Source organism: Rhizobium sp. K33 (assembly GCF_056501445.1).
Window position 1 is genome coordinate 4,094,147 of the sequence record NZ_CP096478.1, and the last position, 112,200, is coordinate 4,206,346.

General features: G+C 62.0%; 113 protein-coding genes, 1 tRNA gene and 1 other RNA gene (2 of these 115 only partly in view). 54 read left to right on the forward strand and 61 right to left on the reverse strand.

Going from position 1 to position 112,200, the window contains the following annotated elements; genetic code table 11:
* The 10 genes from M1E12_RS19685 to glpK all read left to right on the forward strand — a co-directional run.
* Positions 1-87, forward strand: partial view of a FecCD family ABC transporter permease gene (locus M1E12_RS19685; RefSeq protein WP_479562995.1) — the 3' portion only. It extends 924 nt beyond the left edge of the window; the window shows 87 of its 1,011 coding nt (coding positions 925-1,011); the start codon falls outside the window, past its left edge; the stop codon is at positions 85-87.
* 71 nt (positions 88-158) lie between these two features.
* Positions 159-947: a DeoR/GlpR family DNA-binding transcription regulator gene (locus M1E12_RS19690; RefSeq protein ID WP_479562996.1), complete on the forward strand. Its 789-nt coding sequence runs from the start codon at positions 159-161 to the stop codon at positions 945-947.
* A 91-nt stretch (positions 948-1,038) separates the two neighbouring features.
* Entirely contained in the window at positions 1,039-2,550 is a 1,512-nt protein-coding gene (glpD, locus tag M1E12_RS19695; protein WP_479562997.1) for a glycerol-3-phosphate dehydrogenase, read from the forward strand.
* A gap of 51 nt (positions 2,551-2,601) precedes the next feature.
* On the forward strand, positions 2,602-3,681 hold the full coding sequence (locus M1E12_RS19700) for an ABC transporter ATP-binding protein (RefSeq protein WP_479562998.1): 1,080 nt from the start codon (positions 2,602-2,604) through the stop codon (positions 3,679-3,681).
* An 11-nt stretch (positions 3,682-3,692) separates the two neighbouring features.
* A complete protein-coding gene (locus M1E12_RS19705) occupies positions 3,693-4,763 on the forward strand; it encodes an ABC transporter ATP-binding protein (RefSeq protein ID WP_479562999.1) in 1,071 nt (356 codons plus the stop codon).
* A 3-nt stretch (positions 4,764-4,766) separates the two neighbouring features.
* Complete coding sequence (locus M1E12_RS19710) at positions 4,767-5,636, forward strand: carbohydrate ABC transporter permease (protein ID WP_113458117.1); 870 nt, start codon at positions 4,767-4,769, stop codon at positions 5,634-5,636.
* 11 nt (positions 5,637-5,647) lie between these two features.
* Positions 5,648-6,466: a carbohydrate ABC transporter permease gene (locus M1E12_RS19715; protein WP_136539808.1), complete on the forward strand. Its 819-nt coding sequence runs from the start codon at positions 5,648-5,650 to the stop codon at positions 6,464-6,466.
* A gap of 10 nt (positions 6,467-6,476) precedes the next feature.
* Entirely contained in the window at positions 6,477-6,758 is a 282-nt protein-coding gene (locus M1E12_RS19720) for a DUF2160 domain-containing protein (protein ID WP_113458119.1), read from the forward strand.
* Positions 6,759-6,840: 82 nt separating this feature from the next.
* Positions 6,841-8,562 (forward strand): ABC transporter substrate-binding protein, encoded by a 1,722-nt coding sequence (locus M1E12_RS19725; protein ID WP_136539810.1) that lies wholly within the window; start codon positions 6,841-6,843, stop codon positions 8,560-8,562.
* Positions 8,563-8,642: 80 nt separating this feature from the next.
* Positions 8,643-10,136, forward strand: coding sequence for a glycerol kinase GlpK (gene glpK / locus M1E12_RS19730; protein ID WP_479563000.1), 1,494 nt, complete (start codon positions 8,643-8,645; stop codon positions 10,134-10,136).
* Between the two features lie 4 nt (positions 10,137-10,140).
* Here the strand turns inward: glpK and M1E12_RS19735 are convergent, their stop codons facing one another.
* The 5 genes from M1E12_RS19735 to M1E12_RS19755 are packed head-to-tail and all read right to left on the reverse strand — an operon-like array spanning position 10,141 to position 14,496.
* Positions 10,141-11,757 carry a cisplatin damage response ATP-dependent DNA ligase gene (locus M1E12_RS19735; protein WP_479563001.1) on the reverse strand — a complete coding sequence of 539 codons (1,617 nt, stop codon included), beginning with the start codon at positions 11,755-11,757 and terminating at the stop codon, positions 10,141-10,143.
* Between the two features lies 1 nt (position 11,758).
* Entirely contained in the window at positions 11,759-12,772 is a 1,014-nt protein-coding gene (locus M1E12_RS19740) for a ligase-associated DNA damage response exonuclease (protein WP_479563002.1), read from the reverse strand.
* A gap of 39 nt (positions 12,773-12,811) precedes the next feature.
* A complete protein-coding gene (locus M1E12_RS19745; RefSeq protein WP_310239697.1) occupies positions 12,812-13,213 on the reverse strand; it encodes a DUF2177 family protein in 402 nt (133 codons plus the stop codon).
* Between the two features lie 39 nt (positions 13,214-13,252).
* Positions 13,253-13,930: a ChrR family anti-sigma-E factor gene (locus tag M1E12_RS19750; protein WP_479563003.1), complete on the reverse strand. Its 678-nt coding sequence runs from the start codon at positions 13,928-13,930 to the stop codon at positions 13,253-13,255.
* Complete coding sequence (locus M1E12_RS19755; protein ID WP_113458126.1) at positions 13,927-14,496, reverse strand: sigma-70 family RNA polymerase sigma factor; 570 nt, start codon at positions 14,494-14,496, stop codon at positions 13,927-13,929. Before M1E12_RS19755 ends, M1E12_RS19750 begins: the two co-directional genes overlap by 4 nt.
* 239 nt (positions 14,497-14,735) lie before the next feature.
* Here M1E12_RS19755 and M1E12_RS19760 point away from each other — a divergent pair, with 239 nt between their 5' ends.
* The 3 genes from M1E12_RS19760 to M1E12_RS19770 are packed head-to-tail and all read left to right on the forward strand — an operon-like array spanning position 14,736 to position 18,102.
* Complete coding sequence (locus M1E12_RS19760) at positions 14,736-16,094, forward strand: NAD(P)/FAD-dependent oxidoreductase (protein WP_479563004.1); 1,359 nt, start codon at positions 14,736-14,738, stop codon at positions 16,092-16,094.
* Entirely contained in the window at positions 16,091-16,888 is a 798-nt protein-coding gene (locus M1E12_RS19765; RefSeq protein WP_479563005.1) for a DUF1365 domain-containing protein, read from the forward strand. Before M1E12_RS19760 ends, M1E12_RS19765 begins: the two co-directional genes overlap by 4 nt.
* The gene (locus tag M1E12_RS19770) at positions 16,885-18,102 is read left to right on the forward strand and encodes a class I SAM-dependent methyltransferase (RefSeq protein WP_479563006.1); all 1,218 of its coding nucleotides are present in this window, start codon (positions 16,885-16,887) and stop codon (positions 18,100-18,102) included. Before M1E12_RS19765 ends, M1E12_RS19770 begins: the two co-directional genes overlap by 4 nt.
* Before the next feature lie 43 nt (positions 18,103-18,145).
* Here the strand turns inward: M1E12_RS19770 and M1E12_RS19775 are convergent, their stop codons facing one another.
* Together M1E12_RS19775 and M1E12_RS19780 are read right to left on the reverse strand one after the other, a co-directional pair.
* A complete protein-coding gene (locus M1E12_RS19775; protein WP_479563007.1) occupies positions 18,146-18,889 on the reverse strand; it encodes an SDR family NAD(P)-dependent oxidoreductase in 744 nt (247 codons plus the stop codon).
* Between the two features lie 52 nt (positions 18,890-18,941).
* Positions 18,942-20,366 carry a phosphomannomutase gene (locus M1E12_RS19780; protein ID WP_479563008.1) on the reverse strand — a complete coding sequence of 475 codons (1,425 nt, stop codon included), beginning with the start codon at positions 20,364-20,366 and terminating at the stop codon, positions 18,942-18,944.
* A gap of 574 nt (positions 20,367-20,940) precedes the next feature.
* Here M1E12_RS19780 and M1E12_RS19785 point away from each other — a divergent pair.
* Entirely contained in the window at positions 20,941-21,564 is a 624-nt protein-coding gene (locus M1E12_RS19785; protein WP_479563009.1) for a ribonuclease D, read from the forward strand.
* Positions 21,565-21,624: 60 nt separating this feature from the next.
* On the opposite strand, the gene M1E12_RS19790 is transcribed toward M1E12_RS19785, so the two are convergent.
* A complete protein-coding gene (locus tag M1E12_RS19790) occupies positions 21,625-21,954 on the reverse strand; it encodes a DUF6665 family protein (protein ID WP_479563010.1) in 330 nt (109 codons plus the stop codon).
* A 152-nt stretch (positions 21,955-22,106) separates the two neighbouring features.
* Here M1E12_RS19790 and M1E12_RS19795 point away from each other — a divergent pair, with 152 nt between their 5' ends.
* Entirely contained in the window at positions 22,107-22,358 is a 252-nt protein-coding gene (locus M1E12_RS19795; RefSeq protein WP_113458133.1) for a hypothetical protein, read from the forward strand.
* Here M1E12_RS19795 and M1E12_RS19800 read toward each other — a convergent pair whose 3' ends face one another.
* Positions 22,359-23,756: a nicotinate phosphoribosyltransferase gene (locus tag M1E12_RS19800; protein ID WP_479563011.1), complete on the reverse strand. Its 1,398-nt coding sequence runs from the start codon at positions 23,754-23,756 to the stop codon at positions 22,359-22,361. It abuts the gene before it with no gap.
* 240 nt (positions 23,757-23,996) lie between these two features.
* Here M1E12_RS19800 and M1E12_RS19805 point away from each other — a divergent pair, with 240 nt between their 5' ends.
* Complete coding sequence (locus tag M1E12_RS19805; protein ID WP_479563012.1) at positions 23,997-25,700, forward strand: hypothetical protein; 1,704 nt, start codon at positions 23,997-23,999, stop codon at positions 25,698-25,700.
* Positions 25,701-25,771: 71 nt separating this feature from the next.
* Here M1E12_RS19805 and rpsA read toward each other — a convergent pair whose 3' ends face one another.
* Positions 25,772-27,475: a 30S ribosomal protein S1 gene (gene rpsA / locus M1E12_RS19810; protein WP_113458136.1), complete on the reverse strand. Its 1,704-nt coding sequence runs from the start codon at positions 27,473-27,475 to the stop codon at positions 25,772-25,774.
* Positions 27,476-27,628: 153 nt separating this feature from the next.
* Positions 27,629-28,255, reverse strand: a complete 627-nt coding sequence (cmk, locus tag M1E12_RS19815; protein WP_479563013.1) for a (d)CMP kinase — start codon at positions 28,253-28,255, stop codon at positions 27,629-27,631.
* Positions 28,256-28,522: 267 nt separating this feature from the next.
* Here cmk and M1E12_RS19820 point away from each other — a divergent pair, with 267 nt between their 5' ends.
* From M1E12_RS19820 to M1E12_RS19835, 4 genes are all read left to right on the forward strand, one after another.
* Positions 28,523-28,909, forward strand: a complete 387-nt coding sequence (locus M1E12_RS19820; RefSeq protein WP_113458138.1) for a TIGR02300 family protein — start codon at positions 28,523-28,525, stop codon at positions 28,907-28,909.
* A gap of 154 nt (positions 28,910-29,063) precedes the next feature.
* Positions 29,064-29,139, forward strand: a tRNA-Ala gene (locus M1E12_RS19825).
* Between the two features lie 159 nt (positions 29,140-29,298).
* The gene (locus tag M1E12_RS19830) at positions 29,299-29,985 is read left to right on the forward strand and encodes a hypothetical protein (protein ID WP_479563014.1); all 687 of its coding nucleotides are present in this window, start codon (positions 29,299-29,301) and stop codon (positions 29,983-29,985) included.
* Positions 29,982-30,377 (forward strand): PIN-like domain-containing protein, encoded by a 396-nt coding sequence (locus M1E12_RS19835; RefSeq protein WP_479563015.1) that lies wholly within the window; start codon positions 29,982-29,984, stop codon positions 30,375-30,377. The genes M1E12_RS19830 and M1E12_RS19835 overlap by 4 nt, the downstream gene beginning before the upstream one ends.
* A gap of 27 nt (positions 30,378-30,404) precedes the next feature.
* Here the strand turns inward: M1E12_RS19835 and M1E12_RS19840 are convergent, their stop codons facing one another.
* Positions 30,405-30,602 (reverse strand): hypothetical protein, encoded by a 198-nt coding sequence (locus M1E12_RS19840; protein WP_113458139.1) that lies wholly within the window; start codon positions 30,600-30,602, stop codon positions 30,405-30,407.
* 142 nt (positions 30,603-30,744) lie between these two features.
* Here M1E12_RS19840 and M1E12_RS19845 point away from each other — a divergent pair, with 142 nt between their 5' ends.
* Positions 30,745-31,536 (forward strand): YdcF family protein, encoded by a 792-nt coding sequence (locus M1E12_RS19845; protein WP_479563016.1) that lies wholly within the window; start codon positions 30,745-30,747, stop codon positions 31,534-31,536.
* A gap of 7 nt (positions 31,537-31,543) precedes the next feature.
* Here the strand turns inward: M1E12_RS19845 and M1E12_RS19850 are convergent, their stop codons facing one another.
* A complete protein-coding gene (locus tag M1E12_RS19850) occupies positions 31,544-32,017 on the reverse strand; it encodes a hypothetical protein (protein WP_113458141.1) in 474 nt (157 codons plus the stop codon).
* Between the two features lie 125 nt (positions 32,018-32,142).
* On the opposite strand from M1E12_RS19850, the gene M1E12_RS19855 reads away from it, so the two are divergent.
* Positions 32,143-32,778 (forward strand): trimeric intracellular cation channel family protein, encoded by a 636-nt coding sequence (locus M1E12_RS19855; RefSeq protein WP_479563017.1) that lies wholly within the window; start codon positions 32,143-32,145, stop codon positions 32,776-32,778.
* A 14-nt stretch (positions 32,779-32,792) separates the two neighbouring features.
* Here the strand turns inward: M1E12_RS19855 and irrA are convergent, their stop codons facing one another.
* Complete coding sequence (gene irrA / locus M1E12_RS19860) at positions 32,793-33,209, reverse strand: iron response transcriptional regulator IrrA (protein WP_113458143.1); 417 nt, start codon at positions 33,207-33,209, stop codon at positions 32,793-32,795.
* Between the two features lie 303 nt (positions 33,210-33,512).
* Between irrA and fabA the strand changes: the two genes are divergently transcribed.
* Both fabA and fabB read left to right on the forward strand, forming a co-directional pair.
* A complete protein-coding gene (gene fabA / locus M1E12_RS19865) occupies positions 33,513-34,028 on the forward strand; it encodes a 3-hydroxyacyl-[acyl-carrier-protein] dehydratase FabA (RefSeq protein ID WP_113458144.1) in 516 nt (171 codons plus the stop codon).
* A 44-nt stretch (positions 34,029-34,072) separates the two neighbouring features.
* Positions 34,073-35,296: a beta-ketoacyl-ACP synthase I gene (gene fabB, locus M1E12_RS19870; protein WP_310239742.1), complete on the forward strand. Its 1,224-nt coding sequence runs from the start codon at positions 34,073-34,075 to the stop codon at positions 35,294-35,296.
* An 86-nt stretch (positions 35,297-35,382) separates the two neighbouring features.
* Here the strand turns inward: fabB and M1E12_RS19875 are convergent, their stop codons facing one another.
* From M1E12_RS19875 to rimP, 12 genes are all read right to left on the reverse strand, one after another.
* Positions 35,383-35,646, reverse strand: coding sequence for a helix-turn-helix domain-containing protein (locus M1E12_RS19875; RefSeq protein WP_113458146.1), 264 nt, complete (start codon positions 35,644-35,646; stop codon positions 35,383-35,385).
* Positions 35,647-35,852: 206 nt separating this feature from the next.
* Positions 35,853-36,875, reverse strand: a complete 1,023-nt coding sequence (locus M1E12_RS19880; protein ID WP_479563018.1) for a helix-turn-helix domain-containing protein — start codon at positions 36,873-36,875, stop codon at positions 35,853-35,855.
* Between the two features lie 114 nt (positions 36,876-36,989).
* On the reverse strand, positions 36,990-38,006 hold the full coding sequence (locus M1E12_RS19885; protein ID WP_479563019.1) for a class I SAM-dependent methyltransferase: 1,017 nt from the start codon (positions 38,004-38,006) through the stop codon (positions 36,990-36,992).
* Positions 38,007-38,081: 75 nt separating this feature from the next.
* Entirely contained in the window at positions 38,082-40,226 is a 2,145-nt protein-coding gene (gene pnp / locus M1E12_RS19890) for a polyribonucleotide nucleotidyltransferase (protein ID WP_136539852.1), read from the reverse strand.
* 314 nt (positions 40,227-40,540) lie between these two features.
* Positions 40,541-40,810 carry a 30S ribosomal protein S15 gene (gene rpsO / locus M1E12_RS19895; protein ID WP_113458150.1) on the reverse strand — a complete coding sequence of 90 codons (270 nt, stop codon included), beginning with the start codon at positions 40,808-40,810 and terminating at the stop codon, positions 40,541-40,543.
* Between the two features lie 150 nt (positions 40,811-40,960).
* Positions 40,961-41,890, reverse strand: coding sequence for a tRNA pseudouridine(55) synthase TruB (gene truB / locus M1E12_RS19900; RefSeq protein ID WP_479563020.1), 930 nt, complete (start codon positions 41,888-41,890; stop codon positions 40,961-40,963).
* A 14-nt stretch (positions 41,891-41,904) separates the two neighbouring features.
* Positions 41,905-42,309, reverse strand: coding sequence for a 30S ribosome-binding factor RbfA (gene rbfA, locus M1E12_RS19905; RefSeq protein ID WP_113458152.1), 405 nt, complete (start codon positions 42,307-42,309; stop codon positions 41,905-41,907).
* On the reverse strand, positions 42,306-42,698 hold the full coding sequence (locus M1E12_RS19910) for a hypothetical protein (protein ID WP_479563021.1): 393 nt from the start codon (positions 42,696-42,698) through the stop codon (positions 42,306-42,308). The genes rbfA and M1E12_RS19910 overlap by 4 nt, the downstream gene beginning before the upstream one ends.
* Before the next feature lie 41 nt (positions 42,699-42,739).
* A complete protein-coding gene (infB, locus tag M1E12_RS19915) occupies positions 42,740-45,394 on the reverse strand; it encodes a translation initiation factor IF-2 (protein WP_479563022.1) in 2,655 nt (884 codons plus the stop codon).
* A gap of 101 nt (positions 45,395-45,495) precedes the next feature.
* Entirely contained in the window at positions 45,496-46,182 is a 687-nt protein-coding gene (locus tag M1E12_RS19920) for an RNA-binding protein (protein WP_377344247.1), read from the reverse strand.
* A complete protein-coding gene (gene nusA / locus M1E12_RS19925; RefSeq protein ID WP_113458155.1) occupies positions 46,179-47,795 on the reverse strand; it encodes a transcription termination factor NusA in 1,617 nt (538 codons plus the stop codon). Before nusA ends, M1E12_RS19920 begins: the two co-directional genes overlap by 4 nt.
* A 55-nt stretch (positions 47,796-47,850) precedes the next feature.
* A complete protein-coding gene (gene rimP, locus M1E12_RS19930) occupies positions 47,851-48,447 on the reverse strand; it encodes a ribosome maturation factor RimP (RefSeq protein WP_479564926.1) in 597 nt (198 codons plus the stop codon).
* A 242-nt stretch (positions 48,448-48,689) separates the two neighbouring features.
* Between rimP and M1E12_RS19935 the strand changes: the two genes are divergently transcribed.
* Positions 48,690-50,324, forward strand: coding sequence for an MFS transporter (locus tag M1E12_RS19935; protein WP_136539858.1), 1,635 nt, complete (start codon positions 48,690-48,692; stop codon positions 50,322-50,324).
* A 9-nt stretch (positions 50,325-50,333) separates the two neighbouring features.
* On the opposite strand, the gene M1E12_RS19940 is transcribed toward M1E12_RS19935, so the two are convergent.
* Complete coding sequence (locus M1E12_RS19940) at positions 50,334-51,566, reverse strand: lytic murein transglycosylase (protein ID WP_479564927.1); 1,233 nt, start codon at positions 51,564-51,566, stop codon at positions 50,334-50,336.
* 53 nt (positions 51,567-51,619) lie between these two features.
* On the reverse strand, positions 51,620-52,225 hold the full coding sequence (gene recR, locus M1E12_RS19945; RefSeq protein ID WP_113458158.1) for a recombination mediator RecR: 606 nt from the start codon (positions 52,223-52,225) through the stop codon (positions 51,620-51,622).
* Between the two features lie 55 nt (positions 52,226-52,280).
* Between recR and M1E12_RS19950 the strand changes: the two genes are divergently transcribed.
* Positions 52,281-52,901, forward strand: coding sequence for an MOSC domain-containing protein (locus M1E12_RS19950; protein WP_479563023.1), 621 nt, complete (start codon positions 52,281-52,283; stop codon positions 52,899-52,901).
* Positions 52,902-52,977: 76 nt separating this feature from the next.
* Positions 52,978-53,871, forward strand: coding sequence for an alpha/beta hydrolase family protein (locus M1E12_RS19955; protein ID WP_479563024.1), 894 nt, complete (start codon positions 52,978-52,980; stop codon positions 53,869-53,871).
* A 38-nt stretch (positions 53,872-53,909) separates the two neighbouring features.
* Here the strand turns inward: M1E12_RS19955 and M1E12_RS19960 are convergent, their stop codons facing one another.
* The 3 genes from M1E12_RS19960 to ffs all read right to left on the reverse strand — a co-directional run bounded on the left by M1E12_RS19960 (position 53,910) and on the right by ffs (position 56,339).
* Entirely contained in the window at positions 53,910-54,233 is a 324-nt protein-coding gene (locus M1E12_RS19960) for a YbaB/EbfC family nucleoid-associated protein (RefSeq protein WP_113458161.1), read from the reverse strand.
* 48 nt (positions 54,234-54,281) lie between these two features.
* Entirely contained in the window at positions 54,282-56,162 is a 1,881-nt protein-coding gene (locus M1E12_RS19965; RefSeq protein WP_479563025.1) for a DNA polymerase III subunit gamma/tau, read from the reverse strand.
* A gap of 80 nt (positions 56,163-56,242) precedes the next feature.
* An RNA gene (gene ffs / locus M1E12_RS19970) (signal recognition particle sRNA small type) lies at positions 56,243-56,339 on the reverse strand.
* 93 nt (positions 56,340-56,432) lie between these two features.
* Between ffs and M1E12_RS19975 the strand changes: the two genes are divergently transcribed.
* Entirely contained in the window at positions 56,433-56,840 is a 408-nt protein-coding gene (locus tag M1E12_RS19975; protein ID WP_479563026.1) for an HIT family protein, read from the forward strand.
* Positions 56,837-57,796, forward strand: coding sequence for an NAD(+) diphosphatase (gene nudC / locus M1E12_RS19980; RefSeq protein ID WP_479563027.1), 960 nt, complete (start codon positions 56,837-56,839; stop codon positions 57,794-57,796). Before M1E12_RS19975 ends, nudC begins: the two co-directional genes overlap by 4 nt.
* 21 nt (positions 57,797-57,817) lie before the next feature.
* Here nudC and M1E12_RS19985 read toward each other — a convergent pair whose 3' ends face one another.
* Positions 57,818-58,669: a prephenate dehydratase gene (locus M1E12_RS19985; protein ID WP_113458165.1), complete on the reverse strand. Its 852-nt coding sequence runs from the start codon at positions 58,667-58,669 to the stop codon at positions 57,818-57,820.
* Between the two features lie 4 nt (positions 58,670-58,673).
* The gene (locus M1E12_RS19990; RefSeq protein WP_479564928.1) at positions 58,674-59,438 is read right to left on the reverse strand and encodes a 3-deoxy-manno-octulosonate cytidylyltransferase; all 765 of its coding nucleotides are present in this window, start codon (positions 59,436-59,438) and stop codon (positions 58,674-58,676) included.
* A gap of 155 nt (positions 59,439-59,593) precedes the next feature.
* On the opposite strand from M1E12_RS19990, the gene M1E12_RS19995 reads away from it, so the two are divergent.
* Positions 59,594-60,355 carry a c-type cytochrome gene (locus tag M1E12_RS19995; RefSeq protein ID WP_479563028.1) on the forward strand — a complete coding sequence of 254 codons (762 nt, stop codon included), beginning with the start codon at positions 59,594-59,596 and terminating at the stop codon, positions 60,353-60,355.
* 60 nt (positions 60,356-60,415) lie between these two features.
* On the opposite strand, the gene M1E12_RS20000 is transcribed toward M1E12_RS19995, so the two are convergent.
* A complete protein-coding gene (locus M1E12_RS20000) occupies positions 60,416-61,360 on the reverse strand; it encodes an AEC family transporter (RefSeq protein ID WP_136539876.1) in 945 nt (314 codons plus the stop codon).
* Positions 61,361-61,685: 325 nt separating this feature from the next.
* On the opposite strand from M1E12_RS20000, the gene M1E12_RS20005 reads away from it, so the two are divergent.
* Complete coding sequence (locus M1E12_RS20005; RefSeq protein WP_479563029.1) at positions 61,686-62,678, forward strand: adenosine kinase; 993 nt, start codon at positions 61,686-61,688, stop codon at positions 62,676-62,678.
* Here M1E12_RS20005 and M1E12_RS20010 read toward each other — a convergent pair.
* Positions 62,671-63,213: an SH3 domain-containing protein gene (locus M1E12_RS20010; RefSeq protein ID WP_113458285.1), complete on the reverse strand. Its 543-nt coding sequence runs from the start codon at positions 63,211-63,213 to the stop codon at positions 62,671-62,673. The genes M1E12_RS20005 and M1E12_RS20010 overlap by 8 nt on opposite strands.
* Before the next feature lie 199 nt (positions 63,214-63,412).
* Here M1E12_RS20010 and M1E12_RS20015 point away from each other — a divergent pair, with 199 nt between their 5' ends.
* Positions 63,413-64,417 carry a 2-hydroxyacid dehydrogenase gene (locus M1E12_RS20015; RefSeq protein ID WP_136539882.1) on the forward strand — a complete coding sequence of 335 codons (1,005 nt, stop codon included), beginning with the start codon at positions 63,413-63,415 and terminating at the stop codon, positions 64,415-64,417.
* A gap of 3 nt (positions 64,418-64,420) precedes the next feature.
* Here M1E12_RS20015 and M1E12_RS20020 read toward each other — a convergent pair whose 3' ends face one another.
* From M1E12_RS20020 to recF, 3 genes are read right to left on the reverse strand one after another with little or no spacing between them, the layout of a single operon-like run.
* The gene (locus tag M1E12_RS20020) at positions 64,421-64,903 is read right to left on the reverse strand and encodes a GNAT family N-acetyltransferase (RefSeq protein WP_479563030.1); all 483 of its coding nucleotides are present in this window, start codon (positions 64,901-64,903) and stop codon (positions 64,421-64,423) included.
* The gene (locus M1E12_RS20025; RefSeq protein ID WP_479563031.1) at positions 64,900-65,652 is read right to left on the reverse strand and encodes a molybdopterin-synthase adenylyltransferase MoeB; all 753 of its coding nucleotides are present in this window, start codon (positions 65,650-65,652) and stop codon (positions 64,900-64,902) included. The genes M1E12_RS20020 and M1E12_RS20025 overlap by 4 nt, the downstream gene beginning before the upstream one ends.
* A 42-nt stretch (positions 65,653-65,694) precedes the next feature.
* The gene (recF, locus tag M1E12_RS20030; RefSeq protein ID WP_479563032.1) at positions 65,695-66,822 is read right to left on the reverse strand and encodes a DNA replication/repair protein RecF; all 1,128 of its coding nucleotides are present in this window, start codon (positions 66,820-66,822) and stop codon (positions 65,695-65,697) included.
* A 161-nt stretch (positions 66,823-66,983) separates the two neighbouring features.
* Between recF and M1E12_RS20035 the strand changes: the two genes are divergently transcribed.
* Together M1E12_RS20035 and M1E12_RS20040 are read left to right on the forward strand one after the other, a co-directional pair.
* Positions 66,984-67,271: a hypothetical protein gene (locus M1E12_RS20035; RefSeq protein ID WP_479563033.1), complete on the forward strand. Its 288-nt coding sequence runs from the start codon at positions 66,984-66,986 to the stop codon at positions 67,269-67,271.
* 78 nt (positions 67,272-67,349) lie between these two features.
* On the forward strand, positions 67,350-67,559 hold the full coding sequence (locus tag M1E12_RS20040; protein WP_113458172.1) for a SlyX family protein: 210 nt from the start codon (positions 67,350-67,352) through the stop codon (positions 67,557-67,559).
* On the opposite strand, the gene M1E12_RS20045 is transcribed toward M1E12_RS20040, so the two are convergent.
* Complete coding sequence (locus tag M1E12_RS20045; RefSeq protein ID WP_479563034.1) at positions 67,553-68,167, reverse strand: TetR/AcrR family transcriptional regulator; 615 nt, start codon at positions 68,165-68,167, stop codon at positions 67,553-67,555. The genes M1E12_RS20040 and M1E12_RS20045 overlap by 7 nt on opposite strands.
* A 98-nt stretch (positions 68,168-68,265) precedes the next feature.
* Here M1E12_RS20045 and M1E12_RS20050 point away from each other — a divergent pair, with 98 nt between their 5' ends.
* Complete coding sequence (locus M1E12_RS20050) at positions 68,266-68,517, forward strand: putative antibiotic biosynthesis monooxygenase (protein WP_479563035.1); 252 nt, start codon at positions 68,266-68,268, stop codon at positions 68,515-68,517.
* Positions 68,518-68,581: 64 nt separating this feature from the next.
* On the opposite strand, the gene dnaJ is transcribed toward M1E12_RS20050, so the two are convergent.
* From dnaJ to M1E12_RS20085, 7 genes are all read right to left on the reverse strand, one after another.
* Positions 68,582-69,733: a molecular chaperone DnaJ gene (dnaJ, locus tag M1E12_RS20055; RefSeq protein ID WP_113458175.1), complete on the reverse strand. Its 1,152-nt coding sequence runs from the start codon at positions 69,731-69,733 to the stop codon at positions 68,582-68,584.
* Between the two features lie 4 nt (positions 69,734-69,737).
* On the reverse strand, positions 69,738-70,208 hold the full coding sequence (locus tag M1E12_RS20060; RefSeq protein ID WP_113458176.1) for a hypothetical protein: 471 nt from the start codon (positions 70,206-70,208) through the stop codon (positions 69,738-69,740).
* Positions 70,208-72,121, reverse strand: coding sequence for a molecular chaperone DnaK (gene dnaK, locus M1E12_RS20065; protein ID WP_479563036.1), 1,914 nt, complete (start codon positions 72,119-72,121; stop codon positions 70,208-70,210). Before dnaK ends, M1E12_RS20060 begins: the two co-directional genes overlap by 1 nt.
* A 289-nt stretch (positions 72,122-72,410) precedes the next feature.
* On the reverse strand, positions 72,411-74,636 hold the full coding sequence (locus M1E12_RS20070) for a transglycosylase domain-containing protein (protein ID WP_479563037.1): 2,226 nt from the start codon (positions 74,634-74,636) through the stop codon (positions 72,411-72,413).
* 183 nt (positions 74,637-74,819) lie between these two features.
* Complete coding sequence (locus M1E12_RS20075; protein WP_136539899.1) at positions 74,820-75,278, reverse strand: YbaK/EbsC family protein; 459 nt, start codon at positions 75,276-75,278, stop codon at positions 74,820-74,822.
* 314 nt (positions 75,279-75,592) lie between these two features.
* The gene (locus tag M1E12_RS20080; protein ID WP_479563038.1) at positions 75,593-76,981 is read right to left on the reverse strand and encodes a dipeptidase; all 1,389 of its coding nucleotides are present in this window, start codon (positions 76,979-76,981) and stop codon (positions 75,593-75,595) included.
* 106 nt (positions 76,982-77,087) lie between these two features.
* Complete coding sequence (locus tag M1E12_RS20085; RefSeq protein ID WP_479563039.1) at positions 77,088-77,534, reverse strand: MarR family winged helix-turn-helix transcriptional regulator; 447 nt, start codon at positions 77,532-77,534, stop codon at positions 77,088-77,090.
* 428 nt (positions 77,535-77,962) lie between these two features.
* Here M1E12_RS20085 and polA point away from each other — a divergent pair, with 428 nt between their 5' ends.
* Positions 77,963-80,941 (forward strand): DNA polymerase I, encoded by a 2,979-nt coding sequence (gene polA / locus M1E12_RS20090; RefSeq protein WP_479563040.1) that lies wholly within the window; start codon positions 77,963-77,965, stop codon positions 80,939-80,941.
* 62 nt (positions 80,942-81,003) lie between these two features.
* The gene (gene pcaD, locus M1E12_RS20095) at positions 81,004-81,792 is read left to right on the forward strand and encodes a 3-oxoadipate enol-lactonase (protein WP_479563041.1); all 789 of its coding nucleotides are present in this window, start codon (positions 81,004-81,006) and stop codon (positions 81,790-81,792) included.
* Positions 81,793-81,927: 135 nt separating this feature from the next.
* Here pcaD and M1E12_RS20100 read toward each other — a convergent pair whose 3' ends face one another.
* From M1E12_RS20100 to mepA, 6 genes are all read right to left on the reverse strand, one after another.
* The gene (locus M1E12_RS20100) at positions 81,928-82,563 is read right to left on the reverse strand and encodes a 2,3-bisphosphoglycerate-dependent phosphoglycerate mutase (RefSeq protein WP_136539907.1); all 636 of its coding nucleotides are present in this window, start codon (positions 82,561-82,563) and stop codon (positions 81,928-81,930) included.
* A gap of 21 nt (positions 82,564-82,584) precedes the next feature.
* Positions 82,585-83,397 carry a 4-hydroxy-tetrahydrodipicolinate reductase gene (gene dapB, locus M1E12_RS20105; RefSeq protein ID WP_479564929.1) on the reverse strand — a complete coding sequence of 271 codons (813 nt, stop codon included), beginning with the start codon at positions 83,395-83,397 and terminating at the stop codon, positions 82,585-82,587.
* Positions 83,398-83,415: 18 nt separating this feature from the next.
* Positions 83,416-85,218 (reverse strand): ABC transporter ATP-binding protein, encoded by a 1,803-nt coding sequence (locus tag M1E12_RS20110; protein ID WP_479563042.1) that lies wholly within the window; start codon positions 85,216-85,218, stop codon positions 83,416-83,418.
* Between the two features lie 102 nt (positions 85,219-85,320).
* Positions 85,321-86,361: a glucokinase gene (locus tag M1E12_RS20115; protein WP_479563043.1), complete on the reverse strand. Its 1,041-nt coding sequence runs from the start codon at positions 86,359-86,361 to the stop codon at positions 85,321-85,323.
* Between the two features lie 28 nt (positions 86,362-86,389).
* Entirely contained in the window at positions 86,390-86,770 is a 381-nt protein-coding gene (locus M1E12_RS20120; protein ID WP_479563044.1) for a methylglyoxal synthase, read from the reverse strand.
* Between the two features lie 88 nt (positions 86,771-86,858).
* A complete protein-coding gene (gene mepA / locus M1E12_RS20125; RefSeq protein ID WP_479563045.1) occupies positions 86,859-87,929 on the reverse strand; it encodes a penicillin-insensitive murein endopeptidase in 1,071 nt (356 codons plus the stop codon).
* Between the two features lie 188 nt (positions 87,930-88,117).
* Here mepA and M1E12_RS20130 point away from each other — a divergent pair, with 188 nt between their 5' ends.
* The 11 genes from M1E12_RS20130 (at position 88,118) to M1E12_RS20180 (ending at position 98,384) form a co-directional block, all read left to right on the forward strand.
* Positions 88,118-89,956 (forward strand): extracellular solute-binding protein, encoded by a 1,839-nt coding sequence (locus M1E12_RS20130; RefSeq protein ID WP_479563046.1) that lies wholly within the window; start codon positions 88,118-88,120, stop codon positions 89,954-89,956.
* A 142-nt stretch (positions 89,957-90,098) separates the two neighbouring features.
* Complete coding sequence (locus M1E12_RS20135) at positions 90,099-91,193, forward strand: microcin C ABC transporter permease YejB (protein WP_310239804.1); 1,095 nt, start codon at positions 90,099-90,101, stop codon at positions 91,191-91,193.
* Positions 91,193-92,329 (forward strand): ABC transporter permease, encoded by a 1,137-nt coding sequence (locus M1E12_RS20140; RefSeq protein WP_479563047.1) that lies wholly within the window; start codon positions 91,193-91,195, stop codon positions 92,327-92,329. The genes M1E12_RS20135 and M1E12_RS20140 overlap by 1 nt, the downstream gene beginning before the upstream one ends.
* A 67-nt stretch (positions 92,330-92,396) precedes the next feature.
* Positions 92,397-92,663, forward strand: a complete 267-nt coding sequence (locus M1E12_RS20145; protein ID WP_479563048.1) for a hypothetical protein — start codon at positions 92,397-92,399, stop codon at positions 92,661-92,663.
* 3 nt (positions 92,664-92,666) lie between these two features.
* Complete coding sequence (locus M1E12_RS20150; RefSeq protein ID WP_310239810.1) at positions 92,667-93,152, forward strand: type II toxin-antitoxin system VapC family toxin; 486 nt, start codon at positions 92,667-92,669, stop codon at positions 93,150-93,152.
* Positions 93,149-94,777 carry an ABC transporter ATP-binding protein gene (locus M1E12_RS20155; RefSeq protein ID WP_310239811.1) on the forward strand — a complete coding sequence of 543 codons (1,629 nt, stop codon included), beginning with the start codon at positions 93,149-93,151 and terminating at the stop codon, positions 94,775-94,777. The genes M1E12_RS20150 and M1E12_RS20155 overlap by 4 nt, the downstream gene beginning before the upstream one ends.
* Positions 94,778-94,789: 12 nt before the next feature.
* A complete protein-coding gene (locus M1E12_RS20160; RefSeq protein WP_479563049.1) occupies positions 94,790-95,752 on the forward strand; it encodes a 2-hydroxyacid dehydrogenase in 963 nt (320 codons plus the stop codon).
* 90 nt (positions 95,753-95,842) lie between these two features.
* A complete protein-coding gene (locus tag M1E12_RS20165; RefSeq protein WP_479563050.1) occupies positions 95,843-96,133 on the forward strand; it encodes a hypothetical protein in 291 nt (96 codons plus the stop codon).
* Positions 96,134-96,263: 130 nt separating this feature from the next.
* The gene (gene pncB / locus M1E12_RS20170) at positions 96,264-97,568 is read left to right on the forward strand and encodes a nicotinate phosphoribosyltransferase (protein ID WP_113458197.1); all 1,305 of its coding nucleotides are present in this window, start codon (positions 96,264-96,266) and stop codon (positions 97,566-97,568) included.
* 103 nt (positions 97,569-97,671) lie between these two features.
* The gene (locus M1E12_RS20175) at positions 97,672-98,136 is read left to right on the forward strand and encodes an SRPBCC family protein (RefSeq protein WP_479563051.1); all 465 of its coding nucleotides are present in this window, start codon (positions 97,672-97,674) and stop codon (positions 98,134-98,136) included.
* Positions 98,137-98,228: 92 nt separating this feature from the next.
* A complete protein-coding gene (locus M1E12_RS20180; protein ID WP_167494934.1) occupies positions 98,229-98,384 on the forward strand; it encodes a hypothetical protein in 156 nt (51 codons plus the stop codon).
* Between the two features lie 21 nt (positions 98,385-98,405).
* Here the strand turns inward: M1E12_RS20180 and M1E12_RS20185 are convergent, their stop codons facing one another.
* The 9 genes from M1E12_RS20185 to M1E12_RS20225 form a co-directional block, all read right to left on the reverse strand.
* Complete coding sequence (locus M1E12_RS20185; protein ID WP_136539929.1) at positions 98,406-99,392, reverse strand: type II secretion system F family protein; 987 nt, start codon at positions 99,390-99,392, stop codon at positions 98,406-98,408.
* A gap of 12 nt (positions 99,393-99,404) precedes the next feature.
* Positions 99,405-100,421, reverse strand: coding sequence for a type II secretion system F family protein (locus M1E12_RS20190; RefSeq protein ID WP_479563052.1), 1,017 nt, complete (start codon positions 100,419-100,421; stop codon positions 99,405-99,407).
* 5 nt (positions 100,422-100,426) lie between these two features.
* A complete protein-coding gene (locus M1E12_RS20195; RefSeq protein ID WP_136539933.1) occupies positions 100,427-101,911 on the reverse strand; it encodes a TadA family conjugal transfer-associated ATPase in 1,485 nt (494 codons plus the stop codon).
* A gap of 25 nt (positions 101,912-101,936) precedes the next feature.
* Entirely contained in the window at positions 101,937-103,226 is a 1,290-nt protein-coding gene (locus M1E12_RS20200; protein WP_479563053.1) for a CpaE/TadZ family protein, read from the reverse strand.
* A 30-nt stretch (positions 103,227-103,256) separates the two neighbouring features.
* The gene (locus M1E12_RS20205) at positions 103,257-103,934 is read right to left on the reverse strand and encodes a CpaD family pilus assembly protein (RefSeq protein WP_479563054.1); all 678 of its coding nucleotides are present in this window, start codon (positions 103,932-103,934) and stop codon (positions 103,257-103,259) included.
* A gap of 59 nt (positions 103,935-103,993) precedes the next feature.
* Positions 103,994-105,547, reverse strand: coding sequence for a type II and III secretion system protein family protein (locus M1E12_RS20210; RefSeq protein WP_479563055.1), 1,554 nt, complete (start codon positions 105,545-105,547; stop codon positions 103,994-103,996).
* 13 nt (positions 105,548-105,560) lie between these two features.
* Positions 105,561-106,373 (reverse strand): Flp pilus assembly protein CpaB, encoded by an 813-nt coding sequence (gene cpaB / locus M1E12_RS20215; protein ID WP_113458205.1) that lies wholly within the window; start codon positions 106,371-106,373, stop codon positions 105,561-105,563.
* A 114-nt stretch (positions 106,374-106,487) separates the two neighbouring features.
* Positions 106,488-107,000: an A24 family peptidase gene (locus M1E12_RS20220; RefSeq protein ID WP_479563056.1), complete on the reverse strand. Its 513-nt coding sequence runs from the start codon at positions 106,998-107,000 to the stop codon at positions 106,488-106,490.
* A 155-nt stretch (positions 107,001-107,155) separates the two neighbouring features.
* Positions 107,156-107,353: a Flp family type IVb pilin gene (locus tag M1E12_RS20225; protein WP_136539945.1), complete on the reverse strand. Its 198-nt coding sequence runs from the start codon at positions 107,351-107,353 to the stop codon at positions 107,156-107,158.
* A gap of 521 nt (positions 107,354-107,874) precedes the next feature.
* Here M1E12_RS20225 and M1E12_RS20230 point away from each other — a divergent pair.
* The 6 genes from M1E12_RS20230 to upp all read left to right on the forward strand — a co-directional run.
* Positions 107,875-108,231 (forward strand): pilus assembly protein N-terminal domain-containing protein, encoded by a 357-nt coding sequence (locus tag M1E12_RS20230; RefSeq protein ID WP_113458289.1) that lies wholly within the window; start codon positions 107,875-107,877, stop codon positions 108,229-108,231.
* Between the two features lie 108 nt (positions 108,232-108,339).
* Positions 108,340-108,981 carry a TadE/TadG family type IV pilus assembly protein gene (locus M1E12_RS20235; protein ID WP_479563057.1) on the forward strand — a complete coding sequence of 214 codons (642 nt, stop codon included), beginning with the start codon at positions 108,340-108,342 and terminating at the stop codon, positions 108,979-108,981.
* 17 nt (positions 108,982-108,998) lie between these two features.
* Complete coding sequence (locus M1E12_RS20240) at positions 108,999-109,601, forward strand: TadE/TadG family type IV pilus assembly protein (protein ID WP_479564930.1); 603 nt, start codon at positions 108,999-109,001, stop codon at positions 109,599-109,601.
* A gap of 86 nt (positions 109,602-109,687) precedes the next feature.
* Positions 109,688-110,908, forward strand: coding sequence for a phosphopentomutase (locus M1E12_RS20245; protein ID WP_479563058.1), 1,221 nt, complete (start codon positions 109,688-109,690; stop codon positions 110,906-110,908).
* Complete coding sequence (locus tag M1E12_RS20250) at positions 110,905-111,873, forward strand: adenosine deaminase (RefSeq protein WP_479563059.1); 969 nt, start codon at positions 110,905-110,907, stop codon at positions 111,871-111,873. The genes M1E12_RS20245 and M1E12_RS20250 overlap by 4 nt, the downstream gene beginning before the upstream one ends.
* Before the next feature lie 106 nt (positions 111,874-111,979).
* Positions 111,980-112,200, forward strand: the start of a protein-coding gene (upp, locus tag M1E12_RS20255) for a uracil phosphoribosyltransferase (protein ID WP_113458212.1). 409 nt of this gene lie beyond the right edge of the window; only the first 221 of its 630 coding nucleotides appear in the window; it begins with the start codon at positions 111,980-111,982; its stop codon lies off the right edge, out of view.

Consider the following 112,200-nt stretch of genomic DNA (forward strand, 5'->3'; position numbering starts at 1 on the left):
ATCATGGCGCCCGAGGACATGCCGATCGGCGTCATCACCGGCCTGGCCGGTGGCCTCGCCTTCATTTTCCTCCTGCGCCGGCGCTAGTACGTCAGGGGGTATTGCTCCTGTTTCGTTTTTGCCTAGACTGAAGAAAAACGAAAAGGGGAGGGGCCTACATGATGTTTTCGGCGAGACAGGCGGAGATCATGGCTCTTGCCAAGGAGCAGGGGCGGGTTCTGGTGGACGAACTCGCGGCACGTTTCGCCGTGACCCCACAGACAATCCGCAAGGATCTCAACGACCTCTGTGATGCCCGCGCCCTCAACCGAATTCATGGCGGCGCCGTTTATCCGAGCGGAAACGAAAACGTCAAATACGAAGCGCGCCGTTCGATGGCCGCCGCGGAGAAACAGGCGATCGGCCGCGCGGCCGCAAACCTGATCCCGGACAATTCCTCTCTCTTCATCAATATCGGCACGACGACCGAAGCCGTGGGCGAGGCGCTGATCGACCACCGGGAATTGATGGTCATCACCAACAACATCAATGTTGCCAATCGCTTGCGGGTCTATCCCTCAATCGAGGTGGTGATTGCCGGCGGTGTCGTCCGCGGCTCGGATGGTGGTATTGTGGGCGAGGCGGCGGTCGACTTCATTCGCCAGTTCAAGGTCGATTTTGCCGTCATCGGCGTTTCCGCCATCGACGAAGATGGTGCGCTGCTCGATTTCGATTTTCGCGAAGTGAAAGTCGCTCAGGCCATCATCGCCAATGCCCGTCACGTCATCCTCGTCTCGGACGCATCGAAATTCGAGCGCACCGCCCCGGTTCGCATCGGACATATCTCGCAGGTTCAGACCTTTATCACCGACCATTGTCCCTCTAGCAGCATCAGGGACATTTGCGCGGAACAGGACGTGCGCATCATCGAGACGGCACCCGAAGCCTCGGATGCAGCCGCAGAATAACTTTCGTTTGACATTCGTTTAAATTTCGAAAAATATATCCAAACTTTCGCAATAGCAGCAAATGCTGCAAGTGCGAACATGCGGAGGAACAATGTCAGGGCAGCCAATCTACGATCTCTTTGTGATCGGCGGCGGGATCAACGGATGTGGGATCGCGCGTGACGCGGCCGGCCGTGGTTATTCGGTCGCCTTGGCTGAAATGAACGACTTCGCCTCGGGCACCTCGTCCGGTGCCACCAAACTCATCCATGGCGGTCTGCGTTATCTCGAGCATTACGAGTTTCGTCTTGTGCGCGAGGCGCTGATGGAGCGCGAAGTGCTATGGGCCATGGCGCCCCATGTCATCTGGCCGCTGCGTTTCGTCCTGCCCTTCCAGAAGGGCGGCATCCGTCCGGCCTGGCTGATCCGCCTTGGTCTTTTCCTCTACGACAATCTGGGTGGCCGCAAGCTGTTGCCGCCGACGAAGACGCTCGACCTGCGTCGCGATCCGGCCGGCAAGCCCCTGAAGCCCGTCTTCTCGAAAGCCTTCGAATACTCCGACGGCTGGGTCGACGATGCCCGCATGGTTGTTTTGAATGCCCGGGATGCCCAGATCCGGGGCGCCACCATCCTGAGCCGCGCGCGCGTCATCTCGGCCCACCGCGAAGAAGGGCATTGGGTCGTCACCACCAAATCGCAGCGCGATGGCTCGGTGACCACCCACAAGGCCCGCATGCTCGTCAATGCCGCTGGCCCCTGGGTCGACCAGGTTCTGGCAGGTGCCTTCGGCCGGAATAACGTGCACAATGTTCGCCTCGTCCAGGGCAGCCACATCGTCGTGCGCAAGAAGTTCACCGACCCCCGCGCCTATTTCTTCCAGAACCCCGATAACCGCATCATCTTCGCCATTCCCTATGAAGGCGAGTTCACGCTGATCGGCACGACGGATCGGGATTTCACCGAAGACCCGAAGGATGTTCGCATCAGCCCCGAAGAGGTGAATTACCTCTGCGATGCCGCGAGCGAATACTTCCAGGAGCCGATCCGCCCCGACGATATCGTCTGGAGCTATTCCGCCGTCCGACCGCTCTTCGATGACGGCGCCTCCAAGGCGCAGGAAGCCACACGCGACTACGTGCTGAAGATCGAGGGCAACAGTGGCGATGCCCCGTTGCTCAACGTCTTCGGCGGCAAGCTGACGACCTACAGACGACTGGCCGAACATGCTCTCGAGAAGATCGGCGAGGCGATCGGCGAAAAAGGCACGCCCTGGACGGCCGGCAGCCACCTGCCCGGCGGCAATTTTGCCGCGACCGCATTCGAGCCGACGGTCGCAGACCTGCTAAAGGCCTATCCCTTCCTGGAGCGGGGCCATGCCGAGCGCCTGATCCGCTGCTACGGAACGGATTCGAAATCGATCCTGGGCAAGGCCCGGTCGACGGCAGACCTGGGTCGTCACTTCGGCGGCACGCTTTACGAGGCAGAGGTCCGCTGGCTGGTGGAAATGGAATGGGCGCTGACAGCCGAGGATGTGCTGTGGCGTCGAACGAAACAGGGTCTTTTCCTGACGCCGGAGGAGGCGAAGGGGCTGGATGCCTATCTGGGGATGCTGGCGGCGGCCTGATCGCCCATCTCATGGATAAAGACCGACGGTTTGGAGGAGGCCCGAGGACATATGTTGGAACTGCGTAAAGTCTCGAAAATGGCGGGAGGTGGATACCATATTCACCCGACCGACCTGACGTTGCAGCGGGGAACGCTCAACGTCCTGCTCGGCCCCACGCTTTCGGGAAAGACTTCCCTGATGCGTTTGATGGCCGGCCTCGACAAGCCGACATCCGGCACCGTGCATTTCGACGGGCAGGACGTCACCGGCGTGCCGGTCCAGAAGCGCAACGTCGCGATGGTCTACCAGCAGTTCATCAATTATCCCGCGCTGACGGTCTACGAAAACATCGCATCCCCGATGCGCGTCGCCGGCAAGGATGCGGCGACCATCGACCGCGAAGTGCGCAAGGCTGCCGATCTCCTGCGCCTGACACCCTATCTCGATCGCACCCCGCTCAATCTCTCGGGCGGCCAGCAGCAGCGCACGGCGCTTGCCCGCGCCATCGTCAAGAACGCGACCCTCGTCCTCCTCGACGAGCCGCTCGCCAACCTCGATTACAAGCTGCGCGAAGAATTGCGCGAAGAATTGCCGAAGATCTTTGCCGAATCTGGCGCGATCTTCGTCTATGCGACGACCGAACCCTCCGAAGCCCTGCTGCTCGGCGGCAATACCGCAACCTTGAGCGAAGGCCGTATCACCCAGTTCGGCGAGACGATCGACGTCTATCGCCGACCTGCCGATCTGCTCACTGCGAAGACTTTCGCCGACCCGCCGCTCAACACGATCGCGCTCGTCAAGCGGGGCGGAAGCTTCGAGCTGGACGGCCAGTCGGTCCTCACAGTCCCCGCCCATCTGACAGGCATTCCGGACGGCGCAGTCACGGTGGCTTTCCACCCGCACCACCTGTCGCTTTCGTCTCTGCCCGCGGCTCTGCCGATGCGCGCGCGCACCCTGGTGTCGGAAATCGCAGGCTCCGAGAGCTTCATCCACGTCGAATACGGCACTGCCCGCTGGGTCTGCCTGGCGCATGGCATCCACGACATCGATCCCGACCGCGAGATCGATGTCTTCATCGACACCCGTCACCTGATGGCGTTCGGCGCCGACGGCAAGGCGCTCGGCGCGCCGGCCGAACTGGCCGCGTGAGGAGCAACGTCATGGCACGCATCAACCTCGATCATATCCGCCACGCCTACTCACCCGCCGCCCGTGCGGCGGGAGATTACGCCCTCAAGGAAGTGCACCACGAATGGGATGACGGCGGCGCCTATGCGCTGCTCGGTCCGTCAGGCTGCGGCAAGACTACGCTGCTCAACATCATCTCGGGCCTGCTGCATCCGTCCGATGGCCGCATCGAGTTCGATGGCGTCGACGTCACGAACCTGCCGACGGCAGCCCGCAACATCGCCCAGGTCTTCCAGTTCCCGGTCGTCTACGACACGATGACGGTCTACGACAATCTGGCCTTCCCCTTGCGCAACCGCCATGTGCCGGAAGACCAGGTCAACAAGCGGGTCAACGAGATCCTCGACATGATCGACCTGCAGCCCATGGCGCGCAATCGCGCCCAGGGCCTGACGGCAGACCAGAAGCAGAAGATCTCGCTCGGCCGCGGTCTCGTCCGCTCCGACGTCAATGCCATCCTCTTTGACGAGCCGCTGACCGTGATCGACCCGCATATGAAGTGGGTCCTGCGCTCGCAGTTGAAACGCCTGCATCGGCAGTCCGGCTTCACCATGGTCTATGTCACCCATGACCAGACCGAAGCGCTCACCTTTGCCGACAAGGTCGTGGTCATGTATGACGGCCAGATCGTCCAGATCGGCACGCCGGCCGAGCTCTTCGAGCGCCCGAGCCACACCTTTGTCGGTTACTTCATCGGTTCGCCGGGCATGAATGTAATGCCGGCAAAGGTTAGCGGTGCGACCGCGACGATCGGGGACCAGACCGTCACTCTCCCCGGCCCACCGAAGCTCTCGGGCCAGGGCAAGATCGAACTCGGCGTCCGGCCGGAATTTGTCCGGCTCGGTCGGGAGGGCATGCCTGTGTCTGTCGCCAAGGTCGAGGACATCGGTCGCCAGAAGATCGTGCGCGCCCAGTTCGCCGGCCAGCCTCTGTCGATCGTCGTCTCGGAGGATGCCGAGATACCAGCGGATCCCCGCATCACATTCGTTCCGGAAGGCGTTGGTATCTATGCCGATTCCTGGCGCGTAGGCATGGAGGGCTGATCGATGGAAAAGACCTGGAATAACAAGGCCTGGTTCATGGTCATTCCGGTGCTGCTGCTGGTGGCCTTCTCGGCGGTCATCCCGCTGATGACCGTGGTGAACTATTCGGTTCAGGATACCTTCGGAAACAACCAGTTCTTCTGGGCCGGCACCGACTGGTTCGCCGACATCCTCTCGTCCGACCGCTTCTGGGATGCGCTCTTCCGCAACCTCGCCTTCTCGATGATCATCCTGGCCATCGAGGTTCCGCTTGGGATCCTGATCGCGCTCAACATGCCGAAGAAGGGCCTGGGCGTGCCGGTCTGCCTGGTCCTCATGGCGCTGCCGCTCCTCATTCCGTGGAACGTCGTCGGTACGATCTGGCAGGTCTTCGGCCGCGTTGACATCGGCCTTCTCGGCCACACCCTGAATGCGATGGGCGTGGACTACAATTTCACGCAGGATCCGGTCGATGCCTGGGTCACTGTCATCGTCATGGATGTCTGGCACTGGACGAGCCTCGTCGTGCTCCTCTGCTATGCCGGTCTCGTGTCGATCCCGGATGCCTATTACCAGGCCGCCAAGATTGATGGCGCCTCGCGCTTCTCCGTCTTCCGCTACATCCAGCTGCCGAAGATGAAGCGCGTTCTGCTGATTGCCGTCCTCCTGCGCTTCATGGACAGCTTCATGATCTATACCGAGCCGTTTGTCGTCACCGGCGGTGGTCCGGGCAACTCCACGACCTTCCTGTCCATCGACCTCGTCAAGATGGCGGTCGGGCAGTTCGACCTCGGGCCGGCGGCTGCCATGTCCATCATCTACTTCCTGATCATCCTGCTGCTGTCATGGGTCTTCTACACCGTCATGACCGTCAGCGATGCCAAGAGCCAGTGAGGAGGAGACCGATGAGCGCTTCCGACACCCGTTCCCGCTTCGGCTTCCTGATCCCGACGATCTACATCGTCTTCCTGATCCTGCCGATCTATTGGCTCGTGAACATGAGCTTCAAGACCAACAGCGAGATCCTCGGGGACTTCTCGCTGTGGCCGACCAATCCGACGATCGCCAACTACGCCGTGATCTTCACCGATCCGTCCTGGTACAATGGCTATATTAACTCGATCATCTACGTCGTGTTGAACACAGTGATCTCGGTTGCGGCGGCATTGCCGGCTGCCTATGCCTTCTCGCGCTATCGCTTCCTCGGTGACAAGCACCTCTTCTTCTGGCTGCTGACCAACCGTATGGCGCCGCCCGCCGTCTTCGCGCTGCCCTTCTTCCAGCTCTACTCCGCCTTCGGACTGATCGACACGCATATCGCAGTCGCCATCGCGCACTGCCTTTTCAACGTGCCGCTCGCCGTCTGGATCCTGGAAGGCTTCATGTCGGGCGTGCCAAAGGAGATCGACGAGACCGCTTACATCGATGGCTATTCATTCCCGAAGTTCTTCGTGAAGATCTTCATGCCGCTGATCGCGTCCGGCATCGGTGTCGCCGCCTTCTTCTGCTTCATGTTCTCCTGGGTCGAGCTGCTGATTGCCCGCACGCTCACCACGACGGATGCAAAGCCGATCGCGGCGACCATGACCCGCACGGTGTCGGCCTCGGGCATGGACTGGGGCGTGCTCGCCGCAGCCGGCGTCCTGACCATCATCCCGGGGGCGCTCGTGATCTATTTCGTCCGCAATTACATCGCCAAGGGCTTTGCCCTGGGCCGCGTCTGAGGAGGTTTCGATGGACTTTTCATGGATGGCCTGGACGACGCCGACCGCGATCTTCTTCCTCGTGATCTTCGGCCTGATCCTGTCGATGGCGGTCTGGGAATATGTTTCCCCCGGCGGCAATCCCCGCACCGGCATCCTGCGCTTCGAAACCACCCGCGGCGACCGTCTCTTCGTGTCGCTGCTCGGATCGGCTTTCATCAATCTCGCTTGGCTCGGTCTCGTGGGACCGAACCTGTGGTGGGCTCTCGCCCTGTCCGTGGTCTACGCCATCGGCGTCTTCCGCTACGTCTAGGGCAAGAAAAGACGGCTGGCGGCGGGAGGTCGCCATCCTCGAGACTGAACGTGAATGCAATCGCAACCTTAGGGAGGACATAATGCGAAAGCACCTTTTGACGACGACGGCTGCCATGCTTCTTGCCATGACGGGCGTCGCCTTTGCCGACATGGAAGCGGCAAAGCAGTTCCTGGATGCCGAAATCGGCGATATGTCGTCGCTGGATCGCGCCGGCCAGGAAGCCGAGATGCAGTGGTTCATCGACGCTGCAAAGCCGTTCCAGGGCATGGAGATCAAGGTCGTTTCTGAGACCATCACCACGCATGAATATGAATCGAAGGTCCTCGCTCCGGCCTTCACCGCAATCACCGGCATCAAGATCACCCACGATCTGATCGGCGAAGGCGACGTCGTCGAAAAGCTGCAGACGCAGATGCAGTCGGGCGAGAACATCTACGACGCCTATATCAACGACTCCGACCTGATCGGCACCCACTGGCGCTATCAACAGGTCCGCAACCTGACCGACTGGATGGCGAACGAAGGCAAGGACGTCACCAGCCCGACCCTCGACATCGATGACTTCATCGGCAAGTCGTTCACGACCGCTCCGGACGGCAAGCTCTATCAGCTGCCGACCCAGCAGTTCGCCAACCTCTATTTCTTCCGTTACGACTGGTTCAACGACGAGAAGAACAAGGCCGACTTCAAGGCCAAGTACGGCTACGATCTCGGCGTTCCGGTCAACTGGTCCGCTTACGAAGACATCGCCGAGTTCTTCACCGGTCGCGAAATCGACGGCAAGAAGGTCTTCGGCCACATGGACTACGGCAAGAAGGACCCGTCGCTCGGCTGGCGCTTCACCGATGCCTGGCTCTCCATGGCCGGCAACGGCGACAAGGGCATCCCGAACGGCCTTCCGGTCGACGAATGGGGCATCAAGGTCGACGAAAATTCTCGTCCGGTCGGCTCCTGCGTCGCCCGCGGTGGTGACACGAACGGCCCCGCTTCCGTTTACGCCATCGAGAAGTATCTCGAGTGGATGAAGAAGTATGCCCCTCCGGCTGCCCAGGGCATGACCTTCTCCGAATCCGGTCCGGTGCCGTCGCAGGGTGAAATCGCCCAGCAGATGTTCACCTACACCGCCTTCACCGCCGACTTCGTCAAGGAAGGCCTGCCGGTCGTGAACGAGGACGGCACGCCGAAGTGGCGTTTTGCTCCGAGCCCGCATGGCGTCTACTGGAAGGACGGCATGAAGCTCGGCTATCAGGACGCCGGTTCCTGGACGCTGATGAAGTCCACCCCGGAAGACCGTGCAAAGGCCGCCTGGCTCTACGCACAGTTCGTCACCTCCAAGACCGTCGACGTGAAGAAGAGCCATGTCGGTCTGACCTTCATCCGTCAGTCGACGCTTGATCACCAGTCCTTCACCGATCGCGCACCAAAGCTCGGCGGTCTTGTCGAGTTCTACCGCTCGCCGGCTCGCCTGCAGTGGTCGCCGACCGGCACCAACGTTCCTGACTATCCGAAGCTGGCGCAGCTCTGGTGGCAGGCCATCGGTGACGCGTCTTCCGGCGCAAAGACCGCCCAGGAAGCCATGGACTCGCTCTGCGCTGAGCAGGAAAAGGTCCTCGAGCGTCTCGAACGCGCTGGCGTTCAGGGCGACATCGGTCCGAAACTCGCCGAGGAAAAGACCCTCGAAGAGTGGAATGCCGATGCCGTTGCCAAGGGCAATCTCGCTCCGCAGCTGAAGATCGAGAACGAGAAGGAACAGCCGATGACCGTCAACTACGACGAACTGGTCAAGAGCTGGCAGAAGTGATCCGGATCATCCTCTGATCATTGACAACCGCCGGGGCGAAATCTACGCCCCGGCTTCTTCACATAAGGAGTTTGAGCCTGATGAGCGGTTACATTCTGGCCATCGACCAAGGAACGACCTCGACGCGCTCGATGATCTTCGATCACGAGATGCATATCGTCGGCGTCGCCCAGCAGGAGTTCACCCAGCATTTTCCGGATTCCGGATGGGTCGAGCATGATGCGGACGAGATCTGGCAGAGTGTTCTGGCAACCATCGAAAAGGCGCTCTCCGCCGCCAAGATCACGATTGTCGAAATCACCGCCATCGGCATCACCAACCAGCGTGAAACCGTGGTGGTCTGGGATCGCCAGAGCGGCAAACCCGTCCACCGCGCCATCGTCTGGCAGGACCGCCGCACCGCCCGCTTCTGCGATGAACTCAAGCAGAAGGGGCTGGAGCCGCTCTTCACGCAAAAGACCGGCCTGCTGCTCGATCCCTATTTTTCAGGCACCAAGCTCTCCTGGCTCCTGAAGAATGTGGACGACTTGCAGGCGCGCGCCGAAAAGGGCGAGATCTGCTTCGGTACGGTCGATAGCTGGCTCATCTACAAGCTGACCGGCGGCAAGGTTCATGCGACCGACGCGACCAATGCCTCGCGTACCCTAATCTATGACATCGGCGAAAACCGCTTCGACGATGAACTCCTCTCGATCCTCGAGATCCCGCGCGCCATGCTGCCGGAGGTCAAGGATTGCGCCGACGATTTCGGCATCACGGATGCGGCAGTCCTTGGCGCGGAAATCCCGATCCTCGGCGTCGCCGGTGATCAGCAGGCGGCCGTGATCGGCAATGCGTGTTTCGAGCCGGGCATGATGAAGTCGACCTATGGCACGGGCTGCTTTGCGCTGCTGAACACCGGCCCGGATCGCGTCGCCTCCTCGAACCGCCTGCTGACGACGATCGCCTACCGCATGAACGGCGAGACGACCTATGCGCTTGAAGGCTCGATCTTCATCGCCGGCGCCGCCGTCCAGTGGCTCCGCGACCAGATGGGCTTCGTGAAGGTCGCTTCGGAAACGGATGCGCTCGCCAGCAAGGCCGATCCCCATCAGCGCGTCTATCTCGTGCCTGCCTTCACCGGTCTCGGCGCACCCCATTGGGATGCCGATGCGCGTGGTGCGATCTTCGGCCTGACCCGTGGCACTGGCCCGGCCGAATTTGCCCGCGCCGTGCTCGAAAGCGTCGCCTACCAGACCCATGACTTGCTGGAGGCGATGAAGAAGGACTGGAACGGCAGCGCCTCGAAGACGGTGCTTCGCGTCGACGGCGGCATGGTCGCCTCCGACTGGACGATGCAGCGTTTGGCCGACATTCTGGCGGCCCCGGTGGATCGTCCCGTCGTGCTGGAAACCACCGTTCTCGGTGCAGCCTGGCTTGCCGGCTCCCGCGCCGGCCTCTGGCCCGACCAGAAGGGCTTTGCCGCCACCTGGAAGCGCGACCGCCGTTTTGAACCCGGCATGGACGCCGGCGAACGCGAGGCAGCGATCGCCGGCTGGCAGGACAGTGTTTCCCGCTGCCTGACGACGCGCTGAGCGCTCAGTCGATCAGCGAGACCAGAGTCTCCAGCCGGTCGGCATCCTTGGGCAGCTTGTCCTGACGCAGGCGAGCGATGCGGGGAAACCGCATCGCGACACCTGACTTGTGCCGCGTCGACCGCGCAATTCCCTCGAAAGCCACCTCCACGACGAACCCGTGCTCCGGCTCGGCGCGCAGCGCCCGCACCGGGCCGTAACGGTCAACCGTGTTGTTGCGCACGAAGCGATCGAGCACCTCCAGCTCCTCGTCGGTAAAGCCGAAATAGGCCTTGCCGACCGGCACCAGAACATCCCCTTCGCCGGGAATGGCCGTCCAGACCCCAAAGGTGAAGTCCGAATAGTAGCTGGAGCGTTTGCCATGCCCGCGCTGCGCATACATCAGCACGGCGTCAGCATTCATCGGGTCGCGTTTCCACTTGAACCACGGTCCCTTGGCGCGTCCGGCCTGATAGCTGCTGTCCAGCCGCTTCAGCATAACGCCTTCGATCACCGGGTCGGGTGGGGCGGCGCGAAGCTTCTCGAGCTCCTCCCAGGTCGAAAAGGGCACGAGCGGCGAAAGATCGAAACGGCGCGGTTCCAGCTGATCGACGAGAGCGCTGAGCCGCTTGCGTCTCGCCAAAAAGGTTTCCGGTCGCACATCCAGATCGCCATCGAACAGAATGTCGTAGGCGCGGATGAAGACCGGATAGTCATCCAGCATCTTCGCCGTAACCGTCTTGCGATTGAGCCGCTGCTGGAGGTCGGAAAAGGTGCGCGTCGGTGCATTCGTCCGCGACGTGCCACCCACCAGAAGCTCGCCGTCGATCACGCCATCGAACTGCGCGGCCTCGATTACATCGGGGAAGGCTCCCGAGATCTCGTCGCCCGAGCGGGAATAAAGCCGGCTTTTTCCCCCGGAGCAGGAGAGCTGTACGCGGATTCCGTCCCACTTCCATTCCGCAGCGAAGTCTTGCGGATCGAGATTGGGAAGATCCTTATCCTCGATCGGCGTCGAGAGCATCACCGAATGGAAGATCGCCGGCGTCGACAGGACAGGCTTGTCGACCTTGTCCTCCAGCCAGGCGAACAGCTCGGTATAAGGCGGCTTCAACCCGTGCCAGAGCCCCTCGATGTCGACGACATCCTTGTCGCCATAAAGGGCGAGCGCCTGCTTGGCGAGGCGCGCCGAGACCCCGATCCTCAATCCCCCGGTCACGAGCTTGATCAGCGCAAACCGCTCCGAAGTGTCGAGCCGGTCGAAGAGATCGCGCATGACCGCGCGCGTCTCGTTTCGACCGAGGCGTTGCAGCCGCTCAACGATCTTGGAAAGGCTTTCGAGATCCTGATCGCTCTCCGCCTCCGGCGCCTGCGGCTCCCAGACCAGCGAGATCGTCTCAGCAAGATCACCGACATAGTCATAGGAATACTGGAACAGGACCGGATCCATCCGCTCCAGCACCAGCTCCTTCAGGAGCGCCGGCTTTACGCCCTTGATGTCCAGCCCGTCGGTAAGGGCTGCTAGCGCATAACCGCGGTCCGGGTCGGCGGTATCGCGGAAGTAGTCGACGAGCAGTGTCAGCTTGCCATTGCGGCTGGGCGTCAGAACGAGGCGGTCGAGCAGGCGGGCAAAGGCCTTCATCTCAGTCGCCCTCGTCTTCGTAGCCGACCAGATGCAGCGGCCGCGCCTTGATGCCTGTAAGTTCGCACCAGCGCACGAGGGCTTCCTCGCGCCCATGCGTCACCCAGACCTCCTGAGGGCCGACTTCGCGGATCGTGTCGAGAAGCTCCGGCCAGTCGCAATGGTCGGAAATGACGAGCGGCAGTTCGACCCCGCGCTGCTTTGCCCGCTGACGCACCATCATCCATCCCGAGGCAAAGATCGCCAACGGGTCCTCGAAGCGCCGCGCCCAGCGATCATTGAAGGCCGAAGGCGGCCCGATGATCACGGCCCCTTTCAGCGCGCCGGACTTCTTGTCCTCGGTGGTTGCGGGTCTCAGCTCACCCAGCTCAACGCCCTGTTCGCTATAATAGTCGCAGAGCCGCGCCATGGAGCCGTGAATATAGATCGGCTTCTCGTAACCGCCACGCCGGATCAGCGAGATCACCCGCTGCGCCTTCCCCAGCGCATAGGCGCCGATGAGGTGGCTGCGCTCGGGAAACTGCTGGAGTGATCTCAGAAGCTTTTCGATCTCGCGCCGTGGCTCCGGATGATGAAAGACGGGCAGCCCGAAGGTGGCCTCGGTGATGAAGACGTCGCAAGGGACGGGCTCGAAACTCGCGCAGGTCGGATCCGCCCCGCGCTTGTAGTCGCCGGAGACGACGATGCGCGTCCCTTGCGCCTCGATCTCGATCTGGGCGGACCCCAGCACATGGCCCGCCGGATGAAATCGGACCGTGACGCCATTGACGGAGATGGTTTGCCCGAAGTCGGCACCTTGCGATGTGCCGCAGAAGTCCTCGCCATAGCGGATCGCCATGATGTCGAGCGTCTGACGGGTGGCGAGCACATGGGCATGACCTGAGCGCGCATGATCCGAATGGCCATGGGTTATCAGTGCCCGGTTGACGGGCCGGACCGGATCGACAAAAAAATCACCCAGCGGGCAATAGAGCCCACCGGGTGTCGGATGGAGAAGAAGGTCCGGCTTGATCATGCCGAAAACATAGGGCGGTCAGGTCGTGCCTTCCAGCACTCACTGCGCAAAGCGCGAGACGGCCAGATAGCCCGCAGCCGCAGCGGTTGCCGTGAGGAACGCGCCCCAGGCCATGTCGACCAGGCTCATCTGCAGCGACCAGCCCTTCAGCGTGGCGAGGTTCGTCATGTCATAGGTGCCATAGGCGAGCAGTCCGAGCAGGGCCCCATTGATCAGCGCGGTCACCAGGCTGCCTGCCGAGACCGCCGGCATCACCGCGAAATACACGACGCCGACCACGTAGAAGAGATAGAAGACCCCCGCTGCGGCGAAGTTCGGCGACGCCAGCATGAGGCTGCCGATCTGCTCGCGGTAAAAACCAATCGCGATCCGGGTGAGCCAGAGATAGTCGAGGGCAAAGAAGACGACAGCCGTCGAGATGTAGGCGATCACGTAAGGCATATGTCTTCCCCCACGGCCGGGCACACGCCCGGCCTTCAATCAGATACCGAGAACCGGCTGGACCAGACGGACCAGGAAGCTCTTGAACTTCAAAGGCGCATCGGTCACGGCAAGACAGATGCAATCTTCCTCCGGCGTCGCGACCGGCTGGTGCGTCAGCGTTTCATCCGCTTCTTCGAGGTCGCCGCGCTTGAACACGGTTTCACCATCGGTGAAGGCTCCCTTGAGCACCAGTGTGAGCTCGCGCCCGCCATGCGAATGCTCGGGCACCGGCTTGCCGGCCGGAATCTTCAACAGGCGAACCTGGCTTTCGGCGTCACCTGTCTTGATCGGAATGTGATAGGCACCACGGCCGAGCGACTTCCACTTCAAGGCGTCGACGTCGCCGCCGACATAGGAGCGCAAAGGCTCGGGCAGGACCGGTACGTCCGCTGGGGTTGCGACAGGCTTCGCCGTGGCCGTACGTGAAGAGCCTTGCGCCTTCAGCTTCGCCTTCATCGCCGACCAGCTGTCAGCAGATGAGGTCTCTTCGGCCACCACTTCGGTCGCCTCGAGGATCTGCCCGCCGGTGTGCTCCATGAAGGACAGCCGGTCGCGGCAGGCCGGGCAAAGCGCCAGATGCGTGGCAACGGCAATGCTCCAGCCTTCGGCAAGATTGCCGGTGGCGTAATCGAGCAGCAGCTCGTCGCTGATATGGTGTTGAACGTGGAGCGTCATGCCCGCTCCTCCAATGCTGCGCGCAGCTTTGCGAAAGCGAGGCGGATGCGCGACTTGACGGTTCCCATGGGCAGACCGAGTTCGGCTGCGATCGTGCTGTGGGATGCTTCTCTGTAGAATGACATTTTGAGGAGTTCGAGCTGTTCGGGTGGTAAGGTTTCCATGGCGCGGCGAAGACGGTCTGCCTCCTGCCTGCCTTCGAATTCGACATCGGCCGGCGGCACGTCGTCTGGCACGAATGCCGGGTCGGACGGGTCGAAGGCCGGGCGCCTTTCGCGGCGAAACGCGTCGATGCGCTGATTGCGAGCGATGGTGAAGATCCAGCTGGAGACATTCCCGCGCGTCGGGTCGAATTGCTCCGCCTTGTTCCAGACGGCGAGCATGGTCTCCTGCATCAACTCTTCGGCCGCCTGCCCATCGCGGGCGAGCTTGGCCATATATGCACGTACCTTTGGGCCGTAGTATTTGAAGAGCTCTTCGAAGGCTTCGATATCGCGATCACGGCCAACGGCGGCCAGCAATTGCGAGAGATTTCGCTGGTCCAGTTCTTTCACAGACTCGGTCATCGATACGCTTTTTTTCCCTCGTTTGAGCGGCGCAACGACCTGTTGCCGCGCTATCCGCCCGGGGTCATTCTGGCACGCATCTGCCGAGATGTGTATCGCGTTCATCATGAAGCCGTCTACGCCGCCTCACTTCTGCTGGATCACTGCACGTGAATTTATTCGTGGTGATCGATCCATTGCGAAAAACCGTGCGTAATCATGGCATATGCATCAGCGACACGATTGGCAAAGGGCGGGTAATGAGCACTGGTATCACGAAGGCCGCATCCGGCGGTAAACGCAGGATCGCGGTCATCGGTTCGGGAATTTCGGGTCTGTCCTGCGCCTGGCTCCTGTCGAAAAGCACCGATGTCGTTCTCTACGAAACCGAGAACCGGCCCGGCGGTCACTCCAACACCGTGCTGGCGCCGGGTGCGAAGAAGGACATTCCGGTCGACACCGGGTTCATCGTCTATAACGACCGCAATTACCCCAATCTGGTGAAGCTCTTCGAACATCTCGATGTGCCGACGCTTGCCTCGAACATGTCCTTTGCCGCCTCGCTGGGGGGAGGGACCTTCGAATATTCTGGCTCCGGTCTCTCGGGTCTCCTGGGCCAGAGGTCGAACATCCTTCGCCCGCGATTCTGGCGGATGGTGAGAGACATCCTCCGCTTCTACAAGGAAGCTCCCGGTCTGCTCGAGCGCCCGGAACTCGAGGGCGTTTCCCTTGGCGACTATCTGGCATCGGCCGACTATGCGCCCTCCTTCGTGGACGATCATCTGCTTCCGATGGGCGCGGCCATCTGGTCGACGACCGCCTCGGAAATGCGGCTTTATCCCCTGCACGCCTTCATTCGGTTTTTCGCCAATCACGGGCTGCTGGTCCTGAAGAACCGCCCCCAGTGGCGAACGGTCAAGGGCGGCAGCCGCGAATATGTTGCGCGGATTCTCGCGGATTTTACCGGTGAAGTCCGGCTCGGTACGGCCGTGACGGGTGTTCGCCGTGGCATTGCAGGCGTCGAAGTCACCGATATTCATGGCGCCGTGGAAGCCTTCGACGATGTCGTGCTCGCCACCCACGCAAACCAGAGCATCGATCTCCTGGAGGATGCCGATCAGGACGAGATCGACGTGCTGGAATCCTTCCAGTACACGCCCAATCTGGCCGTCCTGCATTCCGACGAAAATCTCATGCCGAAGCGCAAGGCTGTCTGGTCGAGCTGGAATTACGTCGCCGAAAAGCAGGCCGATGCCAGTGAAACCCTTTGCGTCACCTACTGGATGAACAAGCTGCAGTCGCTCGATCCGGCGACCCCTCTTTTCGTCACGCTCAATCCGTGCCGTCCGATCGACCCCACAAAGGTCATCCAGACCTTCAACTACGAACATCCGCTTTTCGACGTTGCGGCCATCCGCGCCCAGCGCCGCATCTGGCAGCTTCAGGGCCGCCGCAACACGTGGTATTGCGGCGCCTATTTCGGCAGTGGCTTCCATGAGGATGGGCTGCAGGCGGGCCTTGCCGTCGCCGAAGCCCTCGGCGGCGTGCGCCGTCCCTGGTCGGTCGAAAACGAGTCCGGTCGCATCGTCATCAGTCGCCAACTCGAGGCGGCGGAATGACATTGCGCTCCGCCGTCTATGCCGGGCATGTGCTGCATGTCCGCAGCCGACCCAAGAAACACAGCCTCCGCTACAGCGTCTTCTCGCTGCTGATCGATCTCGACGAGATCGATGAGCTGAACGAGCGCTTGCGCCTCTTCGGCTATAACAAGGGCGCCCTCTACTCGGTCCACGACGCAGACCATGGGAACGGTCGTCGAGGGGACCTGCGCAACTGGGTCCACGAGCGTTTGAGCGCCGCAGGTCTGGAGGGTGACGGCTGGAAGATCCGCATGCTCTGCTATCCCAGGATCTTCGGCTATGTTTTCAACCCGCTCACCGTCTACTTCTGCTACCGCGCCGAGGGCGGCCTCGCGGCGGTTCTCTACGAAGTGTGCAATACGTTCAACGAGCGCCACACCTACGTTATCCCGGTCGAAGGAGAGACGGCGGGCGAGATCCTGCGCCATCGCTGCGCCAAGGAAATGTATGTCTCGCCCTTCATGCCGATGAACTGCGAATACAATTTCCGCATCAGCCCGCCGGATGAAAACGTCGCCATCAACATCGGCGAAAGCGACCCCGACGGGCCGCTCCTCTTCGCCAGCTTTTCGGGCGCACGGCGCCCCTTGTCGGATACCGGCCTATTGATCATGTTGCTGAAATATCCCTTGATGACGCTCAAGGTGATGGGGGGCATTCACTGGGAGGCGCTGAAGCTCTGGTGGAAGGGCGTGCCTGTCTATCGACACAAGCCCGCAGCATCGAAAATTGCGTCCACGATCGTTGTGCAGAATGGGATGAACAAGTCATGAGTCATGCTGAACAGGAAATGCACCCTGTCGTTAGCCCTCTCACATTCTGGCAGCGTATGATGTGCCGCTGGGCCGATCGCATTGCCGTCGGTCGCCTGACCCTGCAATTCGAAGGCTATGGCGAACACGTGGCGATCGGAGCCACGCCCGGTCCCAATGCCGTCCTTTGCGTTCGCAATGCAAGCCCGGTTGTGCGCATCCTCACCAGCGGCACTCTTGGCTTCGCCTCGTCCTTCATCGATGGCGATCTGGATTCTCCCGATATCGGCGCGGTGCTGGAGCTTGCACTGGCCAACGAGCCCCAGCTCGGTCGGGTGCTGGCATCCTCCTCGATCTTCAAGACGCTGGCCCGCCTGCGGCACAAGTTACGCCGCAACTCGAAAAAAGGCAGCCGCCGGAATATCGCCTATCACTACGACCTCGGTAATGCCTTTTATGGCCTCTGGCTCGACCAGACGATGACCTATTCTTCCGCGCTCTACAGCGCGCCGGGCATGACGCTCGCCGATGCGCAGGAGGCAAAATATGCCCGCATCGTCGAGGAGTTGCAGATCGGCCCGGACGATCATGTCCTGGAGATCGGCTGCGGCTGGGGCGGCTTTGCCGAGCACGCGATCCGCAAGACCGGTTGCCGCGTCACCGGCCTCACACTTTCCACCGAACAGGCGAAATTCGCGCGCGACCGCCTCGAAAAGGCAGGCTACGCCGACCGGGTGGATATCCGCCTGGAGGATTATCGCGACTGCCGCGGGCACTACGACAAGATCGTCTCGATCGAGATGTTCGAGGCTGTGGGCGAGGAAAACTGGCCGATCTATTTCAAGGCTGTTCAGGAGCGGCTGGTAAAGGGCGGCAAGGCGCTGATCCAGACGATCACCATCGACGAGAGCCGCTTCGATTATTATCGCCGCAGCGCGGATTTCATCCAGACCTATATTTTCCCGGGTGGCATGCTGCCGTCCGTCACGGTCTTCGAACGGGATGCGAAAGCTGCTGGTCTGGAGATCGGCGACCGTTTCCGCTTCGGCCGCGATTATGATCGCACCCTGATCGCCTGGGACCACGCCTTCACCGCTAACTGGCAGAAGATCGAGCCCTTGGGTTTTGACCGCCGCTTCTACCGCATGTGGCGGCTTTATCTGCATTACTGCGCGGTCGGCTTCCGTTTCGGACGCATCGACGTCGTGCAGTTCAGGCTGGACAAGCCAGCCTGAACAATTTTCCCATCTCAGGAAGGCGCCACTGGCTGTTGAACGGTCAGCGGAGCATCTTGCGCGTGAGCGCGAAGCGGAGCGAGTGGGGCAGGGCGTGCAGAAGCCGGATGGCAACTGCCATCTTCCAGGGGAAGATGATCTCGAATTTGCCCTTGGCCAGCCCCTTGGCGATCGTGTCCGCCGCTTCTTCCGACGAGACGAGGAAGGGCATCGGGAAGTCGTTCTTCTTGGTCAACGGCGTGTCGACGAAGCCTGGATTGATGATGGTGATCTTCACCCCGGACCGTTCGAGCTCCGGATAAAGCGCTTCGCACATCACGTTGAGAGCGGCCTTGGTCGCTCCATAAGTTGCCGCGCCGGGAAGGCCGACATAACCGGAGACCGAGGCCACCACCGCAATATGGCCGCTGCGCCGCGCCGTCATCGCGGGCATGACGGTTTCGAGGCATGACGCCGTGCCGAGCACGTTGAGCTCGAACATCTGCCGGGTGCGGGCGCTGTCGAAATCCTTCGCGTAATCGCGCGTGTAGGACCCGGCTGCGAAAACGGCGAGATCCACCGGTCCCATGTCGCTTTCGACCGCGGCGAAGACCTGCTTCACGGCCGCGGGGTCCGTCACGTCGAGGGGATAGACGCCGATCTTGCCGGGATGGTTCGAAGCGAGTTCGGCAAGGGCATCTGCGCTCCGCGCGCTGACCGCGACCCGGTATCCATCTCGCAGCAGACGCTCTACCAATGCTTTCCCGATGCCGGAGCTTGCCCCGGTAATCCATGCGATTTTGGTCATGATATCCTCTTGTTTTCTATCATGACCAATACGCTGCCAAATCAGACCCGGTTTATGCGGACCACGCGCGCAGGAGGGAAAGCCCCTGTTTCAGAAGCGATTCGGCCTTGTCCTTGTCGGCCGCTTCGACATAGCAGCGCATCTCCGGCGCATTGCCGGACGGGCGGAAATGGATGACGCGGCCATCGCTCAACGTCACCCTCAGCCCGTCGATCTCGCTGACGCTCTGGACGGTCCCCAGCGGAGCAAGGAAGCCATCCAGCGTCTCCCGCGATCCCTTGAGTTCGGCCATCAGCGCCGTGCTGCGCTCGCTTGCATAGTTTTCCAGGCGATCGCTGAGCGCGATTGGCAGACTGAAGTCTTCAACGAGCGCCGAAAGGGTTACGCCTCTCTGTGCTGCCGTCCCGAGTGCGGCAAGTGCCGGCAGAAAACTGTCTCGCGTCGGAAGCGCGGCAATTCTCTTGCCGGAAATTTCGAAGTCCGATCCCAGCATCAGGCCGCCGTTTGCCTCGAAACCGATCACACCGTTTTTCCCCTCCGCCAGCGCGTCCTCCATCGCCGCAATGACGAAGGGTGAGCCAACACGGGTGCGATGAACGGTGAAACTGCCGTCCTGCTCGAGGCCGGAATTCGAAGTCACGGGTGTTGCGACCACGCCGGCCTTGAGGAACCGGGCGGCGATCAGACCGAGGAGGTCGCCGCGTAGCGGCGTCCCCCGTTCATCGGCCACCAGGGGCCGGTCGCCATCGCCATCGGTGGACAGAAGGGCATCCAGCGCCAGTTCGTCCGCCCAGCGTGCGAGCTGCGAAACGGTATCCGGCGAGACGGCTTCGGTATCCACGGGGATGAACTGCTCGGAACGTCCCAGCGGAAAGACGGTCGCACCGCAATGCTCAAAGACCGTGACCAGCATGTCGCGGGCGACGGAGCTGTGCTGGTAGATGCCGATCCGTTTCCCTTTGAGAGCGTCGGCCGCTTGGATGCCGAGATTGCGGTCCACGAACAGTTTGGTCGCCTCGGCTTCGCGGTTTTCCGCTGACCCGGCCTCGACCCTGTTGGCTTCGGCATCGTCGGCCAGTTCGCGCGCGAGGCGCGTAATGGCCTCTTCGTCGCTCTTGTTGACCTCGCCGTCGGGGCGATAGAACTTGATGCCGTTGCGGTCTGCCGGGATATGCGATCCCGTCACCATGATACCCGCCGCGCCGATCGATGCGCCATAAAGAGCAAGAGCAGGCGTCGGTATCGTGCCGCAATCGATTGGCTGAAGGCCGAGGCGCTTGATAGCGGCCATGATGGTGCCGGCAATCTCCGGGCTGGATGGGCGGAAGTCGCGGGCAATGACCACAGGCGATCCGGGCTGCAGAGCGCCACTGTCCAGCATGTGGCGGGCGAAGGCGGTAGAGTACAGCGCAGAGACGGAGCCGACCAGATCCGTCGACAATCCTCTCAAGCCACTCGTTCCAAACTTCACCGACATGCAAGCCTCCTGATTATCCTTGATCAAAGGGCCTTATATGGGCCGACGTCCGCCTGCATCAAGCAGAAGCGTTGGAGGGGCGTCTAGGATAAAGGGAGCTGAAAATGCAAAGAGCCTGGCGCGGGAGGAGGATGCGCCAGGCTCTTAAACTTGATCGGCAATTGGGAGGAGGAGGAGTATTGCCGATCCTACCGAGCGGCACTGGGAGGAGGAGTGCGCCGCTTCGATGCTTTGGTTATATTCATATCGCTTTGACCTGCCAATCATCGTTGTTGCAACGCAGCAGTGCGTTTGATGCATGGCTCGTTCGGTTTCATGCCTTCGCGCTTTCCAATGAACCGAAAACATCCGCCGAAAGCCTTCGTTTTCGCGCGTTTCCGGGAGCCTCGAAGCGCGTTTGATCAGCATTTAATCAACTTGAGCAGCTGCCCGTGTTCTTTGCATGCATCAATCACAGGGCTGTGATCTCTGGCGCCAGAAAGGCAGAGAAGTTGCCGTTCCGCGGTCGCAGGTGGTTTTGCTGAGATCATTCGGTTATAGGGGCTGGAACGATCAGAAAGTGCCGGAGGCCGAGATGAGCAAGATTCGCTACCACGAAGAGGATATCTCCGCCGAGGACGCCGCCCGTTATACAGATGCAATCGCAATCGATACGGAAACGCTGGGTCTCGTCCCGCGCCGCGACCGGCTCTGCGTGGTTCAACTCTCGCCGGGCGATGGCACGGCCGATGTCATTCGCATCCGCGCCGGCCAGACCGAAGCCCCCAATCTTGAGGCTATGCTCTCTGACGGCGCGCGGACGAAGATCTTTCATTATGGTCGGTTCGACATCGCCGTCCTCTTCCAGACCTTCGGCGTCACCACGACGAACGTCTTCTGCACGAAGATCGCCTCGCGATTGACGCGGACTTATACCGACAGACACGGGCTGAAGGACAATCTGAAGGAGATGCTGGAGATCGATATCTCCAAGGCGCAGCAGTCTTCAGATTGGGCTGCCGAGACCTTGAGCCAGGCGCAGCTCGAGTACGCAGCTTCCGATGTGCTTTACCTGCATGCCCTGCGCGACAAGCTCATGCACCGTCTCGTGCGGGATGGACGGCTGGAGCACGCTGAGGCCTGTTTCCAGTTCCTGCCCACCCGCGCGAAGCTGGACTTACTGGGCTGGGAAGAGACCGACATCTTCGCCCATAGCTGAGCCGGCGACTGTGCCTCCGCACCGTATTGGTACCGCGACGAAAATTAGAACGATCTGCCGTTAGTCCTGGCTCTTTCTCGTGATGCCGACACGCGCCATCACCTCTTTCGGAATCTGATACCGGCGGACCATGTCCGTCTGATTGCGCAGCCCGCAAAGCTCGCGCTGGATCGTCAGCCCGAAGACGGCATCGGCGGCAGAATCGATAAGGGGATCGCGTAAAGCTCCGTCTTCATCGCGTGCCGCCTCCAGACGAAGAAGAGCCTCCTCGAGTTTTCGGCCTGCCCTCGCCAGGGCATCGGCCTTTTCCCCGGCAAGCTCGATTTCGAGCGGGCTCATCATGTCTTTCGCAGACGGAGACAGCAGTGAAGCCGGAGGTCTGAAACTCATCCCTACATCTCATCGATGAGAATTGGTGAACACGACGCGATATCTGCCAAGGTTTCATTAACCGAGACTTCGCATCATCGCTCCCAGACAAATCGGTAGCGAAACGGGCTTTTCAAGTCACCCGTTTTCATAAAGGCGTTGATCAGGCGACCATGACGGAAGCAACCAGGAACCTCCTTGACTCGGTATCGCGTAATCCATCCACCTATGACCTCGACCTGATCGAAATCCCTGTCGATACAGACGAAAGCGAAGAGGAAGGCCCACGTTATGCGCCGGCCAACTGGTTGGACGCCTTCATCGTCGATGAACGCAGCCGTTCGGACGAGGCATTCGGCGAGCGCGTTCCGGTGCCCTCGGATGAGGCCGGTCTCTACCCGCGTTTCATGCGCCTCGTCGACTGATCAGCGCGGCTGGCTGGCCGCCGTCGCTCTTTCGCGGATCTCGTCCAGGCTCCAGTCCACCAACAATTCTCCATCCTGCCAGACGGGCCGCAGCAGGTTCTCGCGGCTGCCCAGATCTTCCAGGGGCACCGTCACGATATCGTAGCCGTCGGCGATGGCCGCCACGCGACCGGCCATAGGCGTCTTCTCCTGCGGGTTGCTGGGACGCCGTGCGACGGGCCGCCACGCTCCTTCCGCATCCTGAACGGCGCTCGTGCGCATCGTGAACGACATGGTGTCGCGATTGATCTTGTGCAGCAGGCCCGACCCCATGCCGAAGGCGATGTTCTCGGCGGAAAAGCCCATGCCCTCGAGCCGGCCGAGGATCATCTGGATGTCCTGGATCGAAACGCCATCTGCCTGCAGAACGCGGACATTGCCGTCGAGGACCTTGAAGCCCTTGCCATTGAGCCGCGTGCCGAAAGCGTAAGCCAGCTGCGCCACGACCTGGACGGGGGTGTCGATCGGATCACCGCTGTCGGGGCGCACGACGAGAACGCCGCCCGCGGCGCGAACCTTGGTCTGCAGCTTCTTGCCCCAGATTTCCGTGACGGCGTTGTGCAGATCGAAGCTGTCGGAGACGACCGAATAACCGCCGGCCTCGGCGAAATTGTCGATCATGTTGGAATAGGCTTCGACTTCCTGCGTCTGCCCCCAGGCAAGAATCGTCCCATGCTCCGCCGCCGGGATGGAGTGGGCTGGCATGGAGTTCTTGTAGACACGTCGCGCCTGCAAGATGGCCGGCAGTGAGTCCGACGTCTGGAAATGCACCAGATGGGCTGCGCCCCCAAGCGCCGCCTGCTCGACGCTCGATGTGCTGCGGCAGCCGTAGTCGCTGATTCGGCTCGGCTGCAGCCCCACGGGGTCGTCGGTCGTGCGGTCGAGGAAAGGTTGGATCGCCAGCCGCAGGCGCCAAGCCGTGGTGGCGACGGTGGAGGGATACCAGACGGCCCGCAAAAGTGCGGTTTCCATGTAGGACGTCAGCCACGGCACCAGCGGATCCGTGTTCACCACCTGCATCACCGGCACGCCACGGCGGATCGCCGTGCCCTCGGCAAGGGCTTCGATCCGAAGCGGCAGGTAGCCACCATGCGCCTTCAGGATATGCTCCCAGCCTGCGCGGTCGAAGGGTTGGCCATGGGCCGAGGCAATGTCCTCCGCCTCGTCGATGTCGCCCCGTGTGATCGGAGAGGAGAGATAGTCCTTCAGGAACATCTGCAGCCCGAAGAACATCACCTCCGGACGGAAGGAATTGCCACGCGTGGTGACGAAGGCGCTGACGGCGCGGGTGTCCTTCGGATACTGCAGAAAGACGCCGAGCTTGTAGCTGTCGGTGTTCAGGAGAAGATTGCGTGTCATGCCTGCGCCTGTCGTTTTTCCATCCGGCGACGGTCTGCCGCCTTCTCCATGATGCACGCCAATCTATGCGCGAGGCTGGTGTCTCTTCGCTTCCTGTCGCGATTAGCAATTGATTAACCATATCGAGCGACGATAGCCGATCGGTGCCGGCTGCAAGGTCCCATCCTGGCAAAGCCTCGCCGTCGTCGTGAGTTTGTCCCGGCGTCATAACAAGAGGCACCAGAACCGGAGAGGTCGCCCATGCTTCCTCCAGTCCTTGCGTCAACGAATACCTATCCCGCAGCGACAGAGGCGCGTGCGCGCTCGGATCAGTCGGCTGCGCCCCGTGCAACAGCCACGGCAACGCCGCAAGCGCCGGTCCTTGCCCAAGAGGCTGCCGTTGCGGGTCAGCTCAACATCATGCTGCTGTCCGGTCCCGAACGCATGTCGCAGAATCTGGCGACCCTGGCGGAGGTCTTGGGCTCGGCGCTCAAGATCGAGCGGCGGACGGACGAAACCCTCTCGGATTACATGGGCCGGTTGATCGAAGGGATCGCGGCCCTACCAGCGGCCGATCGGCTGAAGCTTCAGCGGCTTCTGGCGCAGTCCTTTGCCGGTCTGCAGCTCAGAACATTGCTGGAAGCCATGGCGAGCCCATCCGGGCCGGAACGCGCCACCCTGGCGCTTTATCTGGAGCTCTACCGGCAAACCGATCGCGACGGCGCCATGCGCTCCGTGATCTCGTCCTATCGCGAACTTGCCGGCGAAAGCCGCGCCACTGATCCGGCCGTAGCGCGGCGCATCGCAGCGAACGATGGCGGCCGTCCAACATTGTCGGGTAGTCCCACATCCGATCAAAAGCCGGCACAGGCGTCGCAGGCCGCGCCGCTGACTGAGGCTCGAACGCTTGGCGGTGGAAACGCCGATGCCGATTCGCCGGATGCGCCCATGGGGCGGGCGCTTCCACCAGATGCTGCGCGCTCGCAGAGAACCAGCGCAATTCCCACGTCTCAATCGTTTGCCGGCCAGGAGCAGCCGGCCGGAAGTTCAAGAACCGCGGCAGACCCTGCGTCCGCTGCAGCGCGCGAGAGCGCCAGAATGAGCGGCGACGGTGTTTCAAGACAAGCACCTGGCGACGCCCCGGCGCGTCCAGAGGCTCCCGCCGTCAATGCCAAGCTGGGCGCAGCCCCGGCAGCCCCGCGCAATGCCGTAGCCGACGTTCCCCTTCAAGCGGATACCGGCGACGCCTCAGCACCAGAGGGCCGGGCAGCAGCCGCACTCGTTCCAGTCACCATCCCCGCGCCGGGACAACCATCGCAGACGCTGCAGGCCTCCTGGCTTGCGGAGCTCCTGGATACCGATTTCGTCCGGGCGCTCCTGCAACTGAAGACGCTGCCCGCTGATACAAGGCAGGGGACACCGGCAGGCAGTCTTCCGGGTTCTCCGGAACAGGCGATGGCCGCCCCTGGCACTGACGCAGATGTTGCGGCCACGCGCGCCGAAACGGCGGACGATGGCTCTCAGCCATTCGATCCCGTGTCTCGCGAGACCGTTGAAGAACGCAGTGTACCATTACCACTGGCGCTGCCGGAGCAGGCTGCGATCCGTCCGGTCCTGTCCCGGGAGGGCCTGCCGCTGCCTTTCATCTCCTACCTAATCGAAGACGATTTCGAGATCGGCGAAGTCGAAGAGGAGGAGGAAAGACCGGGTCAGGATCAGGACAGTGGCGAGGACAGTGAGGCGCAGGACCTCGCGCCCTTCGAAGAGCCCGCCGACGAAGAGGGCGAGGGGAGTGATGAAGTCGAGGCGGCACTTGCCGTGCCTGCCGACACGCCGATCGCCACCGAAGAGCGCGCAGAGGGCGCCACCGCGCAAGCCGCCCTGCCGTCGCCGACCGACCGCCCCTTCGGCCTCCAGACCGAACCCGCGCATCAGCTCTATCTCCGGATGGCCGGTCTCACCTGATCCCGGTAGTTCAAAAGAAAACCCGCCGGGATTGCTCCCGGCGGGTTCTTTCATTCACTCAACAGCGAGGATTAGTCGTTGTTGCGGTTCTTCAGGGCTGCGCCCAGGATGTCGCCGAGCGAAGCGCCCGAGTCGGACGAACCGAACTGAGCAACGGCTTCCTTCTCTTCTGCGATCTCGAGAGCCTTGATCGACAGCATGACCTTGCGGTCCTTCTTGGAGAAGTTGGTGACGCGAGCGTCGACAACCTGACCGACCGAGAAACGTTCCGGACGCTGATCGTCACGATCGCGGGCCAGGTCGTTGCGGCGGATGAAGGACGTGATGTCCTCGTGGTTGACCAGCTTAACTTCGATGCCGCCATCGTTGATGCCGATGACTTCGCACGAAACGACGGCGTTCTTGCGCAGGTCGCCGGAAGCGGCGGCATCGCCGACCGAGTCCTTGCCGAGCTGCTTGATGCCGAGCGAGATGCGTTCCTTCTCGACGTCGACGTCGAGAACGACAGCCTTGACCACGTCACCCTTGTTGTACTCTTCGATGACCTGTTCGCCCGGACGGTTCCAGTCGAGATCCGAGAGGTGAACCATGCCGTCGACGTCGCCTTCGAGGCCGATGAACAGGCCGAACTCGGTCTTGTTCTTGACTTCGCCTTCGACTTCAGTGCCGGCCGGGTGGCTGAAGGCAAATGCCTGCCACGGGTTCTCGAGGGTCTGCTTGAGACCGAGCGAGATACGGCGCTTCGACGGATCGACTTCGAGAACGACGACGTCGACGTCCTGCGTGGTCGAAAGGATCTTGCCGGGATGAACGTTCTTCTTCGTCCAGGACATTTCCGAGATGTGGATCAGGCCTTCGATGCCCGGCTCCAGCTCGACGAATGCACCGTAGTCGGTGATGTTCGTGACGGTACCGGAGATCTTCTTGCCAACCGGGTACTTGGCAGCGATGCCATCCCACGGATCCGACTCGAGCTGCTTCATGCCGAGCGAGATGCGGTGGGTTTCCTGGTTGATACGGATGATCTGAACCTTGACCGACTGGCCGATGGACAGGATTTCCGAAGGATGGTTGACGCGGCGCCATGCCATGTCGGTGACGTGCAGCAGGCCGTCGATGCCGCCGAGGTCAACGAACGCACCGTAATCGGTGATGTTCTTGACGACGCCGTCAACAACCTGGCCTTCTTCGAGGTTCTGAACGATTTCAGAACGCTGCTCGGCACGGCTTTCTTCGAGAACCGTACGACGCGAAACAACGATGTTGCCGCGACGCTTGTCCATCTTGAGGATTTCGAAGGGCTGCGGGTTGTGCATCAGCGGGGTGACGTCGCGGATCGGACGGATGTCGACCTGCGAACGCGGAAGGAAGGCAACGGCGCCGTCGAGGTCAACCGTGAAGCCGCCCTTGACCTGGTTGAAGATAACGCCTTCAACGCGCTCGCCGGCTTCGAACTTGGCTTCGAGCTTGATCCAGCTTTCTTCGCGACGCGCCTTTTCGCGCGACAGAACAGCTTCGCCGAGAGCGTTTTCGATGCGCTCGACGTAAACTTCGACTTCGTCGCCGACCTTGAGCGTGCCGTCCTTGGCACGGGCGCCGAATTCCTTCAGCGCGATGCGGCCTTCGACCTTGAGGCCGACGTCAACGATCGCGACGTCCTTCTCGATAGCCGTGACGATGCCCTTGGCAACATAGCCTTCGGCCAGGTCGGTCTTGGCAAAGGATTCCTCGAGGAGGGCTGCAAAGTCCTCGCGCGACGGGGTAGAAACAGACATGAAATCTCCTAGTCGCATCCATCTGGATGCGTGAGCGCCGGGGGTTGGTGTTGATCTTGGCCGGCAACCGATCCGCTCTTCTTGAAGAGCAATTCCGGCGCGGGGACTGGATGTCGGCCCTCAGGGTCCGGCTTTGGCCGGGTCCTGGTCACTTCATTTCGTCAGGGCAGCGTCGATCAATGCCTTCGCCGCCAAGAATGCGGCCTCTATACTCATTTCGGAAGTATCTAGCAAGTGCGCGTCATCCGCTGGTTTCAAGGGGCTGTCGGCCCGTCCCATGTCGCGCTCGTCCCGCTTCTTCACATCGGCGAAAATCGCGTCGAAGTCGGCGCTCTCGCCCTTGCCCAGGATCTCGTCATATCGGCGCTTCGCCCGCACTTCCGGGGACGCCGTTACATAAAGCTTCACCGGGGCCTCGGGGCAGACGACGGTGCCGATATCGCGACCGTCGAGCACGGTGCCGGGTGCGCGCTTCGAAAACGCCCGTTGTGCCTCAACCAGCGCCCGGCGCACGGAGGGCATGACCGCGATCTTCGAGGCCGCCTCGCCGATGGCATGGGCAGACAGCACGTCACGGTCGAGGCCTGCCAGCTCCACGGCGAGTGCCATGCGCTCGGCAACTGCCTCGTCGTCGAGCGGCAGCCCGGCATCAAGAAGGGCCTTGGCCGTGGCGCGATAGGTGAGGCCGGTATCGAGGTGGTGATAACCATAGGTCTCGGCAATCCGTCGCGACAGCGTTCCCTTGCCGGCCGCGGCCGGCCCGTCGATGGCAATGATCATGAAGCTCTCTTTGCGTTGCGTGCGGTGACAGTCTGATACAAAGCTTGGCCCCGCTTGCCAAGCAAGCTCCAAGAAGCTGAAGCCGACCCCTGACGGCACCATCCCGCATGCTCGGGGAGGTGGCGCAACATCAACCCCTTTTCTGTCGCAGTTTGCCTTTGACAGACGCTGTGCCAGCGATTAAGGGGACCGACTACAGTTTGGCCGGCCTCGCGCCGGGCGCTAGGCGTATGCCCTTATTCTTCACGACTTCATGAGGCTTTGACAGTGGCAAAGGCAGAACTTGGAACGAAACGCACTTGCCCCGACACCGGCAAGAAATTCTACGACCTGAACAAGGACCCGATCGTGTCGCCGTACACGGGCAAGTCCTGGCCGCTTTCCTATTTCGAGGAAACCTCGGTCGCAGCCATCATGGAAAAGGCTGAGGAAGAGGATGTCGCGGAAGTCGATACCGAAAACACCGATGTCGAGCTCGTCTCGCTCGAGGACGCCGACGATTCCTCCAGCGGTGACGACATTCCGGACATGGGCGACGACGACGTCGAAATCGACGGCGACGACGACGATACCTTCCTGGAAGCCGACGAAGATGATGACGACGACGACATGTCCGGTCTCATCGGCGTGACCGGCGACGACGACGAAGTCTGATATTTCAAGGATTTCGAGCCCGGGCCTAAAAAAATGCCCGGGCTTTCATTTTTCGGCTTGCCATCTCCGATTACCGGAAGTATCAAGCCGCCACCCCGACGGAAGCAGCGCTTTCAAGGGGTTCCCGGAGCCGGAAGTAACCCGGTACCCTGATGGGGCTATAGCTCAGCTGGGAGAGCGCTTGCATGGCATGCAAGAGGTCAGCGGTTCGATCCCGCTTAGCTCCACCAAATCTTCCAATCGCTTAGTCATGAGATGAAGCCTTTTGATAGGCGCAGATTTCGCTAGCGCTCGCCGCGTGTAACTGATGCAAACTCGAGCGATATGTTGACGTCACTCGCTGGACGTAGATACTTGCCTAACCTGCAACGCACAGGATGACGCTCGTCATGAGAGAAGAAGCCCCTCTGGGTACTGGTTACTACTCGGCTATCGAAGCCGCGCGTTTGCTGGATACACCAGTCCGAAACGTGCGTAGATGGCTTGGTGGCTATAGCTATAGGCAGGGACGCGAAGTGTTCCATGTCGAGCCGCTCTGGACTCCGCAGCTCCCCAAATACGAATCAAATATAGAACTAGGCTTCCGTGATCTTATTGAACTCCGGTTTGTCAAAGAGTTTATCAGAGTTGGACTCGGCCTGAAGACCATAAGACATTGCTTGAACTATGCTAGAGAATGCGTGAACGATGATCGCCCATTCTCTACTCGTAGGTTTCAAACCGATGGGCGCACCATATTCCTGGAAAGCGCCACCGATGCCGGAGATGCGATCCTTCTAGATCTCAAGGATAAGCAGTATGCAATCAAAGCGGTGATAGACCGGACATTCAAGGATCTAGATATCGAAGATGAGGCAGTAAAGCGTTGGCGGCCTTACAAAGGAAAGGCCTCAATTGTAATCGATCCGGATCTAGTTTTTGGACAGCCCACTACAGCAAATTACAATATTCCGACGATCACTTTATCTCAGGCGGTTGCCGCTGAGGGATCAGAAAAAGCAGTGTCTGCGCTTTATGAGGTTCCGATCTCAGTTGTCCGAGACGCTGTAGCTTTCGAGGAAACGCTGGCTGCGTGAAAGTTCTTTTCGACCACAATCTCTCACCCAGAATAGCTAGAGCTCTTCAAGCCTTGATGGGCGACGGGTACGAGATAGTGGCGCTGAAGGATAAGTTTCCCGCTAACATCAAGGATGTTGATTTAATCGCTGCTCTCAGCGGAGAGGGTGGCTGGGTGCTCATCTCAGGCGACAGACGAATCACCAGAAATCGTGCCGAAAAGACTGCCTTCCAATCTTCTAAGATAATTGGAATGTTTTTGTCGCCGGGTCTCTACAAGTCGCCAGTTATGAAACAGGCAGAGCGGCTCATTGCTCTATGGCCGACAATCGAGACGGTATCGAAAAATGTGTCTGGCGGTTCAATGTTCGAATTGCCAGTTAAATCAAACAAACTGTCGTCGTTAAAGTAGTAAACATAACTATATGGTGCCCACCTCTCACCGCTGAAACAGTTCCACCCGCTCGCCGCTTTCCGACAGGTCGATCTGGAACCAGTCGATGATCTTGCGGATGTCGAGCTTCACCTCGCCGTCGCGCAGCTTCAGATGCAGCTTGTCCTCGCTGACATGGAGCGGAGTGCCGATGTAAAGGCGGTCATTGCCGGAGTCGTCCACGGTATCGATGGCAAATCGCATGGGGTTCCTCCCGAAAAATTCACAAGGCAAAGGATGACAGTGGCACGAGGGTTTAGTAACGCCTCCTTGAGCGAAGCTGGTCTCCTCTCGCTGAGGCCGGCATGAGAGATGGCCCGGGAGAACCGGGCAGGGAGAATGCCCGTTGTTCTTTGTTTCCAAGGTGTTCTGGAACCTGGTCCAGCCGCTGTCGCTGGTGTTCCTGTTCGCGGCCTTCGCCCTTCTGCTGATCGGCCTCAAGCACCTGCGCCTGGCGGCCGCAGCCCTGTCCTTCGCCCTCGTCGTTCTCTTTCTCACGCTCTATACGACGCTCGGGTCTTTCCTCCTCCAGACACTCGAGGCCCGGTTTCCCCGGCCAGCCGGAGACCCGCCTGAGCTTGCCTGCATGATCGTGCTCGGCGGTGCCTTCGAGACGGAAGTCACCACGGCACGGGGCGGGATGGATCTCAATCAGGCGGGGGATCGATTCGTCGAGGCACTGCGTCTCGCCATCCGATATCCTGAGGCAAAGATCCTCGTGTCCGGCGGGGACGGCTCCCTGAGCGGCATCTATGAAGGCGATGCAGCAGCCTCGATCCGCTTCTTCGAAGCCTTCGGAATCTCCCGCGACCGGCTGATCGCCGAGACGACATCGAGAAACACCGACGAGAATGCGCAAAACAGCCGTGAACTGCTCGCCTCGAACGATCTTGGCCAATGCCTGCTGATCACCTCGGCCTTCCACATGCCGCGTTCCGTCGGGCTGTTTCGCAAGGCAGGCGTCGAGATCACGCCCTGGCCGGTCGATTACCGCACGGCGGGCAACATCTCCTTCGCACTCGATTTCACCCAGCCGACGCTGAATTCCCAGCAGATGTCGACAGCGATTCGCGAATGGGTCGGATTGGTGGCTTACAGATTGATGGGCCGCATCGATGCGGTCTTCCCGGCGCCGTGAGGCGGGGTCACTTCTTCGAGATCGTCAGGAATTTCGTGCCGCGCACGCGCACCGTCATCGCACAGGGCTCCTGGCCTTCTTCCCGCTCGCAATAGCGCGGGTGCATCTTGAGCACGAAGACCATGTTGCCGAAGCGCTTGATGAAATCATAGGAGTACATCTGCGCCGTGGCGATCATGAAGTAGCCGCCTTCCTTCACCTGGAGGTAGAAGTTGAAGGGGCAGCCTTCCGCCGTGCAGTCCGGGCCGCGTACGCCGTCGCAGACGATCTCGCTGCTGTTGGTCACCGCGTCCTTGATGCCGTCATTGTTGATGTCGATGCGGTCGATGAAGCCGCTGCCATATTGCACGGTGTCGCAGCGCTCTGCGTAGTGGTTCTTCTCGTAAATCTCGGGGTCGCTCAGCAATTCCTGCTGGGCAACGGCGGGCGCGGTCGCCAGGCCGGTCGCAACGACGAGGAAGAGACGCAAGAAGAAAGTCACGGGGATGGACTCCAGATCGCATTCTGTGCTGAACGAGGCGTAAGTCTAGCGCCAGCGTCTTGCCTCACCCTTAACGGCATGCTGCAAATCTGGCCGGCGCCAAGCCTGCAACGAGGGAAGAAGTCATGTCGCTCCTGTCATATCTCGACTATGCGGGGATCGCCCTGTTTGCCGCGACCGGCGCGCTGGCGGCGTCGCGCAAGCAGCTGGACATGATCGGCTTTCTGTTCTTCGCCGTCGTCACGGGACTCGGTGGCGGTACGGTCCGTGACATCGTTCTCGGAAGGGTACCGGTTTTCTGGGTCCTGAACCCGGATTACATCCTGATTTGCTGCGCGATTGGCGTTCTCGTCTTCTTCACGGCGCATCTCGTAGAATCGCGCTATCGCCTGCTGATCTGGCTCGATGCCATCGGATTGTCGGCTTACTGCGTGATGGGTGCGGCAAAGGGGCTGGCGGCCACGGGTTCGCCGACCATCGCGATCGTCACCGGCACCTTGACCGCAAGCCTGGGAGGCGTCCTGCGCGATCTTCTCGCCAATGAACCCTCGGTGCTGTTGCGCCCGGAAATCTACATCACGGCCTGCCTTGTCGGCGCTGCAGTCTTCACGGCGGCCAATGAATTTGGCGCGCCGCTTTATGCGGCCTCGGCCATTGGCGCTTTGGCAGCCTTCATCATCCGGGGCGGCGCTCTGCATTTCGGCTGGACGTTCCCGACCTACAAGCACAAGCCTGGTCGGCATCCGGACGAAGTCATGTAAGGGAAGATGGAGCCTCAGCCCTGCTTGGGGCGCAGACGGATCACCACATCGACGTGTGCGATTTCCATGCCTTCCGGCGCGGGCGGCAGATTGTCGATGCTGATATTGTTCACCGGAATGTCCAGCACCTTGTTCTCACCTTCAACGAAGAAGTGATGGTGGTCGGAGACATTCGTGTCGAAATAGGTCTTCGAGCTTTCAACCGCGAGAACGCGGATCAGGCCGGCTTCGGTGAACTGGTGCAGCGTGTTGTAGACAGTGGCGAGCGAAACCGGGAAATCGGCGGCCATCGCCTCTTCGTGCAGCTCTTCCACGGTCAGGTGGCGATCACCCTTGGCGAACAGAAGTCCGGCCAGCGCAATGCGCTGCTTCGTCGGGCGAAGGCCCGAGCGGCGCAGTTTCAGTTCGATACCCGTTTGGCAGGTTGCCATCGTCAAAGACGCACTCCAGTCATTGCGTGTCATGCAGGCGCATCCACAAGTGTCGATATAACTGCAAAATCAGGCGGATTCAATAGTTGCGGTGGGCAGAAGCCCTCAGCCGCCTGCTGTTCGGCGGTTTTTGACGCCGCGGGTCTGGTGATGCTCTTTTCCTTCCTGTATGCGACGATGCTATGAGGATGAGGCCGATCAGGCCTCAGGGAACCGGCGGATCGCCTGTGGGGCTTCAATTTGCCACCGTCTTGCTCTATTGGGTCCCGGATAAGTGAAGCAGAGGGGGGAAGAAGAAGAACAATGGTTACGAGACAATCCAGCTATAATTACGACGAAATCCTCGCTTGCGGCCGCGGTGAACTCTTCGGCGAGGGCAATGCGCAGCTCCCCCTGCCGCCGATGCTGATGGTACACCGCATCACCGACATTTCCGAAACCGGCGGCGCCTTCGACAAGGGCTATATCCGCGCGGAATACGACGTTCGTCCCGATGACTGGTATTTCCCCTGCCATTTCCAGGGCAACCCCATCATGCCGGGCTGCCTCGGCCTCGACGGCATGTGGCAGTTGACCGGCTTCTTCCTCGGCTGGCTCGGCGAGCCGGGCCGCGGCATGGCGCTTTCCACGGGCGAAGTGAAGTTCAAGGGCATGGTGCGCCCCGAGACCAAGCTTCTCGAATATGGCATCGACTTCAAGCGCGTCATGCGCGGTCGCCTCGTACTTGGTACGGCAGACGGCTGGCTGAAGGCCGATGGCGAAACTATCTATCAGGCAACCGACCTGCGCGTCGGTCTGTCGAAGGACAAGACGGCCTGAACCGGCCCGGTCCGCACCTGAAGTTCATATAGAAGGTCTGAGAGATGAGACGGGTTGTAGTAACAGGTCTTGGCATCGTGTCCTCCATCGGTGCCGATGCCGCCGAAGTCACGGCGTCGCTGCGCGATGCCAAGTCGGGCATCACCTTTTCTCCCGATTTCGCCGAACACGGCTTCAAGTGCCAGGTCTGGGGCAAGCCCAACCTGGACCCGACCGATCTGGTCGACCGCCGTGCCATGCGCTTCCTGTCGCAGGGCGGCGCCTGGAACCATGTGGCGATGAAGCAGGCGATTGCCGACGCTGGCCTCGAAGAAGGCGACTACCAGCAGAATGAGCGCGTCGGCATCATCATGGGCTCCGGTGGTCCGTCTACCCGTCAGATCGTCGAAGCGGCCGATATCGTCCGCCAGAACAACAGCCCGAAGCGCATCGGTCCGTTCGCGGTTCCGAAGGCCATGTCGTCGACGGCCTCTGCCACGCTTGCCACCTGGTTCAAGCTGCACGGCGTCAACTACTCGATCTCGTCCGCCTGCTCGACCTCGGCGCATTGCATCGGCAATGCCTATGAGATGATCCAGTGGGGCAAGCAGGACATGGTCTTTGCCGGCGGCCACGAGGATCTCGACTGGTCGATGTCGAGCCTCTTCGATGCCATGGGCGCCATGTCGTCGAAATACAACGACACGCCTGCAACGGCCTCGCGTGCCTATGACGTCTCCCGTGACGGCTTCGTCATTGCTGGTGGTGCCGGCGTTCTGGTTCTGGAAGAGCTGGAGCATGCCAAGGCCCGCGGCGCCAAGATCTATGCCGAAGTCGTCGGCTACGGCGCGACCTCCGACGGCTACGACATGGTGGCTCCCTCGGGCGAAGGCGCGATCCGCTGCATGCGTCAGGCACTCTCCACCGTCACCGGCGATGTCGATTACATCAACACCCACGGCACTTCGACCCCGGTGGGTGATTCGAAGGAAATCGGCGCGATCCGCGAAGTCTTCGGCGACAAGATCCCCCACATTCAGTCGACCAAGTCGCTCACCGGCCATTCGCTCGGTGCGGCAGGCGTGCAGGAATCGATCTACGGTTTGCTGATGATGCAGGAGAAGTTCATCGGCGAGAGCGCCCACATCACCGAGCTCGATCCGGAGTTCGAAGGTGTGCCGGTCGTGCGCAAGCGCATCGACAACGCCAAGATCGATACCGTGCTGTCCAATTCCTTCGGCTTCGGCGGCACCAACGCCACGCTCGTCTTCCAGCGCCACAACGGCTGATCGGCAGACGCTTGAAACAAAAAAGCCTGGCGCGTTGCCGCGCCAGGCATTCATCCGAAGTGGTCCGCCAGCCGTGGGAGTACGGCTTACTTCGGTTGATGGGGGTCGGTATGATCGATAACGCCGATCAGCATGGCGAGGCTCACCGCATGCATCAGGTTGCTGGCTTCCAGCTTTTCCTGGGCACTCACAAGCGCCTGGTTCACCTCTTCGCGCGACAACACCAGAACATTCGCTGCTTCTTCTGACCGCTTGCCTTCAGCGACGAGCTGGAGACAGCGGATTTCACGATCTGTAAGCGCGGAGAAACTCGGCTCTTGTCCGATTGCCCGCATGGTATCGGTTTTCATGATGATCTTTGCCGCAAGGAGAAAAGCGTCATGGCCTCGCCATGTCGTCAGGCGGCGCTCATACCATTGAGGATATCGGAAGGTCGTTGACCGCGGGCGACAAAGTTTTATCCGCAGGCGCTAAAACAGCGGCAGCGACAACGTGCGAGCTGGTCGGATAACGCATTAGGGACGATCATCCGCTCCCTGTCAACCTCACCAAAGTCTCAAGCCGATTTCCGCTCGCGCACCTCGGTCGGTGTCGAACCGAACCAGCGCGTCACGGATCGAGTGAAGGCGCTCGGGGCGGAATAGCCGAGCCGGTAGCAGATCTCGGAGATCGGCAGCTCGCTCTCGGTCAGGAGGTTGAAGCTCACCTCCTTGCGGATCCCGTCGCGCAATTCATTGAGGCTGGTCCCTTGGGCGGCCAGCCGCCGCTGGAATGTCCGCTCGGACATGCCGAAATGCGGTGCGATGGCCGAGAGCGGAAACTCTTCGTCGGAGACATGCAGCAGCAGATAACGCCGCACCTGGTCCATGAAGTCGGCAGCTTTTTCCGGCAGCGCGGGACGCAGGCTGCGGCACTGCAGATCCATGAGTTCGAACAGCCGGCGGTCGCCCGTCGGGTTTTGTGCTTCGAGGAAGCCACGCGGAAAATGGACCGAATTCATCCGCGCCCCAAACCGCAGCCGACGCGCCAACAATTGCCGGAACGGCTGCGGATTGCGCGGGGCAGGGCGCTCCAGTTCGATCTCGACCCCTTCCGCGCCTGCAAAGACCTTGGCCCGCTGCATCACAAGGCCGACGGACATATCGACATACTGGTCCCGCTTCACGATGACAGGCGCGAACGTCCAGGCGAGATGGCCACCGCTCTCGTCGAGTGTCAGCCGCGAATAGCTGGTATGGGTCGCATACTGGATGTGGTCGTCGAGGAAGCGCACGAAGTCGAGGCCGGTCGGCGCTGCCATCAGGCCATAGCCGAAGGGGCCGGTCGATCCTGCCTCGTATCTTGGCACGCTGGTGAGTGCGAAGGCTTCATCATCGGCCAGCAGCGCGCAGGCCTCCAGAAGCCGGCACAGGCGGTCCAGACTGATCCGGGCGGTAAGGCTCTGGAAAACGTCGGGATTGATCTCCAGCGCCTTGCAGATGGGTTTTATATCGATGCCATAGGATTGGGCATGCTCGACCACCGCCGAGGCGAGGCCGGCCACGGTGGTCAATTCATCGGTGAGATTCCGAGGAGGCATGAGACCGCTGGCGCCAGAAGTGAAGCTGATGGCGTCAGATGCTAAGTCAATGGCGGCCCAGAGTCGAGGCCGCAATAAGGCAAGCCTCGGCCCCGCCGTTCACGATCGTGCGCGTCAGCGCTTGGCCCAAAGCACCTTGAAGCGGGCATTGCGGCAGACTTCGCCATGCTGCTTGAAATGCTGTGCCAGCACCGGCTCGTAGGGCAGGCCGCGGTTTGCGACCATCAACAGATCGCCACCGCCACGCAGCGACTCGCCCGCCGCCTTGATCATGGCCGCGCCGATGGACGGTTCTGCGGCATGTCCCTCGTGGAATGGCGGGTTCATGATGACGAGATCGTATTTTTCCTTCGGCGGCTCAGTGCCGAGATCCTGCCAGAAGAAACGCGCCGTCAGGTCGGGGCAGTTCTTCGCGAGGTTGCGCTTGGCGTGCTCCAGCGCCTCGTGGCTCGCCTCGAAAAGATCGATGCGGTTGGTGCGCGGCGCAGCCTCGGCCAGCATGACCGAGAGATAGCCCCAGCCTGCGCCGAAATCCGCGGCATTGCCGTCGAAATTCGTCGGCAACCGGCTGGCGAGCAGCTCGGAACCCTCGTCGGCATGGGCATGCGAGAAGAGACCGGAGCGCGTTTCAAAGCGACCATCGACCATCACGGGCTTCGCAGCCAGCACCGAAACCAGCGAAGCGACCTCCGAAGGCACGGTGAACCAGACGGCGACACCGTGGTATTTCGGCGTGGATTGAGGCTCCAGACCAAGGCGATCGAGCTGCTTGCGCAGGGACACGATCCCGTCTTCCTTCGCGCCGGCAATCAGAACGATCCCGCCTGCTTTGACGCGCTGAAGCGCCTCGGCAACGCGATCCTCGTTGACCCCCTTGTGCTTGCCGCACAGGATCAGCGCGCCGTCATACCCATCGCCGTCCACCGTTGGAACCGGCTGCAGATGGCTTGCCTCGAGACGCCGGAATTCCGGGCGGAAATCCTGCACCACGGTGAGGTCGGCGGCAAAGCCCTCCGGTTTCGCAAAGCCGGCTTCCGCACCGAGGAAGAGATAGCGGCTCCCGGCTTCCGGCAAGGCGACAGCTTCCGTCACGAAAGGGTGGAACAGGGTCTTCAGGGTCTCGCGGCTCATGGCTCGGTCTTCTCTCTCGGCGAACAAAAAAGGCGCGGGAATTCTCCCGCGCCTCGGATCGGGTACGACGACCGCTTATTCAGCGGCTTCGCCGTCTTCCTTCTTCTTCTCGGCAACAATTTCCTGGCCGGTGGTCTGGTCGACGACCTTCATCGACAGGCGAACCTTGCCGCGCTCGTCAAAGCCCATCAGCTTGACCCAGACCTTGTCGCCTTCCTTGACGACGTCGGAGGTCTTGGCAACGCGCTCGGAGGCGAGCTGCGAGATGTGCACGAGGCCGTCACGCGAACCGAAGAAGTTGACGAAGGCGCCGAAGTCGGCGGTCTTCACAACAGTACCTTCGTAGATCACGCCAACTTCCGGCTCGGCGACGATCGAGTGGATCCACTTGCGGGCCGCTTCGATTTCCTTGCCGGAAGACGATGCGATCTTCACGGTGCCGTCGTCTTCGATGTTGATCTTGGCGCCGGTCTTTTCGACGATTTCGCGGATGACCTTGCCGCCCGAACCGATGACTTCACGGATTTTGTCGACCGGGATGTTCATCACTTCGATGCGCGGAGCAAATTCGCCGAGCTGGCCACGGCTTTCCGAAAGGGCGTTCGCCATTTCGCCGAGGATGTGCTTGCGGCCGCCCTGGGCCTGGGCAAGAGCGACCTTCATGATCTCTTCGGTGATACCGGCGATCTTGATGTCCATCTGCAGCGAGGTGATGCCGTCGGCAGTACCCGCGACCTTGAAGTCCATGTCGCCGAGGTGGTCTTCGTCACCCAGGATGTCGGAGAGAACGGCATAACGTTCGCCTTCGAGGATCAGGCCCATGGCGATACCGGCAACCGGCTTGGCCAGCGGAACGCCGGCGTCCATGAGAGCGAGCGAGGTGCCGCAAACGGTGGCCATCGAGGACGAGCCGTTCGACTCGGTGATCTCGGAGACGACGCGCAGCGTGTAGGGGAACTGTTCAGCCGACGGCAGCATCGGACGGATGGCGCGCCAGGCGAGCTTGCCGTGACCGATTTCGCGACGGCCCGGAGAACCCATGCGGCCCGTTTCACCGACCGAGTAGGGCGGGAAGTTGTAGTGCAGCAGGAAGCGTTCCTTGTACATGCCGGTCAGGCTGTCGACATACTGCTCGTCTTCGCCGGTGCCGAGCGTGGCGACAACGATCGCCTGGGTCTCGCCGCGGGTGAAGAGGGCCGAACCGTGCGTGCGCGGCAGGATTCCGACTTCCGATACGATCGGGCGAACCGTCGACAGGTCACGACCGTCGATGCGGCTCTTGGTGTCGAGGATGTTCCAGCGAACAATCTTGGCCTGCAGGTGCTTGAAGACGGCACCAACGACTTCGTTCGTGTACTTCGGCTCTTCGCCTTCCGGGAAGAAGTGTGCCTTCACCTTGGCCTTGACGGCGTCGACTGCGGCGTAACGATCGGCCTTCTGGGTGATCTTGTAAGCTGCGCGCAGTTCGGTCTCGGCGATCGACAGCATTTCGGCTTCGAGAGCGGAATGATCTTCCGGTTCGAATTCGCGCGGCTCCTTGGCAGCCACTTCAGCGAGCTTGATGATCGCGTCGATGACAGGCTGGAAGCCCTTGTGGCCGAACATGACGGCGCCGAGCATGATGTCTTCGTTGAGTTCCTTGGCTTCGGACTCAACCATCAGAACGGCGTCCTGCGTGCCGGCAACGACGAGGTCGAGAACCGACTCGTCCATCTCGTCGAGATGCGGGTTCAGCACGTATTCGCCGTTGATGTAGCCGACGCGGGCGCCACCGACCGGGCCCATGAACGGAACACCAGAAAGCGTGAGCGCGGCCGAGGTGGCAACCATCGACAGGATATCGGGGTTGTTCTCGAGGTCATGCTGAATGACGGTGACGACGACCTGCGTGTCGTTCTTGTAGCCTTCCGGGAAGAGCGGGCGGATCGGACGGTCGATCAGGCGCGAAACCAGCGTTTCGTTTTCCGACGGACGGCCTTCGCGCTTGAAATAGCCACCCGGGATCTTGCCGGCGGCATAGGTCTTTTCCTGGTAGTTGACGGTGAGCGGGAAGAAGTCTTGACCCGGCTTCGGCGCCTTGGCCGAAACGACGGTGGCGAGAACCACGGTCTCACCGTAGGTCGCGAGAACGGCACCATCAGCCTGACGGGCGATCTTGCCGGTTTCCAGCTTCAGCGGGCGGCCTGCCCACTCGATTTCGACGCTGTGCGTGTCAAACATATCTTGTCCTTCATATGCGGACGTTCCTCCTGCCGATGAGGCAGGGTTGGTCGGTCTGCAATGTGCTGACGCATCACGGGCAAGACAGTGGGAGGCTTCTGGCGCGGCGTCTGCCGCAATTGCATCCTCGAGGATGCGGAAGCGTCCAACAATCCTGCCCCATGACAGGTCATCGGTTGTCGTCGACAGATCCGGCCCATCCGGCCTGTCGTTCGTCCCGGGCGAATATCGCGCGGAACCGGTCGCGGGTCTTCATGCCTGACCCGGAAAGGCAACCGGCGGACCTTCGTCGAGGAAGGTCCGCCGGGAAGTCCTTAGCGGCGGATGCCGAGGCTGGCGATCAGCTTCGTGTAACGGCCTTCGTCCTTCTTCTTCAGGTAGTCGAGAAGCGAACGGCGGCTCGAAACCATGGTCAGAAGGCCACGACGCGAGTGGTTGTCCTTCTTGTGACCCTTGAAGTGTTCGGTCAGGTTGTTGATCCGCTCGGTGAGGATAGCAACCTGGACTTCCGGCGAACCGGTGTCGCCTTCAGCAGTTGCGTATTCCTTGATGAGGGCAGCCTTGCGCTCTGCAGTGATCGACATCGGAAATCCTTTCTGGATAACGGGAAACAAAAGACGCCAAACGCCGGGATGTCGTCCAGCATTGGCCGTGAATGCGGGCACCCGAAGGGCCAGCTGCCGCCGCCTATACTCTATTCCCTCAAGAAAGGAAAGAGTATGCGGCGGGAAGGGTCAGGCGAAGACGCGGCGTGGGTGGAATTCGCCGCCAGCGATCTCGCCGATGGCAATCAGCTTGCCGCCGGCAAGCGCGACGGCTTCCGGTTCGGCGACCGGTGCATCCCGGCCACGCACGATGATTGGATTGCCCATCCGCAGGCGATGTGCCTGGTCGTCGGTGATCCTGAGCTGCGGCAGGGAAGACAGCGCCTCGGCCGTGTCGACCAGGAAGGCGTCGAGCGCCTCGAGCCGCGCATCCCGGTCTTCGATCGCCTCGAGGGCGACGAGCTCGGCGAGCGGCACCATCATTTCCTCGGCGAAGGGCGCCACGAAGGTGCGGCGGAGCGAAGAGATATGGCCATAACAGCCCAGCTCGCGGCCGAAGTCGCGCGCCAGCGAGCGCACATAGGTGCCCTTGCCGCATTCCACTTCGAAATGCGCCTTGTCCGCTTCGCAATTCAGCAGCGTCAGGCGGTGAATTTCGACTTCGCGCGAAGGGATTTCGACCGTTTCGCCGTCACGGGCAAGGTCGTAGGCCCGTTCGCCGGCAATCTTGATCGCCGAGAACTGCGGCGGGATCTGGCTGATGATGCCGGTGTAGTTCGGCAAAAGCGCGCGGATCGCCTCTTCGCTCGGGCGCTGGTCCGAGCTCTGCGTGACCTCGCCTTCGAGATCGTCCGTCGAACGCTCCTCGCCCCAGGTCACCGTGAATTCGTAGATCTTGCGACCGTCCATGACGTAAGGGACGGTCTTTGTCGCATCGCCGAGCGCGATCGGCAGCATGCCGGAGGCGAGCGGGTCGAGCGTGCCGGCATGGCCGGCCTTCTGGGCATTGAAAAGCCACTTGATCTTGCCGACGGCTTCGGTCGAACCGAAATCGACCGGCTTGTCAAGGATAAGCCAGCCCGAGATCGGGCGGCCCTTCGGCTTGCGGGGTTTGGACATCTGGGATCTTTTCTTCAGTCTTGATCGTCATCGGAGCCGAGGTCGCGCTGGACCTCCGGCGAGCGCAGCAGCGCATCGATCTTCTGGTAGTTGTCGAAGCTCGTATCGTCGCGGAAACGCACTTCCGGCATATATTTCATCTGGCGCAGCTGATTGCCCAGCCGTCCGCGGATGAACTTGGCGTTCTTGTTCAGCGCGGCGATCACGCTGTCATGGTCCTTGACGCCGAGCGGCGTCACATAGGCGGTCGCGATCTTCAGGTCCGGCGACATGCGCACTTCTGAGATCGAAATCACCGTCTTTTCGATCAGGTCGTCGCGGACTTCGCCGCGCTGCAGGACCTGAGTGATGGCGGCGCGCACCTGCTCGCCGACGCGCAGCATGCGCTGCGAAGGTGCCGATGAGGTTGCTTTGGTCATTGTTTTCCTGACTTCAATTTAGACTTCAGCACTGCGACGAGCGCGCCCATCGCCAGCGGCATTGCGAAGGAGATCGACATGATGGTCCCAGACCAACTTGTTCGGCAACCTTCGGCAACCATGGAAAGCATGGTCGCGTCTTTGGGATCGTCCGAAAGGCCCAGTATCACCAATCCCAGTGAGAGCAGCATGATAGGCCAAACCAACCAGCGCCAACCCTTCAGGATGCCGATCGTCACCACAAGCACGAGGATGAATGACCACCGTACGCTGTTGATGAATTCGTTTGCGACTGTGGCGACGCCGTCCGATGGATCCCATCCGACCTTGTCGCAGACTTCCGCAAACGCACTCGTTGCATAAAGAAAACAGACGATGGCGATGGCCACCGTCTGTTTGTTCGTATGACCGCCAAGGGCAGCCAATAGCGTTATAGCGTACGCGTGATGTGCTCCACGCGGAAGCACTCGATCGTGTCGCCGGCGCGGATGTCTTCGTAGTTTTCGAAGGCCATACCGCATTCCTGACCCATCGGCACTTCCGAGACTTCGTCCTTGAAGCGCTTGAGCGTCTTGAGCTTGCCTTCGTGGATGACGACGTTGTCGCGCACCAGGCGCACGCCTGCACCACGTTCGACCTTGCCTTCGACGACGCGGCAACCGGCGACCTTGCCGACCTTCGTGATGTTGAACACCTCGAGGATCTCGGCATTGCCGAGGAAGGTTTCGCGACGCTCCGGAGAGAGCAGACCCGACATCGCCGACTTCACGTCATCCACCAGATCGTAGATGATGTTGTAGTAGCGGATCTCGATGCCGGCACGCTCGGACGCGGTGCGCGCCTGCGCATTGGCACGGACGTTGAAGCCGATGATCGCGGCGTTGGAGGCCTCGGCAAGCGAGATATCCGATTCCGTGATCGCGCCGGCACCCGAATGGACGATGCGAGCCCGAACCTCGTCGGTGCCGAGCTTTTCGAGGGCTGCAACGATCGCTTCGACGGAACCCTGCACGTCGGCCTTGATGACCAGCGGGAATTCCTTGAAGCCGGTATCCTGCAGCTTGCTCATCATCTGCTCGAGCGAACCGCGCTGACCCGACTGGCGGGCCGCAGCCTTGTCGCGGGCGAGACGCTGACGATACTCGGAGATCTCGCGAGCACGGCTCTCGTTCTCGACCACGGCGAACTTGTCGCCGGCAGCAGGCGTACCCGACAGGCCGAGGATCTCGACCGGCATGGCAGGACCCGCTTCCTTGACGTGTTCGCCCTTGTCGTTGACGAGCGCGCGGACACGGCCCCACTGATCGCCGGCCACGATGATCTGGCCGGGCTTCAGCGTGCCCTTCTGAACGAGGACGGTCGCGACCGCACCACGACCGCGGTCGAGCTGCGCTTCGATGACGGTACCTTCGGCAGTACGCTTCGGGTCGGCCTTCAGGTCGAGAATTTCGGCCTGCAGAAGCACGGCTTCGAGCAGCTTGTCGAGGTTGAGCTTGTTCTTCGCCGAAACCTCGACGTCGAGCACTTCACCACCCATGGATTCGACGAAGACTTCGTGCTGCAGAAGCTGCTGGCGAACCTTGTCGGGGTTTGCCTCATGCTTGTCGATCTTGTTGATCGCCACGATGATCGGCACGTTGGCCGCCTTGGCGTGGTTGATCGATTCGATCGTCTGCGGCATCACGCTGTCGTCGGCCGCCACCACGAGGATCGCGATGTCGGTCGCCTGGGCGCCGCGGGCACGCATCGCGGTAAACGCGGCGTGGCCGGGGGTGTCGATGAAGGTGATCTTCTGGCCGTTCTGTTCGACCTGATAGGCACCGATATGCTGCGTGATGCCACCGGCTTCACCGGCTACGACATTCGCCTTGCGGATGGCGTCGAGCAGAGAGGTCTTGCCGTGGTCGACGTGACCCATGATGGTCACGACCGGCGGACGGGTGACCAGTTCGCCTTCGTCGTCCTTTACGTTGAAGATGCCTTCTTCGACGTCGGATTCCGAAACGCGCTTCACGGTATGGCCGAATTCGGTCGCGATGATTTCAGCGAGGTCGGCGTCGATGACGTCGCCCGGCTTCATCATCTGACCTTCCTTCATCAGGTACTTGATGACGTCGACGGCGCGTTCGGACATGCGCTGCGACAGTTCCTGAATAGTGATCGTTTCCGGCAGGATGACCTCGCGCATGACCTTTTCGCGCGTTTCCTGCATCTGGCTGCGGCGGAACTTCTCCTGGCGACGGCGCATGGAGGCGAGCGAACGGCCGCGCGATGCGCCGCCTTCGTCGTCGACAGCAGCGCTGGTGACCGTCAGCTTGCCGCGACGGCGATCTTCCTCGGCCTTCGGACGGGCAGGGACCTTGGCCGGAGCCGGGGCCGCGACCTTGCCACGGCCCGGAAGGCCGCGCGGCGGGCCGCGATCGTCGTCCTCGTCGTCTGCCTTGCGGCCACGGGCAAAGCCCGGAGACGCCGGAGCCGACGGCGCTGCAGGAGCGGCGGGACGCGCAGGCGCTGCCGGAGCAGCAGCAACCGGGGCCGGCTCGGGTTCAGCCGGAGCCTCGACCTTCGGTTCCAGTGCACGGCGGGCAGCCTCTTCGGCGGCCAGACGGGCGGCTTCCGCGGCTTCTGCCTTGCGGCGTTCTTCATCGATGGCGCGCTGCTTGGCTTCTTCGACTTCGCGGGCCTGAGCTTCGATCAGGGCGCGACGACGGGCTTCCATTTCACCGGCCGACAGGTCGTGCAGAACGGCGCCACGCGGACGCTCGGGCTGACGCGGCGGCTGCGGACGCTGCGGCTGCGGAGCCGGCTGATGAACGCGTGCGGCCGGAGCCGACGGCTGTGCCGGAGCCGGACGCTGTGCCTGCGGGGCAGGGGCTTCCGGAGCACGGGCGGCCGGTGTTGCGATGGGGGTAATGGGCTTTTCGTCGAGTGGGCGGGTCGGGCGGCGCTTTACCGTCTCGACAACGACCGACTTCGTACGGCCGCGCCCCATGTCCTGGCGCACGGTACCCTGGCTCATCCCCGAGGGCTTCAGGGTGAGAGTCTTTTTCACGCCGATTGTCTTGTCGTCTTTGTTGTCGGTCATTCCGTTCCCGTTCCTTCGAGCGGGGCCGGATGCCGAGCATCAGGCCACGCCGTTCACATACTGTCCTAAACCACGGAGGCCGACCTGTGCCGGTGACCGCGTCATTGTGATTTCGGGCCAGCGCCCGATACCTGCGGCTGAAGGCCGCGATAGGTTTCGAGCAGAGTTGCGCGCTTCACTACACCCTCACCTGCCTGCCCTGCAAGCACGCAAGCATGGATAAAAGCATTCTGGCCCATCTGCTCTTCCAATTCCGCCCCGGTCAGAAGGTGAAAGGCGGGAACCTCCGCCTCTGCCCCCGTTCCGAGGTGCCAGGCCTTGCGGGCCTGGTCGATCTTTCTCACGCCATCTGGTGCAGCATCCAGAGAATGGAAGACTGCAATGGCTTCGCCGCTCCGCACAGCCGCCTCGACCTTCGCAGCACCGCTGATGAACTGGCCGGCCTTGCGCGCCATGTTCATCATGCCGATCAGCTGCGCGACCAGGAGGCGGTCGACGACGGATCCGAGGTCCGGATCCGCCTTCACATCCCGTTTCAGCGCCCGGGCGAAGAGCTTCTTCGCCACGGCCTTGTCGACGGCCTCGCGGCTGGGGCTGACCCAGCAGCCCCGACCCGGAAGCGCCCGCTTCAAATCCGGGACGATCGTCCCGTCGGGTGCCGCCACGAAACGCAGAAGCGTCTCCGGCGATCCGCTCTCGCGGGTGACGATGCACATCCGTCCATTCACGCCGGAGAGGTCGAAGTCGTCTTCGGCCCCCGTCGCGTCGGGCGTCTGCGCGGCCATCACGTGGCCTGCTCGGCTTCTTCGCCTTCGAGTTCGGCTTCAGCTGCTTCGGCTTCGGCCGCGAGGTCTTCCTCGGTGATCCAGCCGGCAGCGAGGCGCGCCTGAACGACCATGGCTTCGGCTTCGGCACGCGAGATGTCGAACTTCGAGAACAGACCCTCGAACTTCTTCGTCTCGCCATCCTTGCGCTCGCTCCAGCCGACGAGGTCGTCCGCGGCGCAGCCAGCGAAGTCCTCGATCGTCTTGATGCCGTCTTCGCCGAGCGCGACCATCATCTGCGAGGTCATGCCGTCGATCTGGCGCAATTCGTCGGCCACGCCGAGTTCGCGACGCTTGGCATCCATTTCGGCCTCGATCTTTTCGAGGTATTCGCGAGCGCGGGTCTGGATTTCCTGCGCCGTATCCTCGTCGAAGCCGTCGATCGAAGCGATTTCGTCGAGATCGACGTAAGCCACTTCCTCGACCTGGGCGAAGCCTTCCGATGCCAGCACCTGGCCGACCATCTCGTCGACGTCGAGCGCGTCCATGAAGAGATTGGTGCGCTCGTTGAATTCCTTCTGACGGCGCTCCGATTCCTCGGCTTCCGTCATGATGTCGATGTCCCAGCCGGTCAGCTGCGAAGCCAGGCGGACGTTCTGACCGCGGCGGCCGATGGCCAGCGACAGCTGCTCGTCCGGAACCACGACTTCGATCCGCTCTGCATCTTCGTCGAGAACCACCTTGGCGACTTCTGCCGGCTGCAGGGCGTTGACGATGAAGGAAGCCGGATCCTGGCTCCACGGAATGATGTCGATCTTCTCGCCCTGAAGCTCGCCGACAACGGCCTGAACGCGCGAACCGCGCATACCCACGCAGGCGCCGACCGGATCGATCGAGCTATCGTTCGAGATGACGGCGATCTTGGCGCGCGAACCCGGATCACGGGCCACCGACTTGATCTGGATGATGCCGTCGTAGATCTCCGGCACTTCCATGGTGAAGAGCTTCACCATGAACTGCGGATGGGTGCGCGAGAGGAAAATCTGCGGACCGCGCTGCTCACGACGGACATCATATACGTATGCACGGACACGATCGCCATAGCGGAAGGCTTCCCGCGGGATCATTTCGTCACGGCGGATGATGCCTTCGCCACGGCCGAGGTCGACGATGACGTTCCCGTATTCGACGCGCTTGACGGTGCCGTTGACGATTTCGCCGACGCGGTCCTTGAACTCGTCGAACTGGCGGTCACGCTCGGCTTCGCGCACCTTCTGCACGATGACCTGCTTGGCGGACTGGGCAGCGATACGGCCGAAATCCATCGGCGGCAGCGGGTCGGCAATGAAGTCGCCGAGCTTGGCGTCGACATTGCGGTCGCGGGCGAGTTCAAGCGCGATCTGCGTCGAATAGTCCTCGACCTTCTCGACCACTTCCAGGAGGCGCTGCAGGCGGATTTCGCCGGTCTTCGAGTTGATGTCGGCGCGGATATTCGTTTCCGTGCCGTAACGCGAACGGGCAGCCTTCTGGATCGCGTCGGCCATGGCGGCGAGCACGATTTCGCGGTCGATCACCTTTTCACGGGCAACGGCATCTGCGATCTGCAAGAGCTCGAGCCGGTTAGCACTGACTGCCATGTTTAGGTCTCCGTCTTCACCCCCGGGGCCTGGCCGCGAGGTCTTGGGTCAAACGTTATTCTTCGTTGTCGTCTTCGTCGTTCTGGTTCGCGGCCTGCGCCTTGGCGAGCTTGTCGGCGCGCAGCGCATCCCGGATCAGATCGTCCGTCAGAATGAGTTTGGCTTCAGCGAGCGTGTTGAAGGGGATCGTCACCTTCGGCTCCTCGCCATAGGCCACCTGATCGCGTTCCAGTGTGAACCCGTCCTGGGTCACATCGGTGATCTTGCCGCGGAAGCGCTTGCGATTGTCGACCAGAATCGAGGTTTCGCACTTCACCAGATGTCCCTGCCAGCGGCTGAAATCCGACTTGCGAACCATCGGGCGATCGATGCCCGGCGAAGACACTTCCAGATGATAGGCCTTGTCGACCGGATCCTCGACGTCGAGAACCGGCGAAATCGCCATCGATACGGCTTCGCAATCTTCGACGGTCATCGTGCCGTCGGTGCGTTCTGCCATGATCTGCAGCGTCATTCCGTTCTGGTTCATCATGCGCACGCGAACCAGCTTGAAATCCATCGCGACGAGCACGGGCTCGATAATTTCGGCGATCCGACGGTCAAGGCCCGTCTCGATGATGATCCGTGCTTCGCCGGGTTCCGGCTTCGGCATGTCTTCGGACAATCGTTTTACTCCCGATTGGCTGCGATCGCCAATAAAAAAGAGCGGGTCCTTCCGGGCCCACCCTTCATCTGTCGATCAAGAATTTGAAGCTCATATAGCCGACCACCCCGACTTTTGCAAGCTTTTCGGGAAGGGTCGAAAACAAACTTGCCATTCAGGCGTTGCGCAAGGCAAGCTCCCACCCACCGCAGACGTGACCGGATCCGGTTGCGGACAGAAAAGTTTCAGACATGTCTCCGAACGAACGTCGCTCGCCCCTCCTGCCGCTCCGCAACGAGGCTTATCGCCGGATCTGGCTTGCCAGCATCTCGTCCAACCTCGGCGGTCTGATTCAGGGCGTCGGTGCCGCCTGGATGATGGCGTCGATCTCGACCTCGGAAAACATGGTCGCGCTGGTCCAGGCCTCCAACACCGGCCCGATCATGCTGCTATCGCTGATCGCTGGTGCCATTGCCGACAGTTTCGATCGCCGCCGGGTGATGATCGCCGCTCAGCTCTTCATGATCCTGGTGTCGGCGCTGTTGACGCTTTTCGCCCTGCTCGATCTGATCACGCCCTGGGCGCTTCTTGCCTTCACCTTCCTGATCGGCTGCGGCACGGCGCTCAACAATCCGTCCTGGCAGGCCTCCGTCGGCGACATCGTTCCGCGCGGTGATCTGCCCGCAGCCGTCTCGCTGAACAGCATGGGCTTCAACATCACCCGCAGCGTCGGGCCGGCGATCGGCGGCATGATCGTGGCAGCCGCCGGGGCGGCGGCAGCCTTCGCGGTCAACACGCTCTCCTACTTCGCCATCATCTACGCGCTGATCCGCTGGCGGCCGAACATTCCGAAAAACCCCTTGCCGCGCGAACAGCTCGGCTCGGCGATTGCCGCCGGTCTGCGCTACGTCGCGATGTCGCCCAATCTCGGCAAGGTTCTCTTCCGCGGCTTCGTCTTCGGCCTTACGGCGACCGCAATCCTCTCGCTGCTCCCCATCGTTGCGCGCGACCAGCTGATTGGCGGTCCGCTGACCTTCGGCGGCCTGCTCGGCGCCTTTGGTCTCGGCGCCATCTTCGGCGCCTTCGCCAACCAGCGTGCCCGGGAACTTCTCTCGAGTGAGGATATCGTCCGCGCCGCCTTCGCCGGCTTCGCGGTTGCCGCCGGTGTCACCGGCATCAGCACCTCGATCTGGATCACCGCACTCGCGCTGATGGTCGCGGGCGCCTGCTGGGTGCTCGCGCTTTCGCTCTTCAACACGGTCGTGCAGCTCTCGACCCCCCGCTGGGTCGTCGGCCGTGCCCTGTCGCTCTACCAGACGGCGACCTTCGGCGGCATGGCGACCGGCAGCTGGCTCTGGGGCAGTGTCGCCGAGAATTACGGTTCAGGTCAGGCTCTGGTCGCGTCCAGCCTCTTGATGATGGTCGGCGTCTTCATCGGCCTCTTCCTGCCCATGCCGGCCTTCGCCACGCTGGACCTCGACCCCTTGAACCGCTTCAACGAACCGTCACTCAGGCTCGACATCCGCCCCCGCAGCGGTCCGATCGTCATCCATGTCGATTTCGAGATCGCCGACGAGGACGTGCCGGAATTCTTACGCGTCATGGTCGAGCGCCGCCGCATCCGGCTGCGCGATGGCGCCCGCAACTGGGCGCTGATGCGGGATCTGGAAAATCCCGATATCTGGACGGAAACCTATCATGTGCCGACCTGGGTCGATTACGTCCGCCATAACCAGCGGCGCACCAAGGCCGATGCCGAGATCACCGACCGCCTGCTCGAACTCCATCGCGGCGACCGGCCGCCCAAGGTGCACCGGATGATCGAGCGCCAAGCCATCCCGCCGGCCGATGACGTCTTCCATCAGCCGCATATCGACCATCACTGAAGTCGAGCATTACCGAAGCTTGGCCTTGAGATCCGCGCTTGGATAGCAGGTGGGCTTCATCCGGTTCTTAGCCTGCCACTCGCCGAGCGAGCGGCGAGTCTTGAAGCCGGGCAGGCCATCGACTTTGCCGACGTCATAACCCTGTGCCACCAGGGCCTTCTGCATGGCGAGCACGTCCGAGCGCAGCATCTTGCCGACATCGCCCCAGGATGCCTTGAAGGCGCCGCCGCCATAGGCGATCCGGTCGGCGAGATTGCCGATGAACAGCGCATAGAGATCGGAATTGTTGTATTCCTTGAGCACGTAGAAATTCGGCGTCACGAGGAACTCCGGACCATAGGTTCCCGCTGGCACCAGCATCATTGCCGGCTGCGAGCTTTCCGAAGATGGGAAGGCGCGGCCGGAAATGCGCGTGAGGCCGCCGCTTGCCCATGCAGAGACCGGCTTTGCCCTGTCCGGCCCTTCCTGCGCACAGGAAACGCCATCGGGGATCGTGATCTCGTAGCCCCACTCCCGGCCCCGCTGCCAGCCGCTCTTCACCAGATAGTTGGCGATGGATGCCAGCGTGTCCGGCACGGAGTTCCAGATATCGCGCTTGCCGTCGCCATCGAAGTCCACGGCATATTTCAGATAGCTGCCCGGCATGAATTGCGGCTGCCCCAGCGCGCCGGCCCAGGAACCCATCAGCCGGTCTGCACTCACATCCCCGCTTTCGACGATATGCAGCGCCGAGATCAGCTCCTGCTGGAACATCGGCTTGCGCGTCGACATGAAGGCCTTGGTCGCCAGAACGTCGATAGCCGAATGGGGGAGCTTGGCCCGCCCATAGCCGGACTCGCGTCCCCAAATCGCAACGATGATCGAGCCTGGAACGCCATAGGTCGCCTCGACCTTGCGCAGCGTCGACGCATGTTGACTGGCGAGATTTCGGCCGGTTGCGGCCAGGCCCTGCAGGCGCTTCTCGTTGAAATAGGAGGCCGGTGAGCTGAACTCCGCCTGGCTCTGCGTCCGCTCCGTCGGCGGTTCGGCGCCGGGCGGCACGAGATCCGGAAGGTCCCAGTCGAGTTTTACGCCCTGAAGTGTCCTGTCGAAAACTTGCTTGCTGATCCCGCCTTCCTGGGCGGCGCGCCATAGATCGCTGGCAATCCATTGCCGGAATTGCGCCTCGACAGCGCTGCGCGAGACGGCTGCCGCCGGTGAAGCGAGGCCTCCAGCCAGAACGAGTGAAACGGTGGTCAGCAGCCAGCGCAGTGGCTTTCGAAGTCGTGCCATCGATCTTTCCTCCCGGAATGCCGTCAGATCGCCGTCCGCGCCCTCAGCGCCGCAGACAAAGTGCCCTCGTCCAGATAATCGAGCTCGCCGCCGACAGGCACGCCATGGGCGAGCCGTGTGATCTTCACGTCGAGCCCCGTCAGGTGGTCGGTTATATAGTGTGCTGTGGTTTGTCCTTCGACGGTCGCGTTGACCGCGATGATGATCTCGCGGATCCCGCCCTTCGACACCCGGTCGATCAACCCCTTGATGTTGAGATCATCGGGTCCGATCCCGTCGAGCGGCGACAGCGTGCCCCCCAGCACGTGATAGGCGGCATTCATCGCGCCCGCCCGCTCCAGCGCCCAGAGATCGGAGACATCCTCGACGACGATGATCACGGACTGGTCGCGCTGCACATCGGTGCAGACCGTGCAGGGATCGACCGTGTCGACATTGCCGCAGCAGGAGCAGATCTTCACCTTGTCATAGGCCTCGCCCATGGCGTGGCCCAGGGGTCCCAGGAGCTGGTCCTTCTTCTTGATCAGATGCAGCGCCGCTCGCCGCGCCGAGCGGGGTCCAAGCCCCGGCACCTTCGCCAGAAGCTGGATGAGTTTCTCGATTTCGGGGCCGGTGACTCGTTTTGCCATAGCGGCGTTTCTAGCCCATATAGATGGCAAACGGAATCGCCGAAGGGTGCGTCACATGAAAATCCTCGCCGTCTGCCTCGGTCGACCCGAAATCCTGCCGGGGAAGAAATACAAGACGGGCATCAACAAGCTCGCCATCCAGGGTCCCATCATGGTCGATGCCGAAGGTCTTGTCGGCGACGCGATCCTCAATCGCAAGCATCACGGCGGCGTCGACCAGGCCGTCTATATCGAGGGTTCCATCGATCTCGACTGGTGGCAGACCGAGCTCGGTCGGGATCTGCCCTTCGGCACCTTCGGCGAGAACCTTGTCATCGAGGGCCTGGAAAGCGCCATGCTGGCCGCCGGCGACAGGCTCGCGATCGGCGATGTCCTGCTCGAGATCACCTCCGCCCGCATCCCCTGCGCCACCTTCGCTGCGAAGATGGGCGAGCCGACCTTCGTCAAGCGCTATACCCGCGCCGCCAGGCCGGGCGCCTATGCGCGCGTGCTGCAGGGTGGCATGGTCGAGGCTGGCCAATCCGTCGAGTTCAAGCCCTGGAGCGGCGACCGCGTCACCATGCGCGAGATGATGGCAACCTTCGGCCGCAGGCTGAGCGACACCGATCGCGCCCGTTATCTGGCGGCTCCGGTTCATTACAAGGTGAAAGACGCAATCCGCGCCGGCGATATCTGAGCCTCCGCCAAAGGTCGTAAAGCGGCCGGCTTTACCAGGCCGAGCCATCTCGCCATCATGCCGCCCGCCTGGAGGGATGATGGAGCCAAGACAGATAGAACTGACGGCCGCCGACGGTGTCCGGCTGACGGGCCACTGGTGGCGGTCGGACGGAGTGACGCCGATGGGGACCGTCATCGTCAATCCTGCCACCGGCGTCCACGCCCGCTATTATCACCGCTACGCTGCCTACCTGGCTGCCAACGGCTTTTCGGTCCTGACGCATGATTATCGTGGCATCGGGCTCTCTCGCCCGACAAGCTTGCAGGGCTCCACCTTCACCTGGCGACAATGGGGAGAGCAGGATTTCGACGCTGCCCTGCGACACGCCCTGCAGGAAGACGAGACGGGCCGTGTCCTTGTCGTCGGCCACAGCATCGGTGGCTTCCTGCCTGGCTATTCGCAAAGTATAGATCGGGTCACGGCCATGCTCTCCGTCGGCGGCCAATATGGCTATTGGGGGGACTATCTGCCGGCTCGGCGCCTGCCGCTTTTCCTCAAATGGCATGTCGCCATGCCCGCGATCACCCTCGCCATCGGGCACTTCCCCGGCAAGCGTCTGGGCTGGCTCGAGGATCTGCCGAAAGGGGTCGCCTATGGCTGGGGGCTGCAGCAGGCCACGGCGGAGCAGGGGCTTTCAGACGACGCTGCCCAAGCCATGCGCGAGCGCTTCGCCAGCGTGACGTGCCCGATCCTCAGCGTCACCATGTCGGATGATGAATTCGCGACCCCGAAGGCGGTCAATCGGGCCATGCGCTATTACCGCCGCGCCCCGGTGACCAAGGTGCTTCTCGCACCACAAGACCTCGGCTTTGACCGGGTCGGCCACTTCGATCTCTTTCACGCCCGCCATCAGGATGGCTTCTGGCGCCAGAGCCTCAACTTCCTGCGCGAGGGAGAAAATCCGTGGGGCAATCGGGTCTATCTCTGACAGACCCGATCACCCTCCTTGAGCAAAGAACTGTTTGATCAGAAAGGGAACTTCATGCCCGGCGGCAGCGGGATGCCGGCCGTCAGCGCCGCCATTTTTTCCTGCGCCTGGGCTTCGCCCTTGTCCTTGGCGTCCTTGTGGGCGGCCACGATCAGGTCTTCGAGGATTTCCACTTCGTCTTCCTTGAAGAGCGACGGATCGATCTTGAGGCTGCGCATCTCGCCCTTGCCGGTCAGCACCACGGTGACCAGGCCGCCGCCGGACTTGCCCTCGATTTCGAGCGAGGCGATTTCCGCCTGCATCTTCTCCATCTTCGACTGCATTTCCTTGACCTTGCCCATCATGCCCATGATGTCGCGCATAACCGTCTCCTTGGATTGTTGTCTTGTCTGTTGGCAGGGCGCTGAGCCCTAGAATTCGATGTCGTCGCCCGGCAGGATGTCGCCCTCGGCGGATTCCGCCGCTGCCGGCGGGGCCGCGACGATGTCATCGTCCTCGATGGCGGTCGCCTTGATGCGCACATCGGTCACCTTGGCGCCGGGAAAGCGGGCGAGGATCGCCGCCACATCCGGATCCTGCCGTGCGTCGACGAGGCGCGCCTCGCGCGTCGACTTCTCGACTTCGACCAGCGTCGGCGCACCGGCCTCGTTGGACAGCGTCACCCACCAGTTGATGCCCGTCCATTCGCTGAGCTTCATCTTCAGCTCGTTGACGATCGTCGGAGGGCATTGCGATTCCAGCCGGATCTCCAGTCGGCCCGGCTCGATCTTCACCAGATGCACAAACTGGCGCAGCTGGGCCCTGAGCACAGGTGCGCGGTTCTTCGTGCAGAGATCCGCGATATCATCAAGCGTCTCGACCCGAACGCCGGGGATCAGTGCTTCCTCGACCTTGGGCTCTCGCCGCTCCAGGGCTTGAGGCAGCGCATCGCCCGCCGGCACGCTCTGCAGATGGGCAACCGGCTGGCCCATCGCCGGGCGCGCGCCGCTGTCTTGCACGGGCTGTCCCACGGCCTGCACCCGCATGGCCATCGAAGCCCCACCGCCGCCGCCATTAGGGCGCGGCGCAGCCGGTGCGCGATCGCCGCCACCCTCGCCATTGGAGAGTTCGAGCAGGCGTCGCGCGGCATCTTCGGGCGAGGGCAGATGCGCGGCATGCGCAAGCCGGATCAGCACCATCTCGGCCGCACCCGCCGGGCGCGACGAGGCCTCGGCTTCCGGAATGCCCTTAAGCAGCATCTGCCACATGCGCGACAGGGTGGTCACGGCCACGCTGTCGGCGAGTTCCGCACCGCGCACGCGCTCGACCTCGGAGAGCGAGGGATCCTGGGCTGCCGAGGGGATGTATTTGAGCCGGGTCACCAGATGGGTGAAATCAGCAAGATCGGTCAGCACCACCGTCGGGTTGGCACCCGCTTCGTACTGGCTGCCGAATTCGGAAAGCGCTGCCGTCACGTCACCACGCACGATGTGGTCGAAGAGGTCGACGATACGGGCGCGGTCGGCAAGACCCAGCATGGCCCGCACGGCATCGGCATGCACCATGCCGCCACCATGGGCGATGGCCTGGTCGAGCAGCGAGAGGCCATCGCGCGCCGAGCCTTCGGCCGCACGCGCGATCATCGCGAGCGCCTCTTCCTCCGCCTCGATGCCTTCCTTCGATGCGATCGTCGAGAACAGCCCGACGAGATCGCCGGCGCTGATCCGGCGCAGGTCGAAGCGCTGGCAGCGGGAAAGAACGGTGATCGGAACCTTGCGGATTTCGGTGGTTGCGAAGATGAACTTCACATGCTCCGGCGGCTCTTCGAGCGTCTTCAGCAAGCCGTTGAAGGCTGCCGTCGAGAGCATATGCACTTCGTCGATGATATAGACCTTGTAGCGCGCCGAGACCGGGCGGTAGCGCACCTGCTCGATGATCTCGCGGATGTCATCGATACCCGTATGCGAGGCGGCGTCCATTTCGATCACGTCGACATGCCGGCCTTCCATGATCGCCTGGCAGTGTTCGCCGGGGATGCGAAGGTCGATCGTCGGCTTGTCGATTTCGGCTGTCTTGTAGTTCAGCGCGCGCGCCAGAATGCGGGCCGTGGTGGTCTTGCCCACCCCGCGCACGCCGGTCAGCATATAGGCCTGCGCAATGCGGCCGGTTTCGAACGCATTGGTCAGCGTCCGCACCATCGGCTCCTGGCCGACCATCAGGTCCGTGAAATCCTTGGGGCGATATTTGCGGGCAAGAACGCGGTAGCCGCCGGGGGCGGGCTTGGCCTCTGCAGTCGGCTCGAAATCGCTCATCGCGTTGCCAGCTTCCCCGTCGCCCGCAGCCGGGCATGGCACGGCCCGTGTTGGAAACAAAGGCCGGAAATGAAGATGAGGTGGGAGGCTGGCACGATGACCCGTGCCGCGCTCGTTAGGGCTGCTTCCTTCCGGACCTGACCCGGTTGGCGAGTGGCTCGTCCACCACCAACCTCCCGAGGAGACATATCGGCAATAACGTCGCCAAATGCAAGCCAAGCGCCAAAAAAACTGCTAGCCTTTGGTCAAAGCATTTCGGAGAGAAACACCGTGCAGCCCTTCATCCTGGATGAGCGTCTTGGCCGAGACAGCGAGTCGATCTTCAAACTCGGTCTCTGTGACCTCAGATTGGCAAGGGATAGCCGCTGGCCCTGGCTCATCCTCGTGCCGCAGCGCCCCGATGTCTCGGAGATCTTCGATCTGACCCCGCTCGATCAGGCCGTCCTGACTTTCGAGCAGGTAACGGTGGGGGCGGCACTCAAGAAGGCGACGGGCGCGGAGAAGATCAATATCGCCGCAATCGGCAATATCGTGCGCCAGCTCCACGTGCATGTCGTGGCCCGCTTCGAGAACGACCCGAATTGGCCCGGCCCGATCTGGGGCTTCGAGAAGGCGGTTCCCTATGAGGAAGAGGCCTTTCAGGCGATGAAGAACAGGATCCTTGAAGCATTCCAATGAAGAATTCCATTTTCCTCAATCGTGCTCCCCATCTCGAACCCAGCGAACTCACGGCCTTCTCGGGCAACAAGCTCGACCGTGACAGCGAGCATCGCGACGAGACCACGCTCGAAACCGCGCTGAAGGTTGAGGGCACCCATATCCTTGCCTTTTCCGGCACCCAGCTCGTCCTGAAACACGATGGCCAGGTTCTGGACCCGCTCTTTGCCCCTTACGAACTGGCTGATCTTCAGCCGAATTTCGACGACGCCATCCTGCTCGGCCATCAAGCCTCGGGCGAGCCGCGTCTCGCCGTGCCTGTCAATGTGGCACCGGAAGCGCTCAACGCGCATTACAAGCCGGCCGATCCCCGCGCGCTGTTTCGCGACGCCCTCGTCGGGGACGAATTGCTGGGCGAAGTCGCCCAGGCGCTCAGCCTCCTGCGCTGGAATGCCGACAATAAGTTCTGCGGCCGTTGTGGCGGCGCGATGGAAACCCTGATCGGCGGCTACAAGCGCAAATGCACCGCCTGCAGCCATGAGATCTTTCCGCGCACCGATCCGGTCGCCATCATGCTGGTCGTCGACGAAAAACAGGATCGCTGCCTGATGGGCAGAAGCCCGCGCTTTCCGGCCGGCATGTATTCCTCGCTCGCCGGCTTCGTCGAGCCGGGGGAGACGATCGAAAACGCCGTCCGCCGCGAAACACGCGAAGAATCGGGCATCACCGTCGGCCGCGTCCGCTATCACGCCTCGCAACCCTGGCCGATGCCGCATCAGCTGATGATCGGCTGCTACGGCGAGGCAACGAATGTCGATATCACCTTCGACACGACGGAACTGGAGGATTGCCGCTGGTTCACCCGCAAGGAGATCGGCACCATGCTGTCGGAAGGCTCATACGACGGGCGGACGCTGCCGATCCAGGGCACCATCGCCCGCAGGCTGATCGAGGATTGGTTCGAGTGGCGACACTGAGCCGTCTCTCACCTATGCAGTTCAGAGCTTGCCGCGCATTTCATGCGCCTTGTAGACGCCGAGGATGCGGACCTTTTCCGAGAAGAAGCGCAGTTCTTCCAGTGCCCGCTTCACCGGCGCGTCCTCCGGATGTCCCTCGATATCGGCATAGAACTGGGTCGCGATGAACTTGCCGCCGATCTGGTAGCTCTCGAGCTTGGTCATGTTGACCCCGTTCGTCGCAAACCCGCCCATCGCCTTGTAGAGCGCTGCCGGGATGTTGCGGACGTTGAAGACGAACGTGGTGATGAAACGTTCGTCGTCGCTCACCCGTTTCGGCTCGTCCTCGTCACGCGAGAGAACGACGAAGCGGGTCACGTTGTTCTCGGAGTCCTCGACATTCTCGGCCAGGATGTCGAGCCCGTAGAGAGAGGCTGCAAGCCGCGGCGCAAGGGCGGCCATCGTGCGATCGCCCTTCTCGGAAACCAGCTTGGCAGCCCCGGCCGTATCGCCGGCAACAACCGCCTTCCAGCCATGGCTGCGGATGATCTTGCGGCACTGACCAAGCGCATGGATGTGGCTGTGCACGGTGCGGATCTCGTCGAGCTTCACGCCCGGCAGCACCATCAGCTGGAAGCGGATCGGCATGAAATATTCGCCGACGATATGCAGGCGCGACAGCGGCAGCAGATAGTGGATGTCGGCAACACGACCGGCCAGCGTGTTCTCGATCGGGATCATCGCGAGATCCACCTCGCCCGTCTCCAGCGCCACGAAGGCATCCTCGAAGGTCGGGCAGGGCAGGGGCTCCATGTTGGGGAACATGTCGCGGCAGGCCATGTCGGAATTGGCGCCGTAGTCGCCCTGGAAGGAAATCTTGTTCGTCGGTGCCAAGGGATCAGTGTCCTGCGTTGGAGGATGCGGAAAGGATGTGGCGCGCCTTTTCGAGATCGGCGGGCGTGTCGACGCCGAGCGGCACGGTCTTCACCACCTCGGCATCGATGCGCATGCCGGCCTCGAGCGCGCGAAGCTGCTCCAGCGACTCCCGTCTTTCGAGCGTCGACGGCGAGAGCGAGACAAAGCGTTCGAGCGCTGCGCGGCGATAGGCGTAAAGCCCGATATGGTGATAGAGCGGCCCGGCACCATAAGGAGCGGTGGCGCGGGTAAAGTAGAGCGCCCGCAGCCTGTCGCCGGAAATCGGCGATCCCACGACCTTCACGACATTCGGATTGGTCTTTTCCTGCTCGTCCTCGATCTCCACCGTCAGCGTCGCGATGTCGACGGCTGGGTCTTCAAGCGGCCTCAGAGCGGCACGGATCGTCTGCGGATCGATGGTCGGCAGGTCGCCCTGCACATTGATGACGATTTCGGCCTGCCCATCGGGGTCGACCTTGCTCAGTGCCTCGAAAATCCGGTCGGACCCCGACTGGTGGTCCGCCCGCGTCATGACCACCTCGAAGCCCGCGGCTTCCACGGCGTCGAACACCTGGCTGTCGTCGGTGGCCACGATGATTCGCCCGACCTCGGCTTCCTGAGCCCGTTTCGCGACCTGCACGATCATCGGCAGACCGGCGATATCGGCAAGTGGCTTGCCCGGAAGTCGAGTGGATGCCATGCGGGCCGGGATCAGGACCAGGGTTTTGGCAGTTCCGCCTTCATTCATGTCCATAACCCCTTCAAATCACCGAACAGAAGTGTCAAAAAGTCCCAGTTGCGGGACCATAATCGTGTTGCAAGTGTTATGCAAAAGACATAGGTTCCGCGCGATTTCAAGATCGTCCGGTTGCTCATCGGCCGGCTGCACGGGGAGCTTTGCAGATGAACTCTTATACCAACATGGGCGTGGGTGCCTTTCTCGGCACCGTCTTCGTCCTGATGTCTGTGTCGATCGCTTCGGAAGGCATTTTCCACTCGGAAGCACCCGAGCAGGAAGGCTTCGCCATTGTTGCCGAAGAAGCGGGTCCGGCAGAGGCTGCACCCGAGGTCGCCGCAACGCCGATCGCCGTGCTTCTCGCCAGCGCTGATGCGGGCGCAGGTGAAGCCGTGTTCAAGAAGTGTGCGAGCTGTCACACCGTCGACAAGGGCGGCGCCAACAAGGTTGGCCCGAACCTCTATGGCCTTGTCGACCGCCCGATCGCTTCGCATGAAGGCTTCAGCTACTCCGCTGCCATGACCGAATTCTCCCAGGGCGGCTCCGTCCTCTGGACCTGGGAACACCTCAATGAATTCCTGCTGGCGCCGAAGCAGCACATCCCGGGCACCGCCATGGGCTTTGCCGGCATCAAGAAGGATGACGAGCGCGCCAACCTGATCATGTATCTGCACACGATGGCAGACAGCCCGGTTCCGCTCCCGACCCCGGAGGCCGCACCGGCAGACGCCGCAGCAGCCCCTGCAGACGCAGCGCCGGCTGATGCCGCTGCCGCCCCGGCAGAGGCGGCCCCGGCTGAGGCTCCGGCCGAAGCTGCTCCGGCTGCTCCGGCAGAGGCCGCTCCGGAAGCACCCGCTGACGCAGCGCCCGCGGCCCCCGCAGAACCGGCTCCGGCTGAGCCTGCTCCGGCACAGACGACGACGCCGTAATTCGGTCGTTTCGATTTCTTCGCACTCTGCGCCCGGCCCTTGCGGCCGGGCGTTTGCGTTTCAGAGCAGCAGCAAGGCCCAGAGCGATACGGTCACCACCCCTGCGGCTGTCGATAGCGTGATGACAGAGGCTGCCAGCCCCTGACCGACGCCGAAGCGGCTGGCAATCAGCCAGGCATTGATACCTGTCGGGACCGACGAGGTGAGCACCAGTGCCGCAGTCCATTGCGGTGAAAGGCCAAGTAGCGTCGAAGCGAGCCACACCACCGCAGGCATCAGGGCAAGCTTCAGGAGCGAAATGCTGGCAGCGATCCGGACATTGCCTGCCAGGCCATATTTGTTCAGCGTCATGCCGAGCGAAATCAGCGCTGCCGGCGCCGCCATGCCGGCGACCTGTGCGACGATGCCGTCGATCAGCGCGGGGACAGGTGTGCCCACGACCTGCAGGAGGATGCCGCCGGCAAGGCCAATGATCAGCGGGTTGCGGATGAGGTTGCCGCCCACCTGTTTCGAAACGGCAAGGATGCCGGCGGCCTGCCGGCCACCGCTTTTCTGCTCCGCCCGTTCCATCGCGAGAACCCCCGCGATCATCATCAACGGCAGATGCACGGCAAGCAGGATCGACATCGCGACAATCCCATCCGGACCGACCGTGCGCTCGACGAGTGGAAGACCGATGAAGACATTGTTGGCAAAGGCGGAGGAGACACCGGCGAGAACGCCGAGCTTCTCGTCTCGACCGAAGAGGCGCGTCGCAACCAGATGGCCGATCGTCCAGGTGACGAGAACGCCGGCGAAATAGGCGATCCAGAGTCGGAAGGGCGATGCGCCATGGAAATCGGCATTGGCGATCGTGCGCAAGAGCAGCAGTGGCACCGCCACCTTGAAGACGAAGTCTCCAAGCCCGTCGCCGATCTCCGTTGCGAGGATCTTGAGGCGGACCAGCGCCCAACCGAATAGTATAAGAATGAAAATAGGAAGGACGTCTTGGGCAACAGCAGTCATGAAACGACTCAAGGGAGGGCAAGGACAAAAGCCTTCTTAGGCCGCCCGCCGCTCACCGCCAATCCGCCAGAAACGACAAAAGCAGGCCACTGCCTGCTTTCACGCCGGCCTCATGCCGGTCGAGATAGGCCGCCAGTACATCCGTGGTCGGCTTTCCCGTAACGGACCGGTTATGGTCCACTTGGACGCCCAGGGGAGATGGACGTCTTGATAATGATTCATAAGCTTTCGATGTAACGGCAAGATGACGTTGATCGGCTTGCCCCTTCCCATCGCTGGAAAAATCACTATGACCGTGGGGCACGCAAATGGAGCCCCGGACCTTATGAGCCAGTTCGATGTCCTGACGATCGGCAATGCCATCGTCGACATTATTTCCCGCTGCGACGACCAGTTTCTGATCGACAACGCCATCACCAAAAGCGCAATGAACCTGATCGACGCCGAGCGCGCCGAGCGGCTCTACGGTCTCATGGGCCCCGCCGTGGAAGCATCCGGCGGCAGCGCCGGCAACACGGCAGCCGGCATCGCCAATTTCGGCGGCAAGGCCGCCTATTTCGGCAAAGTTGCCGAGGACCAGCTGGGCGAGATCTTCATTCACGATATCCGTGCCCAGGGCGTGCATTTCCAGACCCGCCCGCTGGGCAGCCAGCCGCCGACCGCCCGCAGCATGATCTTCGTCACCGAAGACGGCGAGCGCTCGATGAACACCTATCTCGGCGCCTGCGTCGAATTCGGTCCCGAGGATGTCGAGCCGGAGGTGGTGGCGAAGTCCAAGGTCACCTATTTCGAAGGCTATCTCTGGGATCCGCCGCGCGCCAAGCAGGCGATCCTCGATTGCGCCCGCATCGCCCATGAAGCGGGCCAGGAAATGTCGATGACGCTCTCCGACAGCTTCTGCGTCGGCCGCTACCGGTCGGAGTTCCTCGACCTCATGCGCTCCGGGACGGTCGACATCGTCTTCGCCAACGAGCAGGAAGCCCTCTCGCTCTACGAGACGGATGATTTCGCCCAGGCGCTCGATCTCATTTCGAAGGATTGCAAGCTCGCGGCCGTCACCATGGGTGACCAGGGTGCCGTCATCGTCAAGGATGGCGCCCGCATTCGCGTGCCCGCGACCAAGGTGCAGACAGTGGTCGATACGACCGGCGCCGGCGATCTCTTCGCCGCAGGCTTCCTCTTCGGCTACACCAACGGTCGAAGCCTCGAGGATTGCGGCCATCTCGGCTGCTATGCCGCAGGTGTAGTCATCCAGCAGATCGGGCCACGCCCGATGATGTCCCTGAAGAACGGAGCCGCGGCGACAGGCCTTATTTGAAGGCCTCGCCGGGATAGGCACCCCAGATCTCGGCCTGCGACACCCAGCCACTGACCCCGCCGGCTTCGGCCTGGCACCAGTTGCCGTTGCATTCGCTGAGCTTCAGCAGAACGCCGGGTTCGAGCTTGGCGATGACAGCTGCCGAGGAGTTCGAATCCCGGCGCATCATCACATAGACATTCTCACCCTTGCCGCGCATCCAGGGCGCGGCAACGGCGGTGCGCTCGCCGGTCAACAGGGTCTGGTTCACCCAGCCCTCGGTGCCGTCGGCATCACGAATCTGTCGCCAGTTCTCGTATTCGCGGATGATTTCCACCGGCAGACCCGACTTCATGTAGCGCCAGGAAACGGCGTAGTCGGTGCTGGGGCCGATCCGCAGATTGACCTTCTCGGCCTTGAGGCTGACGAAGCGCGGGAGCGGCAGACCGCTCGAGCCCTTGGTCGTGGATTGTGCATGACCGGCGATCGGGCCGGCCACGAGAGACAGCGTGAGGACGCTGAAGGCTAGGCTGACGCGGCACAGGTTATGAAACATGGTCATTCCGGGCTAAGCTATGGAAATGAAGTGCTTTCTGACCGCCCCGGACCGCTTCGCGCCTGTCCGGGACAAATCCGCCGCGACCCGACGAGTTTTGTTTGTCTTCGCCGACGGGTTTGGTAGAAATTGCCTTCCTAAGGAGCGAAGTATCCCGCGACTTGGTTAACGAGTTCTGAAGAAGGCATCGATCCGGCCCATGACGAACAGGAAAAGACCAACGGTCTACATCACGCGGAAACTGCCCGATGCCGTGGAAACGCGCATGCGCGAGCTGTTCGATGCCGAGCTCAATGTCGATGACAAGCCGCGCACGCGCGAAGAATTGATCGCAGCCGTCAAGACGGCGGATGTGCTCGTACCCACGGTCACCGACCGAATCGATGCGGCTCTCATCGCAGAGGCCGGACCGCAGCTGAAGCTGATCGCAAGCTTCTCCAACGGCACAGATCATATCGACATCGATGCGGCTGCGAAAAAGGGCATCACCGTCACCAACACGCCGAATGTCCTGACCGAGGACACGGCCGACATGACCATGGCGCTGATCCTGGCCGTCCCACGCCGCCTCGTCCAGGGCGCGCGCGTGCTGATGGACAAGCCGGGCGAATGGGAAGGCTGGTCGCCCACCTGGATGCTCGGACGCCGCATCTGGGGCAAGCGCATCGGGATCATCGGCATGGGTCGTATCGGCACGGCCGTTGCCCGCCGTGCCAAGGCCTTCGGTCTCTCGATCCACTACCACAACCGCAAGCGCGCCAATCCAGCCACCGAAGAAGAGCTCGAGGCGACCTATTGGGACAGCCTCGACCAGATGCTCGCCCGCGTCGACATCGTCTCGGTCAACTGCCCGTCGACGCCGGCAACCTTCCACCTGCTTTCGGCACGCCGTCTCGCCCTGCTGCAGCCGACCAGCTATGTGGTGAACACCGCCCGCGGCGATATCATCGACGAGGATGCCCTGGTGCAGGCCCTGCGCGCCGGCAAGATCGCCGGTGCCGGCCTCGATGTGTTCGAGAACGAACCTGCGGTCAATCCGAAGCTGGTGAAGCTCGCCAATGAAGGCAAGGTCGTGCTGCTGCCGCATACGGGCTCGGCGACGATCGAAGGCCGTATCGATATGGGCGACAAGGTGATCATCAATATCCGGACCTATTTCGACGGTCACCGCCCGCCGAACCGCGTCCTGCCGAGCCGAAGCTGAGCTTCAGCTGAGCCGCTTCTGCATCTCGATGTAGGTCGGGCGCTCATAGCCGGCATGGCTCTTCTCCGCCGTGCGGATGAAGCCCCAGGCACCGAAGCGCCGGTGATTGCCCGTGAGCTCGATCCGCGTCTCCAGCCGCAGGGCAGGCTTGCCGAGCTCGTGCGCAATGGCTTCCGCTTCCGCCAGAAACCGGCCGCCGATCCCCGACCCTTGCGCCTCGGGAGATACCGCCAGCTTGCCGACATAGAGGAAGTCAGGCTCGGGCCGCAGAAAGGCACAGCCGACGAGCCGTCCTTCGACCTCGGCCACCAGACCGATCTCGTCCCTGGCCTTGTCCTTGAGCGAGGCAAGCGTCAATCGATGCGCCGACGAGGGTGGGTCGATCACGCCATCCATATAGGCAAACGATCCCATGATCAGCGCCAGCAGTTCCCCATAGCGCGAAAAGTTGTCGTCGATCCGGTTGATCGTCACATCCATCGTCATGCCCGTCTTTTATAGCGCACCGTGTCGAAGCGCGCGGCCAGTCCATCATACATCAGCAACCGCCCGACCAGCGGCTCGCCGATCCCCGTGATTACCTTGATCGCCTCCATTGCCATCAGCGTGCCGATCACACCGGTCAGCGCGCCGATCACGCCCGCTTCCGCACAGGCCGGTATCAGGCCCTCCGGCGGCGGCTCAGGAAAGAGATCGGTGTAGCGGGGGTAAGCCTGTCCGTCGGGGCCGCTTTCATACGGCTTCAACACAGTCACCGTCCCGTCGAAGCGCCCGACAGCGCCGGTCACCAGCGGCACATGCGCAAGCTCCGCCGCATCCGCTGCCGCATAGCGCGTGGAAAAATTGTCGGAGCCGTCGATCAGCAATGTGTAGCGCGGCAGATGATCCCGCGCGAAACCGGCATCGAACCGATCCTCGTATCTGGCGACACGGCAATGCGGGTTGAGCCGCGCGATGGCCTTTGCCGCGCTCTCGGTCTTCTTCTCGCCAAGCGTTCCGGTATCGTGAATGACCTGCCGCTGAAGATTGGAGAGCGACACACCGTCGTCATCGATAATTCCGAGCGTGCCGACGCCGGCAGCCGCCAGATACTGCAAGACCGGCGACCCAAGCCCGCCGGCCCCGATCACCAGCACGCGTGCGGCCTTCAGCATTTGCTGCCCATGACCACCCACTTCGGGCAACAGGATGTGGCGGTGATAACGGGAGAGTTCGTCTGGGGAGAGCGGATCCATGGCACCTACCTTGCCACCAGGCGGTTTGGAAAGAAAGCGCGGTCAGCCATCGACCTGCCCGTCCCTGACCGTCACGAACTGCGCCCGATCACCCAGCGCCGAAAACATCGCCTTGTCGGTCCCTGTCATGAAGGCCTGCCCACCCAGCGCATCGATGCGCGCAAAAAGCGCTGCGCGCCGACCTTCGTCCAGATGGGCGGCGATTTCATCCAGCAGGAGGATCGGCGCGTAACCGGTCATGGTCGCGACCAGCCGTGCATGTGCGAGCACGAGACCGATCAGGAGGGCCTTCTGCTCACCTGTCGAGCAGCGTTCGGCATCCATGTCCTTCTCGATATGCCGGACGATCAGATCTGCCCGATGAGGCCCATCCAGCGTCCGTCCAGCCGCCGCGTCCCGATGGCGCGATTGTGCGAGGATGTCGATATAGCGCTCTTCGAATTCGAAAGCCGGCAGATCGGCGAGATCGTCGAGGAAACCCGTGAGCGCAAGCGAGGCGGAGGGGAAGGCCGAGGTGTCGCGGTCGGCCTCGATCAGGCCGGAAAGCAGCCCGAGCATCTCTCGCCGTGCCGCTGACATGGCCACGCCGAGCGCTGCCATCTGCTGCTCGATCCCCGACAGCCAGGTCGGATCGAAGCGGCCTTCGGAGAGAAGCTTGTTGCGGCTGCGCATGGCCCGTTCGAAGTCGCTGGCCCGCCGGCCATGTGCCGGATCGAGCGACAGGACCAGCCGGTCGAGGAAACGGCGTCGATCGGCCGAAGGGCCTGTAAACAGCCCGTCCATCGCTGGTGTCAGCCACAGAATGCGCAGGTGATCCGTCAGTTCGTCCACCGATTTGGCCGGCGCGCCATTGATCCGCAGTCGACGGACGAGATTGTCCTCTTCCGTCGTTTCCGTACCGGTGCCGATATCAGCCTCGCCCGCCATGCCGTCGATCGCCGCAAAGATCGTGAAGCTTCCCGAGGCGCCGAGCCGCGGAATGTCCGAAAGAACGGCCCGGCGCAGCCCCCGTCCCGGCGACAGGAAGGAGATCGCCTCCATGAAATTGGTCTTGCCCGCCCCGTTGTCGCCGACCAGCACGACATGCCGCCCGTCCAGCGCAAGGCCTGCCTGCGCATAGTTGCGGAAGTCCGTCAGTTTCAGTCGGTGGATCTGTGTCTTCTGGGTCATGAGCCGGAATCGTTGTCGCCTTGAGCTAGGCCGATTGGTTGGTGAAGGCAAGGCACAAGCGGGCTTTCGGCGCTATCTCTGGGCCTGCGGCGCTTGGCGGCATGGAACTGTTTCCAAGCCGCGCTAGTTTGATGACATCGCCGCCGATCTGGAGCCAGGCCATGCCCCTGCATTCCGATGATCTAACCCCCGAAGAAGCCCGCCGTGACCATTGGGACATGCTGGGTTTTCTCGCGCTCAACGCAACGCTCGGTGCCGCCCTCGGCTTTGCGGTTGCTTTCGGCATTGTCTGGTTCGATCTCGGCGGTGTCGGCACCTCGCTCTCCCGCTCGAGCCACCCGATTCTTCCGACAGTCATGATGGCCGTCCCCCTGGCCTTGACCTTCGCCGCCGCCGTGACCGCGTCCGCCGTCATGACCATGCCCTACCGCAAGAAGAAGCAGCGCTGACTTGGCCTCAAAGTCGGTGTTTGACCGCGCCTTCGTCTTGCGGCATCTAGGCCGCTTGAGAGACGATGGAGAAGACCCATGGACACGCAGGAAGAGCGCATCACGCGTCTCGAAGAGACCGTCGCCCATCAGACGCGCGTCATCGAAGAGCTGTCGGACCAGCTGGCCGAGCAATGGAAGGTGGTCGAGCAGACCCGCGCGAAGCTCGATCGCCTGACCGAACGCTTCCTGTCCCTGGAAGAGCAGGCGCTGGAAGCCCCGGCCGTCACCCGACCGCCGCATTATTGAGCGCCGCCACGCTCCGTTGCAAAGCCGGTCAGCACCGCATCGACCAAATGCGTGATCTGCGCGCGGGACGGGTCGAGCCGGCCGGTCAGCAGCCGCTGCCAGCAGAAGCTTGAGAACAACTCCATGATCAGCGGAATGTCGAGCGTGCCCCGGATCTCGCCCCGCGCCACACCCCGCTCCAGGATCACGCCGCTCGCCCGACAGCGCGTCACGGCATAGTCGCGCAGCGCTTCGAGCGCTGCCGGATCGCTCTGCGCCTCGGCGACGATCGAGCGAAAGACTTCACCCCCGCTCGTTTTCCAGAAGCCGAGCAGGGCCTCGAGAAAAGCGATCAGATCCCCGCGCGTGGCGCCCGTGTCGGGATAGAAGGTCTCGCCCTTCTGGCGATGATAGACGTCGAGGAGAAGTGCTGCCTTGGAGGGCCACCAGCGATAGATCGTCGGCTTCCCGGCCTTTGCCCGCCGCGCCACCGCCTCGATCGAGAAGGCAGACAGACCGCCCTCGGTGAGGATCTCGGCTGCAGCCGTCAGGATCGCATCCTCGCTGGCCGGGTTTCGTTGCGCCCCGATCGATGTGCGCTTTGTGATGTCGCGTGCAGTGTTCGTCACAGTCGATGCTCCTTCCTCCGGGTTCTAGCAGAAAAATCTATTGAACGAAACGGCCCGTTTCAATATAAACGAAACGTACCGTTCTTATGGAGCCTCCCATGTCCGATCTCTCCGCAACCCGACCCATTCCCTCGAAGCACCGGCTCGCCATGATCATGCTGCTCGTCATCTATCCCTTCGTCACCGGCATTCTCTACGTCCTGATGCCGCTGACCGAGGGCTGGCCGATCTGGGCCCGCACGGCGCTGCTTGCGCCCATCATGGTAATCTCGATCGTTTACGGCATCGCGCCGGCAATCCAGAAGCACTTCGCCTGGTTCATCCTGCGCCAGCCCAGACTACTGGCTTGAGCCCATGCAAAAGGGGCGGACCCTCAGGACCGCCCCTTGCATAATCATCCTGGTTTCGCCGCCGTTAGTCGCTGAGCGTGTCGAAGAAATCCTTCATCCGGGCAAAGAAGCCCGTCGATTCCGGATTGTTCTCCTTCGACGACAGCTGCTCGAACTCCTGGAGGAGTTCGCGCTGACGCTTTGTCAGCTTCTGCGGCGTCTCGATCTGGATCTGGATATAGAGATCGCCGACCTGCGTCGAGCGCAGCACCGGCATGCCCTTGCCCTTCAGGCGGAACTGCTTGCCGGCCTGCGTGCCTTCCGGAACCGTCACGCGCGACTTGGTGCCATCGAGCGTCACCACATCGAAGGTCCCGCCGAGTGCCGCCGTCGTCATCGAGATCGGCACGGAGCAATAGAGATCCGCGCCGTCACGCTGGAAGAACTCGTGCGGCTTCACTGACAGGAAAATATAGAGGTCTCCCGCCGGACCGCCGCGCAGTCCTGCCTCGCCTTCGCCCTGCAGGCGAATGCGCGTGCCGTCCTCGATCCCGGTCGGGATGCTGACGGACAGCGAGCGTTCTTCCGTGACGCGGCCCTGGCCGTGGCACTTGGTGCAGGGATCGGAAATCGTCTGGCCGCGACCGTGACAGGTCGGGCAGGTCCGTTCGATCGAGAAGAAGCCCTGGGCAGCGCGCACGCGGCCCGAGCCCTGACAGGTCGTGCAGGTCTTCGGCTGCGTGCCGGGCTTGGCGCCCGAACCGGTACAGACATCGCAGGTGATCGAGGTCGGAACCCGGATCTGCGCCGTCTTGCCGGTGAAGGCCTCTTCGAGGCTGATTTCCATGTTGTAGCGCAGGTCTGCCCCGCGCTCGCGGCCGCCCGTCGAGCGGGCACGACCGCCACGGCCGCCGCCCATCATCTCGCCGAAAATGTCCTCGAAGATGTCGGAGAAGCCGCCGCCGGCAAAACCGCCGCCGCCACCGAAACCGCCGCCGCCCATGCCGCCCTGTTCGAAGGCGGCGTGGCCGAAGCGGTCATAGGCCGCGCGCTTCTGGGGATCTTTCAAGGTCTCATAGGCCTCGTTGATCTCCTTGAACTTCTTCTCGGCTTCGCTGTCATCCGGATTCTTGTCCGGGTGATATTTCATGGCCAGCTTGCGGAAGGCGCTTTTCAGCTCCTTCTCGTCCGCCGTCCGGCCAACCCCGAGGGTCTCGTAGAAATCTGCTTTTGCCATGGTCTTACAAAGCTCTCAAAGCTTTCCCAACGCTCGTGTGGCTGCCCGTCGCCTTGCCGGCCTGCTTGTCGCAAGCCTGCATGTCTTTCTGGAAATCGGACGCGGCGGAGATTGCATCCTGCATCAGAAGCTTGCGCGCTTCGCCTTTGCTGATGAGGCCGTCGGCAGAGGTCACGGCAGCAAAAGCCAGGGAATGCGCAGCCATGTCACAGGAAGAGACTTCGCCACCGTTCTCGCGCCGCTGAAGCGCTGCTTCGATGATCCTGCCGAGCTCATTGCCGATGCGGGAAAGGGAATTGCTGTCCTTCGCGGAAATCGCCTTGGCCACTCTGGCCTCGGCGGCGCTCACCTGACGGTGAACTGCGCTGACCTGCCCCCTGTCCTGTGCCATGGCACCGGTCGTCAGGATCAACGAAAGTGCGGCTGGCCCGAAGGCCAGCCAGGTCTTGGAACGGCGTCCGAAGTGGCCCTGCATCAGGCCGACTTCTTCGCGTCTTCGTCCTTCACTTCTTCATAGTCGGCGTCGACGACGTTGTCGTCCTTGCCACCATCCGTCTCGCCTGCACCGCCTTCGGCCTGCTGGGCTTCATAGATGGCCTGGCCCAGCTTCATGGAAACTTCCATGAGCGTCTGGGTCTTGGCCTGGATGTCGTCGGCGTCCGGCTCGGAAGCCTCGATCGAACCCTTCAGGGCAGCGATTGCATCCTCGATCGCCTTGCGGTCGGTTTCCGAAACCTTGTCGCCATACTCCTTGACCGACTTCTCGGTGGAGTGAACGAGGCTTTCGGCCTGGTTCTTAGCTTCGACCACGGCACGACGCTTCTTGTCGGCCTCGGCATTGGCTTCGGCGTCCTTCACCATCTTCTCGATGTCGGCGTCGGAGAGACCACCGGAGGCCTGGATGCGGATCTGCTGTTCCTTGCCCGTGCCCTTGTCCTTGGCCGAAACCTGAACGATGCCGTTCGCGTCGATGTCGAAGGTGACTTCGATCTGTGGAACGCCACGCGGTGCCGGCGGCAGGCCAACGAGGTCGAACTGACCGAGCAGCTTGTTGTCTGCAGCCATTTCGCGCTCGCCCTGGCTAACGCGGATGGTCACGGCCTGCTGGTTGTCTTCAGCGGTCGAGAAGGTCTGGCTCTTCTTCGTCGGGATCGTCGTGTTGCGGTCGATCAGACGGGTGAAGACGCCACCGAGGGTTTCGATGCCGAGCGACAGCGGGGTCACGTCGAGCAGCAAAACGTCCTTGACGTCGCCCTGCAGAACACCGGCCTGGATCGCTGCACCGAGGGCAACGACTTCATCCGGGTTCACACCCTTGTGCGGCTCCTTGCCGAACAGCTGCTTCACGACTTCCTGAACCTTCGGCATGCGGCTCATGCCGCCGACCAGAACCACTTCGTCGATATCGGCTGCGGAAACGCCGGCATCCTTAAGGGCTGCCTTGCACGGTGCGATCGTGCGCTGGACGAGATCGTCGACCAGGCTTTCGAACTTGGCGCGGGTCAGCTTCATCGTCAGGTGCTTGGGACCGGAAGCGTCCGCCGTGATGAACGGCAGGTTGATTTCGGTCTGCTGCGAAGACGACAGCTCGATCTTGGCCTTTTCGGCGGCTTCCTTCAGGCGCTGCAGGGCCAGCTTGTCGCCCTTCAGGTCGATGCCCTGATCCTTCTTGAACTCGGCTGCGAGATATTCGACGAGACGCATGTCGAAGTCTTCGCCACCGAGGAAGGTGTCGCCGTTGGTCGACTTCACTTCGAAGACGCCGTCGCCGATTTCCAGAACCGAGATATCGAAGGTACCACCGCCAAGGTCGTAAACGGCGATCGTCTTGCCGTCCTTCTTGTCGAGACCATAGGCAAGAGCAGCCGCGGTCGGCTCGTTGATGATGCGCAGGACTTCAAGACCGGCGATGCGGCCGGCATCCTTGGTGGCCTGGCGCTGCGCGTCGTTGAAGTAGGCGGGAACGGTGATGACGGCCTTTTCGACCTTTTCGCCGAGATAGGCTTCAGCCGTTTCCTTCATCTTCTGAAGAATCATGGCCGAGATCTGCGAAGGCGAATAACCCTTGTTCTGGGCTTCGACCCAGGCGTCACCATTGTCGCCCTTGATGATCGGGAAGGGAACGAGGCCCTTGTCCTTCTCAACGGTCGGATCTTCGTAGCGGCGGCCGATCAGGCGCTTGACGGCGAAGAGCGTGTTGGTCGGGTTGGTGACGGCCTGGCGCTTGGCCGGCTGGCCGACGAGGCGTTCGCCGTCGTCCGAAAATGCCACCATGGACGGCGTCGTGCGTGCGCCTTCCGAATTCTCGATGACCTTCGCATCCTTGCCGTCCATGACGGCGACGCAGGAATTGGTCGTTCCAAGGTCGATACCGATTACTTTTGCCATGTCATATTCTCCTTGAAGCAGGCCATCGGAACCCCAATCAGGCATTCCTGACAGCCCCTCGACGTGGATGGTCTGGGATACACTGCAGCGCCGCTGCGGTTATGTCGCGTATATAAGAAGCGGTTTTTCCGACTGCAAGGCTGGAATTCCGCCGAAAACCGGTAAAAAAGAACAGATTGGCGCCACAGCTTCACGTGTTTCGCGGCACCTGTCAGTCCTTGTCGACCAGCTAGGCTAAAGCGCCGGCCTTGCGTCAGGCCGACGATGATCAGCTGCCCTCATGTGGGCGCTATTGCCCGAGGATCAAGTCGAGAAGTGTGGTGCGCCGCGTGCCCTGTGCGCCGCCGACCTCTCCGGGCGGAATTGGACCGGCCGAGCCGGTCACATCGCCGGGTGGCACGGGCTCTGCAGGATAGTCTTCGGCATAGACCGGGTCGCCGGAATAACGCTCTTCGCCACCACCCTGGAACACGTCTGAGATGATCGTGCCGATGGTCGCCGGCTCCTCGACCGGTGCCGGCTCGATGAAGTCGCCACCGGGCAGCGGAGCAGGCGCCAGACCCTGATGAGCGGCCGTCATGAAATCGTGCCAGGCCTTGGCCGGCAGGCCGCCGCCTGTCACCTTCTTCATCGACTGGCCATCGTCATTGCCGAACCAGATGCCGGTGGTGAGGTTGCTGGTATAGCCGACGAAGAGCGCGTCGCGGAAGGATTGGGTCGTGCCCGTCTTGCCAGCAGCCTCCCAACCTTTCAGCTGCGCCTTCTTGCCGGTCCCATGATCGATAACGCTGCGCATCATCAGGTTCATCGCTGCCACGACTCCGTCGTTCAGGACCTTCGGCGGCTCCAGGTAATTGTTCTCGTAAAGCAGTGTCCCGTCGGACTTGGAGATCCGCCGCACGATATGCGGTGTCGCCTTGTAGCCGCCATTCATGAAGGGCGCATAGGCCGCCGTCAGCTCGAGCAGCGACACCTCGGATGTGCCGAGCGCGATCGAGGCATTGTTCTGCAGCTCCGACTCGATCCCCATGCGATGGGCCACCTTGATCACCTGATCGGGGCCGACTTCCATCACAAGCTGGGCTGCAATCGTGTTCAGCGATTCAGCCAGCGCCTGCGTCGCCGTCACCTGTCCGCGATACTTCTGGTCGTAATTCTCCGGCGTCCAGGAGCCGATACGGATCGGGGCGTCATTGCGCAAGGAAGTCGGGCGAAGCCCGTTCTCCACCGCTGCCGCATAAACGAAGGGCTTGAAGGCCGAGCCAGGCTGGCGCTTCGCCTTGACCGCGCGGTTGAACTGGCTTTCGGCATAGTCGCGTCCGCCGACCAGGGCCCGGATTGCGCCGGTGCCGTCGATGGAAACGAGAGCCGCCTGCGAGGCATTGACCTTGTCGCCTTCGGTAGCCAGCGATTCCGTCAGTGCGGCCTCCGCCTTCTTCTCCAGCGTCATGTCGATCGTCGTCTCGACCACGATGTCCTCGGTCACCTTGCCGATCAGCATGGTCACCTCGTCGCGCACTAGATCGGCGACATATTGCCCCGCACCGCTCCAGTAGCGCTTGGCCTTGGTTGGCGGCTGCGACATCGCCGTCTTGATCTCGTCTGCGGTGATATAGCCCTCTTCGAGCATCGCCTGCAGCACGACCTGGGCCCGCGCTTCCGCGGCTTCCGGATCGCGCGCCGGCGACAGGCGGGACGGGGCTTTCAAAAGGCCTGCGAGCAGGGCCGCCTCGCCGAGGTTGACGTCCCGCGCCGACTTGTTGAAGTAGCGCCGCGCTGCGGCCTCCACGCCATAGGCATTCGAACCGAAGAACACCCGGTTCAGATACATCGCCATGATCTGGTCCTTGGTGTATTTCTGCTCCAGCCAGAAGGCGAGCAGCACTTCCTGCACCTTGCGCTCGATGGTGCGCTCGGGCGAGAGGAAGAGGTTCTTCGCAAGCTGCTGTGTAAGGGTCGAGCCGCCCTGCACGGCACGGCCGCTGGTCAGGTTGGTGACGATGGCGCGCGCCAGACCAAGCGGGTCGACGCCGAAATGCGAGTAGAAGCGCCGATCCTCGATCGCCATGACGGCCTGCGGGATGAAGGGCGACATTTCTTCGAGCGGCAAAGCCTCGCCGCCGGTCGCGCCGCGATTGGCAATGACGGTGCCCTCGACCGACACGATCTTCATGTTCGGCGGGCGCTCGGGGATGGACCAACTGCTGGCGCTTGGCATCTGAGAGCCGTAATAGGCGATGAGACCGACAAGGCCGATCCCGCACCAGATCGACAGCACGAAGCCCCAATAGATCAGTCGGCCGAGGCCGAACCCGCCGCCGCGGCTCTTGGCTTTGCTTTTCTTCTGGCCGCCGGACTTGCCGCGCTTGGCCGAAGACGCCGCCTTCTTGGCCCCGGCGCGCACCGGCCGCCCGCCCGCGACACGATCATCCGCATCCAGCCGGAAATCCTCGTCCTTGCGCTCGTCCTCGAAGCTCGGCTCTATACGATCGCGGGATTTTCCTCGGCTCACCATTGCCGTGATCTTGCTCCAGATAGTCGTTGTGCGCAGCCGACAGACGGCAGGCGCAAAAATGGCTTCAAGAAATTCGGTCGATCAGACCGGCGCCCGGGTGGATGGCCGCGCAATTGCACAGTAAATGCGGCGATTTAAGGGGTGGTTAAAGCCCGGTAAACAAGCTCTGAACCCTGCGTGACCTCATTGGCAGAGATCGGCCCATTCCGCACCGACGAGACTTCTCATGCGCTCCGGCGCGATCTTCACGGCAGCATTGGTCGCGCCGGCCGCCGGCACCACCTCGTCGTATGCCTGAAGCGACAGATCACAATAGATCGTGAGCGGCGAGGGCAGGCCGAAGGGGCAAACACCACCCACCGGATGGCTGGTCGCCTCGACCACGGCGTCAGCATCGAGCATGCGCGGCTTGACCCCGAAGCGATCCTTGAACTTGCGATTGTCGAGCCGCTTCGTGCCCGCCGTCACCACGAGCACGACATCATCTCCGATCCTGAGGCAGATCGTCTTGGCGATCTGGTCCGGCTCCACGCCATGCGCTTCGGCAGCAAGCGCAACGGTAGCCGAGCTCGCTTCGGTCACGATGACGGAGATGTCGGGTGCATTTTCTGAGAAGAACTGGCGAACGGATTGAAGGCTCATGGACGAAGTCTAAACGGAGCATCGTGCGCATTTCAAGCGCCTGCCTCTTGAAAGCCGGATGGAGACATCCCATCTCTTGCTCAGCATGCGACGAAGCGTTTCAGGTGAGCCTGTTTCAGGAACTTCAAAACGCTTAACCGGTTGTTAAGCATCCAACGCGATCATCAAGGTCCGGGATGCGGTTCGCGAAGGTGGACCAACATCCGAGATATCGCATGGCACGTTTCCGTCACTGACCACGGATGTACTGGCAGGAAGTCGTTGAAACGTAAAGGAAAGGCCGGTTTTTGACCGGCCTTTTTGCTTTTCTGGTCTTAAGTGTTCGCCAGCGCATCCATGATGCGGATCCACGAGCGAATGCCCTTGTGGAACGAGTTGAGGTCGTACTTCTCGTTGGGCGAATGGATGCGGTCGTCGGTCAGGCCAAAGCCGACTAGCAGCGAATCCATGCCGAGCATCTTCTGGAAGTCACCGACGATCGGAATCGAGCCGCCCATGCCGATGATCACGGCGGGCTTCGGCCACTCGTCCGACAGCGCATTCTTCGCCTTGGTCAGTTCCGGCGAATCATAGGAGAGCTGGATCGCCGGCGAGCCGCCGTGCTCGTGGAATTCCACCTTGCAGTCGGCGGGAATGCGCGCCTGAACGAAGGCGCGGAAGCTCTCGCGCACCTTGGCCGGGTCCTGCGTGCCAACGAGGCGGAAGGAGATCTTCGCCGAAGCCTTGGCCGCAATCACCGTCTTGAAGCCTTCGCCGGTATAGCCCCCGATGATGCCGTTCACTTCCGCCGTCGGACGCGCCCAGGTGAGCTCCAGCACGGAACGGCCCTTTTCACCAGCGGGGACCGACAGGCCTACTTCGCCGAGGAAGCTTTCCGCCGTCCGCCCCAGGCTATCCCAGGAAGCCTTGATGTTGGCAGGCGTCTCTTCGACACCGTCATAAAAGCCGGGCAGCGTGACCTTGCCTGTCTCGTCATGCAGGTCGGCCAGGATCTTCGTCAGGATGTGCACGGGATTGGCCGCCGCGCCGCCGAAGAGGCCCGAATGCAGGTCGCGGTCAGCCGCAATGATAGTGACTTCTTCGCCGACCAGACCGCGCAGTGCCGCAGCGATCGCCGGCGTCTCGCGATCCCACATGCTGGTATCGCAGACCAGCGCGAAGTCGGCCTTCAGCTCGTCGGCATTTTCAGCAAGGAAAGGCTTGAGCGACGGGGAACCGGATTCTTCCTCGCCTTCGAACAGGATGGTGATCTTGACCGGCAGCGAACCCTTCACCGCCTTATAGGCCCGGCAGGCCTCGACGAAGGTCAGAAGCTGACCCTTGTCGTCGGACGTGCCGCGACCGGTGATCACCTTGCGGCCTTCCTTCTCCTTGATCGCCGGCGCAAAGGGCTCGTCTTCCCAGAGATCCAGCGGGTCGACCGGCTGCACGTCGTAATGGCCATAGAAAAGCACATGCGGCGCGTCGGTCTTTTCGGCCGCATGGTGCGCCACCACCATCGGGTGGCCGGGCGTGTCCCGCAGCGAAGCATCGAAACCCAGTTCGGTCAGCGCCGAAACCAGCCATTCGCCGGCCTTGCGGCAATCGGCCTTGTAGGCCGGGTCGGTCGAGATCGAGGGAATGCGCACGAGGTCGAACAGGCGCTCGAGGCTCTGCGGCAGGGCCTCGTCGGCCTTGGCGAGAATGGGGGAAAGTTCGGTCATGGTCATGTCCTGCAAATTTGAAAGTGCGGCGGACGATAGACCAAAGCTCCTGATGTTTCGAGGCTGCGAGACCGCGAATTTTTCTCAAAGCTGCATCAAATTCCGCTCACAGCTTGCGCGCGTTCGCGATCGCCCAGCGGATATATTCCTTCAGCAATTCCTTCTCGAAGCGACGGAAACCATGAAAGACGGCCTGCTCGGCCTCGTCAGCCGCCGCAAGCGCCTCCTCGCGCATGCCGCGGGCCTTGTCTGTCAGGAAGATCTGCTGTGCGCGCTTGTCGCGGGGATGCACGCGCCGCTCGATCAGACCGTCGCGTTCCATGCGGGCGAGGGTATTGGCAATGGTCGCCTGCTCCACATCGACGCGGTCGAGCAACTGCCGCTGCGTCAGCCCCTCTTCTTCCCAAAGTTCCAGTAGGACCGGAAACTGGCCGGGTGAAAAACCGAGTTTCGCCGCACGCGCCTGCAGCGCCCGTGTGAACCCGCGCGCTAGTTGGCTCGCCAGCCAGGTGGCGGATTCGGAGCGATCAGGGGTCGTGCGGTCATGGGCCATGGCACTCGACGCGTCGTCGTGGATTCGTCAGAGGGGAATGATCGCATGCGATCCATTTCCGAGGCTGACTAATTTTGGGTTCTGATGAGGAGGGGGTGGAGGCCGTCGTGGCTTGAGGCGGGGACTGCCACGACGGCTCCGAATATGGGGACAAAGGCCCGGAGAGGGGGATAAGGCCTTTGCCCGAGTCTGAAGCGGCGGGGGACGAGCCTCTTTCAGACTACGGCGTGATCAGTCGCCGATGACTGAGATTTGTGATCCGGAATGTGGTTTTTCAAGGGAAGCCGGGATTACAAATCGGTAAGCTTTTCGTGATGTTTGGCGGCTGATCCGATTCACTATCATGGCCATCGCATAGCCGGTGATTTTGCCGCCTTCTGGCCAAACCGTCATGGACGTTTCAGCCGCCTCGCGCTATCCATGCCGACATGAAAAAAGGCGATCATCTCTTCCTCGTCGACGGCTCGGGTTTCATCTTCCGCGCCTTCCACGCCATCCCGGCCCTGAACCGCAAGTCGGACGGCCTGCCCGTCAACGCGGTCTCCGGCTTCTGCAACATGCTGTGGAAGCTGTTGCGCGATGCCCGCAACACCGATGTCGGTGTGACGCCGACCCATCTGGCGGTCATTTTCGACTACTCGTCGACGACTTTCCGCAAGGAAATCTACCCGCTCTACAAGGCGAACCGCTCGGCCCCGCCGGAAGACCTGATCCCGCAATTCGGCCTCATCCGCCATGCGACCCGCGCCTTCAATCTCCCCTGTATCGAGACCGAAGGTTTCGAGGCCGACGACATCATCGCCACCTATGCCCGCCAGGCAGAGGCCGTCGGCGCCGATGTCACCATCGTCTCCTCCGACAAGGACCTGATGCAGCTCGTCACCGCGAACGTGCATATGTACGACGCGATGAAGGACAAGCAGATTGGCATTCCCGATGTCATCGAGAAATGGGGTGTGCCGCCGGAAAAGATGATCGACCTCCAGGCGATGACCGGCGATTCGACCGACAATGTTCCCGGCATCCCCGGCATCGGTCCGAAGACCGCCGCCCAGTTGCTCGAAGAATTCGGCGATCTCGAGACGCTGCTCGCCCGTGCCGATGAGATTAAACAGGTCAAGCGCCGCGAAAACATCGTGGCCAATGCCGAGCTTGCCCGGGTCTCGCGCCAGCTCGTCGAACTGCGCACCGATGTGCCGCTCGACATGAAGCTCGAAGACCTCGTGCTCGAACCGCAGAATGGTCCGAAGCTCATCGCCTTCCTCAAGGCCATGGAATTCACCACCCTGACGCGCCGCGTGGCGGAAGTCTGCGAGTGTGATGCGGCCGCCATCGAGCCTGCCACTGTGCCGGTCGAATGGGGTGATGCCGCCCGCGGTCCCGATCTCGATGCCGGTGATGCACCCGCATCGTCCGCGACCCCGGCAGCAGCCGCCGCGACATCCACCGCACCGGCGGCCACCCCCAGTGGCAAAACGCCGGGCGATCTCGCGGCAAACCGCGCCAACGCCTTTGCCGGCAAGCCGCTCGACACCGGCAGCTATGTCACGATCCGCGATATCGAGACGCTTGAGCTCTGGATCTCGGCCGCCCGCGAAACCGGCCTCGTTGCCTTCGACACCGAGACCACGTCGCTCGACCCGATGCAGGCCGAACTCGTCGGCGTCTCGCTGGCGATCCAGGATAATGTCCTGTCACCCGGCTCGACCGACATCCGCGCCGCCTACATCCCGCTGACCCACAAGACGGGCGTCGGCGATCTTCTCGGCGGCGGTCATGCCGAGGGCCAGATCCCGATGAAGGAGGCGCTGGCCGCCTTGAAGGGCCTGCTCGAAGATCCTTCCGTCCTGAAGGTCGCGCAGAACCTGAAATACGATTACCTGGTGATGAAGCGCCACGGGATCACGCTTCAGTCCTTCGACGACACCATGCTGATGTCCTACGTGCTCGACGCCGGCAAGGGCAATCACGGCATGGACGGCCTCTCGGAAAAGTGGCTCGGCCACACGCCGATTCCTTACAAGGATGTCGCCGGCTCCGGCAAATCCTCCGTCACCTTCGATCTTGTCGACATCGATCGCGCAACCGCTTATGCCGCCGAAGACGCGGATGTGACTCTGCGTCTCTGGCTGGTTCTGAAGCCGCGCCTCGCTGCCGAGGGTTTGACGCGCATCTATGAGCGGCTGGAACGCCCGCTGGTGCCGGTGCTTGCCCATATGGAAGAGCGCGGCATCACCGTCGATCGCCAGATCCTCTCCCGCCTCTCGGGCGAACTTGCCCAGAAGGCCGCTGCCGCCGAGGACGAGGTCTACGAACTCGCCGGCGAGCGTTTCAACATCGGCTCGCCGAAGCAGCTCGGCGATATCCTGTTCGGTCGAATGGGCCTGCCCGGCGGGTCCAAGACCAAGACCGGCCAGTGGTCCACCTCTGCCCAGGTGCTGGAAGACCTCGCCGCCGAGGGCGCGCCCCTGCCGCGCAAGATCGTCGACTGGCGCCAGCTGACCAAGCTCAAGTCCACCTATACCGACGCACTGCCCGGATACATTCACCCCGAGACCAAGCGCGTCCACACGGGCTATTCGCTCGCCTCGACGACCACGGGTCGCCTGTCATCGTCCGAGCCGAACCTGCAGAACATCCCGGTCCGCACCGCCGAAGGCCGCAAGATCCGCACGGCCTTCATCTCGACGCCGGGCCACAAGCTGCTCTCGGCCGACTACAGCCAGATCGAACTGCGCGTGCTCGCCCATGTCGCCGAGATCCCGCAGCTGTGTCAGGCCTTCGCCGACGGCGTCGACATCCATGCCATGACGGCGTCGGAAATGTTCGGTGTGCCGGTCGAGGGCATGCCGTCCGACGTCCGCCGCCGCGCCAAGGCCATCAACTTCGGCATCATCTACGGCATCTCGGCCTTCGGCCTTGCCAACCAGCTCGGCATCGAGCGCTCGGAAGCGGGGGAATACATCAAGAAGTATTTCGAGCGCTTCCCGGGCATCAAGGACTACATGGAGAGCACCAAGGCCTTCGCCCGTGACAAGGGTTACGTCGAGACCATCTTCGGCCGCCGCGCCCATTATCCGGAAATCAGGTCGTCCAACCCTTCCATGCGCGCCTTCAACGAGCGCGCCGCGATCAACGCGCCGATCCAGGGCTCGGCCGCCGACATCATCCGCCGCGCCATGATCCAGATCGAGCCGGCGCTTGCCGCTGCCGGCCTGTCGGAGCGTGTCCGCATGCTGCTGCAGGTGCATGACGAACTGATCTTCGAAGTCGAGGACGAGGCCGTCGATATCGCGATGCCTGTGATCGTCGACATCATGGAAAACGCCGCCATGCCGGCCGTCTCCATGCGCGTGCCGCTCAAGGTCGACGCCCGCGCCGCCCACAATTGGGACGAGGCGCACTGAGAATTCCCGGCCTTGCCGGTTAGCGAAACACGGGCGCTGTTCAGCCCGCAGGAGTACAAGATTTGGCCTTCAAGACCATCAACGGCAATGTCGTCCACTACGAGCTGATCGGCGAGGCGAAAGCCAAGAACCTGATCGTCTTTTCCAACGGGCTCGGCACCGACTTCCGCATCTGGCTGCCGCTCTTCGACGAGCTCGGCGACGATGTATCGGTGCTCCTTTATGACAGCCGCGGTCACGGCCTCTCCGGCGGTGCCGACAAGCCCTTCGGCATGGCCGATCTCGTCTCGGATCTCGCCAGCCTCTGCGACGAACTCGGCATCCGCAAGGCGACCTTCTGCGGCCTCTCCGTTGGCGGTCTCGTCTGCCAGGGCCTCTGGCAGGAGCGGCCGGATCTCTTCCGCAAGCTCATCCTCTGTGACACCGCACCCCGCATCGGCACTGCCGAAATCTGGGCCGAGCGCATTGCCGGTATCGAGAAGGGTGGCTTGGAAAGCGCTGCCGACAGTGCCATGGCGCGCTGGTTCACCCCGGCCTTTCACGAAGACCGCGCCGATGAACTGGCCGGCTACCGCCTGATGATGACGCGACAGTCCATCGCAGGCTATCTGTCGACCTGTGCTGCCCTGCGCGACACCGATTTCTCCGACGTCCTGCCGACCATCACGGTCCCCACGCTCTTTGTCGTCGGCGACCAGGACGGCTCGACGCCACCCGCCACGGTCAAGGCCGGTGCCGATCTCGTGCCGGGCGCCCGTTTCGAGGAAATCGCCGATTGCGCCCATATCCCCTCGGTCGAGCAGCCGGAAGCACTCGCCGATCTGATCCAGGGTTTCATGCGCAAGCAATGACAATACACCTCCCCCTTGAGGGGGGAGGTCGCCGCAAAGCGGCGGGTGGGGGTGACACATGTCCGATCGACCGGACGCTCACCCCACCCCGGGCCCTTGGCCCGACCCTCCCCCTCAAGGGGAGGGTGGTGACGCTCAATGCGCGCCGGACATGTCGCCCAGAACTTCCTTGGAAGCCACCGTCGAATCCGCGTTCAGCTTGTAGACCATGGGAACGCCGGTCGCGAGGTTGACGCCGAGGATCTGCTCCTTGGTCAGCTTGTCGAGAACCATGACCAGCGAGCGCAGCGAATTGCCATGCGCTGCTACCAGCACCTTTTCCCCGCGCAGCACGCGCGGCAGGATTTCGGTCAGGTAATAGGGCCAGACGCGCGCACCGGTGTCGCGCAGGCTTTCGCCACCCGGCGGCGGGACGTCGTAGGAACGGCGCCAGATATGCACCTGCTCCTCGCCCCACTTGGCGCGGGCATCGTCCTTGTTGAGGCCGGAAAGATCGCCGTAGTCGCGCTCGTTCAGCGCCTGATCCTTGATCGTCTCGAGACCGGTCTGGCCGACATTTTCGAGGATGATGTTGCAGGTCTTCTGCGCACGGGTGAGGACTGACGTGAAAGCGATATCGAACTTGATGCCGTAATCGGCAAGCGCCTTGCCGCCGGCATTGGCTTCCTGCACGCCGAGTTCGGTCAGGTCCGGATCACGCCAGCCGGTAAACAGGTTCTTCAGGTTCCAGTCGCTCTGGCCATGGCGCACGAGCACGAGGGTACCGGTCATCGACAATTCCTCTCTTGACGATCAGGGGGTGGAGTTGAGCCCGAGCACGTCGAGCATGGTATAGCGTCCGGGCTTCTTGTCCCGGGCCCAGGTGGCAGCCTTCAGCGCGCCGCGGGCAAAGAGCGAACGATCGGTCGCACTGTGAGACAGAGTGATCAACTCGCCTTCGCTCGCAAACAGCACCTGATGTTCACCGATCACCGAGCCGCCGCGCAACGTGGCAAAGCCGATCGAGCCTTCCTCCCGCGGTCCGGTATGGCCGTCGCGCACGCGGACCGAATGATCGGCCAGTGAAATGCCTCGGCCCTCTGCCGCAGCTTCACCGAGCAGAAGGGCGGTGCCCGACGGCGCGTCGACCTTGTGCTTGTGGTGCATTTCGAGCACCTCGATATCCCAGCCGGCGGCATCGAGCGCGCGCGCCGCCTGCTTGATCAGCACCGAAAGCAGATTGACGCCGAGGCTCATATTGCCCGACTTCACCACCCGCGCATGCCGTGCTGCCGCGTCGATCTTCGCCTCATGCTCCGGTAGGCAGCCAGTGGTGCCGATCACATGCACGATGCGCGCTTGGGCGGCGAGGGCTGCGAATTCGACGGTCGAAGCCGGTGTCGTGAAATCGATGACGCCGTCGGCATGCAGAAAGGCCGCCAGCGGATCGTCGGTAACGGCAACGCCAAGCCTGGGCACACCCGCCAGTTCGCCCGCATCCTGGCCGAGCGCGGCAGAGCCCGCCCGTTCGACCGCTGCATGCAGCACAAGGCCCTCGGTCTCGCTGATCAGTTTGATCAGCGTCTTGCCCATGCGACCGGCGGCACCAACGACGACGAGCTTCATGGGCGTATCCATGCGAGATTATTCCTGGCTGCTGAGCAGGCCGTTGGGAGCGGCCTGAAGGTTGTTGAGGCGAGCGTAAAGACCACCCGGCTGCTGCGCAAGGCTCTCATGCGAGCCTTCCTCGACCGCCTGGCCGGCATGCATGACAATGATCTTGTCGGCATTGACCACCGTCGACAGGCGGTGCGCGATGACAACCACGGTGCGTCCGGCCATGGCCGCGTCGAGCGCCTGCTGCACGGCCGCTTCCGATTCCGTGTCGAGCGCCGAGGTTGCCTCGTCGAGCAGCAGGATCGGCGCATTGCGCACCAGCGCACGCGCGATCGACAGCCGCTGCCGCTGACCACCGGACAGTGTCACCCCGTTCTCGCCGACCGGCGTGTCGTAACCCTGCGGCTGTGCCAGAATGAAGTCATGCGCATTCGCAAGCCGTGCTGCATCCTCGATCTCCGCATCGGTCGCATCGGGGCGCCCGTAGCGGATATTGTCGCGGATCGTGCCTTCGAAAAGATACGGCTGCTGCGACACGTAGGCGAGATGCTGCCGGAGCGACGATTTGGTGACATCGGCGATGTTGTGCCCGTCGATCAGGATCTCCCCTCTCGCCGGATCATAGAAGCGCGGCACGAGAGTGATGACCGTCGACTTGCCGGCCCCGGACGGGCCGACCAGGGCTGTCGTCTTGCCACCCTCGGCGACGAAGCTCAGATTGCGAAGCACCGGCGGATTGTCGCCATAGGCAAAGCTCACATTGCGGAATTCGATCCGCGCGGCGCTGACCTCAAGCGCGCCCGCACCCGGCTTGTCGCGCTGATGCGGCTGCATGTCGAGGATCTCGTAGATCATCCGCGCATTGACCGCCGCGCGCTCCATCTGCACCTGCAGCTTCGCCAGGCGCTTGGCCGGTTCATAGGCGAGAAGCAGAGCGGTGACGAAGGAGAAGAATGCGCCCGGCAGCACGCCGCCATAGATGGACTGGTAGGCGGCATAGGCCATGACGCCGGCAATCGAGAAGCCAGCCACGGTTTCCGTCATCGGGCCGTTGCGCTCGCTGAGTTGCGCGATCTTGTTTGCCCGCCGCTCCGCCTGATCGATACTCGACTGGATCCTGCCCTGAAGCTCCTTCTCCATCGTGAAGGCCTTGACGATGGCAATGCCCTGCACGGCTTCCTGCATGGAGCCCAGGACGTGGGAATTGAGGATGATGCTGTCCTTGGTGGCGCTGCGCAGGCGCTTGGAAAGATAGCGCAGGCCAAGCAGCAGCGGCGGCGCCACGGTGAACACGATCAGCGTCAGCACCAGATCCTGGTAGAGCATGACGCCGAGAAGGGCGACCAACGTCACGAGATCGCGCGCGAGCGATGTCACGGTGAGGTTGAGCACATCCCGCACGCCATTGATGTTCTGGTTGATCTGGGCCGCAAGTCGCGCCGAGCGCGCCTCATTGAAATAGCCGACCGACAGCGTCATCAGATGGGCAAACAGGCGCTTCTGATAGCGCGCGACAATGTTATTGCCGATCTTGGAAAGGGTCACCGCCTGGCCGTAACCGGCGAAACCGCGCAGCACGAAGGCGACAAAGATCGAGCCACATATGATCCAGACGAGGTCGGCGCGCCTGTTGGCGAAGGCCTCGTTGATGACCGATTCCATGATCCAGGCGGTAAAGGCCGTGGTTCCGGCGACGATCAACAGGCAGACGATCGCGAAAGCGTAACCCTTGACGTGCTCACGGCCGTTCTCGGCCACGACCCGCCGGAGGACGGCGGTGACGCTCTCGATATCCGCTGCCTTGCGGCTTTCGTTGTCTTTGGCGTCCAAGAAGAAAGTCCTGTGCGATTGCTGTGTCACGCCTCGCAGAGGCGCCGCCGCTCTATAGCCAGTCGCGGCGTCTTTGACCATAGCCGCAGGTGCGCAGGGAGGTCAGCGCCAGTGACGCCCCTCGGTCGCCAGCCCGAAATCGGCAGGCGCCGTCGCGAAGGCGGCAAGCCCGTGCAGGGCAGCCTGCGGATGGGTGACGACAAAGGTCGGGATGCCATGCATCACGCCCTGATGCGGCGCCTTGTCTTCGAAGGCCGCCCGGAATTCGCCGCTCTGCAATGCCGGCAGGATCTTCGGCGAAATGCCACCGGCCAGGAATACCCCACCCTTTGCCATGAAGATCAGCGCCAGATCGCCGGCAACCCGTCCGAGATAGGTGGCAAACAGGCTGAGCGCCTCGCCGGCCAGGCTGTCCGCGCCGGAAATGCCCGCGGCCGAAACCTGGGCCGGCTCTTCGTATCGGGGCGTTAGATTGCCATCGGCCTTGCAGAGCGCCCGATAGATGTTCATCAGTCCGCGCCCGGAGAGAAGCTCTTCCGCCGAAATGCGGCCAAGGGCGGCGTTGGGATCGCGGACCGGCGTCAGATGCGGCCAGATCTGGTAGTCACGCGCGGTGCGCGGCCCGACATCCACATGCCCGCCTTCGCCCGGAACCGGGAACCACATATCGCGGGCCCGGACGAGGCCCGCAACGCCAAGTCCCGTACCAGGTCCCAGCACGACGCGCGAGCCGAGCGGGGCTTCGCTGAGCGAGCCCAGATGCTGTCGGTCATCGACGTCAAGCGTGGCTGCCGCCAGCGCCTGCGCTTCGAAGTCATTGAGCAGGAGAACTTCCGAAAAGCCGAGATCGGCCATCAGCACCTTGGGACGCACCACCCAGGGGCAGTTGGTCAGCGGCACCTCGTCACCCTTGATCGGCCCAGCCAGCGCCAGAATCAAGGAGCGCGGTTTATGGCTCGTCGTTTTCAGCACGCTCACGCGGATGGCCTCGTCGATCGTCGCGAAATCCTTGTTCACCACGTTCGGAAAGCTGAGCTGCTCGCCACTCTCATCGATCAGGATCGAGAAGCGGGCATTGGTGCCGCCGATATCGCCGATCAGGATCGGGAAGGGCAGGGTGTCGTCGCGCTGTGTCTTGGCCATGGTGTGTCCGGTCTTGGGCCCCGCTGCCTCAGGCAGTCAGGGTCTGCATCAGAATGTCGGCGGTCGCGAGGTTCAGCGCCATCGGAATGTCGTAGACGGTCGCAAGCCGCATCAGCGCCTTGACATCCACATCATGGGGCATCGGAGTCAAGGGGTCGACGAAGAAGACGAGCATGTCGACTTCCCCCGTCGAGATCAATGCGCCGATCTGCTGGTCGCCTCCGAGAGGCCCGCTTTTCAGCCGCGTCACGTCGAGTTCCGGAACAGCATCCTTGATCCGCCCGCCCGTCGTGCCCGTCGCCACGATCTTCCAGCTCTGCAGCTTGGCCTTGTGACGACGGGCGAAGTCCGCCATGTCGTCCTTCTTCTGGTCATGCGCGATCAGGGCGATGCAACGGGTGCGGCTCACGACAGGTCCCCAGCTCATTTAAATCGATTTGATAAACCCATCTAGCGCAGCCGGCATCCGTTGAAAAGGCACCCGGACGGACCTTGTGTCACCAGCCCGAAGGCCTTGCCGGCGGAACGGGAACGACGGCGGGCAGCTCAAAGCCCTGAGGCGAGGATGCCATCGGTGCTGCAAAGGCCGATACGGGACTGCTCGGCATCGCGCCACCGCTCGCCTGATAGGTCACCTCATATTCGTTGGCCGGCCCACGCGCCTGCAGAACCGTGCTGCAGGCTTTCGGCAATTCCGAGACCTGCATCGCGCGAGGCTTCGGCGCCGGCTTCGCGTTCGGGTCTTTCTTCGGTGCTGCCCAGGGCTCCTTGGTGAACCACCAGGCCAGCGACTTGTCGCAGCCATCGCCCGGAGGCACGGCAGCCTGCGGCTTGCAGCCGCTTGCACCCTCGGGGCAGCGCATGCGGATATGGAAATGCGCGTCGTGACCATAGATGGGCCGGATCTTGCCCAGCACGGAGCGGTCGCCGGTCCACGTGTCGCAGAGTTTCTTTTTGATCGCCGGATTGACGAAGATGCGTTCGACCTGCGGATAGCTCGCCGCTTGCACGACCACACGCGCATGGGTGTCGGTCCACAAGCGCTTGTCGACGGTCAGGAACTTGTCCTTCACCAGCATCGAGGTGAACGGCATGTCTTCGCGTTGCTGCGGCGACAGGGGCTGGGCCGGCTTCGGCGTGAACCAGATATCGGCGTCGAGCCCGATCTGATGCGAGGCATGACCTGACAGCATCGGGCCGCCGCGCGGCTGCGAGATGTCGCCGATCAGGATGCCCGAACCCCAGCCAAGCTGCACCGCATCTTTCGAAAAGCGCTCAAGCAGCGCGATCATCTCCGGATGACCCCAGCGACGATTGCGCGAAAGCCGCATCGCCTGCCAGGTCGGCCCGTCCGTCGGAATGGCAACGGCGCCGGCAATGCAGCCCTTGGCATAGGAGCCATAAGGCGAAGGCGCAGCCTTTGCCGGCAGGGTCATACCCCCGAACAGTTCTTTCGCCGGACGTCCTTCGGCAAGGGCGCCCTCGCCGGTGGCGCCAACAAAGGCTGCCGTGAGCATCAGGGCGGTGGCAATCGGGCGGGTGCCCCAGGTCTTCTTCATCGTCTGCATATGTCCCCGGTCTCTCCGGATCCACCCGACGTCTCCGCCGGGGTGAATCATCTGTCAGTCTAACCTGAAACCGAAATGGGGTGAATCTGCGGAGCGGTAGATGCTCACTTCTCCGTCACCCGTCTGTATTTTGCCGCCATTTGTCCTATTCTGCTCAACAACCATCAAAAAACAGGGGATCTCGGCCGATGGGTCTAAGCAGAAACAGCGTCGTCTTTTTGGGTGTCATCGTCGGTCTGGGCCTCAATTTCGGTCCGGCCGCCGCGCAGGAGCCGTCTGAACCCTTTCGCCACGGCGTCTCGATCCTCGGCGAGGTGAAATATGCGCCGGGCTTTCCCCACTTCGATTACGTAAATCCGGACGCGCCGAAAGGCGGCACCTTGCGCATGTCCTCCACCGGGACATTCGACAGTTTCAATCCGGTTCTGGACAAAGGCGAAGCCGCGCCTGGTCTTGCAATTGTCTTCGATACCCTGCTCAAGGATACGAGTGACGAGATCTCGACGGGTTACGGTCTGCTCGCCGAAGGCGTCTCTTTCCCCGAGGATATCTCGAGCGCCACGTTCCGGCTCCGCGCCGAAGCCCGCTTCGCCGACGGTGAACCCGTCAAGCCTGAGGATGTCATCTTCAGTTTCGAGAAGCTGAAGGAGCTGAACCCCCTCTACATGAGCTACTACAGCCATGTGATCTCGGCCGAAAAGACCGGTGAGCGGGATATCACCTTCCGCTTCGACCAGAAGAACAACCGCGAGCTGCCGATGATCCTCGGCCAGTTCCCCGTTGTCGCCAAACACTGGTGGGAGGCGAAGGGCCCGGACGGCCAGCCGCGCGACATTTCCCGCACCACGCTCGAACCAGTGATGGGATCGGGGCCTTACGAAATCGCCGAATTCAAGCCGGGCGCCACCATCCGCTACCAGCTGCGTGACGATTATTGGGGCAAGGATATCAACGTCAACGTCGGCTACAACAACTTCGCCAACATCACCTACACGATGTTCGGCGACCGTGACGTTGAGTTCGAAGCCTTCCGCTCCGGTGTGACGGACTTCTGGCAGGAAACGCGTGCCGCGCGCTGGGCAACCGGCTTCGACTTCCCCGCGGCTCAGGACGGCCGCGTCACGAAGGAGGAGTACGAGAACCCCTTCCGGGCAACAGGTGTCATGCAGGCGCTGGTGCCCAATATGCGGCGCGATATGTTCAAGGATCAGCGCGTTCGCAGGGCTCTGAACTACGCGCTCGACTTCGAGGAATTGAACCGGACCGTCTTCTACAACGCCTATGAGCGGGTCGACAGCTTCTTCAACGGGACCGAGCTCGAATCAACCGGCCTGCCGGAAGGCAAGGAACTGGAACTGCTGACCGCCTTGAAGGACAAGGTCCCGCCTTCCGTCTTCGATACGCCTTATGAGAACCCGGTGGGCGGCTCACCGCAGGCCTCCCGCGACAACCTGCGCAAGGCGGTCGAGCTCTTCAAGCAGGCCGGCTATGAGCTGCGTGGCAATGCGATGGTCAATGCGCAGACCGGCCAACCCTTCCGCTTCGAACTCCTGCTTTCCAATCCGCAGCTCGAGGTCCTCGCCGTTCCCTACCAGCAACAACTGCGCAAGATCGGCATCGAGATGTCCGTGCGCACGGTCGACCCGTCGCAATATACGAACCGTACCCGCAGCTTCGATTACGACATGACCTGGATCGTATGGGCCCAGACGCTGAACCCGGGAAACGAGCAGCGCGACTATTGGGGTTCCGCATCGGTCAATCGCGAAGGCTCGCAGAACTATGCCGGCATTTCCGATCCGGCGGTCGACGCCTTGATCGAGAAGATCATTTTCCCGGCCGATCGGGATGAACAGGTCGCCGCGACCAAGGCCATGGACCGCGTCCTGCTCGCCCATGATTACGTAATCCCGCTCTACTATGGCGGAACGGCGCGCTATGCCTTCTGGGACAAGTTCGAGCATCCGGCCGAACTCCCCACGTACAGCACCGGCTTTCCGTCGATCTGGTGGGCGAAAAATCCGTGATCCCCGCTCGGGGCTTGCGCCGCTTGCGTGAGACTCTAGGAATGGTGGGGGCGAATCGCTGGACAACGGAGCAGCTGAGATTGGCGGACGAAAGAAGCTTGGACATCATAGTGAGACCCGACCCTGAAGCGGGACATCGCGCATGACCGCCTACATCCTGCGCCGCCTTCTGCTGATGATCCCGACCATGATCGGCATCATGGGCATCTCCTTCATCGTCATCCAGTTCGCCCCCGGCGGCCCCGTCGAGCAGGTCATAGCCCAGCTGAGCGGCCAGGGTGACAGCGCCGATGCACGCCTCTCCGGCGGCGGCGACATGCTGGGCCAGTCCGCCGGCACGGAGGAGGGAAGCTCCCGCTATCGCGGCGCTCAAGGTCTCGATCCGGAACTGATCGCCAAGCTCGAAAAACAGTTCGGCTTCGACAAGCCGCCGCTCGAGCGCTTCCTCGAGATGATGTGGAACTACATCCGCTTCGACTTCGGCGAGAGCTTCTTCCGCAACACCTCGGTGATCGATCTGATCATCGAGAAGATGCCCGTTTCGATTTCGCTCGGTCTGTGGGTGCTCCTGATTTCCTATGCCATCTCGATCCCGCTCGGGATCCGCAAGGCCGTTTCCGACGGCTCGCGCTTCGATGTCTGGACATCCGGCATCATCGTCATCGGCTATGCCGTCCCGGGCTTCCTCTTCGGCATTCTTCTCATCGTGCTTTTCGCCGGCGGGTCCTTCTTCGACTGGTTTCCGCTGCGCGGACTGACCTCGGACAATTTCGACCAGCTCTCGTGGTGGCAGAAGATCCTCGATTACTTCTGGCATCTGGCATTGCCGCTCACAGCGCTCCTGCTCTCCGCCTTCGCCACGACGACGTTGCTCACGAAGAATTCCTTCATCGACGAGATCAAGAAACAGTATGTCGTAACCGCCCGCGCCAAGGGGCTCGGCGAGCGCCAGGTCCTCTACGGCCACGTCTTCCGCAACGCCATGCTGATCGTCATCGCCGGCCTGCCCGGGGCCTTCATCTCCGCCTTCTTCACCGGATCGCTCTTGATCGAAAACATCTTCTCGCTCGATGGCCTCGGTCGTCTCGGTTACCTTGCAATCGTCAACCGCGACTATCCGATCGTTTTCGCGACTCTGTACATCTTCTCGCTGATGGGCCTCGTCGTCGGTCTGATCTCCGACCTGATCTACACCTGGATCGACCCGCGCATCGATTTTGACCGGAGGGACGTCTGATGTCCGCCGTAGAGACCACGCCCATCGCGCCGCCGAGGAAGGACTGGCTCAAGCCCACCAATCGTCGACGCCTGGAAAACTTCAAGGCGAACCGGCGCGGCCTCTGGTCCTTCTGGATCTTCATGGTGCTCTTCGTGCTCAGCATGTTCGCCGAATTCATCGCCAACGACAGGCCGATCATCGCGTCCTACAAGGGCGAGATCCTCTTCCCCGTCGTGGTCAATTATCCCGAGGAGAAGTTCGGCGGCTTCCTGGCAATCACGGACTATCGCTCGCCCTTCATCTCCGACGAGATCAACGCCAACGGCTGGATGATTTGGCCGCCGATCCGCTATTCCTACCGCACGGTCAATTCCGAGGTGCCGCATTCCGCACCGACGCCGCCTTTCTGGCTGATGGACAAGCAAACCCGTTGTGCGGCCTATCCGCTCGGTGCGGAGGATCCGAATTGCGTGCTCGGCAACATGAACTGGCTCGGCACCGACGACCAGGCCCGCGACGTCATGGCCCGCATGATCTACGGCTTCCGGATCTCGATCCTCTTCGGTCTGGCGCTCACGCTCGCCTCGGCCGTCATCGGCGTAACCGCCGGTGCCGTGCAAGGCTATTTCGGCGGCTGGACCGACCTTCTGATGCAGCGCTTCATCGAGATCTGGTCCTCGATGCCAGTGCTTTACATCCTGCTGATCATCGCAGCCATCCTGCCGCCCGGCTTCTTCGTCCTGCTCGGCATCATGCTGCTCTTCTCCTGGGTCGGCTTCGTCGGCATCGTGCGCGCGGAGTTCCTGCGCGCCCGAAACTTCGAATATGTAAACGCCGCCCGCGCCCTCGGCGTTGGCAACGGCACGATCATGTTCCGCCACCTGCTGCCCAACGCCATGGTCGCCACCCTGACCTTCCTGCCCTTTATCCTCTCGGGCTCGATTACCACGCTCACCTCGCTCGATTTCCTCGGCTTCGGCATGCCCCCCGGCTCGCCTTCGCTCGGCGAACTCATCGCCCAGGGCAAGCGCAACCTCCAGGCCCCCTGGCTCGGCCTCACCGCCTTCTTCACCATGTCGATCATGCTCTCGCTGCTGATCTTCATCGGGGAAGCGGTGCGTGATGCTTTCGATCCCAGAAAGACCTTCCGATGAGCGCGGGTTCGTCAATTGCGCGCATTTGTGGCATGATGGGCGAAGACCTGATCAGGAGCGCGATGCGATGAACAAGATCGTCAGAGAGCATTACCCGGTTGAGAATTTGCCCGCCGACCTGAGGGAGGGGCTGGTCGAAGGCAGCACCGTGCGGGTCGTGGTCGAGATCGAAGGCGTGGGGACTTCCGAACCCGCTACCGAACCAAAGCGTCTGATGTCAGTCCAGGATACACTGGACATGATCCGTCGATACCGTGAAGCCAACCCCGAGCGTGTTGACATCGATGAAGCCGTCTCGAGGATCCGTGAACTGCGCGACGAATGGGATGATTGACGGGTGCGCCTGTATCTGGACACGAACATCCTGATCGCGCTGCACGAAGGCGAAGGCCCAAGGCAGCGACTTCTTGAGATCCTGCTGGTCAAGGGATTTGAAAAAGGGATCCGTTTCTCGACAAGTGCTCTGACATTTTCGGAACTACTTGTGCGTCCATATCGGGACGGGAAGCTCGAATTGGCACGGACGTATCATGCGTTGTCTAATGGCCCAGACTGGCTTGATGTACTGCCCGTCTCCTCTGATGTTCTCGATAGGGCTGCATTGATCCGTTCTAGTGCATCAAGCATCAAACTTCCCGATGCCATCCATCTCGCCAGCGCCAGCCAAGATGGCTGCGATAGCTTCCTCAGCGGCGACCTTGGTCTTGTCGATCTTGGCGCGTTGGATCACCCACTCTTCAAAGGCGCAGGAACGAGGCATTTGACCATCCTCCGCCCCGACGAATCCACGCTCACCTCCCTGATTGAAAGCTTGTCCGCATGACCGAACCTCTCCTGTCCGTGCGCGATCTCTCCGTCGCCTTCCATCAAAGCGGTCGCGAGAGCCTGGCAGTCGACCGTGTCTCCTTCGAGATCGATCGTGGAGAGATCGTCGCGCTGGTCGGCGAATCCGGTTCCGGCAAGTCGGTCTCCGCCGCCTCGATCCTGAAGCTTCTACCCTATCCCGCAGCCAGCCATCCCTCGGGACAGATCCTGTTCGACGGTCGAGACCTGATGACCGCCAGCGAGCCTGATCTTCGTGCCGTGCGCGGCAATGAGATCACCATGATCTTTCAGGAGCCGATGACCTCGCTCAATCCGCTGCACACGATCGAGCGGCAGATCGGCGAAATCCTGTCCCTGCATCAGGGGCTCGAAGGCGCGCCCGCCCGCGCGCGTGTCCTGGAACTCCTGCATCAGGTCGGCATCCGCGAGCCGGAAAAGCGGCTCAGCGCCTATCCGCACGAACTTTCCGGTGGCCAGCGTCAGCGTGTGATGATCGCCATGGCGCTCGCCAACCGTCCGAAGCTCCTGATCGCCGACGAGCCGACGACAGCACTCGATGTCACCGTGCAAGCGCAGATCCTCGAGCTTCTCGGACGCCTCAAGACGGAGCATGGCATGTCCATGCTCTTCATCACCCATGATCTCGGCATTGTCCGCAAGTTCGCCGACCGCGTCTGCGTCATGACCAAGGGCAAGATCGTCGAGGCAGGCTCCGTCGAGGACATCTTCGAGCGCCCCCAGCATCCCTATACGAAGAAGCTTCTCGCCTCCGAACCGCGGGGCGAGCCGCCCGTCTTCGATGAGCAGAAGCCTGTTGTCATGCAGGGCGAGGACATTCGCGTCTGGTTCCCCATCAAGGCCGGTTTCCTCCGTCGCACCGTCGACCATGTGAAGGCCGTTGATGGCGTCGACCTCACGCTTCGTGCTGGCCAGACGCTGGGCGTGGTCGGCGAATCCGGCTCTGGCAAGACCACGCTTGGCCTTGCGCTTTCGCGCCTGATCTCGTCGAAGGGCCGCATCAGTTTCATCGGCAAGGACATCGACGCCTTCTCCTATCGTGAGATGCGCCCGCTGCGCGATCGCCTGCAGATCGTCTTCCAGGATCCCTTCGGTTCCCTCAGCCCCCGGATGTCCGTCGGCGAAATCATCGCCGAGGGCCTGAAGGTTCACGAAAGGCAGTTATCGGCGGAAGAGCGCGACGCCCGTGTGGCCTGGGCGCTCGAGGAAGTTGGGCTGGATCCCGCCACCCGTTGGCGCTACCCGCACGAATTCTCCGGTGGCCAGCGTCAGCGCATCGCGATTGCCCGCGCCATGGTGCTGAAACCCCGTTTCGTCATGCTCGACGAGCCGACCTCGGCCCTCGACATGACCGTTCAGGCTCAGGTCGTGGATCTCCTGCGCGATCTGCAGGCCAAGCATGATCTTGCCTACCTCTTCATCAGCCATGACCTGAAGGTCGTGAAGGCGCTGGCCAACGAACTGATCGTCATGCGCGGTGGCAAGGTGGTGGAGAAGGGCCCCGCAGCGGAAGTCTTCGCCGCGCCCAAGGCCGATTACACCCGCGCCCTGATGGCCGCCGCTTTCGATCTCGAAGCCGTTGAGGATGGCGGCATCCGCCAATAATGTGAGTTCCCCATGTCTGAAAAACGCCCCGTCGTCATCGACCTCCGCTTCGCACGCGAAAGCGTGGTCTCCGCCTTGCGGTCTGCCTTCCCGGATCGTCCGGTCATCGATATGGGCGATCCGGCCAATGCGGAGCGCGATCTGACCGATGCCGAATTTGCCGTCGTCTGGAAGCCGGACCCCGCGCTTTTCCGTCGCGCCACGGGGCTCAGCGCCATCTTCTCCGGCGGAGCCGGCGTCGATCACATCCTCTCGGCCTATGAGCTGCCGGACCTGCCCATCGTCCGCTTCGTCGATCGCAGCCTCACGGATCGCATGAGCGAATGGGTTGTCTGGCAATGCCTGCATCATCTGCGCAACGGCATCGCCTATGCCGGCCAGCAGCGGGAGCGCGTGTGGCATGAAATCGCCGAGCAACCTGAAGCACGCGAAGTGACCGTGGGCGTGATGGGCCTTGGCGTCCTCGGCGCCGATGCGGTCAGAAAGCTCAAGGTCATGGGTTTCGATGTCATCGGGTGGTCGCGGCGTGCGAAGTCCATCGAGGGTCTGGAGACCTTCGACGCCGCAAACCTCGAGGCCTTCCTCGGCCGGACGGACATCCTGGTCGGCCTGCTGCCGCTGACCGACAATACCCGCGGCATTTACGACCGCACGCTTTTCTCCAGGCTCCGTCGTACAGGTCCGCTCGGCGGGCCGATCTTCCTCAACGCCGGTCGTGGTGGCAGCCAGAAGGAGGCCGACCTGATTGCCTGCCTCGCCGATGGCACATTGAAAGCCGCATCACTCGACGTCTTCGAAAAGGAGCCGCTGGACCCTGAAAGCCCGCTCTGGTCGATGTCGAATGTGATCGTCACACCCCACGCCGCCGCTGCCTCCGATGTCCGGGCGCTCTTGCGCCATGTCGAAGCTCAGATCGCCCGGCTTGAATCGGGCCTGCCGCTGGAATTCGTGGTCGACCGCGTCTCCGGTTACTGAGCATAGTCTAATTGGCGGAACAAACCCGCCAAGCTCCCGTTGTCCCAGGGAAAGACGCTTCGAGCGTTCCGAAACAACGGGAGTAACGACATGAACAGCCGAACCGACATGCCCGATACCACTGATCGCCGGACGCGTGGTCTGAAGCCCGAGCCGGTGACGGCGACCGAAGCCCGTCAGGGCTTTCGGGGCAAGCCCGTTCTGATCGTGCTTCTGGCCGGCCTGATCCTCGCAATGCTCGTCTGGATCCCGGCCGAGTGGTGGGGTAACGCCATTGCCCCGTCCGATCCGGCAAACCAGCCGGTCGAACAGACCGCACCCGCACCGAGCGAAAGTGGCGGTCAGGTGGTTCCGGAATCCAGCCCCACCCCGACCCAGTAATGGGTCGCGCAGTGAGTGCACGTCGCTCACTGGACAATCCGACATCGATTGCCGATAACTGCAGCGGAAGCGGCCGAAAGGTTCCGGCCGTCCGCTGCAGTTTCGGCTGCGGATCATAAGGCAGTCGATCATGACCAAGACAGATATTGCGACCAGGGTCTATAACCACACCTGGAAGCTCGATCCCATCATCCGCAGCCTGATCGATACCGACTTCTACAAGCTCCTGATGCTCCAGATGATCTGGAAGCTTTACCCCGAGGTGAACGCCACCTTCACCCTGATCAACCGAACCACCTCCGTACGCCTTGCCGAGGAAATCGACGAACAGGAACTCCGCGAACAGCTCGATCACGTCCGCTCGCTGCGTCTCACCAAGAAGGAAATGATCTGGCTCGCCGGTAACAGCTTCTACGGCCGCGCCCAGATCTTCGAACCCGAATTCCTCGCTTGGCTCGGCAATCTGCAATTGCCCGAATACGAACTCGCCAAGCGCGACGGTCAGTATGAACTGACCTTCCACGGCACCTGGATGGAGACGACGCTTTGGGAGATCCCGGCGCTCGCGATCATCAACGAGCTGCGTTCGCGCGCCGCCATGCGCTCCCTCGGCTATTTCACGCTTGATGTGCTCTATGCGCGCGCCAAGGCCAAGATGTGGGCCAAGGTCGAGCGCCTGCGGGAGCTGCCGGGCCTTCGCATTTCCGATTTCGGCACCCGCCGCCGCCACAGCTTTCTCTGGCAGCGCTGGTGCGTCGAAGCCTTGAAGGAAGGCATCGGCCCGGCCTTCACCGGCACCAGCAACGTCCTCCTCGCCATGGATAGCGATCTGGAAGCCGTCGGCACCAACGCACACGAATTGCCGATGGTCGTCGCCGCGCTCGCCAAGACCGATGAGCAGCTGGCGGCCGCGCCCTACCAGGTTCTGAAAGACTGGAACCAGCTGTATGGCGGCAATCTCCTGATCGTCCTCCCGGATGCCTACGGGACCACCTCCTTCCTCGAGCACGCACCGGAATGGGTTGCCGACTGGACAGGCTTCCGCCCCGACAGCGCGCCGCCCATCGAAGGTGGTGAAAAGATCATCGAGTGGTGGAAGAAGATGGGCCGCGATCCGCGCAAGAAGCTGCTGATCTTTTCCGATGGCCTCGATGTCGATGCGATCATCGACACCTACCGCCATTTTGCCGGCCGCGTCCGCATGTCCTTCGGTTGGGGCACGAACCTCACCAACGACTTTGCCGGTTGCGCGCCGCGCGAGATTGCCGGCCTGAAGCCGATCTCCATCGTCTGCAAGGTCTCCGAGGCCAATGGCCGCCCGGCCGTGAAGCTCTCCGACAATCCGCGCAAGGCAACGGGCGATCCGGCCGAGGTCGAGCGCTACATCAGGTTCTTCGGCTCGAAGGACCGCGTCGAGCAGGCTGTTCTCGTCTGACTTCACCCATCTCCTGCTTTAGCAGTCTTGCATCTGTCGCGTCAGCCATGCAGTCTTGATGGCTGCGGGAGGGAGCCCGCGATCTGCAAGGGAGGAATGCCGGATGGACATGCAAGGCAGCGAGCGCATCGAGGCGCCGGTGGAGACCGTTTGGCAGGCGCTCAACGATCCGGAAATCCTCCGTCAGTCGATCCCCGGCTGCGAGAGCCTGGAAAAGACCTCGGATACCCACATGGATGCGAAGGTCGTGCTGAAGATCGGTCCGATCAAGGCCAAGTTCGAAGGCGCGGTCGAGCTGCAGAACCTCAACCCGCCGCACTCCTACACCATCTCGGGCGAAGGCAAGGGCGGTCTGGCGGGTTTTGCGAAGGGTGGCGCCGATGTGACTCTCACTCCAGAGGAAGACGGCGCCACGCTTCTCACCTACACCGTAAAGGCCGAAGTTGGCGGCAAGATCGCCCAACTCGGCAGCCGCCTGATCGAATCGACGTCGAAGAAACTCGCCGGCGAGTTCTTCTCGAACTTCAGCGCGGCCGTCACGTCGGGCGGCGTGAAAGCCGAGGCTTGACCTTGCAGGCCCGATAGGCTGAAAGCTCGGCGCAAGGAAAGATCATCATCGTGGAACCAGCCGAGATGATTCGGCTTTAAGGGGACATGACGATGAACGAAGGACCTGATCAGTATTTCGAGCAGCAGGACATGGCGGTCAAGCTGATGCTTCTCGAGAACAAATCCGACGAACTCACGGACATCCTGGTCGAAGCGCTGCAGGATGCGCTGAAGCTTCTCGAAGAAGAACTCGCGACCGTCCACTGACCTTGTTGCGCGACCGGGGACTCAGAACCGGTCGGACACCTGGATCCCGGCGGGGCCCAGAATGACGGCGATCAGCACGGGCAGGAAGAACAGGATCATCGGAACGGTGAGCTTCGGCGGCAGTGCCGCTGCCTTCTTCTCCGCCTCGTTCATGCGCTCGTCACGCCCTTCCTGCGCCAGAACGCGCAAGGCCTGCGCCACCGGCGTACCATAGCGGTCTGCCTGGATAAGGGCCTGCACGACGTTCTTCACGCCGTCGAGCTGCGTGCGCGTGCCAAGATTTTCCAGCGCCTGTCGACGATCCGGCAGGAACGAAAGCTCTGCTGTCGTCAAAACCATTTCCTCGGCCAGTTCAGGCGATTGCTCGCCGATCTCTTCCGAGACGCGACGCATGGCGGCTTCGAGCGAAATGCCTGATTCGACGCAGATCAGCATCAGGTCCAGCGCATCCGGCCAGGCACGTCTAATCGACTGCTGACGCTTGGTGATGCGGTTCGAGATGTAGATGTTCGGCAGGTAGAAGCCGATATAGCCGCCGACGATGGTGGCGAAGAGCCGCATGGGCAGAGGCTTTTCTGCCAGGTTGCCCATTACGAAAATCCAGAAAGCGGTCAGCGCCAGCGTCGCGAACGGCAAGAGGAAGCGCGCGACGAGAAACATGTTGAGCGCGTTCTGCGACCGCAGACCTGCCGCCTTCAGTTTGTCGACCGTCGTATCGTCCACCAGCGCCTTGCGCAGATTGAAGCGCTCGACAATGTCTCGTACGGATTTGTTGTTGGTCGTCCTGAGCGATGCACGGCTCTGAGCCGCTTCGGCATTCAGCTTCGCCCGTTCCCGGGCGCGGATCAGGTCACGCTCCGTGGAGACCGCGCGCATGCGTTTGTTCAGGTCGCCGCGCTCGAAGTAGGGCATGGCGATCGTGTAGAATGTGGCGAACACGGCAAGCGCCACGAGAATGGCTATCACCAGCGCCGGATCGGTGAAGCGTGCTGCCCAGTCTTCCGTCATCGCCGCCGCTCCTCAGATCTCGAAATTGATCATGTTGCGCATGACCAGCAGCCCGATGCTCATCCACACCGCCGAACAGCCGAGGATGAGATGCCCGCGCGAGTCCGTGAACAGGATGGTGATGTAACCGGGCGACGTCAGGTAGACCAGGAAAGCGACGATGAAGGGCAGGGCGCCGATGATCGCAGCGGAAGCCTTCGCCTCCATCGACAGAGCGTTGACCTTCGCCTTCATCTTCTTGCGGTCACGCAGGACACGCGACAGGTTGGCCAGCGCTTCCGAGAGGTTGCCGCCCGCCTGGCCCTGGATCGCGATCACGATGGCGAAGAAGCTGACTTCGTTGAGCGGCATGGTCTGGTGCATGCGGGCAACCGCATCGGAGACGGACAATCCCAGCTGCTGGGATTCGACGATCCGGCGGAACTCGGTCTTGACCGGCTCCTGACCGTCGGCGGCGATCATCCGGATCGCATCGTTGAGCGGCAGGCCAGACCGGATCGAACGCACCATGACGTCGAGCGAGTTCGGAAACTCCTCGAGAAACTTCTTCTGCCGCCGTTTGACGAGGAAGCCGACCACCCAGCGCGGAAGGCCGAGGCCTGCGACGAAGGCGCCACCGACCATCACGAGCGGCGGCATGCCTGCGAGGAAAGCCATGGCTAGAACGACGACGCCGAGCACGGCGCTCAGCAGGTAGAACTGGGTGACCGACACGGACAGACCGGATTGCACCAGCTTCGCCTTGAGGCTTGCCGCATTCGCCTTCCTCGACTTTTCCTGCTGCTGCTTCTTTTCCAGCTCTTTCAGGGAGTCCTGCACGGACTTGCGGCGTTTGGAAATCTCCTGCACGCGGTCGCGTGCGGCTTTCATCTGCGTGGTATCCGTTTCGGCAGCCCGCACGCGGTTGATGCGGCTCGCCGTCTTCTTGTCGGTCTCGATCCGGGAATAGAGGACACCATAGGCCACCGCACCGGTCGAGACGGCGACCAGGAGCACGATGGCGAGAATGGTGGGATCGATGCCGAACATGCGTGTCAGATCCCCTTCGACTTCTGTTCCATGTTGTCGAGCGCGGCGGCAAGACGACGATCTTCGTTGTAGTAGCGGGCACGGTCCCAGAAATGCGGCTTGCCGATGCCGGTCGACATGTGCCGGCCGATGATCTTGCCGTTGGCGTCTTCGCCCTCGATCTCGTAGCGCATCAGATCCTGGGTGATGATGACGTCGCCTTCCATCCCGATGACTTCGGTGATGTGGGTGATGCGGCGCGAACCATCGCGCAGGCGTGCCGCCTGGATGATGACGTCGATCGAGCCGGAGATGATTTCGCGCACGGTCTTGGCCGGCAGCGAGAAGCCGCCCATGGCGATCATCGATTCCATACGACTCAGGCATTCGCGCGGCGTGTTGGCGTGGATGGTGCCCATCGAGCCGTCGTGACCGGTGTTCATCGCCTGCAACAGGTCGAAAACCTCCGGTCCGCGCACTTCACCAACGATGATGCGTTCGGGGCGCATACGCAGGCAGTTCTTCACGAGATCGCGCATGGTGATCTCGCCTTCGCCTTCGATGTTCGGCGGACGCGTTTCGAGACGCACGACATGCGGCTGCTGCAGCTGAAGTTCGGCCGTGTCTTCGCAGGTGATGATGCGCTCGTCCTGGTCGATGAAGCCGGTCAGGCAGTTCAGAAGCGTCGTCTTACCCGAGCCGGTACCGCCCGAGATAACGACGTTGCAGCGGACGCGCCCGATGATCTGCAGAACTTCTGCACCCTCAGGCGTGATCGCACCAAACTTGACGAGCTGCGCGAGGTTCAGCTTGTCCTTCTTGAACTTACGAATGGTGAGTGCCGGCCCGTCGATGGCGAGCGGCGGAGCAATGACGTTGACACGCGAGCCGTCGGGAAGGCGGGCGTCGCAGATCGGGCTCGATTCGTCCACGCGGCGGCCGACCTGGCTGACGATACGCTGGCAGATCGAAAGAAGCTGCGAGTTGTCGCGGAAGCGGATTTCGGACTCGATCGTCTTGCCGCCGACTTCGATGAAGGTCTGGCCGGCGCCGTTGACCATGATGTCGGCGATGTCGTCACGCGCGAGCAGCGGCTCGAGCGGACCATAACCCAGAACGTCGTTGCAGATGTCTTCGAGCAGTTCTTCCTGCTCGGAAATCGACATCGCGAAATTCTTGATGGTGATGATGTCATTGACGATGTCGCGGATTTCTTCGCGCGCGCTTTCGCCGTCGAGCTTCGCCAGCTGCGACAGGTCGATCGTATCGATGAGTGCCGAGAAAACCTGGCTCTTGGTGTCGTAATAGTCTTCCGTCCGCGGCGGCTTCTTGCGGCTCGGCGTCTGCATCGACGGCGGCGTCACCTGCTGCCGGTTGCTGACCTCGGGACTGCCGGGTTCGATGAGCGTGCTGGTGCGTGCCGCAGGCGCGGCAGCAGCCGGCTGTGCCGGGATCGTGCCGACGCCCGCCCCGCCTTTGCCGAAACCGTCGTTTCCGCGTTTGCCAAACATGAGCTCTACCTGTTCCTGTTACCGGTCACTTCTTGCGCAGTTTCTCGATGAACGAGCCGAGGCCCGCCTTCTTCGGCTTCTTGATCGTCGCGCGGCCCGTCACGAGATGGGCGAGTTGCGAAAATGTCTCCGCCGTCGGCGACTTCCCGTCCATCTCGCTGATCATCCGGCCGCTATTGGCGGCAGTGCCGAAAAGCTGGGCGTCGAACGGAATGATGGCGACGGGTTCGAGTTCGAGCGGCTCGAAGAAGTCGGAAGGCGCGATTTCCGGGCGCTTCGGCATACCCACCTGGTTGAGGATGAGATGCGGCGGCTTGTCCTGCGGCCTCAGCTTCTTCAGCGCATCGATCATGTTCTTCATGTTGCGCAGATTGGCGAGATCGGGTGCGCAGGTGATGACGATGTCGTCGACATCGGAAAGCACGGCGCGCGTCCAGTCCGCCCAGGTATGCGGCAGGTCGAGGACGGTGATGGGAGCCGTCCGCTGCAGCACATCCAGAATCGGCTGGAAAGCGCCGCGCTCATAGTCATAACCGCGGTCGAGCATGGAGGGGGCCGCCAGCAGCGAAAGGTTCTGGCCACACTTCGTCAGAAGGCGATCGAGGAAGACCTCGTCCAGGCGCTCCGGGGAAAACACCGCTTCCGCCATGCCCTGCGCCGGGTCCTGGTCGAAATCGATATTGGCCGTTCCGAAGGGCAGGTCGAGATCGGCAAGAACCGTCTCCGTCGAGAAGAGCGACGAAATGCCGAAGGCGCAGTTATGCGCGATCGTCGATGACCCGACGCCGCCCTTGGCGCCGATGAAGGCGATGGTTCGGCCGAGCGGTTCGGCTTCCGGGTCGACGAAGATCGAGGCGATCGAGCCCATCATGTCCGCCATCGTGAACGGCGCCACAATATATTCCGAAATGCCATTGCGGATCAGTTCGCGGTAGAGCGCGATATCGTTGTGGCGGCCGACGAGAATGACCCGCGAACTTGGATCGCAGACCTCGGCAAGTGGCGCCAGTTCCGCCATCAGATCACGGGGGCCGGCATCGGTTTCCAGAATGATGAGGTTCGGCGTCGGCGTCGACGAGAACATGTTGGCCGCTGCGGCAATGTTGCCGTGCGTGACGCGCATGCTGACCCGGGCCATGCGCCGGTCGCCCGCGCACTGCTCCATGGTCCGATGAACGGTCTCGCTGATGCAGAAGGCATGGATGGAGATGCGCGGCAAGGGGCGCAGGTTGTCGACCTCGCCCGCAACGACGGTTTCGGTATCCGCGCGATATCCGCCATTGGTTTCGCCGATGTCATAATCGATCGCGTTCATGCTCTCATCCCGTCCTGTTGGACTGCTGCATCAGTTCGTGGAGGTGTCGCTGCCCTTGCGATAGAGGCCGATGACGGTCGACCGTCGGGTCGCATCGATCGGCGCCATGTCACGCGGGGTCACGAGATCCATCGGATTGGCAATCTGAGCGGCGAGATTGCTCTGCGTCGCGCAGCCGAAATTGTGGTAGTTCTTGTTGCTGAAAGTGTTGTCCTGCAGATCTTCAGGCCACTCGCCGCAAGGATTGGTCATGGCCGTGATGGCCACATAGCTGATCCGCACGGGTGCGGCATTGCTGTTCGGGTCCGCCTGATAGGAGGTCTCGATGATCCGGTTCGAAGGCACGCCGCGTGCGGTCAGCACCTGGCGGATCTGCTTGCGCATGACCGATGCAGCCCCCGAATTCGGCGCGCCGTGAGGCACCATGATCTGGATCGTGCCAGTCGAGGCCGAAAGGTAGTCCGCCGCAAAGCCTGCGATCGAATCCTGGACGCTCACCGTCAGCCTGCGGTCGCCGGACGCGATCGGCACATCAAGCGTGTGCTCCACTTCGCTCAGCATGATCGGATGGCGCGTGCGATAATCGTCCGGAATTGCCGAGGTGGACATCTGGTCCTTCATGCTGCCGCAGCCGGAAAGCACGGCAACAGTTCCAAGAACGATGCCGGACAGGACGAGACGCTGGAATGACTGACGTGCGGATGCCATGGCTGGCCGACTTTCCCTGACTTGACGTGCCGAGTGTTTCATCACGATCCTCGCGCCGTTCACTTGTAGATGAAGCCTACCGCGCCATGATAATGGCCGGTCGGTTCGCTGTTTTCGCGGCGGCCATAGACCTTGTTCACCTTGTTCAGGAAGAAGGTCGCGCCGTCGTTCTCGGGGTTGAAATTGTCATCCGGCCGGGAGAGGGCACCGCGCGCCACCGGCCGCACCAGATAGGGCGTCGCAATGATGACGAGTTCGGTCTCGTTGCGCTGGAAATCCTTGCTGCGGAACAGGGTACCCAAGACCGGCACCTTGGAGAGGCCAGGCAGGCCGGACATCGCCTGACGGATATTGTCCTGCACGAGACCCGCAATGACGATCGAACCACCGGATGGCAGCTCGACTGTGGTCGAGGCTTCGCGCTTGCGGATCGACATGAATGTCGATCCTGGAATCTGATTCAAGATGTTGCCTGTAACCTGCGCGCTTTCCCAGGTGGGCTCGGAGACATTCGTCTCGATCTGCAGGCTGATGCGGCCCGGTGCCAGAACGACGGGGCGGAAATTCAGCTCGATGCCATAGTCAACGCTCTGTGTCGTGCGCTGGATGGATGTGCTTTCTTCGTCACTTGTGACTTCCTGAGGGCCCGCGAGCCTGAACTCGCCACCGACATAGAATTTGGCGGGCTCGCCGGAAATTGCGGTCAGGCTGGGCTCGGCCAGCGTGCGCATGACACCGGCCTGTTCCATCGCATTGATATAGGTGTTGATACCAAGGCCACCGATGCCTGCCGAAAGCGTCGCCGTTCCGGTCGGATCGATCGCATTTCCGAGGTTGGACGGGTTGGCATAGCTGATCCCGGTCGAACCGTCCGAAATGCTGCCCGAGAAGCCGAGCTGCTTCAGCACCTGCCGGCTGACTTCAGCAACGGTGACCTTGAGCGTAACCTGATCTTCGCCTTCGATGGTCAAAAGATTGACGATCTGGGACGTCTGCCGCTCTTCGGCGTAGATGGCGACATCGCCGCCGTTGTCCCCACCTGAAGCGGTCGTGTTGCGCGTCGTCGCTTCACCGCCCTTGAGGAACGCCTCGGCAAGGTTTTCGGCGCGCGCCGCATCCTGTGGCGTCCGGACGGTGCCCGTCAGCACAATGTTGTCCGAGACGATCTCGATCTTGATATCCGATTGTGGAATGAAGCGACGCAGGTTCGCTTCAAGTCCTGCAATATCACGCTCAATCTCGATATCGAGGCTGACGATCTCCTGGCCGTCTGAGCCAAAGATGAAGATGTTGGTCTGTCCGACGGTTTTGCCGAAGAGATAGATCCGGCGTGAAGAGCGGGTAACCGCATCTGCCATGGAAGGATCGGCGACAAGAATGTCGTGTGCGTCAGCGGGCAGATCAACGACGAGAGCCTTGTTGAGGCCAAGTTTAACCGTTCGACGCGCGCCAGGTCCGGAATTGGTGATCCGCATGACCGTTTCCTGTGCTGCTTGAGCAGCCGGCATCTCGGACCCGTGCTTTGAAAGCGTGATCGGGGCTCCGCTCATCACCATGGCGAAGGCGATGCCGCCGGTCAGGGAAACTCGAAGTTTATGCGTCAGGCTGGCCACGGTGCGTCCCCACTCACTGCATGGAATTGGCGGTCGAGGAATTCGATTTGACGACCTCGCCGGACTTGATGACCTGAATGGTCGGCTGACCGTCTCCGCCGCTCAGCAAATGATCGGCAGCAGAGGTGTCTTCCTCCTGGGCGTCCGCGACCGAACGAAGGGCAAGAGACAGACGATCGGCCATCTGTTGCGCGACGGTGATCACCTTCGTCTGCTCCGGCGTCAGTTCCAGCGTCGCGGTCGTGCCGATCACGGATTTGGAGCCGTCGGGCGCTTCCTCGATCTGCTGGTCGATCGCCAGGACACGGACATTGGACAGGACGGTCTCGGTCAGAAAATTGTCTTCATCGCCCTTGCGGACCATGATCACGTCGACACGGTCGTTCGGCAGGATGAAGCCGCCGGCGCCGGTTGCAACCGAGATCTCGGTCGACACGGCACGCTTGCCCGATGGCAGCAGCGCCGAAAGGATGCGGGACGAGGAATCGGCGATCTTTTCGCGCCGCAGCGGCTCACCTTCAAAGACAGGCAGGCGCACGACGACGCCAGTGAGCTCGGTCAGTGCATCGGGTCGCGTTGAGGATGTAATGAAGCCATCGACGATGCTGCCTTCCGGCCAAGGCATCCAGCGCATGGAGGTTTCATCGAGCCTCGCACCGACCGGCAAGTTCTTGGCAGAGACCAGAACGTCGACGGTCGGAGCCTTCTCGATCACGGCATCCTGGACGACGACGGTCTTGTTGCCGCTCAGCCGCATGGCGAGGAGACCGGCCATACCGGCAGCCACGACGGCGACAGCGAGTATGATGAGACGGGCGGGTTTCATGATCGATCCTCGGGCGACGCAATAGGTTCTGCCGGAAAGATTGATCAGGAATTGGTGTACTTATGGTTAATGAGCCGCTTACAATCGTAGTTAACGTAAGGTTTCTGTGCGCGTCTAGTTGCTGCTCTGAATGGCTGCGACCACAAGCGGGGAGCTGGGATAGGCGATTAATCCGGCAGCGCCGATGGCGATTGCGTAGGGAATCTTCTTGGCGACCATCAGGGTCTGCGGCAGCCTGACACCCACCGTGGCGAGCTTGTCCCAATTGGCGCGCAAGAGAAGGACCAGGATGGTCAAGGCGCCGCCGAGGTAACCCGTGAACACGAGAAACGTAAACAGAGAAGGGTTGAAACCGAACCACAGCGCGGCCGCGGTCAGCAGCTTGGCATCACCGCCGCCCATGACGTTCAGCGCGAAAAGACCGAAACACCCGATGAACACCAGCATGGCGGCCGCCAAGTGCCAGCCAAGCGCGATGGCCGACAAGCCGCTGAAGGGAGTAATGACGACGAAAGCGCCGACCAGCAGGAGGCAGATCCAGTTCGGGATCGTCATCTCCAAGAAGTCTGTGAGAGCTGCCATGACGAGGCAGGCTGGAAGAACAAGAAAGACGATCGCTGAATACATGGCTGCTACTCCTCGTCAGCCTGCATACTGAATTTGTGTTGAGATTCCGGAAACAAACCTTGGTTCAGGGGCACGCTGTGCATGCATGCAGAAAGGCCGCCCGGTTAAGAGCGGCCTCCAGTGCGGCGGTTTCGGCGCCACGCCTGCAAATCTTATTAGTTGCCAGCGTTAGCGGCTGCAGTGCCTGCACCGTTCATTTCGGTACCAATGCTCTGGAAGGTGTTGTTCAGAGCGCCACCCAGCGTCGTCGCACCGGTGATGAGGGCGACCGAGATGAGGGCGGCGATCAGGCCGTATTCGATGGCGGTTGCGCCGGACTCGTCCTTGATGAAACGTGCGAAAAGCTTGGTCATGTTAATTCTCCTACTCCGCGAGGTTGATCAGCACTGCCGGCAACTGTTTGCCGTTGCTCGGATGTCGCCAACCTACGTGCCGGCCTATTGCCATCGGCTTAAGAAAAACGGTTAGCAGATCGTGAAACCGCGTTAGCCTGCAGTGTGGTAAATGAATGCTGGATGCAGTCCGTAAAAACCGAGCCTATGCCCCAGCACTTCGGGCTTTTCCCGCTAGCGCCAGTCTTTCCAGCCAGGCATCGACATCGCCTGGTTGCCGAAGACCGGCGCGAGTTAACAATTCCGCCGGTATTTCCGTATCGATATGGCACGCGCAGACCCTTCAAGGCCCGCAATGCCAGGCGGAAATTGTGGGCGGGTTTCGCCGACTCCGATCGCTTAAGTGAGGCCCTGTCCGGCTTAACGCTTCATTCACCAAAAGCCGGCATCCTCTCGACACCTCTTCACGCGCGTATATCAAAGGCACGTCCATGTCCGACCGTCGTTTCGCCGCCGCTGCCGCCCTGAGCCTGGCCTTCGCCATGGTCTCGCCTGCGCCTGCAGTGCATGCGGAAGAAGACGGCGGCATCCTGCGTGTCTATATGAATAGCGCACGCGTGCTGAAGCTCGATCGCCCGGTCAGCAAGGTCATCGTTGGCAATGCCGACGTCGCAGACGCCACAGTCGCGGATTCGAAGACGATCGTACTGACCGGCCGCGCTTACGGCACCACCAACCTTGTTCTGCTGGATGCAGACGGCAATGCGATCGTTGATGAACGCATCCTCGTTTCGATCGATGAATCCAGCACCGTCCGCGTCTTCAAGTCCACGGCGCGAACCGTTCTGTCCTGCACGCCGAACTGCGAAGAACACGCCAAGACAGGCGGGTCTCCGTAAGAGTGTGACCATAGACTTCAGCCGGATCGACAAACTGTAAAGATTTGGGAAACGGAATATCAATATTTCGGCCGTAGCTTCTCCTCATCTTTGGGGATGGATAAGGCTATGACCAGCCAGGCGAATGATCTCAACCACCGCAACGAACGTGTCCGCAGACCGCGCTTCCGTCTTTGGCGGAAACTTGCGCGGTCCAGCGATGGCGCAGCCGCCATCGAGTTCGCGATCCTCGCAGTGCCCTATTTCCTGATCGTCTTCGCGATCATCGAGACCTTCGTCGCCTTTGCAGCCGAGCAATTGGTCACCAATGCCGTCAATACGCTCGGCCGAGAGCTGCGCACCGGCCAGATCACCTACAACCTCAACCGTTCGACGACGGACATGGACATCACCAAGTTTCGCAGGGCGTTCTGCGAGGAGGTGAACATCATGATCCAGTGCTCGGAAGAGGAAATCGCGACGCCGAACAAGCTGTACATCGACGCAAGAACCTTCACGAGTTTTGCCGCGATCCCGAAGACGATCCCGCGCAAGTCGACGGCAGCCTATTCTGACATCGACCCGACGAGCTTCAAGTTCACGCCCGGCGGACCGTCCTCGATCAACATGCTGCGCGCCTATTATCGTTGGCAGGTGATCACCGACCTCGTGCGCCCCTTCATCACGACGATCAGGCCCGCCGACGGCTCCATGCCGTCTGACTTCCTCATCGTTGCGACAACAGCCTTCCAGAACGAGAACTATCCATGAGCGCCCGGGGTGGAGATATGTCCGTGCTGACCCAGAGCCTGGCCCGTTTCAAGCAGGGCGCAGCCGCAGCCCGCCGCACGTTGAAGCGTCTTGTGCACGACCGGCAGGGCGTGGGCGGCGTCGAATTTGCCATCGTCGCGCCGATGCTGATCGTTATCTATCTCATGGCCTTCGAGCTGACGATGGGTCTGAGCGTTGCCAAGAAGACCTCGATGGCGAGCAGCACGATCGCCGATCTCGTCGCCCGCCAGGAGAATGTCAACAAGACGTTCCTGGCGACGATGTCCGACGTTACGGGGGCGATTTTCGTTCCCTATGCGTCCAATAATCTGCTCATCAATGTGAGCGCGATCCGGATCGACTCCTCCAAATCGGCCAAGGTCGCTTGGTCCTGGTCCACCACGGGGCTTGCACCCTATGCGGTTGGCAGCGATGCGCCGGTCCCCGCCGACATGCTGGTGGCCGACACCTTCCTCATCCGCAGCGAACTCAGCGTCACGCATGAACTGATGATGTACCTGCCGGGCATGACTGGTTCGGAAGCCAAGAGCCTGACGATTGGCCGCGAATTCTATTTCCGCCAGCGCCTCGGCACCGAGGTCACCTGCTCGGATTGCTGAGCAGGTTTGCCAAGGCATCGGACAGGCGCTAAGGATGCTGGCGAAGGCCGGCACAAGAACAAACCAGACCCGGCCGTGGGTTCCACATGGCACGCGCTTTCCTCTTCGTTCTTGATTCCTTCGGCATCGGCGGTGCGCCCGACGCGCCGTCCTATGGTGATGACGGTTCGGATACCCTCGGCCACATCGCCGAATTCTGTGCTGCTGGCGCTGGAGACCGCAAGGGCCTGCGCCAGGGACCGCTTGCCCTGCCCAATATGTCCGCCCTTGGCCTTCTGGCCGCAGCCAAACTCGCGACCGGCAAGGTTCCCGATGGCATGCCAATCCCGGAGCGGGTCTTCGGGCTGCATGGCGCCGCAAGCGAAGTCTCGCACGGCAAGGACACGCCCTCGGGCCATTGGGAAATTGCCGGCACGCCCGTCATGTTCGACTGGGGCTATTTCCCGGAGGGCGACGAGGCTTTTCCAGCCGATCTGGTCGAAGCAATCTGTCGGGAAGCAAACCTCCCGGGCATTCTTGGCAACTGCCACGCCTCGGGCACCGAGGTGATCGCCCGCTTCGGCGAAGAGCACATCCGCACCGGCAAGCCGATCTGTTACACCTCGAGCGACTCCGTCTTCCAGATCGCAGCCCATGAAACCCATTTCGGTCTCGACCGCCTGCTCGAACTCTGCCAGATCGTCCGCAAGCTTCTGGACCCGCTGAACATCGGCCGCGTCATTGCCCGCCCCTTCATCGGCGAAACGGTCCAGACCTTCGAGCGCACCGGCAATCGCCGCGACTACTCTGTGCTGCCGCCGGAGCCGACCCTGCTCGATCGGCTGGTCGAGGCCGGCCGCAAGGTCCATGCCGTGGGCAAGATCGGCGATATCTTCGCCCATCAGGGTGTCTCCCGCGTCATCAAGGCCAATGGCAACATGGCGCTGATGGATGCGACCCTGAAGGTCATGGACGAGGCCGAGGACGGCGATCTCGTCTTCACCAATTTCGTCGATTTCGACATGCTCTTCGGCCACCGTCGCGACGTACCGGGCTATGCCGCCGCCCTGGAGGCCTTCGATCGCCGTCTTCCCGAAGTGCATCGCAAGCTGAAGCAAGGCGATATGGTCCTGATGACTGCGGATCACGGCTGCGATCCCACCTGGCGCGGCACTGACCACACCCGTGAGCGTGTGCCGATCATGTGCTTCGGCCCCGGTGTGCGCTCGCGCAACATCGGTGTGCGCAACACCTATGCCGATATCGGCGAAACCATCGCGGCGCATTTGGGCATCGAACCCGGCCGCCACGGACGGAGCTTCCTGTGACGAAAAGACTGAAGAAGGCCGAACTGCACTGTCATCTTGAGGGTGCGGCCCCGCCGGCGCTGGCCCTTGCACAGGCTCAGAAATACGGCGTCGATCCCGCGACCTTCATGCGCGACGGCACCTATGCCTGGAACGACTTTGCCGAATTCATCAAGGCTTATGACCGCGTCGCCGCCCTCTTTCGCACGGAAGAGGATTACGCGCTGCTGACCGAGACCTACCTGCGCGAACTGGCTGCCGTCGACACGATCTACAGCGAAATCATCGTCTCTCCCGATCATGGCGACCGGATCGGCCTTGGCGCCGACACCTATCTCGCCGGCATCACAGCCGGCATCGAAGCGGCGAAAGCCGCAACCGGCATCGAGACGCGCATCATCGTGACGGGTGAGCGCCATTTCGGTCCCGAGAGTGTCATTGCCGCCGCCGACTATGCCGCCCGCAGCAGCAATCCGCTCATCACCGGCTTCAACATGGCCGGCGAGGAACGCACGGGGCGTGTGGCAGACTATGCCCGCGCCTTCGATATTGCACGTGATGCAGGCCTTGGCCTCACCATCCATGCCGGCGAAGTCTGTGGCGCCTTCAGCGTCGCCGATGCGCTTGATCTCGTGAAGCCGTCCCGCATCGGCCATGGCGTCCGCGCCATCGAAGAGCCCGACCTCGTGCGCCGCCTCGTTGACCTCGGCACGGTGCTCGAAGTCTGCCCCGGCTCCAACATCGCGCTCAAGGTCTTTCCGGATCTCGCAAGCCACCCGCTGCGGAAGTTCCACGATGCTGGCGTAAAGGTCTGCATCAATTCCGACGATCCGCCCTTCTTCGGCACGTCGCTCGCGCAGGAATACGACTGGGCATCGAGCGCGTTCGGCTTCACGGATGAAGAAATCAACGGCATGACGCGCACCGCGATCGAGGCCGCCTTCGTCGATGAGGAGACGAGGGCCCGGCTTCTCGCCGCCCTGTGACGCCGCAACTGTTGAAGACCGGTCAAAAACCGGCATCGCTCTTGCGGCATCTTCAGAGAACGTGAAAATAGAAGCACCTCAGAAAACAAGAAAAGAAGGCTCGACCATGGACGGCGTAACAGTCATCGATCACCCCCTCGTGCAGCACAAGCTGACGATCATGCGCCGCAAGGAAACATCGACCTCGAGCTTCCGTCGGCTCCTGCGCGAAATCTCGACGCTCCTATGCTATGAGGTCACCCGCGATCTCGAGTTGACCATGGAGACGATCGAGACGCCGCTGACCGAAATGCAGTCGCCGATCCTCGAAGGCAAGAAGCTGGTCTT

Bases quoted from the DNA above. Each gene is read 5' to 3' on its own strand.
- mepA (WP_479563045.1), bottom strand. From the start codon at position 87,929: ATGCAGACGATGAAGAAGACCTGGGGCACCCGCCCGATTGCCACCGCC.
- M1E12_RS20050 (WP_479563035.1), top strand. From the start codon at position 68,266: ATGTCCGATCTCTCCGCAACCCGACCCATTCCCTCGAAGCACCGGCTC.
- M1E12_RS19725 (WP_136539810.1), top strand. From the start codon at position 6,841: ATGCGAAAGCACCTTTTGACGACGACGGCTGCCATGCTTCTTGCCATG.
- M1E12_RS20070 (WP_479563037.1), bottom strand. From the start codon at position 74,636: ATGGTGAGCCGAGGAAAATCCCGCGATCGTATAGAGCCGAGCTTCGAG.
- cmk (WP_479563013.1), bottom strand. From the start codon at position 28,255: ATGATCATTGCCATCGACGGGCCGGCCGCGGCCGGCAAGGGAACGCTG.
- M1E12_RS19745 (WP_310239697.1), bottom strand. From the start codon at position 13,213: ATGCCTTACGTGATCGCCTACATCTCGACGGCTGTCGTCTTCTTTGCC.
- M1E12_RS19935 (WP_136539858.1), top strand. From the start codon at position 48,690: ATGTCTCCGAACGAACGTCGCTCGCCCCTCCTGCCGCTCCGCAACGAG.
- M1E12_RS19785 (WP_479563009.1), top strand. From the start codon at position 20,941: ATGAGCAAGATTCGCTACCACGAAGAGGATATCTCCGCCGAGGACGCC.
- M1E12_RS20240 (WP_479564930.1), top strand. From the start codon at position 108,999: ATGTCCGTGCTGACCCAGAGCCTGGCCCGTTTCAAGCAGGGCGCAGCC.
- M1E12_RS19760 (WP_479563004.1), top strand. From the start codon at position 14,736: ATGAGCACTGGTATCACGAAGGCCGCATCCGGCGGTAAACGCAGGATC.
- M1E12_RS19855 (WP_479563017.1), top strand. From the start codon at position 32,143: ATGTCGCTCCTGTCATATCTCGACTATGCGGGGATCGCCCTGTTTGCC.
- M1E12_RS19965 (WP_479563025.1), bottom strand. From the start codon at position 56,162: ATGAGCGATTTCGAGCCGACTGCAGAGGCCAAGCCCGCCCCCGGCGGC.
- recR (WP_113458158.1), bottom strand. From the start codon at position 52,225: ATGGCAAAACGAGTCACCGGCCCCGAAATCGAGAAACTCATCCAGCTT.
- M1E12_RS20200 (WP_479563053.1), bottom strand. From the start codon at position 103,226: ATGAACGCGATCGATTATGACATCGGCGAAACCAATGGCGGATATCGC.
- M1E12_RS20155 (WP_310239811.1), top strand. From the start codon at position 93,149: ATGACCGAACCTCTCCTGTCCGTGCGCGATCTCTCCGTCGCCTTCCAT.
- M1E12_RS19780 (WP_479563008.1), bottom strand. From the start codon at position 20,366: ATGTCGGTGAAGTTTGGAACGAGTGGCTTGAGAGGATTGTCGACGGAT.
- M1E12_RS20100 (WP_136539907.1), bottom strand. From the start codon at position 82,563: ATGACCGGTACCCTCGTGCTCGTGCGCCATGGCCAGAGCGACTGGAAC.
- M1E12_RS20165 (WP_479563050.1), top strand. From the start codon at position 95,843: ATGAACAGCCGAACCGACATGCCCGATACCACTGATCGCCGGACGCGT.
- M1E12_RS20085 (WP_479563039.1), bottom strand. From the start codon at position 77,534: ATGGCCCATGACCGCACGACCCCTGATCGCTCCGAATCCGCCACCTGG.
- M1E12_RS20135 (WP_310239804.1), top strand. From the start codon at position 90,099: ATGACCGCCTACATCCTGCGCCGCCTTCTGCTGATGATCCCGACCATG.
- M1E12_RS20020 (WP_479563030.1), bottom strand. From the start codon at position 64,903: ATGACGATGGATGTGACGATCAACCGGATCGACGACAACTTTTCGCGC.
- M1E12_RS20145 (WP_479563048.1), top strand. From the start codon at position 92,397: ATGAACAAGATCGTCAGAGAGCATTACCCGGTTGAGAATTTGCCCGCC.
- M1E12_RS20195 (WP_136539933.1), bottom strand. From the start codon at position 101,911: ATGTTTGGCAAACGCGGAAACGACGGTTTCGGCAAAGGCGGGGCGGGC.
- cpaB (WP_113458205.1), bottom strand. From the start codon at position 106,373: ATGAAACCCGCCCGTCTCATCATACTCGCTGTCGCCGTCGTGGCTGCC.
- M1E12_RS19770 (WP_479563006.1), top strand. From the start codon at position 16,885: ATGAGTCATGCTGAACAGGAAATGCACCCTGTCGTTAGCCCTCTCACA.
- M1E12_RS19875 (WP_113458146.1), bottom strand. From the start codon at position 35,646: ATGAAAACCGATACCATGCGGGCAATCGGACAAGAGCCGAGTTTCTCC.
- M1E12_RS20010 (WP_113458285.1), bottom strand. From the start codon at position 63,213: ATGTTTCATAACCTGTGCCGCGTCAGCCTAGCCTTCAGCGTCCTCACG.
- nudC (WP_479563027.1), top strand. From the start codon at position 56,837: ATGAAGAATTCCATTTTCCTCAATCGTGCTCCCCATCTCGAACCCAGC.
- M1E12_RS20220 (WP_479563056.1), bottom strand. From the start codon at position 107,000: ATGTATTCAGCGATCGTCTTTCTTGTTCTTCCAGCCTGCCTCGTCATG.
- rpsA (WP_113458136.1), bottom strand. From the start codon at position 27,475: ATGTCTGTTTCTACCCCGTCGCGCGAGGACTTTGCAGCCCTCCTCGAG.
- M1E12_RS19765 (WP_479563005.1), top strand. From the start codon at position 16,091: ATGACATTGCGCTCCGCCGTCTATGCCGGGCATGTGCTGCATGTCCGC.
- M1E12_RS20235 (WP_479563057.1), top strand. From the start codon at position 108,340: ATGACCAGCCAGGCGAATGATCTCAACCACCGCAACGAACGTGTCCGC.
- nusA (WP_113458155.1), bottom strand. From the start codon at position 47,795: ATGGCAGTCAGTGCTAACCGGCTCGAGCTCTTGCAGATCGCAGATGCC.
- M1E12_RS20075 (WP_136539899.1), bottom strand. From the start codon at position 75,278: ATGAGCCTTCAATCCGTTCGCCAGTTCTTCTCAGAAAATGCACCCGAC.
- M1E12_RS19960 (WP_113458161.1), bottom strand. From the start codon at position 54,233: ATGCGCGACATCATGGGCATGATGGGCAAGGTCAAGGAAATGCAGTCG.
- fabA (WP_113458144.1), top strand. From the start codon at position 33,513: ATGGTTACGAGACAATCCAGCTATAATTACGACGAAATCCTCGCTTGC.
- M1E12_RS20025 (WP_479563031.1), bottom strand. From the start codon at position 65,652: ATGGATCCGCTCTCCCCAGACGAACTCTCCCGTTATCACCGCCACATC.
- M1E12_RS20205 (WP_479563054.1), bottom strand. From the start codon at position 103,934: ATGGCATCCGCACGTCAGTCATTCCAGCGTCTCGTCCTGTCCGGCATC.
- pnp (WP_136539852.1), bottom strand. From the start codon at position 40,226: ATGTTTGACACGCACAGCGTCGAAATCGAGTGGGCAGGCCGCCCGCTG.
- M1E12_RS19720 (WP_113458119.1), top strand. From the start codon at position 6,477: ATGGACTTTTCATGGATGGCCTGGACGACGCCGACCGCGATCTTCTTC.
- M1E12_RS19755 (WP_113458126.1), bottom strand. From the start codon at position 14,496: ATGACCGAGTCTGTGAAAGAACTGGACCAGCGAAATCTCTCGCAATTG.
- M1E12_RS20140 (WP_479563047.1), top strand. From the start codon at position 91,193: ATGTCCGCCGTAGAGACCACGCCCATCGCGCCGCCGAGGAAGGACTGG.
- M1E12_RS20115 (WP_479563043.1), bottom strand. From the start codon at position 86,361: ATGGCCAAGACACAGCGCGACGACACCCTGCCCTTCCCGATCCTGATC.
- M1E12_RS19710 (WP_113458117.1), top strand. From the start codon at position 4,767: ATGGAAAAGACCTGGAATAACAAGGCCTGGTTCATGGTCATTCCGGTG.
- dnaK (WP_479563036.1), bottom strand. From the start codon at position 72,121: ATGGCAAAAGTAATCGGTATCGACCTTGGAACGACCAATTCCTGCGTC.
- M1E12_RS20015 (WP_136539882.1), top strand. From the start codon at position 63,413: ATGACGAACAGGAAAAGACCAACGGTCTACATCACGCGGAAACTGCCC.
- M1E12_RS20040 (WP_113458172.1), top strand. From the start codon at position 67,350: ATGGACACGCAGGAAGAGCGCATCACGCGTCTCGAAGAGACCGTCGCC.
- M1E12_RS19995 (WP_479563028.1), top strand. From the start codon at position 59,594: ATGAACTCTTATACCAACATGGGCGTGGGTGCCTTTCTCGGCACCGTC.
- recF (WP_479563032.1), bottom strand. From the start codon at position 66,822: ATGACCCAGAAGACACAGATCCACCGACTGAAACTGACGGACTTCCGC.
- M1E12_RS20225 (WP_136539945.1), bottom strand. From the start codon at position 107,353: ATGACCAAGCTTTTCGCACGTTTCATCAAGGACGAGTCCGGCGCAACC.
- rbfA (WP_113458152.1), bottom strand. From the start codon at position 42,309: ATGACCAAAGCAACCTCATCGGCACCTTCGCAGCGCATGCTGCGCGTC.
- glpK (WP_479563000.1), top strand. From the start codon at position 8,643: ATGAGCGGTTACATTCTGGCCATCGACCAAGGAACGACCTCGACGCGC.
- M1E12_RS20190 (WP_479563052.1), bottom strand. From the start codon at position 100,421: ATGTTCGGCATCGATCCCACCATTCTCGCCATCGTGCTCCTGGTCGCC.
- M1E12_RS19690 (WP_479562996.1), top strand. From the start codon at position 159: ATGATGTTTTCGGCGAGACAGGCGGAGATCATGGCTCTTGCCAAGGAG.
- M1E12_RS20060 (WP_113458176.1), bottom strand. From the start codon at position 70,208: ATGCAGGGCCACTTCGGACGCCGTTCCAAGACCTGGCTGGCCTTCGGG.
- M1E12_RS20160 (WP_479563049.1), top strand. From the start codon at position 94,790: ATGTCTGAAAAACGCCCCGTCGTCATCGACCTCCGCTTCGCACGCGAA.
- M1E12_RS19805 (WP_479563012.1), top strand. From the start codon at position 23,997: ATGCTTCCTCCAGTCCTTGCGTCAACGAATACCTATCCCGCAGCGACA.
- dnaJ (WP_113458175.1), bottom strand. From the start codon at position 69,733: ATGGCAAAAGCAGATTTCTACGAGACCCTCGGGGTTGGCCGGACGGCG.
- M1E12_RS19880 (WP_479563018.1), bottom strand. From the start codon at position 36,875: ATGCCTCCTCGGAATCTCACCGATGAATTGACCACCGTGGCCGGCCTC.
- M1E12_RS19740 (WP_479563002.1), bottom strand. From the start codon at position 12,772: ATGATCAAGCCGGACCTTCTTCTCCATCCGACACCCGGTGGGCTCTAT.
- M1E12_RS19800 (WP_479563011.1), bottom strand. From the start codon at position 23,756: ATGACACGCAATCTTCTCCTGAACACCGACAGCTACAAGCTCGGCGTC.
- M1E12_RS19795 (WP_113458133.1), top strand. From the start codon at position 22,107: ATGACGGAAGCAACCAGGAACCTCCTTGACTCGGTATCGCGTAATCCA.
- M1E12_RS20035 (WP_479563033.1), top strand. From the start codon at position 66,984: ATGCCCCTGCATTCCGATGATCTAACCCCCGAAGAAGCCCGCCGTGAC.
- M1E12_RS19735 (WP_479563001.1), bottom strand. From the start codon at position 11,757: ATGAAGGCCTTTGCCCGCCTGCTCGACCGCCTCGTTCTGACGCCCAGC.
- M1E12_RS19840 (WP_113458139.1), bottom strand. From the start codon at position 30,602: ATGCGATTTGCCATCGATACCGTGGACGACTCCGGCAATGACCGCCTT.
- pncB (WP_113458197.1), top strand. From the start codon at position 96,264: ATGACCAAGACAGATATTGCGACCAGGGTCTATAACCACACCTGGAAG.
- M1E12_RS20245 (WP_479563058.1), top strand. From the start codon at position 109,688: ATGGCACGCGCTTTCCTCTTCGTTCTTGATTCCTTCGGCATCGGCGGT.
- M1E12_RS20185 (WP_136539929.1), bottom strand. From the start codon at position 99,392: ATGACGGAAGACTGGGCAGCACGCTTCACCGATCCGGCGCTGGTGATA.
- M1E12_RS19790 (WP_479563010.1), bottom strand. From the start codon at position 21,954: ATGAGTTTCAGACCTCCGGCTTCACTGCTGTCTCCGTCTGCGAAAGAC.
- M1E12_RS19715 (WP_136539808.1), top strand. From the start codon at position 5,648: ATGAGCGCTTCCGACACCCGTTCCCGCTTCGGCTTCCTGATCCCGACG.
- M1E12_RS20005 (WP_479563029.1), top strand. From the start codon at position 61,686: ATGAGCCAGTTCGATGTCCTGACGATCGGCAATGCCATCGTCGACATT.
- M1E12_RS19955 (WP_479563024.1), top strand. From the start codon at position 52,978: ATGATGGAGCCAAGACAGATAGAACTGACGGCCGCCGACGGTGTCCGG.
- dapB (WP_479564929.1), bottom strand. From the start codon at position 83,397: ATGAAGCTCGTCGTCGTTGGTGCCGCCGGTCGCATGGGCAAGACGCTG.
- M1E12_RS20230 (WP_113458289.1), top strand. From the start codon at position 107,875: ATGGTCTCGCCTGCGCCTGCAGTGCATGCGGAAGAAGACGGCGGCATC.
- M1E12_RS19705 (WP_479562999.1), top strand. From the start codon at position 3,693: ATGGCACGCATCAACCTCGATCATATCCGCCACGCCTACTCACCCGCC.
- rimP (WP_479564926.1), bottom strand. From the start codon at position 48,447: ATGCCGAAGCCGGAACCCGGCGAAGCACGGATCATCATCGAGACGGGC.
- M1E12_RS20080 (WP_479563038.1), bottom strand. From the start codon at position 76,981: ATGACCGAACTTTCCCCCATTCTCGCCAAGGCCGACGAGGCCCTGCCG.
- M1E12_RS20180 (WP_167494934.1), top strand. From the start codon at position 98,229: ATGAACGAAGGACCTGATCAGTATTTCGAGCAGCAGGACATGGCGGTC.
- M1E12_RS19750 (WP_479563003.1), bottom strand. From the start codon at position 13,930: ATGACGCTCCACGTTCAACACCATATCAGCGACGAGCTGCTGCTCGAT.
- glpD (WP_479562997.1), top strand. From the start codon at position 1,039: ATGTCAGGGCAGCCAATCTACGATCTCTTTGTGATCGGCGGCGGGATC.
- M1E12_RS19700 (WP_479562998.1), top strand. From the start codon at position 2,602: ATGTTGGAACTGCGTAAAGTCTCGAAAATGGCGGGAGGTGGATACCAT.
- M1E12_RS20130 (WP_479563046.1), top strand. From the start codon at position 88,118: ATGGGTCTAAGCAGAAACAGCGTCGTCTTTTTGGGTGTCATCGTCGGT.
- M1E12_RS20000 (WP_136539876.1), bottom strand. From the start codon at position 61,360: ATGACTGCTGTTGCCCAAGACGTCCTTCCTATTTTCATTCTTATACTA.
- M1E12_RS19775 (WP_479563007.1), bottom strand. From the start codon at position 18,889: ATGACCAAAATCGCATGGATTACCGGGGCAAGCTCCGGCATCGGGAAA.
- infB (WP_479563022.1), bottom strand. From the start codon at position 45,394: ATGACCGACAACAAAGACGACAAGACAATCGGCGTGAAAAAGACTCTC.
- polA (WP_479563040.1), top strand. From the start codon at position 77,963: ATGAAAAAAGGCGATCATCTCTTCCTCGTCGACGGCTCGGGTTTCATC.
- M1E12_RS19830 (WP_479563014.1), top strand. From the start codon at position 29,299: ATGAGAGAAGAAGCCCCTCTGGGTACTGGTTACTACTCGGCTATCGAA.
- truB (WP_479563020.1), bottom strand. From the start codon at position 41,890: ATGTCCAAACCCCGCAAGCCGAAGGGCCGCCCGATCTCGGGCTGGCTT.
- M1E12_RS19885 (WP_479563019.1), bottom strand. From the start codon at position 38,006: ATGAGCCGCGAGACCCTGAAGACCCTGTTCCACCCTTTCGTGACGGAA.
- M1E12_RS19990 (WP_479564928.1), bottom strand. From the start codon at position 59,438: ATGAATGAAGGCGGAACTGCCAAAACCCTGGTCCTGATCCCGGCCCGC.
- M1E12_RS20175 (WP_479563051.1), top strand. From the start codon at position 97,672: ATGGACATGCAAGGCAGCGAGCGCATCGAGGCGCCGGTGGAGACCGTT.
- fabB (WP_310239742.1), top strand. From the start codon at position 34,073: ATGAGACGGGTTGTAGTAACAGGTCTTGGCATCGTGTCCTCCATCGGT.
- rpsO (WP_113458150.1), bottom strand. From the start codon at position 40,810: ATGTCGATCACTGCAGAGCGCAAGGCTGCCCTCATCAAGGAATACGCA.
- irrA (WP_113458143.1), bottom strand. From the start codon at position 33,209: ATGGCAACCTGCCAAACGGGTATCGAACTGAAACTGCGCCGCTCGGGC.
- M1E12_RS19950 (WP_479563023.1), top strand. From the start codon at position 52,281: ATGAAAATCCTCGCCGTCTGCCTCGGTCGACCCGAAATCCTGCCGGGG.